Below are 115,343 nucleotides of genomic sequence, written 5' to 3' on the forward strand. Positions count from 1 at the left end.
CCTATCTTATTTTGTTTAATAATATGTTGTCCAACGAATGTAAAGCAGCCACTTAATATTAGTAAAATTGTAGCAAATTGTGGTTTATATGGTAACCATAATAATGCTATTATGACAAAACCAATGACTAATGCGACAATCATACTTACGAAGACCACTACTCCTGCATCAGTAATTTTTTTAAGTGGTGGATGTAGTATTGTACCACTTCCTATCCACAACATAATTATTGCTAATACACGCCAAAGCCACACAGTTGAAGAGTACATATGCATATTTTCTACAGTACGAAACATCATTTCTGCACTTTTATTTTGTGGTAGTAGCAGCGCAATATCACCATTTTTAGTAGAAAATGGTTCTATAATATTATTATTTTGCTTTCCAATCACACTGACTGGTATTGATGATCTAATTATACCATATTTGATACGCAAATCACCAATTTGTGGATTAAGAATGTTGCCTGAAAAATACTCTGTACCATTAATTTTCAGTGATTGCCTTAGCTGATTATCGATTAGGTTATATGTTTGTTGAGAAACAGGATACTCACTAAATTCATCCATCTGATTAATAAAGTTATTAGCTAGCTGAAACACACCAATATTGACTTTTGAAGCAGAGAAGGTATGGCTTTGGTATAGCATATTTGTTGGATTTTTATAATTAAGTTTATCATAGCTATTAAACTTATCAGAATCGATAAAGGCCTCTGACCATATTTGTTTATATGAATATATGTTAGATTTTTCTTTAGTTTCCTGCCATTGATACATTTCTACTATACGTTTTAATCTGAGCGCTTGTTCGTTAATGCCAAATAATTCGTCTTTAAGTAATTCGTTACTAATTGCTGTGCCAGAAATATGTACTAGCGCTCCATTATTGTTTGAATCTATTGTACTTGCAGATATAGAAATAATTGACTTACGCCCTATATCAAAGCTTTGCACTAATTCTATAGCCTCTTGTTCAAATAAATACAGTGCTAAAAAAGAAGCTATGAATAAAGTAATACCTATAACAATTCTAACCAAAGTTTTTAAAATCTCTTTTATTCCAAGTTTATGGTAGTTTTTCGAATCATTAGACATAAGTTCTGCATTATTAGATTACAATTTATGTTATGCAAAGATAGTTAAAATTTGCAAAGGTATGGTATAAATTTTGAGTTAAATATATAGAGCTTATGGTAAAAAAGCTAAAAAAATTAGGAAGGCATTAAGCCATAACGTAAGTTACCAATTAAAATATTTTTTAAACACCACAGAGACCAGTTCAAGCCGTCATTGCGAGGGAGCACAGCGAACGTGGCAATCCAGAAAATAATGATATTCAAGTAAAACTGGATTGCCACGTTCGCTGCGCTCTCTCGCAATGACGTAGAAATGGGAATTTTTAGCAGTTTTAATTGGCAACTCGCGTAAGCCATACAACTCGTTACGAGTTTCGCTACCCGAGTTTATTAAGTAAGGAAATTTTAATAATAATTAGTCTTAATAAGTATTTATTAGAATTTGGTATTATACTATTGAAATAAAAAAATTTATATAATATAATATAATAAATAAATGAAGAGAGTTATTATGAAGGCAAATAGTGATAATCCTGCAGATGTAAAGGTATTGCTCAAGAGATTAATCGATATGAATATAAATAGCGATCATCCCTTATATGCGTCAATGTTAAATATATTAACCGATATGAATACAAATGGCTATAACCACTCAAATAAATCTGCATTAGTCAAGGCATTATACGGTATAGAGACGAATAGAGATAATTCATCAAATATGTTGGCATTAAGCGGGGCATTAGTCAAGGCATTAAGTGCTCCACAAGGTATAGGTATTGATTATACCTTAAGTAAAAAGATGCCAGTATCGCAAGGTGAGTATAAATTCAAATTGGAAGAGTTCTATATAGAGAACTATACAGGTATAAAGAATAAAAATATCTACATAGATATGGTAATGAACGCACAAATACTACATAATGAAAATAGTTCTCGTCCTCACAACTTTAGCCCTATCATTAATAGGCTTAACTCTGAAGTTAAAATTATTAAAGCATTATTACGTTTTGTACCACTACGGGATTTAGATGTTACAGAACTAATAAATATATTTTTATTAAATTATTTCAATGATGCTAAAGAATTTTTTCTTTCTACTACATTATCTCCCTACATTATACGTCCAACTATAAAGCACCTGGCAGACACTTGTTTGTATAATTCAGATTACTTAGATTTAATATGTCAAATGTTAATTTCTGGTAATTATAAAGAACCAGAGTTATGGAAAATAGAAGGCTTAATCTTTCGTCCTGAAATTCTTAGTAAACTTCTCAAGGAGATGGCTAAAAATGATACTCTATTATCTACAGATATAATAGATACTATTACAAGTAATATTAAAGATAACCAATTGATCAAATACAAAAGTAAACTGGCTTTTAATATTATTAAAACATTAGTAGAAACCAAAGGAGCAAGTGGTCTTCCTATCTTTAATATAAATTCAGAAGGTTTTAGAACAATGCTTGCTGCTAGCGAAGATATAATTAATCAAAAGTTGCTAACATATTTATATGAGCATGGATTAAATCCTCTTGAAAATCATACAAAAGTCCCAGTAATAGTCACTGATAATCAATCTGCACATAAAGATGAGATTAGCAACAAAGCTCGAGAGCAACTAGTTAATCTCAGAAAGCAATTTCTTACAAGGGAAGGTATAGATCAGGAAGCTTTTTATCAAATTACAAATTGGGCTCATGAAAATCTTGAAAATCTTGAAAGTCTAGCAAATATGCCTACTGCACTAGCTTTTACATATCAACTTATTATGATTCGGACTTTAAGTGAGATTAGGTCATATATTATTGATCTAATAGCAGATAAAGCTGATCTTCGTATACAAACTATTACTTTTTTCGGTGATACAGTAGCAGTAGGAGTAAGAACTGGAGAAGGTCTTAACACAGTAACTAAACTCTTAGACACTGAGAAAGCTTTGGAATTAGCGCTGCAAGCATTTAATTACTTAAGTGCTGTGTCAACAGAACATTTGCCTTTTAGCGAAGTATTTTACTTGATGTGGAAGCAAGCTTGTAAACAAGAGATAGACAACCACAAATCACCATATTATTACCGTAGTGATATACTTAAAGTACTAGCGCAGATAGGATGTGAATATTATAAAAACGAATCAGGTATAGAATCAGTATGGAACCCGAGTTGTAATGGAGGAAGTTTTAATATATTACTACTTGATTTCTCAAAGCAACTAGAATTAAGTTCAGAAGAATATTATAAGGAACTCGCTAAAAAAGAAGAAGAACGAGCCATAAAAGAAGGCTTTACTCAATATGTTGTAGAAGAGTTTTTACCTAATTTAGATCAAGAGTTTTTAAAAGTGCTTTTTGAAGGCCTAAAACAGCCGTCAATCGATAATTGGCGATATAAGCAAGCGCTAACAGAGATATTACATCAAGCTCTTCATAATTTTCCACAAGCTGAGAATGCTGAGATATTAGCTACAAAAAAACTTACTATGATAGAAAAATTGTTGTTTGACTTGCCTAAAATTTATGTACCTTCAACTGAAGAATTAAAGAAAATTACAATTTGTAATTATTTTAAAAATGTATTTAAGCAAGAAGTGCATGATGAAAGTACTATTGAGAGCATAAAAGAACAGTTAAATCTTTTAATAGACCTCATTCGAAACTCTACTTCTGCGGATGATTTGTACGTCGATCCGGTACTCGAATCCGAAACAAACCAAAAGTACGCTGCGGGTCGAGGTGCAGTGTCTCCTTCAAATCCTCTCTCAGAAGCGAGTTTCGCAAGAGGTCTAATAAGTAAATTCAATAATGACTATGTTAATCCTGGTAAACTTACGAGAGAAGTAGCAAAATATCTAACCGAGCAAGGAGTGAATCTTAGTGATTTTAAAAAGCTAGATATTTATGTCGCTAGCCAAGTTAAAGAGGTTGTATAGCTAAACCTCTATAAAACGGTTATAATCAAAGGGTATAATTAAAATAATTGTTATGACATATTCGATAGATTTTAGAAAGAAAGTACTGGCTATCAAAGAAAAAGAGAAGATGAGTTTTGAATCAATATCAAAACGTTTTGGAGTAGGAAAAAACACGGTATTTGTATGGACTAAAAAAATATCTCCTCTAAAGAATAGGAATAGAGCTTCGAAAAAAATACCGATTGATAAATTGAGAGAAGACGTGGTGCAATATAGTGACGCGTATCAATATGAAAGAGCTGAGCGGTTAGGAGTGAGTAAATCTGGAATACAAAAAGCATTAAAGAAGTTGAACATTACGTATAAAAAAAGCTTTAAAACATCCGAAGGCAAAAGAAGAAGAGAGGTTAGAATTTCAGAATAAGATAAAAAAGTACGAGGCAGAGGAAAAAGTTATTGTCTTTACCGATGAGAGCGGGTTTGTCCATAGCGCGCCTAGAACTCACGGATATTCGGCAAAAGGCAAGAGGTGTTATGGTGTTCATGATTGGCATCCGTCAAAAAGAACTAATGTTATAGGGGCATTAGTAGGTAAATCGCTGCTAACCGTGTCAATTTTTGACGGCAATGTTAATACAGTTATTTTTAACAGCTGGGTAGAACAAGATTTAATACCGAAATTACCTAATAATTCCGTGGTTGTGACAGACAATGCAAGTTTCCATAAAAGTCCGTATTTAAAAACTATGATAGAAAAAGCTGGTCATATATTGGAGTACTTACCGCCTTATTCTCCTGATTTGAATCCTATTGAACCAAAATGGGCTCAAGCTAAATCTAGAAGAAGGAAATATCGCTGTGACGTAGACACTCTGTTTGAAAAGTACATGTTATAACCGTTTTATAGGGGTTTAGCTATAGCAGAACATAATCTTTCAGATGTGTTATCTTGCGTATCTCATTTAAGAGATGATGAGGGATTCGTTAAACTTCTTGCTGAACTTTCTGAAAATAATGAGTATGTAGCTGACTCTGATTTATATTAGTGTCAAGAAGATTGATTTTATTTTGAGTGATGACGATGCTGTGTGCATAAAATTATGATCTTGATATATTTGCACTAAGGTTAAAAGTTGGACTGCTGACATTAGTTGTTTGTTTGACAGTAAGTTGCTTTTATACTAAAACATATAGTTAATTCTATAAAAGTTATTGAAAATGTTATGAAATTATTTAAATTATCTATCATTACTCTACTAGCGCTTATATTATTTGGTTGTGGCGGCTCTAAAGATGAAAATACCTTAATAGTAGGAACTTCAGCTGATAATCCTCCTTATGAGTATATTAAGAGTAGTCAAATAGTAGGTCTTGATATTGAGGTAATTGAAGAAATTGCAAAACATTTAGGTAAAAAAGTTAAGATTGAAAATCTAGATTTTAATGGTTTGCTAGCGGCATTATCAAGTGATAGAGTTGATTTAGTGATTGCTGGTTTGTCAGTGACTCCAGAACGTCAGGCAATGGTAGATTTTTCAGAACCCTATACTTCAGGTAGTATAGCTGTGCTATATAGAGCAAATGATAATTTTAAAGATGTTACTAATCTAGGCAACAAAATTGTCGGCGCACAATTGGGTACGATCTGGTCACAATTTGCTCAGTCTGTATCTATAAAACATAACGCTAAAGTTATAACTTTAGCTACTAATATAGCCTTGGTGGAAGAATTAAAGTCAAAAGCAGTTGATGCTGTAATTCTAGAGCAACAACAAGCAATAAATTTTATGGAAAATAATCCTGAGTTGGCGAGTTTTGTCATTAAAAGTTTAATTTCTGATTTTGCCATAGCTTTACCAAAACATTCACCATTAAAAGTTAATATCGATGGTGCTATAAAAGCGCTTAAAGCAGATGGTACTATCGATAAAATTATGGTTAAGTGGTTAAAAGGTGAACTCTAAACAATTTAAAGCATCTATGGGATGTTTGCCTACTGGAATCACTATAGTTAGTACCAGCTATGATGGGCAATTATTGGGGTTTACCGCCAATTCATTTACTTCAGTTTCTTTATCTCCTCCACTTATTCTATTCTGTTTAAATAAAAACGCAGGAAGCATTGCTGCTTTTCAAAGTAGCAATGTTTTTGCTATTAGTATTTTAGCTGCAAATCAGGCAGAGCTTTCAAAACATTTTTCTACAAGTCAGCCAAATAAGTTTAGTAGCGTTAACCATCAAATAGGAAAAATTACTAATTGTCCGTTAATTATTGACGCAGTTTGTTGGGTTGAATGCAAAAAATACCAGGAATATGAAGGTGGTGATCATCTAATTTTTGTCGGAGAGGTATTGAACACTACTATTAATAATGATCAACAGCCACTAGTGTATTTCTCAAAAAATTATCGAGAACTCAAATAGATTATAGTAATTAGAGAGTAGATGTAAACAAAACGTTAATTGAATTTTTGCTTATTTTTTATCTTCCTACTCTAAAATTGCTTTGGAACATAAAAAATATGTGAGCGGTTTTTAAAAAAGTCGTCATTGCGAGGTTTCAGCTGCCTCTGTCATTGCGAAGAGCTTAGCTCTGAGCAATCCAGAAAATCTAGCACCTTGACTGGATTGCTTCGGCTAAAAACCTCGCAATGACGTTGGTCGCCAGCTTTGTAAGTAGTATATTGACGTTCAATTTTAAAAACCGTGAACGCTCTTAGACATATGTTCATGATGGTGTTAGGTATTCGACGATGACAGAGATACTTTTCACTAACGTAATTTACTAGGTTTAAATAATAATGATTAAGATAGGATTGTGTGGTGCTACTGGTCGTATGGGATTAGCCATAAACCAAATTATAGATAAATTTGCTGATAAATGTGTAATTGTCGCGGAATTTTCTCGTACTCAGAGAAATATGGAATTAACCGATTTTTGTAACATCTCTGATGTCATTATTGACTTCTCAAGCCCAGAATTATTAGAAGAATTATTAGAATATTCTAAAACATGTAATACTAAATTAATTGTTGGCACCACTGGTCTTGAGGAAAATCATTTTCGTCTCCTGCAGCAAGCTGCATTAAATAAAGCGATAATCTATTCAGCAAATATGAGTATAGGGGCGAATGTTATAGCCAAGCTGGCGATGGATGCAGCTAGAATGCTAGATAATGAATATGATATTGAAATCCTGGATATTCATCATCGTCTAAAACGAGATGCACCATCAGGTACTGCTTTAATGTATGGTAGATTATTATCAGCAGTACGAGGTATAAATTTCAATCAAGATAATTTATACACTGCAAATCGAAATGGAGTGCGAGATTCCGGTGCTATTGGTTTTGCTAGTTTAAGAGGCGGAGGCTATACTGGAGAGCATGAAATCATTTTTGCTGGTAACGATGAGGTCATAACAATTAAACATCAAACATTAAATAGAAGAATCTTTGCTGAGGGTGCGATTGCAGCTGCATGCTGGATAATAGATAAGCCACCTGGTTTGTATTCCATGTTGGATGTACTATGAAGAATCGTCAAATATTAGCTATAACACTTATTCTGTTTATATCTTTACTATTAGCTATTTCTCTCATTTATGCTCGACCGTACCTTAGGAGTTGGATATATAAAGCAGCAGATTTTCTGTATAATGATGCTAAATCCATAGAACTTGTTGAATTTATGAGTAGTCCGTATGATCAATTAATTCGGCCAGAAAATACTAGATCTGAATATATCTTGACTCTTTATCAAATAATCAAAGATATTCATGATATATTTGATATTGTCGGTATTGAGTATTGGGCGGATTTTGGCACGTTACTTGGCGCAGTCAGACATGATGGCATTATTCCTTGGGATGATGATGGAGATTTAAGCATCTCTATAAAAGATCAGGATAAATTAATGAATTGTGTGGTTCCTACTTTAAAAAAGCTTAATTATAGTATAATACTAAAAAATGGATATATCACAGTGGTAGCACATGCAGGGTTGATCACCTTGCTTCCAGATGAAAAATATCCAGCTTGTGATATTTTTTTAGCTCAGGAAATAGATGGAAAATTAGTGCTAACAGGATGGCCACATACTATTGAGGTAACAGATTGGAAACCACTGAAAAAATATCGTTTTGGCAGTTTTTTCATATGGGGTCAGGCAAATCCTATTCCTTATTTAAATAGTTTGTTTGGAAAAAACTGGAAAACTTTAGCAATTCGTGGTGGAGATCATAAAACTGTAGATAGTAGAGAATCTTCTGGTATGCCATTCTTGATAAATGATACTGACTATCTTCCAGCTAAGCCTCTTGATCCATTAATTGATCATAGAGACGAGATGAGGAAATTATTGCAGGAGATTGGCGGAAGTTGTTTAACGGAGTAACATAATGAATAATATATTTAAAGGGCTAATCACAGCCATTATTACACCATTTAAAAATAATCAGCTAGATTTGATAGCGCTAGGTAAAATTCTGGAATATCAAAGTGAGCATAATGTCGATGGGGTGGTAATAGCTGGAACTACCGGTGAAGGGAGTAGTCTAAGTCAGGATGAGTATAAAATATTATTACAATCAGCAATAGCAATAGTACAAAAGCGTATGCCAATAATTGCTGGTTGTTGTTCCAGTAATACTATGGTTGCTTTGGATATAGCTTTGATCTGTCAGGATGTAGAAGTGGATGGCTTAATGTGTACGATTCCACCATATGTAAAACCTACGGCAGAAGGTATTTACCAGCATATTAAAACTATTCATGATGCTACAAATTTACCGATAATGATCTATAATACTCAAAGCAGGACTGGAGTTAATATTTCTGATGAAAATATCTTGCGACTTGCCGATTTACCAAGAGTGATGGCCTTAAAGGATACTGGGACAGATATCGAACGACCGCTAAGGTTGAACTCATTGCTTAAACAAATTAAGCAGAACTTTAACTTATTGACTGGTGATGATCCTATAGCTTTAGCTTATAATGCACATGGTGGAGTGGGGTGTGTATCTGTAGCTGGTAATATAGTGCCTAAATTGTGTAAAAACTTGCAAATTTGCTGTGAGCGTAATGATTTCGCTACAGCATTAACTATTCATCAACAACTATTTCCTCTTTATCAAGCATTATTTGCTGAAACAAACCCAATACCAGTGAAATATGCAGCATCACATTTAGGTCTATGTACTGAAGAATTAAGACTACCTTTAGTAGCGGCGAGTGTTGAAACCAGGAAATCAATAGTACAAGCCTTGAATGACCTGTAAGTGTTCACGAGTTTTTAAGTTTAAACGTTAGTATAGCACATACAATTCAGAAATCGGCTCGAATAAGAGAGAGGCGTAGCTTATAAAGACTGGATTGCTTCGATTTTTAATAAAATCTCGCAATGACGACTTTTTCTAAAACTCGTGAATCAACTATATTTGTAGTCTATTCATTAAATTGCTCAAGCAATAACACACAACTAGCACGTAAATCAAGATCATAGTTTATGGTATTATTAATAAGCTCATGAATGGTTTCAAATTTCTGCAGTAAGTATGTTGGTGTCGACGTGCGTAGCCTATTCATAACTTCAATTTCAGCATTGCTTAATTCCAGCTGGATTCCAGCTGATTTTTTAGTAATTCTTACCATAAATTGTAAGATATAATCAGCAATTACTACCCAGCGCTCTCGGTTCTTATCAGAAACTTTTTTTAGTAGTTCCAGTTTTTGTACTGAATTATTATCAGCTAATATATTGATGAGCTGATAATAAGCTTCACCAGTCTCATTTTGTACAGTTGATAGATGATGAATTTTAGCACAACGTGATCTGATAGTTGGTAATATACTTGCAGCAATAGTTGTAATTAAAAAAACATAGCTATTACCTGGGGCTTCTTCTAGTATTTTAAGCGTACAATTAGCTGCATGATGATTCATTAATTCAGCTCTGGCTATAATCGCTATTTTATGAGGAAACATGATCGAGGTACGATTAAAAAATTCTTGCAATTCTCTAATCTGTTCTACTGAAATATCTTTATTTTGAGGATTAGGTTTTTTTTCTATTAGTTTGAAATCCGGGTTATTTTGTAGTGAAATTTTATTATCAAATAAGGTTTGGTCAATAAATTCCTGTAATTCAGTTAGAGTTTGGTCAGGATCATTAGTGCTAATTAACCAGCTATTATGCAGTTTATTTAATTTATAGCTGGTTTTTAAAAGCTCTATCATTGAATGTATATTTTTTTTAAACGCTCAATACTATGCTCAATCCCAATAATTTCAATAATTTCAAAGATGCTAGGAGAATTAGCTAATCCAGTGATTAGAACTCTGATTGGTTTCATAAGCTCTCCAAGCTTGATCTGGTTATCTGTAGCTAAATGTTTGAACGAGTTTTGAATTGTTTCTTTATCATTATTCTTTATAGTTTTTAGCATGGCAATCACTTGTTCTACATAATTCTTATTACTTTGTTGCAATATCAATATTGCTTCATCACTATATTCAATAGAACTTGAGATCAGAAAAATTTTAGCAAGCTCCACCAAATCTGTAATTAGCTCTGCTCTAATTTTAATGGCATCCATAGCTTGTAAGATATATTTTCTTTCTTCATCACTAATTTTATAATGTTTTGCCAATTCTGCAACAACTATAGCAGCTAATTCCTGATTATCTTTATTACGTAGATAATGAGCATTTAAATGGCGCATTTTAGCAAAATCAAGTCTAGCAGGTGAAGCACCAAGACCTTCAAGATTAAACCAATTTATAGCCGTGGTTTTTGCAATAATTTCATCATCACCATGACTCCAGCCAAGTCTAAGTAAATAATTGCACAAAGCTTCGGGCAAGTATCCCATTTCTTTATAAGCTTCAACTCCAAGTGCACCGTGACGCTTTGATAATTTAGCACCATCAGGACCATGGATTAATGGTATATGTACCATTTCCGGAATTTTCCAGCCAAAAGCTTGATAAAGTTGTATTTGTCTGGCTGCATTGGTTAGATGATCATCGCCTCTGATGATATGAGTAATTTCCATATCGTGATCATCAACTACTACTGCCAGCATATAGGTAGCCGTACCATCACCACGAACTAACACCATATCGTCCATATGAGTATTTTCAATGACTACATTTCCCTGGAGTCGGTCATGAATAATGGTTTGACCTTCTTTGTTAGCTTTTAGTCTGATTACTGGTTTGATATCTTTAGGGTAGGTTTTAGGATCAGCTTCACGCCAGGGGCTATTAAAGAGAAAATGTTGTTTATTTGCAGCTGCATTATTACGTAACTGTTCAATATCTGCTTGTGGCGTAAAACAATAATAAGCTTTTCCCTGATTTAATAATTGCATAGCAGCTTGATGATGAAGCTCATTGCGTTTTGCTTGGTATATTATTTCACCATCCCAATCTAAACCCAACCATTTAAGGCTAGTTAAAATAGCTGTAGTTGCTTCTGTGGTGGATCTTGCTTTATCAGTATCTTCAATTCTGAGTAAAAATTTACCATGATGATGACAGGCAAATAAATAATTAAATAAAGCAGTTCTAGCACTGCCAATGTGTAAAAATCCGGTTGGCGATGGAGCAAATCTGGTAATTACGGTCATTTAATTTACTCTTGATTGTTGTTATTATTTTGCTATGCTATAGCTTCATGGTGCTTTATATCCACCATAACAACACTGGCTGTTCCGAGCCATTATGCGGACTCCTTTAGTCGGGAGTCCTGCTACTATACAATAGTGTCTTTGGCATAAAGGTAGCAGGGCATGAGTGTTGTCATGGGTATAAGCTCCCGGCATCAAATCTGTTGATTTTAAAAAGGAGTCTTAAGTCATGGAACATAATTTTATTACTATATTAGCCAGTTGTGCTGACTGGATTAAAGCTACTATTATCATCAGCAGTGGGTTAACATTAGTTAGCATTTTTTATTTAATCAAACAAACCATTATCGAATCAATAAAATTAACTAAAGCTAGTAAACATTGATAAATAAATATTATCTATAGCGTTTGAAATATCTTGTGTAACTAAAATAATAGTCTCTCTCTAGTAAAAAGTTATTATAACCACCACGAAGTCATCCTGAACGACTAAAGAAGTCATAGTAATAACAACGTACAGTCATCCTGAACTTGTTTCAGGAACTTATGCAGTTCCGCGAGATCCTGAAACAAGTTCAGGATGACTGTGTGGTGATCCGGGGTGACTTGTCAGTCACGATAAACTATTAGTGTATGACTTCTAGCTTATGCCAATCTGGATTAATAGACTCAATTAAATTTATTTTCCAGTCACGATGCCAATTTTTTAATTGTTTTTCACGAATAATTGCTTCTTGTGGCATTTGAAACTCTTCAACATATACTAATCGATCAAGATTATATTTTTGGCTAAAGCTTTTTATTATTTTTTATTTATGTTCAAAAATTCTTCTTGTAATATCGTTAGTTACCCCAATATATAAAATACCTCTTGGTTTATTGGTAATAATATAAACATAAATTACCTTACTATAACTCATATAATTTTAAAATTTCCACTATTTTTTCCTTAAGCACCGGTAGTTTACTAGTATCAATTCCTCCTGCCTGAGCCATGCCAGCTTGACCGCCACCGCCATTACCACCAAGAAAAATTGAAATTTCTTTTGCAATATTACCGGCATGCAGCTTAATGCTAAGCTCTTTGCTAATTGCTACTGTAATAGCAATTTTATCATCTGTATTACTAATATATACTACAATTAAATTTTCTCCCTTAGCTATAATTCGCTCTAGAGCCAGCCTAATTAATTTGGCATCAACATTTTGCACTAATCTATAAATTAGCCTAATGTCTCTTATTAAGGTAGTTTGTGCAGTCATTTCCTCTTGAGTTAAATCAAGGGCGGTAACTCTGAATTCTAATAATTCTTGTTCCAGTTGTTTATGCGCAAGATTTAGTGCGTTAATTTTAGTGATTAATTCGGTTTTTGGTGTTTTTAATTGAGAGGAAATTAGATTAATTGTATGTTCATTTTGTCTAGCAAGCTCTAATGCAAATTTACCGCAAACTGCTTCAATTCTTCTGACGCCGGCGGCAATAGCGTTCTCGGCAATAATTTTAAATGCTCCAATATCACCGGTACGTGCTACATGCAAACCACCACAGAGCTCCAGAGAATATGTTCTGCCTTCCTGATTAATACTACTACCCATCGACACTACTCTTACTTCATCGTCGTATTTTTCTCCGAATAATGCCATGGCACCAGCGTTAATGGCCTGGTCAGTGGACATTAATACGGTATTAACTGTTGAATTTTCGATGATTATTTCATTCACCCGATCTTCTATTTGTTCTATTTGTTCTTGGGTTAGTGCTTTTTGATGACTAATATCAAATCTTAAACGATTATGAGCTACCAGAGACCCTTTCTGGGTAACATGTTTGCCGATTAATTCATGTAACACTGCATGCAGTATATGAGTAGCAGAATGATGAGCTCGTAAATTCCTGCGATAAATTTTATCTATGCTAAGTTTTACTATATCAGCAATATTAATTTTACCTTCTTCAAGCACACAAATATGAGCATGAATACAGCCAAGATATTTTACAGTGTTTAAGACTTTTATCTTGGCTGTAGCTGATTCTATAAGTCCGATGTCGCCAAGTTGACCTCCGGATTCAGCATAAAATGGTGTTTGATTGGTTAATAGAATGAATTTTTGATTAGTTCCAATAATTGAATCCAGTAAGATATTATCCTGCAATAGCGCAATAATTTTTGCTGAAGCGTTATCAAATGTATAACCTAAGAATTCAGTGCTGCCAAATTCAGACTTAAGATCAAACCATATATTATCAATCTTATCTTCACCACTGCCTGACCATGCTGCCCTTGCTCGTTGTTTTTGTTCCTGCATTTTATTATCAAAGCCAGCAAAATCAACAGCAATGGCTTTTTTCTTGAGGATATCTTCAGTTAAATCTAACGGAAAGCCGTAAGTATCATATAGTTTGAATGCTACCTCACCGGGAAGTATTCCGCCAGTATCAATTGATAAGGTTTCATCATCAAGCAGCTTTAACCCACGCTCCAGGGTGGTTTTAAAACGTATTTCTTCTTCATATAAAATATCGCTGATAAAACTCTCAGCTCGTTTAAGTTCGGGATAAGTATCGCCCATTAAATTTATTAATTTTGGTAATAATTTATAGATTAATGGATCAATCGCTCCTAATAAATGAGCGTGCCTCATACTTCGGCGCATGATCCGCCTCAGTACATATCCTCGCCCTTCATTTGATGGCATTACACCATCTGCAATTAAAAAAGCACAAGAACGTAGATGATCGGCTATAACTCTGAAAGAGAATCGGTCATCACCATCAGCTCTAACAGATACTAGCTGCTCTATCGATTCTATAATTTCCTGAAATAAATCGATATCATAATTATCATGTACATTTTGTAGGACAGCAGTAATTCGTTCCAGTCCCATCCCAGTATCAATTGATTTTTTTGGTAGTTCAATGCGAGTATCTTGATCAATTTGCTCAAATTGCATAAATACCATATTCCAGATCTCAATATAGCGGTCACCATCCGCTTCAGCAGTTCCCGGTAATCCACCTTTTATATGTTCGCCATGATCATAAAAAATCTCTGAACATGGACCGCATGGACCAGTATCACCCATCGACCAGAAATTGTCTGTGGTGTTAATTCTGATAATACGATCATCATTAAATCCAGATATTTTTTGCCAATAATGTGCAGCTTCATCGTCAGTATGATAGACAGTAACATATAATTTATCTTTTTTGAGGCCAAACTCTTTAGTAAGTAATTGCCAAGCGTAATAGATCGCTTCTTCTTTAAAATAGTCGCCAAAAGAAAAATTGCCGAGCATTTCAAAGAAAGTATGATGCCTGGCGGTATAGCCGACATTATTTAAGTCATTATGTTTTCCTCCCGCCCTAACTGATTTCTGACTGCTGGTTGCGCGAGTATAGCTTCTATTTTCTTGGCCAGTAAAAACATTTTTAAATTGAACCATTCCTGAATTGACAAACATTAAGCTAGGGTCGTTATGAGGAATTAATGGACTTGCTGCAACATGGGTGTGATTATTTTTTATAAAATAATCAAGAAATAATTTTCTGATCTCAGCAGTGGTGGGCTTAAACATTATGTTAAAGTTATTTGTTGAAAATGATATTATATAGCGTAATTTTGAATTGCGTGCAATTATGAACTCACTGAGAGCTCTATTATAGCGTCGGCAAGTCAAGCTTGTTACTCTCAAATTTTGCGTGATTCGCATGTGCGAAACAAAGTAATCTACGCTGAGCATGCTCACACTAAAATTTAAAAGTAACAAGCTTACTGACTCTAGCTATACGTATAAACTATGGCACTGGAAACAGTGTCACTCTAATGGTCGATTTATGCGTTATTTTTGTCCTCAAATCCTCATGTATAATAATACACTCCGGTTTTGCGGGCAAAAATGCCTATAAATCGTTTAATTATAATAACAATGTTTTCAGTGTCATAGAAATAAATAATCATAAATTAGCAAGTAATGATAAGATGATATAATTAATCGACTTAAATTAGCTATGACTAAATTCAAACAACCAAAAACCAGAGTATTTGCCAATTTATTGCATAATACTTTTTATCGAAAGACAGTGATTATTCTGGTAGGTAACAAAGGAATATTTTTGGGGGCGATCAATAGTAATAAAATAATTGATCACAAGTTTATTTTAACTGGAATGCAGGAAGAACCAGAGGAATATATAAATTTTTTACAAAAATTTAAAGGATATTATATATTTTTCTTGTTAGATAATAATGAATGTGCTTTGCATCATGAATTGGTTCCGGTTTTTCAATCAATAGTTAAAGCTAATCCAGTCGAAGAATTTATCAAGGAACATTTTTCCGAAGAAGATATTGTCGCTTATAATATTTATAGTATTACTACCAAAACTAGTGAAAATTGGGCGGTAGTTCTTGCTTCTCAAACCTACCAGCCGCCATTAAGTAAAATACTTAGCTATATCCTGGAGAATTCATTAAAATTTGGTGGTATTTATTTTCTGAACCTGGAATTAAAAACTATCATTGATAGAATTTTACAAATTACCAGTAATACTGATTGCAATAATAATTTACAGATTTTTGTTTCAATACTGAACGCCAGTAGTATTAAATGTGTAGTTAAACATCATGGCAATATAATCTCTGTTAAGAGTGTAGATTATCCTGCTGACAAGTCGTGGGAATATGTTCAAGGGATTATCGAGCATGAAGTTAGTGATTGTTTGATTTTATATAAGAAGTATATCAATAGCAATGAGCTTAATGCTTGTGTTATTTTTTTAGTGAATAAAGAGCTACAACTATTATTGCAACAATCGGTTTTTAATGCTTATCGAATAGTTTGCTTGACTGAGCAGGACATTTTTAAAAATTCAGTAGGCGACACACTGCTTTTGGATTCAGTTATTGTAAAATTATTTGCCGAACGAAAAAGTTTTTTAGGGTTGAACAGTAAAATCAGAGCAGTAATCCAACTTGATTTGGTTAATAAATGGCTGTTTAAGCCTTTTATTGCTGGGGTAATAATATTAATATTGTTGTTAATGGGTATAAAAATGGAAACCCAGTTAAATCAGAAGCAGATGACAGTTTTAAATGATAAATATCACAAAATAGCATGGGAATATAGAACAATTAAACAAAAATATCCTGATATAAAAGATGTTACCAATCTAGCTGATTTGTATAGTTTTGATAAATTATTAAAGATACCTGTATTGACTCCATTTGATTTATTAAAACAATTGTTAAATGATTTATCAGATTCAAAAGTGCATTTAAATAAAATTAGTTGGCAATTAAATGATTATGATAACATAATTTCACCTAAGCAATCTATGCGGGTAGAGATATCAATGAAATTCATTAATAATGATTCTTCGATCATAGAATCATTATCTGCGTTTAACGAATATATGTCTAATTTACGAAAAAGGTTTAGTGGTTTTGATATTAGCTATACACGCTCTACCGATAAAATTACCAATTTGTTTGGTAATATTGTAATGCCTGTAACAATTATAATTTCAGGGTCAGATGGATCAAGATAAAACCTTGGAAAGGTTCGTGGTTTATTTAAAAAATATTATTTTTTTTAAATTCATCATGTATTTTTTATCGATAGGTATATTAGTATGGTTGTTACAAATTTTTGAAGGTGACCTTATACAATCTGTAGAGTGGCTAAATAAAGCACATCAATCTCTATATAATGCTACTGCTAAATTAGCATCTATTATGGATTCTGACGATAAAATATTAAAGGCCTATCATTTATATGAAGATATATTAACGACGTCAGATAAACAACGTTGTGATGTAAGGCTAAAATTGGTAAAAAATTTGCGAGATTTAGCAGCTAAATATCATTTAGTGGATCCAGTTAACATTAAGATGTCACAATCATTTCAGAGAAATGTTGATCAGTCTATAGGTGATAAAATTAAAGTGAAGAATTATGATTTACAAATTCAGTTTGCAGCCCCGGATTTTAATGTAGTCTTAGCTTTAATAAGTGAAGCTTATACTTTATTACCTGAGCATAGTATGACTTTATTTTTAGAAGCACAAGAGCAGGAGGTGTTAACTCCTTCGTTGATAGCGAGGTTAACATCAGAAAGATATCCAGATCTGATTAACACAGTGTTTAATGTTCGTATTCGAGAAGTGACTGTTAAGAAGCGATGATTTTATGACTAATATTCCATTAAATATTAATAATACAATACAAATTTTTCAAAAATCTATTATTCAACAGTTAGTTAGTAATTTAACTGAGCCGACATGCGCTACTCTTGCGAATATGTTGGCCATGGATTATGTTTCAAGGCTAGAAGGTACGATCAATGCACAAGATCATCTTGATATATGTATTAATAAATTAAAAAATTTTCTTGAACAGAAAGTAATGGTTGATGACAGTTTTTCTATGGCGCTAACATTATTTACTGTAGCAATAGCGCCAGAGCAAATAAACTATCAGGATAAAAATAATTTATTAGAGCAAGATCAATCGCAGAATGCAGTGGTAGATGGAGTAATCAACTCGCATTTTACTGAATTTAATTCTAAAGATATAGGAAAAGTTAAAGCTGCTCTACGTAATTTATTACGAGATCATGGGAAAAAAATATTGGACTATATTAATGCTGAACCACAATTATTCTTAGTAATCATAAATGGCTCTATTGCTCAGCATAAAACCGAAGAAGAGATTAATAGATATATTAGAGCACAGGTTAATAGGATTTTAGATAAAACTATCGAATTTAATAAAAGAAGAAATATTTTTAAACAAAAAGCCAGTAGGATTACTACAGCGGTTTGTACTATTGCTGCAGTGACCGTCAGCGCTTTAACGGGTGGAGCTGCCATGCCAATGATAGTTATGGCAGCGACTATGTTATCAATGAAATTTGCACCAAAACTCGGTGAAAATATAGGGCAAACAATACTAAATTTTGATAACAATACTAAATCTAGTTTTAATGAAATAAGCAGAATAAAAGCAGAATTATTGCAAAATAATCAACAAAGAATTACTGTCCAGAAAGAACAAGAAGTAGAAATTAAGCCATCTAAAACTGTAGAACATGATTTAATAAAAAAACATGATCAAAAATTGGAAACCATAAAGGAAAGTCTTGCTGAGTACAAGGCTCATGATTCGGAAGTAAAAGAGAAAAATTTTCAGGAGCAACTAAGTGAAAATAAAGAGATAGCTAAATGTAAAGATAAAGGAGGGATGTCGACTTAAATTCTTGTTATGATATTATAATTTAGTATTAATATACAATTACAGAAATATAAAAAACAACGATTTTATGTTGTTTTTCTTATCTTAACTAATTTTTAGTACAATTTTGTTACGATATTCAATAATTAAAACAAAGCTGCAGTATAACAATTTTATTAACCATGTCTTTTGTTTTTAATAAAAATGATAGATTTTAATTTTGATAAGCGTTATAATCATTTTATGGTATTCCAAAAATTGGACTTAATAATGAAATAGCGAAGTTTGGGTAGTATATAACAGTTTAAGAATGGTGTGCAAAGCATGCAAAGTAGCTAATATTTCGTGGAGAACGTAAAACATGAGATCATCTGATAGTCAAGTGACAAGTGAATATATACATACATCTCAAAAGATTAGTAGTTGTATGGCAGCATTGAGTGTGGAATATATTTTGTCTTATAAAAAATCAGATCAAACTAGAAGTGCTTGGTTCGCTTTTGGTGTTGTTAAAGTCTTGTTACAATATGCCGAGATTTTTGATTTTTTGAATCAGCGATATAAAAAAGATTTGATAGATTCATTGCGTACTCACGCCGATAAGTACATTAAGTTATTAAAACAAGAAGCAGCTGATTCAGCAACTCCGGAAGTGCATTCCATTTTTCAAGAAGAAGTTAATTTTTTAATTGGACAATTAAGCAGTAATAAACTCGAACGTACTGGTGATTTGCTTGAGCAAGAACTAAAAGCAGTACAAGATATAGTGAGTAAATTGATCCAAAATTGCCGCACATTTTTTGCCGAGCAATCTCACATCATGGATATGATGGATCAATTGCAGGGTATGGCGATAGCATTAGGGATCACAAATCTTACTCCTGAACAACAAAAAAAACTCTTGGTAAAATTATTGCTTACCAAAGAAATATGGCAGCTGGAGCCCCTTGCTGCTACAAAAGAAGATAGTTTTAGCTTAATGTTCTATTCTAACCCAATCCAGTTTTTGAGGAATTTAGCAACTCCTAATGTAGACGATACATTTCACAATATTATTAATTTTTTTGCACATGATCATCAAGCGCTATTGAATATTAGTGATGTAAAATTAATAAATCTATACGATAGATTAAAAGATTTAGATCATCAAGATGAGGTGTTAGCTAGCTTACTGCAAAAGATTCATCAAGAAGCTCCATTTCGTTATAATTATAATAGAATTGGTGATTCGGGATATGAATTACTTAAAAGATTTCAAAGTTATGACGCTATCTTTCATCAAATCGAGAATGCAGAATTTCATATTACCGAAGCTTTTTTATTGCGAAACAATAATTTTATGCAGGAAACTTTAATGCTTCTGGCAAAGCATGTAGATAATATAAGAGCAATAGGAGCTGCAAAATCTCCTATAGTGCATACTGTACTAAATAAATTGGAAGTTGAATTAGAGCATCATTACCCTAATGATTCTAATCACAAAAGTACGATTGCTGCAATTAAAGATAAGCTAGCTTTAGGGCTTGATAGTCAAATTATCAATAGATATTCTGAGTTAAATAAATTTACTGTCTTTGCCTTAAAAAGTAAGTACCTTATCTTGTTTGAGCAAATTAAACGATTACTCGACGATGACAGTGAAGATGACAAAGGATTCCTGAATCAAATATTAGTTAAAAGATTTGCACAGGATTATTATATAGCGAATGCATCTAATTCTATTGCTACATTAAGGTCGATTGCCAATGATCGCAGTGAAATTGTAAAACAGTGTTCTGAAATTGATTTTGTAGAAATTTTTAATCCGGAATGCACAAATAAAATCACTAGTTTAAATTTCAAGAAACAAATGGTGATCTCTAGTGTTAAAACTATTAATGATTATGTTGAGGTTTTATTAAAATTGGTGACATCATTATGTAGTGCTTCGCAGTTAGACTGCTTATATCGGCCATTATTATACGGCAATTTGACTAAAACCCAACAAGTTTTAAAGAGAGAGCTAAGTAAGCAGATTAAACAACGTACCACTATTGCTAAGATGGTATATTCTGTATTTACTGGTAAGAAAAATGAGTATAATAGGCTTAAAGTAATTAAGGATTCAGCAAATGTAATACCTAAAAATATGAGTAACGTTCAATCTGGATTAAAGGAAATTAGTGACCTACCTACGCAATTAAAAAAGAATTTGCAATCTTTTTCTTCAAAATCATCTCATCCAGAAGAAGCCGAGCATAATGATAATTCAAGAGCTGTTAAAGAAAAAGTAAATTAGAAGTACTCGTAGTTATGTTGAGTCCTTTTTGAATATAAAATTAAAGAGTATATTATATGATCGCGTTTGTTAATTTAGAATATTCTAAAAGATTGTGGAAATTTTTAGTTGTTGCTATAACATTATCTATCGTTTTATGCAAGACTACCTATGGTTATGATGCTTGCGTTACAGGTCAAGCATATCTTGCAAATGATCTTTGTACTGTAGGTGTTGAAGATAAATGTGTTTTATGGAAAGCTCAGTGGTGGATAAACGTGGCTCCAGGTACAGATCCAGCCTGGAAAAACATGGGTTCATGTGATGGAAAAGCAGGGGGAGAAGAAAAAGTAGTAGTACCTAAAGGACCTTCGATAGAGGAAATGAAGATAATAATGGATGCTTTGGTAAGAGATGCAGAGTCTCAACAAAAAACTGCTGATACGGGAATAGCAAAATGGTTAACAGAGATCAAGGATCAAATTCCTGCTGCGGATTATAATAGACTTCTTGATGTGGCGTATTATGTACGTACTCTGCCATTGGATGTAGTAGCAAAGATTAAGGTTGGAAAATCTGATAATCCTGAAAATGTAAAGCGTGTTGAGAAAATTATTTCAGAAAATACTTGGAATACATTATTTCCTTTGACTAATCAGAGTACAAAAGAAGGTACTCCAGAAGGCATAGGCATCTATACTTATGAAAATTTTCTGAAAGCTGTTGGAGCATTTCCAGCTTTTTGTGGGAATTATGCAAATCATCCTAAGCTACGAGGTGTTGATGCTGATCAAGTATGTAAAAAATTACTGGCAACAACTTTTGCTCATTTTAACAAAGAGACTAGTGCTAACTCTGCTGCTTGGACTACAAAAATTGAGAAACAAGGCTTATATTTTGTCAGAGAAGCTGATTGTATTAATGGGATGACAAATTATTGTAAAACAGATTACTTGCTTGGTGCAGCAGTCTATCCTGCAAATCTTCAAGAAGGAAATGCATATTTTGGTCGTGGAGCAAAACAATTATCTCATCCAGTAAATTACGCAACTTTATCTATTCTGCTATTTGGTAAACCTGATGTTTTATTGAAGTATCCTGATCTAGTTTCAACCACATGGTTAGCTTTAGGCTCAGCAGTTTATTTTGCTTCTACGCCTATCTCATCTAAGCCAGCCATGATTGAAGTTATAGATGGCAATTATCAACCAAATGCTGTAGATCAGTCTCGTAATTTTGTTCCAGGATTTGGGTTAACAACACATATTATTAATGGTGGCTATGAATGTATACCATTAGATAAAGATCTTAAAACTGATGATAGTGGCACTCCTTATTGGAAGGTGCGAGCAAATTATTATAAATATTTTGCAAAGACATTGGGTGTATCGGGAACAATAGATGAAAATTCATTAAGCTGCTCAAAGATGAAGAGTAATTTTGATACCACAAGTGCTGCATCAAGACCATACTATTTTGCCCCAGGTGCATGTAATCCAGTTCAATGGGAACCAGCGCCAACTTTTATGACGTATGGGGGAAGTGCTACATTAGCATTGTGTAAAGCTACAAAATAACATATGATAGTAATATAATTATATCTATCAAATTTTAAACTTACAACTCTCACAAATCTTAAGCTAAGGAAGCGCATGCAGTAATTAATTTGTTTTGCGCAACCTTATCTTAGAATTTGACTGTCACCACCTAACTGACCGGCACTATATAACTAATTTAGATCTGCATCTTCTTCAAGATGGCCTATTAAGTCCAAGTGTGGTGATTGATGATGCTTAATATCAATCAGTGCTTTTGTTGTTTCTTCCATTCCGGTGTATGGTGAATATGATAGTAGTGTATTATGTAGAGCTTCGGTTAATTTAATATCGTAAGTATAAAAAAAAGTCTCTAATGCTTGATAATAACTACCAGCGACTAAATGATGATAAATCTTATTAAGTAAATCAGGATTATCAGATGACGCTGAATTAAACTGTGCTATATATTCACACAGCTCTTTTGTAAGATTGTTTAAATAATTACCAGTACTTATATTACTTACTATAACTTTAATAGTAATAGCATTCTTGATAAGGGATGATAAAAATTCATTAGCTTTAACTGTATTGTTCTGTTGTGTTACTTTGAAACAAATGCTCGTAAGCTGAGTACTTGGTATCACTTGAAGCAATTCTGATACTTCATCCCACGTTAATTTTTGATAATAGTCAATATCACTCCAATTTAGCTCTGTGATGCTATTTCTGCTAAGCACGCTAGGTAATTCCTCGTAATTACCAGCTTTAATTAACTGATAACACTTATCGCTTGGATTAGAGAACTTGTCATCCAAAAGTTTTGGCAAAGGAAGTGGCGGTTTTTCATGAGGTACCTGAATCGTGCTCATCTTAACATCACCATATTTAACATCAACTCCATTTATAATGCACCTGGTGAACTTGCTCAGCTCAATAAATTCAGCAATTGTCTGTTGATAATTACTATCCTTCTCATAATTGAAATAGACCTCTTTCGAAACTCATTTACCAAGATCCCAATTATATAAACCAGCAATTAAATTGAACCTAAGACCAAATCTTTTGCGTCTATTTCGATATTTATCAGCAATTATTTTAAAACGCTTTAACATACCTATAACATTTTCATTTAATACTCTGTCACTTGCTAAACTTCTATTATTTTTCTTATCTTCTTTGGTTAAAGCATTCTTTTTACTCTTTTTCTTTGGTAGCTCAGAATTTGTATGAATCTTCTGTAAGCCTTGATAACCAGTATCAGTAATCACTTTAACCTCAGGCAGTATATGGGTTCTTGATTCTTTAAATAATTTAAAATCATGACGCTTACCATTGGAAAAAGAAGTGCATATGACTCGTTTGCTTTTCTTATCTACTACTATTTGAGTCTTTAACGTATGTCTTTTCTTTTTACCTGAGTAATAGTATTTCTGTTTTTTTGGGGTCGCTCTATAGGGCTTTCTGTAGCATCTATTAAAACTAATTCATACTCCATACCGCTTTTAACTAGAGCCTTCTTACCTGGAAGAGCAAAATCCGGATGTTTTATTAGAGTGTCTTCAACAAAACGAATTGTTTTAAATGCACTGCTTTCGCTAACCCCATAATTCTTAGCTATATGAAAATAGGTACGGTATTCCCTTAAATATTCAAGTGTCATTAATAGGCTGTCTTCCATACTAAGACTAGCTCTTCTGCCACCTTGGTACCTCCTATTTATTTGTTTCTCTGTCTTTAAAATCCCTACCATCTTTTCGAATGTACTATTTCTTACCCCAGTTAATCTTCTAAAATGCTCTTCCGATAAAATGCTTAAATTTTTATATCTCATATAGTTCTAAATTAAGTAAATTCGACTTTATAGCATATTTAGTCCAGTTTCGAAAGAGGTCTAATGTATTATCTGAAGATTCATTTTTGGAACTTGTGAGATTATCTCAAACAACTTAGTTGTTTCTCCATAGGTTAATGGTTCAAAAGAAGATAGACCGAGTTCGATTATATTATTATTGATCAAAAAATTCTTTAGCGTATCATAATAACCAGCTTTAAGCATCATATAGCAAATCTTAGAGATACAAGTATAGTTCTCGTCCGCTATATTTTCCATATTCGCCATATCTTCCATCAATCTAGTAGTAGCATAACCATACATTGACTTAAAAAGCCTGGAACTAGAAATTGGGCTCACCGAATCATCTATATGTCTACCTAATCTATGTAAAATATTATCTCTCCCATCCCCATCATTTAAGTAAAAATCTTTGAGAGATTCACTCTTGTTACTGTAAACAATCATTAGTAGCTCTTCCGGTAAAGGCTTATCTGTCATTAAATAAACTTGATTGATAATTTTTGTTTCTGTTATTATCTTAAACAGCTCCAAAGTTTCAGCTAAATTTAATTCATCTAAATTAAACTTGAGCACTTTAATATCATTATTAAGAAGAAAAAGCTTTAACTGCTCCACTGAACCAGAATTAATGAAATGTTTGGAAATATTAAAGCATCGAAGATTTTGTAGTTCTTTATATTCCTCCATTTCTTCTCTTGATAGAGCGCTGAGATCCATGTTAGAACCATAGATAAACTCAATTATACTTAATGAGATACCTTCTAGATTTGTACTTTGTAAATTTTCATAAGTTATAGCGTAGGCTGCTAGAAAATTTCTTAATTCTGAGTAATAACTACTATTAATTAGTTCATCACAAATATCTTTAAGCAAATCATAATCATTAAATCTCTGTTGGTATTCTCTATTAAATTTAGTTATTTTTGACAAAAGATTCTCTTCATTACCATTAAAATCAAGCTGGAACTGAAGGTTATTTTTAATTATGCGCTCTGTTAATAATCGCTTATCTTCGTGATTATTAACCTCTTGATCTCCTAAACTAACTTTGATAACACCGGTTTCTTTAATATTATCAAATAACTTCAGAGTTTGCTCTATAGTCAACGGTATTTAATCTGGCAAAACTGACAAATGAGTGACATTATTAAATATCAAAAAAGTCAATAACCTATTGTAATGACCACCCTTAATCAGCGCAGTACAAATTTCATCAGACATAGCTTGCGATTGCTCGATCGAGCTTAGTCTTTCATAAGCTGCTATTTTGCTTATAACTTCCTCATTCATACCAAAACTCATCCAGATTTTATTAGTTATATGATGATTGGTAATAAAATCAAATAATCCACTGTAAACACCTTCTTTAATTAGTTGATAACAAATTTTCTTAATCGTTGGCAATATCTCATCGCTGGCTGTACGTGTTTTTTGCAAGTTTGCAAATAGATCTATCGATGACCGAGTATTAATGCTAATAATATCATTAACATTAGGTATATTATGACTTTTAAGAAAAGTAGCTAACGATTCAAAATAGCCTTGCGTAATTAGATCATAACAAATTCCATTCAACAAATTTTTGTCTGTTATGCCTGCCTTTAGCATTTTATTAAAAGTAGCTATCTTAATTAAGGCAGGGTCTTCAGATTGATTATATAGATTGAAATTAGTTGTTATATGGTCATTGGTACAATACGGCACTAATAATCGTGCATAATCAAGATCATCAACTTGCACGAAAAAATTCTCAACTTTGCTGTTTGATACAGCTCTAAATAGATTCATTTGATCAGGAAGATTAATAGTACCAGCGCGTATATTACCTACATGCAATGTAGTAATTTTGGTTTCCGACAGAATTCGAGCTAATGTTTGAGCTTCATTTGACGACAACTTACCGATTAATTTAAATTCATCAATAAATGTTGCTGGTAAAACGTTAATCAATATTTCTCGCGTTGAATTTGTAACCAAAGTAAGCGAAGTAATATGCGTAGTTGGCAACACTTCAGCTAGCATACTCATTGTTGCTTGTTCATGATCATAATTACTAGATAAATCTAATAATAGTTTATTAGTAGTACTATTTCGAAGTTCACTGTATAACCTCTCCATATCTTCTAGACTGTTAATACGTACCTGCGATGTAGTTTCAAAATCAATAGTTTTCATGATAGCCCCTTGTATCTATAATATAATATATGTAATGTATATTATCATATCTATTAATGTAATTCATGTCAATATGTTGATACTTTAATTTTAATTAAATATTAAAGAGCAATTAAAACCGCCAAAAACTTCCGTTCTTAAGTCTGAGCTGAGGGAGCTTCGCTCTCGTGGCAATCCAATTTACTTATTATTGAGAGTGTTCAATAAACTGTGTCAAGTCGTCATTGCGAGGGCTAAGCCCGAAGCAATCTAGTCTTGCTATGTGGGCTTTTCTGGATTGCTACGAGAGCGAAGCTCCCTCAGCTCAGACGATTGCAACTACCTCTGCGGTGTTTAATAAAATATTTTAATTGGCAACTGGCATTAAGGTAGATAATATGTACATTCTAAAAAAATGATGTATATTTAATCTATAAGTTAAATTATTATGGGTGCTAGGATTTATAAATAGTTGTATGAATATTTGGTTAGCTGTATACAAGGCGTCATCGCTCAGACGACTTTCTACATCAAAAAACCGTGAACACTCACAAAGAAAAAATTAATCGAAATTAATCCGTAATATGCTCAAACATCTGATCGAATCAGCGGCAGATAAAATTGCTGTGGCTAACAATTTAAATGAATTACAACAAATTAAAGTTGAATTTCTTGGTAAAAAAAGCCCTGTAACTCAGGCTATGCAGCAACTAGGATCGCTTAGTGAGTCTGAGCGCAAAATTTTTGGTCAACAAATCAATGAAGTAAAACAACGCATTACCGAATTAATTCAGGAAAAACAAATTATCCTTGAAGCTCAAGCTTTAGAACAACGATTACACAGCGAAATCTTAGATCTTACCTTACCAGCAAGACCACGCCAATATGGCAGCGTTCATCCGGTCAGCCAAGCTTTAGAAGAATTAACTCAAATTTTTGCTAAATTTGGCTTAACTGCAAAATATGGGCCAAGCATCGAAACTGACTGGTATAACTTCACCGCATTAAATATTGATGAGCATCATCCAGCGCGACAAATGCATGATACATTTTATCTTAAATTTGGTGAAGTATTACGTACTCATACCTCACCAATTCAAATAAGAACAATGCAGCATGAAAAACCACCCTTTAGAATAATTGCTCCAGGTAGAACTTATAGATCTGATTCTGATCTAACTCATACGCCGATGTTTCATCAAATTGAGGGGTTGGTAATAGATAAAAATATTCATATGGGACATTTGAAATATATAATTATAGAATTTATTAAGCATTTCTTTGAACAGACAAATATTAAAATACGATTTAGGCCAAGTTTTTTTCCTTTTACTGAACCATCTGTTGAGGTGGATATTTGTTTAAGTGATAATAATAAATGGTTGGAGGTGCTTGGTTGTGGCATGGTGCACCCTAAAGTGTTAGAGAATGTAAATATTGACCCAAATGAATGGCAGGGCTTTGCTTTTGGTTTGGGAGTTGAGCGTTTGGCGATGCTTAAATATAATATCAAGGATTTACGGCAATTTTTTGATGGCGACATACGTTGGCTAAAACATTATAATTTTTCTGCATTTGATGTTCCCACATTAGTTGGGGGGCTAACAAAATGAAATTTACTTTATCATGGTTAAAGCGTTTTTTAGATACTGATGCTACGGTTGCCGAAATTGCCACAGCATTAACTAATATTGGTTTAGAAGTTGAATCAGTAACTGATAGAAGACAGGAACTGGTCGATTTTACTGTGGCTCATATTAGTGATACTATACCACATCCAGCTGCTGATAAATTAAGAATTTGTACCGTACAAACAACAACAGAAAACTTGCAAATTGTCTGCGGAGCTCCAAATGCACGGGCTGGAATCAAAGTGGTGTTGGCTAGGGTTGGTGTAGAAATTCCTAATGGTAAATTTAAAATTAAGGCCTCAGAAATTAGGGGAGTTAAAAGCATGGGAATGCTTTGTTCTGCAGCAGAGCTCCTGATTGGCAGTGATGCTGATGGGATTATTGAGTTACCAGATAGTGCTAATATTGGTGAACAGTTTATCAAATATTATGGCTTGGATGATCCGGTAATCCAGGTAAATGTTACCCCAAATCGTGGTGATGCACTTGGAGTATATGGCATTGCTCGTGATTTGGCAGCTGTAGATATTGGTAGATTACTGCCACTTGAATTACCAAAAATTGATCGCAGCTTCCACTCCGAATTTAGAGTTAAAGTAATCGCTACCGAAGCTTGTCCTTTATTTTGCGTTCGTGAATTTAAAAACGTCAATAATATAGAGAGCCCAAGCTGGTTAAAACAATTATTAGAAAATATTGGGGTACGTTCGATTTCAGCCATTGTCGATATTACTAATTACATGGCTTACAGTTTTAGTCAACCAATGCATGCCTATGATGCTGATAAACTAGCTGGTTTAGAAGTAAAACTATTGGAAGATAAGCAACAATTTCAGGCCTTAAATAACAAAGAGTATAAATGCCTTCCTGAAGATTTAGTGATTTGTGATGGTAACAATGTTCATGCTCTTGCTGGAATTATTGGTAGCAATATTAGTGCCTGTAGTGAAAATACTCGTAATATAATATTAGAAGCAGCAGTATTTGAACCATTACTGATCACTAAAACTGGACGTAGATTACAAATTGATACTGATTCCAAATATCGTTTTGAACGCCGAGTCGATAAAACTTTCGTTGCTTCAGCTTTAGATATTGCAACGCAAATGATTTTATCAATTTGTGGTGGAGAAGTTAGTGAGATGTTGGTAATAAAATCGTTGTCACAAACTGAAGCTCATAATGGTTTTATTGATTTTGCGCCAAGCTTTTTCCAGCAATATAGCGGCTTGACTTTATCAACAGAGCAAATTTGTACTATCTTAAAAAAACTGGGCTTTAATATAGTGGTTGTTGATGAAATTTTAAAAATACAAATACCAGCTTGGCGCCATGATGTTAAGATCAAGGAAGATATTGTTGAAGAAATTTTACGCATATATGGCTATGACCGGATTTCAGAAATTGCTTTGCCTAATTCAGAGATTATAAGTGTAATACCAGTAGCACAAAAACGCCTGCATGATCTCCGAAGAATAAGTGCATGTGCCGGCTATGATGAGGTAATCACCTGGTCGTTTATGAACAGTACTACCGCACAATTATTTGCTGAATTGCATAACGAGCTAGTGCTGATCAACCCTATCAGCGTTGATCTAGATTATATGCGGCCTAGTATTGTGCCTAACCTTCTGGCGATCATTGCCAAGAATCAAGCAAGAGGGGTGACTGATATGTCTCTATTTGAAATTGGTCCAGTATTTTATGGAATAAAACCAGAAGATGAAATAACAATGATATCGGGAGTTAGATGTGGAAATTATCTGCCAAAAAATTGCCATGATGCTGCCAGAATAGTTGATGTATTTGATATTAAAGCTGATTTAGCGGTGATATTATCGCATTTGGAGCTATCTATTGATCGATGCCAGATATCTGCAACTAAACATATTTATTATCATCCAACTAGATCAGCAAACTTATCGTTAGGTAAGAATATTATTGGGCATTTTGGACAAATTCACCCTACTATATTGCAACATTTTGATATAGCAGGTGAGGTGATAGCGTTTGAATTAAATATCACGAATATTCCTACGTCTAAGCCAAAATTTGGTAGAAGAACAGAATTTATAACTTCTGATTTTCAGGTTAACTATCGTGACTATGCTTTTATAATAGATGTAGAGCAACCAGTCGGTAATATAATTTCCTATATTAAAAATATTGATAAAAAACTGATCAAAGCTGTAGAGTTATTTGATGTTTATAATGCTGCCAAAATTGCAATAGGAAAAAAGTCAGTGGCGATTTCTGTGCAAATTCAAGCAGATGATCATACATTAACCGAAGAAGAATTACTCAAACTACATGATGCAATTATTGATGGGGTAAGAAAGAATTTTGGCGGGGAGATTCGTAAGTTATAGCTTCAACCATTAATAATTGAAGCTATAATTAATCATTATACCAATTCAAATCTCTTCTTCATTAAGATGAATAATATAATTATTATTGCCTAATAATGATTGTTGATTACCGTCGTTATTAGGCCTTGTAAAGCAACAACAGCAACAATCATATTTTACCCAATCAGTAAAAACTTCCCAGCATGTTTTCTCTGGTTGTACGAATCTTACTTGTGTTGTATTATCCTTGCTTATTATTTTTGGTGTTTGAGTGAAAGCATCAGCCATTATTTTTTCTTTATAGATGGCTAATTTCTCTTTTGTTTCTTGTTGTATTATTTTCAGCTGGCTGTTGTACTTATTTTCTAGATTTGCTAATTCTTCTTGATGTGACAAGTGCATTTTATTGGCTTGTTGTGAAAAATCTATTTTCAGCGCTTCAATTTCTTGCTTTAGTTTTTTAGATAGATCCTCTTTAAATAATTCATTAAAAGCATTGGGTTTTACAGGTTGCTGTATTATTTCTTGTTTATCTTGTAAAACAGCTTTCTTATTTTCTTTCGGTGAAATTAGTTCATAAGCATCTGGCATATTTTGCTGTATAAAATTCTCTATGTCTTTTTCATCAACGTTGCTTTTAAACTCAAGTTTAACTTGTGATTGATCCATTTTTTCAATGTAAGTTAATTGCTCTTGAACATTAGTTCCTGTTTTATTTTGGGTTAATCGTTCTATATGTAGTTGTTCTTCAGCAATTTTTTTTGCAAATTCAATTTTTTGCTCTAATTGAAAATTTCTACAGTCTCGTAAGAAGTTTGGTAAATGTAGTTGATTGGTATCAACGAGATGTACAAACGTGAAATCATTGGTGTGTGCATCTTGTGCGTGAGCGTATTTGAATAAAGTGTAGAATGCGTTATTTTTTTCTAGAGCATTCATTGAATTTAATTCATCTGTAATATAATCTTCTAGTTCTTTGACATTACCTTTAAAATCTATAGCTGACTTTATGATAACGTAAGTATTTAAATCAGCTTGGTTTTTATTATCTGGATATTTATCAGTAAAAAATTGTAATATTTCGTCAAAGCTTGACAGCAAAATATTTTCTTTAATTGGTAAGTCTATACTATTACCTGTAGATAATAAGATTTTAACATTACTAATCGTGTCTCCTATTTTTAAATTACCAAATAATTGTTGTGACAATTTAGTGAAGCCTAACTGAAGGCCAGGCATGTTAGAAGCAAAGTCTGTTTGATTTTTCATAGCTACATCCCCCTTAGATATTGTTAATATAATTTATGCTCAGAAATCATATCATGATAGATAAATAATTAATAAGAATCAATGATTTTAGATAGAGTGTAAGTAAATATTACAGCTATTCTTGATTTAGCTTAATCATTTTTTGTTTTTTCTTATCCCAACTGTAGCGTATATTTACTGTTTTAACCTCTGTTACAATAATGTCTCCATTTGGTAGTTGTGCAATATCAAAACCTTTTTGCAAAGATTCTGTAATAAGCCCAGTAGAACTGCAAATATATTTGAGATCAGAAAATACCCATTGTTCTTCAATATTACTTTGTACTGTAGGTTGTAATATGTCGTCTTTGATTTTTATAATATCTTTTCCTTTTTTCATAAGTACCAAACATGTATGTATATTAAGATCTATAATTTGATCCAGTTTGTATCATTTTTACCTACTATAATCAAGGTAGTTTATTTAATTATTTAACTATAGATCGTTAAATTTAGCAATAGATAACCATGATAGGTCATGATTATTATAAAAAAGTAATGATAATATTAAAAAATTAGAAAGCACTATAGATAATCTCCATAAAATTTGTATAGCTAGAGTTTGGTTAGGTAGTAATAAAGAAATAAAAGTTAGTAGTGAACCAAGACCAAGTAATGGTAAATTTATGAAATTATAAGCAAGTACCTATCCATGCAATATAACATCTGTTATAATAAGCCTTTTGTTATGTGGTTGTAGATTTATGTTGATGAAAACGTCTTTATCAAATTCTTCGATTAAGTTATGTGTTTTTTTTCTTGGTTTAAGCAAGGTACCAGTAATATGTATAATGTTATTATGTGTATTGTTTGGCATTATTCCAGCAATTGATAGCATATTACTTAAAAACATAACAGATTTAATAGAGGAGGCTGGTGATCTTGAGGCTGCCACACTTCCTGCTTTAATGCTTTTTTGGGCTATTATGTACGGAGTATGGTGGGAAAGCATAAATTTAGTAGGGCGAGTCTATGATTATTTATGGTTAAAAACTATGCCAGTAATCAAGGGAAAAGTAGTGGATGAGTTATATAATTATACTCAGCATTATCACCATAAATTTTTTCAGGATAATTTAGCTGGTCATATTACTAATCGAATAACTGAGGGATCAAGATCATTGGAAATGGTATTTGCTATATTAAGTGAAAAACTTATTCGTAAATTTGCGGTGATTATTTTTGCACTAATTGCGATGTATAGTGTGCACTATCAAATAGCAACGATTTTTTTTATCTGGGTTTGTGTATTTATTGGTCTAAGTATAGGTTTTTCTCAAATAATCAATAAATATTCTACTAATTATGCCAAACATAAATCACAAGTAGCTGGTAAAATCGTTGATGCAATCGCTAATATCAGCGCAATCAGGATGTTTACTTCGCATAAATTTGAACGTCGTTATTTAAATCACCATATTAATGTAGCGGTAGATAGTGATCAAGTAATGCAGTGGTTTATGTTGAAATTACGGTATGTATTAGGTTTATCATGCTCAATAATGATTTTTACAATTATCTACCGTATATCAATACTTAGAGGTCAATTGATTATTACTATTGGTGATTGTGTGTTGGTTTTAACTTTATGTATGGCAGTGGCTGATGATATTTGGGAGTTAACTGAGGAAGTAGGGGATTTATTTGAAGAATTCGGCTCCTTCCATCAAAGTATGACTTTAATTCAGTCTTATATTATTACAGATAGCGAACATGCCAAGATATTACAGGTTTTAAGAGGAGAAATTGAGTTTAGGAATGTTACTTTCTACTACCAGAATAATAAAATATTTAGTAACAAGTCAATGTTTATTAGTGCTAAGCAAAAAGTTGGTTTAGTGGGGTTTTCCGGTTCTGGTAAAACAACTTTTGTTAATTTAATCACCAGATTGTATGATATAAAAGATGGTTCTATTCTTATTGACGGACAAAATATTAAAGATGTAACTCAGGATTCATTACGAGCTAGTGTAAGTATTATTCCGCAAGAACCAATTTTATTTCATCGAACTATTATGGAAAATATTCGTTATGGCAAAAAAAATGCAACTGATGCAGAAGTAATTGAAGCGGCCAGGGCTGCTTATATTCATGAATTTATTGCGAAATTGCCTGATGGATATAATACATTATGCGGAGAACGAGGCAATAATTTATCTGGTGGGCAAAGACAGAGGGTGATAATTGCTAGAGCAATTCTAAAAAATGCTCCGATATTAATTCTTGATGAGGCTACTAGTAGTTTAGATAGCTCTACTGAAAACCTGATTCAAGATTCTTTAAAATATTTGATGCACAATAAAACTGTGATTATTATTGCTCATCGATTAGCAACTTTGCTGCATATGGATAAGATTTTAGTATTTAATAACGGTATTATTGTTGAAGAAGGAACTCATAAAGAGCTCTTAGAAAAAGGAGAGCTCTATAAAAAATTATGGCAATCACAGATTACTGGGTTGATCGCAGAGAATCCTTAAGTTTGTTCACGGGTTTTTAAGATTGAACGCAAGTCAGGGGCTTACAAAGCTACAACCCCCGTCTGAGCTGAGAAGTGAAACGACGAAGCAATCCAGAAAATAGCTAAAAAACATTGATTTCAACTGGATTGCTTCGTCGTTTCACTTCTCAGCTCAGACGATTTTTTAATCCGTGAACGCTCACATTTTAACAATGGCCTAATTTTGCAGAAAAATGCGCATCCTCGATGCCAAGGTTTTTTAATGCTATATGCCATTTTTGATCATTAGCTTCTGAAAAAATTAATTCGGGATTACACTCTGATACAATCCAAAAATTATTTTCAAGTTCAAGTTCTAATTGTCCTGCTCTCCAAGCGGTATAACCAACAATAAATAAGCTATGTTTTGGTCCAACACCTGCTGCAATATCTTTAAGAATATCGGTGTTCGAACTTATAGCGATGTTATTTTGTGATTTAAACAATAGATTTTTATCATACTCATCAGAATGCAGAAAAAAACCTTTCTCAAGTTCTATTGGTCCACCGAGATAGATGGACAAAATCATATTGTTTATATTAGGATCAGTATCATTTATCGAATGAAACAGTGATTTTAAAGGCATGCGGCTCATTAAATGGTTAACAATAAGACCCGAAGCACCGTCTGGAGTATGTGATAATATATAAATTAATGATTTATGAAATACATCGCTATAAAGTGTATATGGGCTAGCAATAAGCACTTTGCCAGATAAATTGTTAAAAGTTTGATCTTTCATAAATTTTATTTTAAAAAATTAAAAAAATCTGCTGGGGATGCAGATACAAATTGATATAGTAGGAAATATAATAATATATTGAGTAACATTCAATGACATTTACTAGCTGATGGCCAAAAGAATTTATTATTTTATCATAGTATTAATAATTGCATTACAAGTTAATGCTGCTACTTTGCATTTTAAAATGGAAACGGAGGCTGGTAAAGCTTTATTCCGCATCAACTTGGATAGTAGTAGTAAGATTTATTGGTTATATGCTGGCGTAAATGGTTTGCCAACAAATATTGATCTGTCTGCATCAGATAATTTGCTGGCATATAAAATTATCTGGCCATTTCCTAATATATCAGTGAATTCTGGTAGTATAGAAGATTATTATTACACGGGGGAAGTATCGATACCGGTATATGTAAAAGCAATTGATGAAAATTCGCCTATTTTATTGAAAGCAACTATAAGCTATTTGTTATGTATGGATCAATGTATACCGATTACAGAGAGATTGGAGCAATTGATAAATATTAATTCTGATTTTTCAGAATTAAAGACCTTTAGCATTAGTGAGGTGGTGTTGAATAATGACCAAAGCATAAGCTTTATTGCCAGTCTCTCTGAATCAATAGATGATATTCCAGATTTTGTAGTCAATCAAGTAGGTCTCAATTTTATTAAAGATACCGAGATAGTTAAAAAAACTGATCGTGATTTTTTAGTAAGATTTTTTATTGAACCTAAACAGTATAATAATGTTAGGAATCAGGAGTTTGAAGTATACTCAAATAAAACTGATCTGGCTACCAACATTACAATACCAGGAATCAAAATGATGTTATTATTTGACTTAAATTTTTGGATAGCGCTATTTAGTGCCTTTCTTGGTGGTTTGATTTTAAATTTTATGCCTTGTGTACTACCAGTACTATCGTTAAAATTATTATCTTTTACCAGAAATTCTGCCAATAAAAAAAGATCATTGGCCTTATCTTTATTGGGAATTCTTTGCAGTTTCTTTTCGTTAGCTTTAATTACTATTGCATTGAAAGCATCTGGTAAGCAATTTGGCCTGGGTATACATTTTCAGAGCCCGGTGTTCATTATATTTTTGACTATAATCCTTACAATATTTATTAGTTCTTGCCTGGATCGAATAAATATTGACCTACCATCAGGATTAAGAAATATGCTTAGTAAGCATCACATTAAAAATAATTATTTCGGTGATTTTTTTGGTGGAATAGTTGCCAGTATATTATCCACCCCATGTACTGCGCCTTTTTTAGGAACGGCGATGGCTTTTGCTTTGAGTTGTAATAATAATATATCGGTTATTATAATATTTATGGTTGCTGGTTTTGGTTTTGGTACTCCATATTGGCTGTTAATATTCTGTCCAAAATTGATAATTTTGCTGCCTAAGCCAGGTAAATGGATGGTTTTAATTAAAAAAATTATCGCAATTTTACTAATCGCCACTTTAGTATGGTTATGCAATATATTAGATGAACAGATGGATTTGCGGGCGGTAATAGGTTTAGCATTGTTATTGCTGTTATTAAAATTTGTGCTTGAAAACAATAAAGGTCAAATTGCAAGATCTATAGTTAAACTACCAATAGCCATTATGATAGTGGTCTCTGCTCTATATCTGCCTAATATGGCTTATAACGAGGATTTACAGCATAATATTGCGGTCAATAGTGTTTGGCAACCATTTGATCAGAAAGAAATTGCTAAATTAGTTGATCAAGGAAAAATAGTAGTAGTAGATATTACTGCTGCTTGGTGTGCTACTTGCAAATTTAATAAATTAATTGTTTGGGATCGTGATAAAACAGTTAAGCTATTTAGGACTAAAAAGATTATTGCTATGCGTGCTGATTATACTAATTTCGATCAGAATATTCAGGATTATTTATCAAGCAATCAATCTTATGGTATACCTTTTAATAAAGTATACGGATCCAAAGTGCCACAAGGAATCATGTTGCCATCAATAGTATTTTATGGTGACTTGTTAGCGGCAATTAATACGGTTGAGTAGCTGAAGGTCACGGCTCCTAAGAGAATAGCAATCAATGTTAATAAATAACCAAATATAATAGTTATAGAGCCAGTATATTTCCATAATAACATACAAAAAAATGGCGTAGTACTTGATAATAACATACTACCTATAGAGTGTGAAAGACTGCACATGCGCATCCTGATTCCGATACTAAACATTGATTGGATGATAATTTGCAGTGGTACTACATAAAATGGTAATAAGCCCACTAATAGCATTATTACATATAATGTATGGTTATTGATTGCAAAGCCGGACAATATAATGATAATAATGATTGTAGAAATAGTTAAAGCAGTAATAATTTGTTTTTTAACATTGAATTTATCGGCAATAAACCCAGATAATACTGAAGCAATAGCAAAAGTAGCAATAAAGCAAATATTAGTAAGTTGTGCTTGAGTGCTATTTATTATAGATGCTATTTTTGAAGCAAAAGTGGCAAAGAAAATTATTAAAAAGTGATAGATACCGCCATTACAACCATTAATCAGTATGCTTAAGCAAAATTGTAATTTATGAGTTTTGATTAGAGTAATAATTTCAGAATTCGAGCTTTTAGAGTAGTTTGTTTTAGCTTTAAAATTTAAAAACTCATCACTTTCTTGAAAATAGCGTCTCATCAAGATAATAAGAGCTCCAGCTACACCGCCAATAATAAAATTGATTCGCCATAAATCTGTTATTTCGCTGTTAGCTGTCATATGGTAGCTGGTGGCCGCAAGTAGAGCTCCTATCTGACTATAAAAAGAGACAATGCCATTAGCAAGATTACGATGTTTAATTCCTATTTTTTCAGCGACATAAATCCTAGTAGCATCAATTTCTCCAGCAAGACTCATTAAAAAAGTCATTCGACAAACAGTAAGCAGAATAGTGGCGCACCAGCCAATAATTTCAAAACCTGGCATAAGGCCAATGCAGCCTGTAGAAATAGCAGCGACGCCAGCGGCTATTTTGACTGAATTAACTCGACCATAATTATCTCCAATAATACCAAAGATTATCGATCCTAAAGGGCGAGCCATTACTGCTATACTAAATATTGTAAAGAAGCGAAGTAATTGTTCAGTTTCTTGATGATGCGGCATAAAGGTTTTGGCAAGTTGTGCCGCAGAAAGGCCAAAAAGTGCGTAATCATAGCATTGGATAAGAGTTGCAAGAAAGGCGATAATAAGTGCAGAAATTTTCATTAATAAGCCTGAGTTTGGCGTAAGAGGCACATTCAAATTCTCGCAAACCGAATTGCGGAGAGTGTTCAATGAACTGTGTCAAATCGTCATTGCGAGACGAAGTCGAAGCAATCCAGAAAAAACTTGGCATTGGCCAATTTATAAATATTGACTGGATTGCTTCAGGCATAGCCCTCGCAATGACAAGTCTTATTTTTATTGAGCATCCTCAGATTTATCAGCTTCAGTGAAAGAGTTTAATTCAAACCAAAGCGCATTTAAAATACTAAAGGTACAAGCTAAGCCTATGCCTAGAATCCAGGAGAAATACCACATTAATATACCTCATGAGGTTTAGATTTAATATGTTTTTCTGTTACCTTGCCAAACATTATTTTATAAGCCCAAGATGTGTAAAATAATATTATAGGCATGAATATAATAACCGCAAGCAACATTATAAATAGTGAAGTTTGGCTGCTGGAGGCATCCCACACGGTTAGACTTACCGTATAATTAATTTTTGACGGTAGAATAAAAGGAAACATCGATAAACCAACTGTAGCAATAATTCCTAAAATTGATAATGAATTAGTAATAATCACCAGGCTATATTTTTTCGAGAGAGCCAATATCCAGGTTATTATTGCGCCGCTTAATCCTAATATCGGAGCGGTCAGAAACCAAGGCGTTTTATTATAATTTTCTAGCCAGGCTCCGGGATACATTTTGACTAATTTGTTATGAGGATCACTCGATGCATCATGAGCCAGATCTCCAATGATCGAAAATCCATCCATTTTAGATATACACCATCCACCAATAATAAATAATAATAAAGTTAAAATAGGAGTTATTTTGAGTATTGTTTTAGCTCGGTTTTGGATGTCTGCTTCAGTTTTTAATACCAAAAAAGCAGCTCCTTGTGAAACTATCATTGATAGACTAGTGACTCCAGATAATAAAGTAAAAGGAGAAAATAACGCCCAAAATCCTGTAGAATTTTTTATAAACATAAATTCATCCAGGTCAAAATCTATACCTTGAAGCACGTTTCCAACCGCTACTCCAAAAACCAAGCTTGGTACTATGCCGCTAATATTTATAGCTATATCCCATGATTTACGCCAAATTGGACATTCGATTTTGCTACGAAAATCCAAGCCTACAGGTCTTAAAATTAACGCTATAAGAATTAAAAATAAAGCAAAGTAAAAATTAGAAAAAGTAACAGCATATACAGTTGGCCAGGCGGCAAAAATTGCTCCACCTCCTAATATAAACCAAACCTGGTTACCTTCCCAGGTTGGAGCAATAGTATTTAAGACTATTCTTCGTTCAATATCATGTTTTGAAACATAAGGTAGTAGAGTTGCGACTCCAAGATCAATACCACCGAGGATGGCAAATCCTATTAATAATACACCAAGAAGAAGCCACCAGATGATTCTTAGAGTTTCAAAGTCTAGCATAAAAAGTCACCATTAATTCCTTGAATCTTGTAAAAAATGTTCTGGTCCGGTTCTAGCTGTCTTAACCATTAGAAATATGTCTATAACTAATAGAAAAGTGTAAAGAACCACAAAACCAATAATACTGCTGATGATTTCAATATTACTAACCGGGGACACTCCTAAAAAAGTAGGTAAAATACCGTGAATAGCCCATGGTTGTCTTCCAAGCTCAGCAACAATCCATCCGAGTTCAGCAGCAAGCCACGGTAATGGCAAACTTAATAGCGATAACTTTAATAACCATCTTTTTGCAAATTCCCTACGTATATTCATCCAATAGAAAGTAAGAGTAAATAAGATAATAAAATAGATGCCGCAAGCCACCATTATCCTGAAAGAGAAAAATAACGGTAGTACCTTAGGGACATTAGACCATGCTGCTTTATCAATCTCTTCATGGGTAGAATTCAGGATATCCACTCTATATTTCTTGAGTAATAAAGCGTAGCCAATGTTAGAGTAATTTTCCCGTAAAAATTGAATATCAGCTGATTTATTTTGACTTTCTTTGTTTTTTAATCTTAATAGCACTTCATATTCAACCAATCCTGCGATAATTTTTGATTTTGATATTTCAACTAACTCCTTAATTCCCAAGATTTCCTGATCTAAAGACCGCGTGCCAATAATTCCCATTAAATAAGGTATTTTTATAGCATAATCAGTTGATAATTTTTCCTGATTAGGAATTCCAAATAAAGTAAAAGGGGCGGGAGCCTTTTCAGTTTCCCATATTGCTTCTATGGCAGCCATTTTCATTTTCTGATTAAAACCGGTTAAATAACCACTTTCATCACCTAAGACTACTACTGATAGAGCGGATAGTAAACCAAAACTACTCGAAATTATGACAGATCTTTTTGCAAATTCGACGAACTTACCGGTTAATAGATAATAGCAACTGATTGAAAGCACAAACATTGCTCCGGTAACATAACCTGCACTTACGGTATGCACAAATTTAGCTTGCGCAACGGGGTTAAAGATTACAGCGGTAATGGATTCAATTTCCATGCGCATAGATTCGGGATTAAACACAGCTCCTACCGGATTCTGCATCCAGCCATTGGCAATAAGAATCCATAATGCTGAAAAATTAGCGCCAATAGCCATAAGCCAAGTGCATAATAAATGCCCTAACTTGCTCATTTTGTCCCAGCCGAATAAAAATAAACCAACAAAAGTACTTTCCAGGAAAAATGCCATTAACCCTTCTATAGCTAGAGGTACGCCAAAAATATCGCCAACATAATGAGAAAAATAAGCCCAGTTCGTACCAAACTGAAACTCCATGGTAATACCGGTAGCTACTCCCATGGCAAAGTTAATGGCAAAAAGTTTCCCCCAGAACTTGGTCATGCTTCTCCATATATGATGTCCTGACATCACATAAACACTTTCCATGACCGCAAGTAGTAAAGCCAAGCCTAGGGTAAGTGGTACGAATAAAAAATGATAAATTGCGGTTATAGCAAATTGTAACCGAGAAAGATCAACTATATGTTCCATTATCTGCATTTAAGTTAAAGTTGATTGATTTGCTTAATAAATGACGACGTAGCTGCTCTTCTTTGTATCTATCATGTCCAGAAAAGAAAAGAAAATATAGTAATGCTATTAAGTTTATTTTTACCGCAAAAACAATATAAATCTTTTTATAAAAATTTTCTGGCTTGTATAGAAAATATAAAATACTGATAATTAATAGGAATATGTAAAGACTTAATATAGAATACATTACTCTTTAATTATTTAAGGTCTATAATATGGAAGGAGATGCTGAAATAAATTCAGCATGACTTCTGTTTAATGATGAATCAGTAATACTGTAACATGAAATTTAGATCATTGCTATATTTTTAATAAACAAATTTTAGTAATTTAATGCGAGCTATGGAACCAAGTTCATAGAAATGTCATTATTGTATCGTGAGTTGTCAATTAAAACTGCTAGAAACTTCCGTTCCTACGTCTGAGCTGAGGCAGCTTCGCTCTTGTGGCAATCCAGTTTTACTAGATACATTATTTTGGATTACCACAGCAGCTGCGCTGCCTCAGCTCAGACGGCTGGAACTGACCTCTCTAGTGTTTAATAAAGTATTTTAATTGGCAACTCGCGTTACTGTAAAGGTCAACTAATTTGTTGATTTTTACAGCAATGACATTTATTAATTATATAGGTTATTAGAGCATTTTCATATTATGCTATTTCATTATGATGCTCATGTTGGCCTAATATTAGTAGTGGTTCTACATTATCATATGATGAATGCTGCTGCTGCGCAATCATCTCGTCTAGCATTCTTGCTAACACATCTTGATGTGAGGGATCATCGTATGATAACAATTCATTATATGATTGAGAGAACAAAGCAATATTATGTCCTACAAAAACTTTTAACTTCTCATAATCACCGTTAAGTTTGGCATTATTCATCATATCCTGACAAATATCAAGTCCAAACGATTTACCATAATCTGCCATCTCTTGTTCTTGCAGTAATTTATTAAACTTTGTCAACTTTGAACATAAATTACCTTTATTGCCATCTATAGAGATCTCAATTGTAATATTGTTATTAATAATAAATTCATCTAACTGATCAATAAATTGTCCATTACCGAAAAGTGGCAGTATTTTACAATCAAATTCTATAAGTTTACTTTCTTTTATCCCCTCATAAAACTTTAACATTACATTCGCATCAATTGATTTAGAATTTACAGTCAGTGTAAGTTTAGTGAGTTTAGTGTCTGGATTTAACAGAGCTTCTGTTAATGCTTCTATGCTTTGATCTTCTGCTATATTAAAATTATTTTCTTCCGTAATCCCATTGTACAAAATAAGCTCAGTAATCTTTGTCTGCGGCAAAGCTTTTGCTAATGCCGCTATTCCTTGAGAACCAAATTTGTTACAAGATACGTTAAGCTTAGTAATTTTTGTATAGCTAAACCCCTATAAAACGGTTATAACATGTACTTTTCAAACAGAGTGTCTACGTCACAGCGATATTTCCTTCTTCTAGATTTAGCTTGAGCCCATTTTGGTTCAATAGGATTCAAATCAGGAGAATAAGGCGGTAAGTACTCCAATATATGACCAGCTTTTTCTATCATAGTTTTTAAATACGGACTTTTATGGAAACTTGCATTGTCTGTCACAACCACGGAATTATTAGGTAATTTCGGTATTAAATCTTGTTCTACCCAGCTGTTAAAAATAACTGTATTAACATTGCCGTCAAAAATTGACACGGTTAGCAGCGATTTACCTACTAATGCCCCTATAACATTAGTTCTTTTTGACGGATGCCAATCATGAACACCATAACACCTCTTGCCTTTTGCCGAATATCCGTGAGTTCTAGGCGCGCTATGGACAAACCCGCTCTCATCGGTAAAGACAATAACTTTTTCCTCTGCCTCGTACTTTTTTATCTTATTCTGAAATTCTAACCTCTCTTCTTCTTTTGCCTTCGGATGTTTTAAAGCTTTTTTTATACGTAATGTTCAACTTCTTTAATGCTTTTTGTATTCCAGATTTACTCACTCCTAACCGCTCAGCTCTTTCATATTGATACGCGTCACTATATTGCACCACGTCTTCTCTCAATAGACCTCTTTCGAAACTGGACTAAATATGTTATAAAGTCGAATTTACTTAATTTAGAACTATATGAGATATAAAAATTTAAGCATTTTATCGGAAGAGCATTTTAGAAGATTAACAGGGGTAAGAAATAGTACATTTGAAAAGATGGTAGGGATTTTAAAGACAGAGAAACAAATAAATAGGAGGTACCAAGGTGGCAGAAGAGCTAGTCTTAGTATGGAAGACAGCCTATTAATGACACTTGAATATTTAAGGGAATACCGTACCTATTTTCATATAGCTAAGAATTATGGAGTTAGCGAAAGCAGTGCATTTAAAACAATTCGTTTTGTTGAAGACACTCTAATAAAACATCCGGATTTTGCTCTTCCAGGTAAGAAGGCTCTAGTTAAAAGCGGTATGGAGTATGAATTAGTTTTAATAGATGCTACAGAAAGCCCTATAGAGCGACCCCAAAAAAACAGAAATACTATTACTCAGGTAAAAAGAAAAGACATACGTTAAAGACTCAAATAGTAGTAGATAAGAAAAGCAAACGAGTCATATGCACTTCTTTTTCCAATGGTAAGCGTCATGATTTTAAATTATTTAAAGAATCAAGAACCCATATACTGCCTGAGGTTAAAGTGATTACTGATACTGGTTATCAAGGCTTACAGAAGATTCATACAAATTCTGAGCTACCAAAGAAAAAGAGTAAAAAGAATGCTTTAACTAAAGAAGATAAGAAAAATAATAGAAGTTTAGCAAGTGACAGAGTATTAAATGAAAATGTTATCGGTGATAAATTATGTTAAAGCGTTTTAAAATAATTGCATCGAAATAGACGCAAAAGATTTGGTCTTAGGTTCAATTTAATTGCTGGTTTATATAATTGGGAGCTTGGTAAATGAGTTTCGAAAGAGGTCTAATGCTTTTTGTATTCCAGATTTACTCACTCCTAACCGCTCAGCTCTTTCATATTGATACGCGTCACTATATTGCACCACGTCTTCTCTCAATTTATCAATCGGTATTTTTTTCGAAGCTCTATTCCTATTCTTTAGAGGAGATATTTTTTTAGTCCATACAAATACCGTGTTTTTTCCTACTCCAAAACGTTTTGATATTGATTCAAAACTCATCTTCTCTTTTTCTTTGATAGCCAGTACTTTCTTTCTAAAATCTATCGAATATGTCATAACAATTATTTTAATTATACCCTTTGATTATAACCGTTTTATAGAGGTTTAGCTATACTAAACTGTTCGTCGTTTTCTACAATAGAAAATTCACATATCTTTAAAAAATCAAGTAGCAATTGGTGCACTTTCTTTGAGGGTGAAGAGTACGTATTATTATCAATAAAATTTATATATCTTACTAAAGACGCATTTGCTCCGATGAATTCTATAATATCATTTATACCCTCACCATTGAGTGAGCTAAATAGTTCATTACCTATCAAGTCCATATAATGAGTTGTTATTCCCTGGCCGTTTGGATCATTCGCTACTTGATCTAAATATTGTTTCCAAGCTGTAATCAACTTGAGACCTCCGTTGTGGGTAATATTACAATTTTGCAGGTTAAGGTTAATTAGTTTGGTATTAGGATTAAGCAAAGCGTCAGCTAAAGCTTGTGCACCATTATCACCTATTGGACTATCGCTTAAATTAAGCTCGGTCAGTTTCGAACCAGGTATAGCTGTAGCTAGAGCTTGCGCACCACTATTATCCACAAACTCTGTTAGAGCTAAATTAGTAATTTCAGTTTTTGGTAAGATATTAGCTAGCTGTTGTATATAATCGGAAGTGATCATATTACTGTCATTTATAATAAGTTTTGTAATGCTTGTTTGCGGTAAAACTTCACAAAGCTTGATTATATTCAGAGGATCAATGTGATGTATTATAAGTGTTGAGATTTTTGGGTAATTCATTAAGTTTTCTATTATATAGAATCCATTTAAGCGCACATATTCGTTGTAATACGGATATAAAAGTAGGGTTTCAGTATTTTGTTGCGGTATAATATTTGTTGCAACTTGACCTGTTATTTCTTTAATGTTAACAGGAGGGTGGTATTCTATATTGATTTCCAGATTTGCAGCGACAGCAGCATTCCATAAATTTTCCTTGACTAAATCAGTTATCTTATTATCTTCTATAGCAATGCGTGTGAGTTTTGGTTTTGCTATGCCGAATTCTTGCTGTAAAACGTTATAGTTTAAAGCATTAGCTAAAGCTTGTGCTCCTTCACCTATCTTATTATCATTTACGCGTAACACCTTAATATTAGAAGAAAGCAAGGGTTTAGTTATAGCTTCTAAACCTAAGTACCCGATTTTATTACAATTGAGGTCGATTTCTGTGATTTTAATTCTGGGGTCAGGAAGAATATTTGCTAGCACTTGAGCTGCATTAGGACCTATTTTATTACCATGCAGTATCAGGCTAGTTATAAATGAGTAAGGAAGTACAGAAAATAACGCTATTGCGCCATTATCGCCTACTTTGTTTGTTCTCAATGAAAGTTCAGTTAATTTAGATTTTGATAGAACTGCTGCTAATGCCTTGGCTCCTGGATCACCAATTGCATTTTTATTTAAACTGAGTGTCTTTAGCAAAGTCTTAGGTAAGATGGCGGCTAGTCTTATCACTCCTGCATCTGTTATGCCGGGCATATTATGTACCGTGTATGCTTTGCCGCCGTCTCCGATATGGCCATCTATCCGCAGCTCGGTAAGAAGTGTTTCAGAATTTTCTGACAATGCTGAAGCTATTGCTTTTATGCCTGCGTATCTTACTTCATTACCATTTATATTAAGCTTAGTAAGCTTTGTTTTTGGATTAGCTAAAGCACTAGCCAAAGCTTGGGCAATGCTATCACCAAACTTAATTTCAATTATTCTAGTTTCTAATGGAGAGACCCAGAATTTGCTATCCCTATGTAAATCAAGTTCAGTCAAATTGGAGTCAGGCAAAGCTCCAGCTAGTGATTCAACACCTACACCCGTAATATAGTTTTCACTAAGATCCAGTGTGGTAAGCTTTGTTTCTGATTTAATTAAAGCTTTAGCTAGTTTTTCTACACTTTTATCACTTATTTCATTATAGTGTAACTTAAGGTTAACAATTTTGGTATTGGGCAATAAATTAAATAAGTGTGTTGCACCTTCGTCATCTATTTCATTACCGTTTAAGCAGAGTTCAGTGATTTTGGTGCCAGGTAGAGCTATGGCAAGAGTGAGCATGTTGTCTGCGCTTAGGCCTATCGTTTCTATTCTACCTTCTTCATTTACTCCCCTATTTGCTCTTAAATAAAGCGTGGTAATATTAGTTTCTGTTACCCTTGCGCTAGTTTTTCTATACAGTCAGGACTTAAACAATTAGCACTTAAATCAAGCTTTGTTACACTATTGGCATTTTTCAAAATGTCCATTAGACGTTGTATATAGACTGCATCGCTAATATTATAACCTGCTAGATTTACTTCTTCTGTTATTTCTTTGGTAATAATTAATTGTTCTATTATTCCTAAATCTTGAAACATATTAACCCTATCTGATAATATTATGTTAGAAAATTATATAAAAATATTATATAAAATCAATAGAATAATATAAATATATAGAATAATATTTGTTTCTGTAAATTTAGAAGTAAATAATTTTTATAATTATAGAAAATTAATATCAGATAAGCGAACTTATTATTTATAAATCAAATAAGGTTTACAGTCTAAGTTAGTAAATTTGGTTGACCGTATACTTAATCGTTATATAATTTGAATTTGCTTAAACTACGATTAAATCTATAAAGATAAAATATGAGCGACAAAGTAGAAATCACCACTAAAAACAATAATAACACTTATGATGAAGTGCCATATGAAAGTTATCCGTATATCCAAAGTCATCCTCATCATTTGAGAACTTTAGGGGTCTTATTTGGGATGAATCCAACTATACCGGAAGAAGCAAGAATATTGGAATTAGGTTGTGCTGCAGGAGGTAATATTATTCCGCATGCAGTAAATTATCCCAAAGCCAAATTTGTTGGTGTTGATTTATCTAAAACCCAGATAGAGGAGGCTGATAAACACGTACAAGGTCTTGGTTTAAAAAACATTAAATTTCATCATTGTTCGATCACGGATATTGATGATAGTTTTGGTAAATTTGATTATATAATTTGTCATGGCGTGATTTCATGGGTGCCGGAATTTATAAGAAGCAAAATTTTTGAAATTGCTCAAAAAAATCTCAGTGAAAATGGTATAGCTTATATTAGCTACAACACTTTACCTGGTTGGAATACGATCCGCACGATCAGGGACATGATGCTTTATCATTCGGCAACGTTTAGTAACGTACAGGATAAAATTTCGCAATCGAGGTTATTATTAGATTTTGTCAAAGATAGTTTAGAAGGATCAACTTCTCCATATTCAGAAATGTTAAGAAACGAAGCTAATTTATTAGCTAAGCAATCTAACCATTATTTAAGACATGATCATCTAGAGGAAGAAAATAAACAATATTATTTTAATGAGTTTATGGCCGAGGCTAATAAACATAATCTACAATATTTGTCAGATAGTACCTTATCTATCATGTATTTGGGCAATATGCCGCCAAAAGTTTCAGAGGCTCTAAAAGCAGTAAATGATATAGTGCGGACAGAACAGTATATGGACTTTATTACCAATAGGAGATTTAGAGCAACTTTGTTATGTAATAGTTCCATAAAATTAAATAGAACTATTAATAGTGACGATATTACTAAATTTAACCTAGCTCTTACAATTATCCCTGAAAAGGAATTAATGCAAGTAGATCTTAATGATTCATTAGATTCATTAAAATTTTTCTACAATGGTAATAAAGAATCTAGTCTTTCTACTTCCTCACCATACATGAAAGCAATATTATATACTTTTGCAGAACATCTAAATAACCCTATTAGTTTTGATAAACTCAGCACAAGTAGCAATCAAAAACTAGGAGGAAATAAATTAACAGAAATCAAAAAAGAATTCTTAAGTAATGCTATGCGATTAGTGTTACAGGGATATATCGCTATTACTTTGCAAAATACTAGAAGTAAGGCTAATTTAGATTGTCCAAAAGTAGCAAAATTACCAGTATATCAAGTTACTCATACTAATAACTTATGGGTTACAAGTTTAAAGCATGAAGCTGTGGGAATTAATCTTTTTGAAAAATATGCTATAAAATATATGGATGGCAAAAAAACTAAGCAAGAGATCTTAAGCGCGGTAATGCAGCATGTGACGACAGGAGAGTTGGTGTTAAGTCGAGAAGGTAAAAAGATAGAAGATCAAGAAGAGTTGATTAAGGAATTAACTAACTATTTAAATCTAGCTTTAGATAAAGCTGCAGCTAATGCGCTATTAATTTAATAAGACGTTATTATTCTGACATTATTTACAAAAATGAGATTATATTTTGAATTTATGGTGCAATTATTTTCATATGTTTTATGGTGATTAAATTAATTATATAAGATGTCTAAGATGGTAGATGCAAACAAAACGTTAAGATGATTTTTAGGATATTTTTGTGAGCGTTCACAGTTTTTAAAATTGAACGTCAATATACGACTTACAAAGCTGGTGACAAACGTCATTGCAAGGCTTTTAGCTAAAGCTCTTCGCAATGACGGAGGCGGCTGAAGCCTCGCAATGACGACTTTTTTAAAAACCGCTCAATATTTTTTATGTTCCAAAGCAATTTTAGAGTAGGAAGATAAAAAATAAGCAAAAATTCAATTAACATTTTGTTTGCATCTACCTTCTACATAATAGTTTTAGCTGTTATTGATTTAGAAGGTAGTAATATGAAAAATAATTTAAAGCCATTTGAGCTTCCAAGCGCTTATGAAGCCATGCTTTATGAAAATCAATCATGCTTTCAGAGCCATCCTTATCATTTGATGACTTTAGGTGTTTTATTTGGTATGAACGCAGTGAAACCAGAACAAGCAAGAGTGCTTGAGCTAGGTTGTGCGACTGGTTGGAACATTCTTCCGCATGCCATAAATTATCCAGAAGCAAAGTTTGTTGGAGTTGATTTATCAAAAGCACAGATTGATGAAGCCAACAAACATGCTATAGGGCTAGGTTTAAAAAACATTAAATTTCATCATTGTTCAATCAGTGATATTGATGAGAGCTGGGGAAAATTTGACTATATTATTGCTAATGGCATATTGTCATTGGTGTCAGATGTAATCAGGCATAAGATATTTGAGGTATGTAATAAAAATCTCAGCGAAAATGGTATAGCTTATATTAGTTATAATACGTTGCCAGGGTGGAATGCAACTCGTAATGCCAGAGATATAATGACATATTCCACAAGGAATTGCAAAAATATTCAAGAAAGAATTATTCAATCTAAGGCTTGTTTACAGTTTGTTGCGGATAATGTTGTAGATCAAGATGCGGCTTATACTCAAGCTTTGCATTTGGAAAGAGATATAGTAGAAAATTTATCAAATTTTGAGCTGAAGTCAAATTACTTAGAGGAACTCAATAGATCATTTTATTTTCATGAATTTATGACAGAAGCAGGTAAATATAATTTGCAGTATTTAACTGATAGCAGCTTGTTTACAATGTCAATGAAAGGTACTCCAGCAGAAATTACAGAACTGTTAAAAGGTGATGGTGACTCTGTTGAAAAAGAACAATATATAGATTTTATAATAAATCGTAGACATAGGGAATCTTTATTATGTCATGCAGAACTTGCTCTAAGTTTAGCGAATAATGACAAATTAAAGCAATTCAATATGACATGCAATGTTCTTCCAACTAAGCTTATTGATGATATTGATATTAATAATGACAGTGAGAGAGTAGAATTTATTGATCCAACCAATAATAGTCTTAGTTTATCTACCGCTTCACCGTATTTGAAGGCTGTGTTGTATAGTTTTGCTGATTGTTATGATCACCCATTAAGTTTTGATGAGCTAACAATGATGGCAACTCAAAAACTTGATAATAATAAATTGGAGAAAGTGCAAGATGGGTTATTGAATAATTTGATGGGGCTAGTATCACAAGGATATATAAATATTACTTTACAATATTTTCAAGTTCCAGAACCAAATCTAGATAAACCATGCCTTGCTAAAATAGCTTTATATCAGGTTAATAATACTCAAAATAGTTGGGTAACGAATTTAAAGCATAGTATAGTAAATATTAATGAATTAGAGATAATAGCTATGCAGCATATGAATGGTAAGCTTAATAGGAAAGAAATTTTGGAACGTGTGTTAATTAACATTAAAGAAAAAGATTTAACATTGACTGATGTAAAAAATGAGACATTAAAAGATGAGTCTGTAATTAAGCAGCAAGTGTCAATATTTTTAGATGATGTATATAACACGATGCTAAATAATTCATTATTAATATAAGTGACGGTTTAAGTATGAATATGGTGAATTTAGAAGTTACAAAAGTAGATGATATAGGAAAATCATATGATGATGTACTTTATGCAAGTGATTCTTATCCGCAAAGTAGTCCATATCACCTGATGACTTTAGGTGTTTTATTTGGTATGAAACCAGTAAAGCCAGAGCAGGCAAGGGTTTTGGAGCTTGGTTGTGGAATAGGGGGCAACCTTATTCCACATGCGGCAAATTATCCAGAAGCAGAGTTTGTTGGAGTCGATTTATCAAAAGCACAGATTGATGAAGCCAATAAGCATGTTGTCGGGTTGGGTTTAAAAAATATTAAGTTCCATCCTTGTTCAATCACTGATATTGATGAGAGTTGGGGAAAATTTGATTATATTATTGCTCATGGATTATTATCGTGGGTACCAGAGTTTGTAAAAAATAAAATTTTTGAGATAAGCAGTAAAAACCTCAGTAAAAATGGTATAGCTTATATTAGCTACAATACCTTGCCAGGTTGGAACATGATTCGTAGTATCAGAGAAATGATGCTATATCATACTAGAAAAACAAATGATCTGCGTGAGAAATATATTCAGGCAAAATCTTTTCTTGATTTTATGCTCAAGAATATGAACGATGCTGACTCTCCATATGCTAAAGTTATAAAAAAAGAAGTTGAGATATTGGCTAATGTTTCTGATTATTATTTTATGCATGAGCATTTGGAAGAAAATAATAGTCAATATTATTTCTTTGAATTTATGCAAAAAGCAAAGCAAAATGGTTTGCAATATTTATCTGAAACTGATTTAGTTATTATGCTTTCCGACAACCTTCCTGACAATGTCGCCAAAATATTAAACCAGTTTAATGATTTTATAGAAATACAACAATATATGGATTTTATTACTAATCGTAGATTTAGAACAACTTTATTATGTCATAATGATGTACAATTAAATAGATCTATTAATATTAATTCCATAAAACAATTTAAGTTTCAAAATTGTTATTTTGAAACTGAGAAAAATATAACTAATGAAGATATTATTAACCCTAAGATAACTGTTAATTTTGTTAATAAAGATAATTCTATCCAAAAAATTACTACTATTGATCCAGTAATGAAAGCTGCGTTGTGTGTTTTAATAGAAAATTTACGTAATCCTACAAGTTTTAGCAAATTAGTTGAAGAAGCTAATATAAAATTAGGTGGTAATAAAAATTTGGAGGTTATCGAGAAAACTTTATCTGATCATTTAACAGGTTTAGTATTTCAGGGGCATATTCAAATTACATTACAAGCTGATAGACCTAGAAGAGATTTAGAAAAACCTAAATTATCAACTTTTTCCTTATATCAAATAAGAAATAGTGATAATTTATGGCTAACAAATATATTTCATGAAAAAGTTGTCGTCAATAAACTGCAAAAAGTTATGATGTCTTATATGGATGGCCATAATAAGAAAAAAGATATAGTTGATTTGACTATATCTTATGTTAAGGCTAATCGTATCAGCATAAATAATTTATCAAATACTAAAATTACATTATCGTCTGATAAAGCTAAAAATAGTTTATTACAAGTATTAAATGATACAATAGATTCTTTAAATAAAATGGCTGTCCTAGTATAAATAAGTAATGTTATACTTAAAATTCCAACGTAATTTGCATCATTTATTAGATGGTTATTATCCAAAAGTGATAGCTATAGCAGTTTCAGGAGGAGGGGATTCAGTAGCTCTTTTAGCTTTAATGCATCAATGGGCTACTGCACATAGTATAAAGCTGATGATTATGACTGTGAATCATAATTTAAGAGCACAAGCCATAGTTGAAGTTAAATATGTGATGAATTTAGCACAAAATTTTGGTTATAATTGTGCTATACTCAATTGGGATCATCAGCATAATTTTGCTAATTTACAAGAAAAAGCACGAGAAGCACGCTATAGCTTAATGACTGGTTTGTGTAAACAGCTGGATATTTTAACTTTACTGACAGCACATCATAATGATGATGATTTTGAAAATTTTATTATCAGGCAAGAACGTAAAAGCGGTATTTTAGGATTACATCATAGCTCTATAAATTTTAGAGGTAATATCAGGATTTTACGACCATTATTTGATATTCATAAAGCAGAGTTGCTAAATTATTTATTAGCTAATAATATAAGCTGGTTTGAAGATGAATCAAATTTATCTAATAAATATAAACGTGCTCAAATTAGAATAGCTTTAGCTGGACAAGAGCAGATTTGCCAAAATAAATTAAGAGTACAACAGGATAAAATTAACGAGCAAGCAAATATTATAAAACCATTATTAATTGCAGCTATCGCCGAGTCAGTAACCATATATCAATATGGATTTGCATCAATTGAGCTTGATAAATTAAATAATTTTAACGACGATATACAATTACAATTAATTCATTTTGTGTTAACTATAATTAGTGGTAACACTAAAGTACCACGAGCACGATCTAGTCTTCCGATATTATCTTCATTACATGATTGTCAAAAATTTATTAAGACCTTACATGGATGTGTTCTTGATAAATCAGCAAATATATTACTTATCTATAGAGAATATGGCAAAAATCCTCCATTAGATGTCCCATTAATCGATGGAGTAGTATGGGATAATAGGTTTAGCCTTGACCATAAAAATAGATTTTTGCCAAAAAATGCTTACATTACTAGGCTCATGGCTAGTGATTATAAATATTTGAAACAAAAATTAAATTTATCAAGTGCATTAGAAAATATTATTGATTTATCCTCCAATAAGCATCAAGCCATATTATTTACCCTACCTGTTATCAAAATATTTGAAAAAGTTATAGCGCTTCCCCATATATCTTATTATGATAGTGCCAATTTGATAGAGAAACTTGATTTATCCTTTAGGCCAGGTTTTATATCACGTTTTACACATTTCTGTTAGTATAAAATACTTTGTGAATAGAGTCTGATGACGGAGAGCTTTGGAGTGTACAATAAACTGTATCACTTCGGAAGGGACGGTAATTATCTCAGTGTCAATGTCATCTCAGGATTAGCTTGGAATGGCAGTTTAACACAATGTTGCTAAACTACTCTCAAGATGAGAGCGAGTATAAATTGTTTTAAGGTTATAAAATGAACAATCAAGGAAAAAACATTCTTATTTGGATATCAATTTTTGTTGGTATGATGTTTATTTTTAATGCTTTACAAGGAGATAACCTTGTTGGTGGTAAAAATAATATTGCATTTTCAGATTTTTTAACCAGAGTTGAGAATAAAGAAGTTGGCTCGGTTAAAATACAGGGCAGGATGATTGAAGGAAGTTTTGCTGATGGTAGTTCTTTTTCAACCTATGCCCCAGATTATCCGGATTTAATCAATAAGCTTAATGAGAATAATGTCCATATAGAGGTATCGCCGCCGGATACGAAGATGAACTCGTTATTTAGTATTTTTGTCTCATGGTTTCCTATGCTTTTGTTGATTGGTGTATGGGTATTTTTTATGCGCCAAATGCAAGGTGGCGGAAAAGCTATGGGCTTTGGCAAGTCAAAAGCTAAATTGATTTCTGATAAAGGTCCTAAAATTACTTTTAAAGATGTCGCAGGTATTGATGAAGCTAAAGTGGAATTAACGGAAATTGTAGATTTTTTAAGAGATCCAAGCAAATTCCAGAAACTAGGTGGTAAGATCCCAAAAGGCTGTTTGCTTATAGGTCCTCCAGGTACTGGTAAAACATTGTTGGCAAAGGCAATTGCAGGTGAAGCTAATGTTCCGTTTTTCAGCATTTCGGGATCAGATTTTGTTGAAATGTTTGTAGGTGTAGGTGCCAGTCGAGTTAGAGATATGTTCGAGCAGGGAAAACGTAATGCTCCTTGTATAATATTTATTGATGAGATTGATGCAGTTGGACGTCATCGTGGTATTGGTCTTGGTGGTGGCAATGATGAGAGGGAGCAAACTCTAAATCAAATGTTGGTAGAAATGGACGGTTTTGAATCAAACGAAGGGGTGGTAATTATTGCAGCAACCAACCGTCCAGATGTACTTGATCCAGCTCTATTGCGTCCTGGCAGATTTGATCGGCAAATTACAGTGCCAAATCCTGATATAGATGGTAGAGAACAAATTTTACAAGTACATTTAAAGAAAATAAAACATAGTCAAAAAATAGAGCCCCGTATTATTGCTCGCGGTACTCCAGGTTTTTCCGGCGCAGAACTAGCCAATCTTGTCAACGAATCAGCTTTACTTGCAGCTAGAAATGGCAAAAAAGAAGTTGAGATGGAAGATTTAGAGAATGCTAAAGATAAAGTATTGATGGGTGTAGAACGTCGTTCAATGGTGATGTCAGATGAACAGAAAAAATTAACGGCTTATCACGAAGGAGGGCACGCTTTAGTAGGGCTTTACTGCCCAGCTTCTGATCCTATTCATAAAGCAACGATTATACCACGTGGTAGGGCTTTAGGTATGGTGATAAGGTTACCAGAAAATGATCGTTTTTCTATCACTCGCGATAAAATGGAAGCTGACATAGCAGTAGCAATGGCTGGCAGAGTAGCAGAAGAAATTATTTTTGGATCACATAAAGTAACTTCCGGAGCCTCTTCTGATATTAAAATGGCAACACAAATGGCTAGAGCCATGGTCACAGAATGGGGATTAAGTACTGTAATTGGACCAATATACCATGGTGCTGCTAATGAGGATTTGTATGCATATGGAGGTAGAGGTGGAGCAAAAGATAAATCAGAACACACAGCAGAACTTATCGATCAGGAAGTAAAGAGCCTTATCGAGCAAGGGTATAGTTTTGCTAAAACCATATTAACTTCTCATATAAATCAATTACATATATTAGCAGAGGCGCTAATAGAGTATGAAACATTATCTGGCAAACAAATCAAAAATTTGTTAATTGGTAATGATCTCCACACTGAAGAAGATGCTATTTTTCCAGTGCAAAATGAACCTGTTGCTACTAGTAGTAAAAAAAAGAAAAAAGATAATACATAAATAGATGTGTTTCAGTGTTCAATAAGTGTTTAAAATGAACATCGAAACACATCACAAACGTCCTCCAAGCTCAGTAAACTTGACACAGTTCGTTGAACACTCTCGTAAACTTTGTTTCTCTCGTTCTAGTAGATTTTTTGTGAGCGGTTTTAAAAATTGTACGTCAATATAGAGTGTTCGTGGAAACCTAAGTGTTAGGTTAAGGAAATGAAGCGAGCAACCACCCAGTAAATGGGAGGGGGATGCTAAAGCTTGACAGTTCATATCGGTCTATTTTTCTAAAACCCGTGAATCAACGCTCACAATTTTTTCAGTACATTTAATAAAAATCATATAAATAATAATTTTTGTAAGAATTCTCAACAAAACCTCTGCATTTTTCTTTTATAGCTCAGCTCACTAAAGTCTACTAATATTTTAAAATCAAGAACCTTATGCAAGCTGTGGTTTGCGTTATTGACAAAGTAGGTCTGCAAAATGTAACTTCACCAGCTTAGAATAATAAATATTTCTTAACTATTGCTTTTTCTTAATTAATTTGTTAACATGTACTTATTAATAAAATTTAATGAGTACTTATTATGTCTAAAAATATTAAATATGCAAGTAAAGGAAAAGTAGTTCAACCTAGATATGAAGGGCGAGGAGATACATTTTATAGCGACAGAGTATTAGATGCTTTTGCAAGAGTCTTAAAGACTAAAGAAACAACAGCAGTAGCTGTAGCACGTAATGAATATGATGATTTGTTGTTAACATATAATATTCCTAGTATTTTTTTTAATAGTGATAAAAATAATAAAGAGCTTCAATATACAAAAATTCGTAATTCTTTATATGAAGACGAAGCAGAGGAAAGTAACAAGGTAACTGTCCGTAAGGATAAAATTGATGAAGAAATAAAATATATACATAATATTTTAAAGGATTTGTATGAGTTAGAACCTAATAATAAAGAATATAGCAATCAATTTAATAAAAAATTTATTGAAATATTAATACTAAAACAAAACTCTCTTGACATTGAAACAAAAGTACAAATTAATCGAGCTTTGAAACTGCAAAACTTCAAAAGCATAAATAAATTAAAAGAACAATATTTGGTAGATAAAGAGGATGAGAATGTCGACTTTGAAGAAATTACAATTAACTCTAATTTATATAATAAAACAAAATTATATCAAGATACCGTAAAAATTATTACCTATTTTAGACAAGAAAAGTACTTTCCTAAAATTGAAGAAATATATGACAATACCGAATCTAATTTTCATGCAGAGAATTTACTTTCTGGGTTTGTAGCAGATGGCTCATATATAGGAGTATCTGGATTATCCTGTAGTGATTGCGCTCTAGTATTAAATGATAAGAATATAAAATTTAGAGGAACACATGGTGTATCTTATCATAGTTATAAATTTGAAGAAGGAATGCAAGAGTATTTGATGGAACAGTCTGAGGACATGTATGCCAAAGGTGATGCAGTACCTAAAAAGACAATAATATTAAATCATGATAATTCAGATGATGATTTATCAAAAGAATCTGTATTTGAACAACAAGCTATTGTTAAATTATTACCAACTAACCACCAACATAAATCTAAAGCAAAACTGAAATTAGAGCAAAAACTTAAACTGAATATAAATTTCAAAGATGAATCTAAATTCGAAGATGATATTTTACGGGATAAATATGTAATACAAAAGAAGAATGCACAATTTAAACAAAACACCACGAGCTCAAAGGAAAATGACGAATATTTTAATAACGAAAACTTATCAAATCTAAGTAAAAAGAAAGTTTGCAAAGAAGGAGATCATTTTACTCAAGTTAACAAGCTGCAAATAAATCAAGATCAATATATAACACCTATAAAACTCAATACTGAACTTTATTATAACTTTCAATCTGCGGATTTATTTTCTGGATCTACCCAAGATACTCAGGATACTTTTTTAAACAATAACAGTTTTAAGCAAATTTCAACAAGTTCTTTTGAATTTGAAACTAAGCTTAGTGGCACACAGCAATATATGAGTGATAGCGAAAATTAATAAAAATGGCGCACCCGAGAGGACTTGAACCCCTAACCTTATGATCCGTAGTCATATGCTCTATCCAATTGAGCTACGGGTGCGGAATAATTATTCACATTACTTAGTTATCTTCTCCATGGCAACTAAATAATGTGAAGGGAATTTTTTATACGCTCCAGTAACAGCGTCAACTAAGAAACCAGGCCAAAATATTATATTTATTAGAGATGCACCATTAAAACTATCGCCAACAGAAGTATTAAGCTGCTTATAACCATCGGCTTTACACAATACTGTGATAGGACCAGAAGATCTAGCAACAGTTACTGTACCGGGGTTATTGTTGATATAATAGCTTCCTCCAGCTCCATCCATAATAGTGCATCTCGCTTGTTCTAAAATGTCGTTATTTGTTATGTCAATAGCTTGAATGTGCAAAGTTTGACGAGTACCAGAAAAAACGGTTGCACAACCAGAAATTATCATTGTAATAAAAACTATAAACAATAAATGCATAATTTGTTCAAGTACATAATAAAGAAGCCACTCTATTCTAAAATAACTGGTACGTCAAGTTGATTGATTTAGTATCTATGATTGCTAAGGGTATCGTGGATAGCCAGATTGTATTATTCAGAGTCTTTGATTCCAATCATTAGCACCCCTGTTAATAAATTGATTGTTGGCTTTTTATTATACATAGTACCACCGATCTGAGTTAATAATAGCTTTGCATGCAACTTATGGTCAACTGACTCTACTGCTATAAAATGTTTTGCACCTGGTGCATCATCCATATATTGCTGAAGAATATTTTCGAGATTAAAATAAACTGCACGGTCAGTTGTTGCATTGGTAATAGTTAGTATATTAGTGCTTGGCTCAAAGAAAACAGTCAGTTGTTGATCATTAACTTTAATAATTTTCCTGACAGTAGAGATACTGGTGAGTAAATCATATTCTTTAATCAAGATACCATCATCGACATAGGAATAAAAATCGTTAAAGATAATATTGAAACCATTTTCATGTTTCAGATCAGCAAACCCTAATTCCTTAACTATCTCAGATGCTTCAAGTAACTTAGGATCAGTGATGTTAATATAAGCATTAGGTTGATCGATAAATAATAGTTTTAAATTATCAACTTTATTACTTTTTACCATATAATTAACAATAGAATAAATATCTTCGTATAAATGCTGCTTATCAGTTTGTTTACTCTTAAGCAACTGACTTAGCCTATTAAACTGGCTATAGCTTGCAATGTTTTCTGCTCTCAAAGGGCCAAATAAAGTAATTAATAGCAAAATAATCGCTACCTTATACATATTGTTTATGGTGTTAGTGCGGCTATTAGCTAAGCCTAGTATAATTGCTGATACTAGCCAAATTAACCATATTAGCACCATATATCTGGCTTCAGTAAATCCGTATTGATTGATTCTTGCCGCTATTGCAATAGCCATTAATACTAAAGGCGCAATCATTAATTGAAAAAAATAACGATAAAAGCAACTTATTATATTTTTTCCTTGATTAATTATCGGATAAGAAGCAACAAAAGAGGAAATTGCTAAAAAAGCAAAACCAGATACTAAATAGACGATACCACCATGTGGTAATTGCCAATTGACGATTATTTTGATGGTATAAATATATAAAATAATTAGATAGATAATGGATAATGGGACACATATATAGCTCATCATTATCTTTAAACCAAGAGGTAGATAATCTAACTTTTTAAAGCAGTCAGTAGTAAAGTTAGATAAAGCAAAAATTGGAGCGAATAGTGATGAAACAACAATCCAACTGCCAAAATAAAATTCAACATTAATTTTTATGTTAAATAAGGTAGTGAGAGTTAAAGCAATAAAACTAATTCCTAGAAAAAGTACTATGGCTACAAAAATAGTAAAAATTAAATTGAAATAGACATGGTAATTGAAGCTCCAGACAATTTCATTATCTGTTTTTTTAAAAAGAAAAGGACTGACAAAGATCAATAAAAAAAGTATCAAAGCAAAATAGAAGATGAAGTCAGGTTTCAGGATAGATTTAGTAGATAAATACCAACTTATCAGCAAAAATATTGGTATGCTTAGTGCATAATAAAATTTGTCTTGATAATTATTACTCTCCGTAAATAATTTAACAGCTAAAAACCAAAAAAATCCACAAAATAAGATCAATAACCATCTTACAAGATCTGTAGCATCAATAATTGGTGTGGATCCAAGTAATGCTTGTAAAGCAAGTGAGGTAAACAATACACTGCACAATATCGCTAAAGAAAAACGGCATAAGGTTTTTTTTAGTTGATGGATATTTGAATAGATAAAATTTTTCATCATTTAAAGAGCTTGCCTTTAAGTTTTAAATATTTTAGCTTATATTTGGTTGATTTTCAAGATGGGCTCTTAGCTTGGTTACCAGAAAGCAAAAAGATGTAACTAAGGTTATTGATATGATGTATAATTATTCTATTTGAATGAAGAGAGTGAGTTTATGATATGCATTGCATTATAGTCAATGTGGAGCTTCCTAGCAGATTAGATCGATATTTGCGCCGAAATTACCCAGAGCTTACGCAAGGCATCATTGAACAGCTACTGCGACGAGGTCAAATAAAACTTAATGGTCGTAAGGTGTCAGCGGGTATTCGTGTAGTAAATGGAGATGAAATATTAATTCAAGATAAGGTAAGTCTCACATTTAATTCATCATCGTCAATAGAACAAGTCTTCTCGCCAGCAGTCAAGAATTTAGCTAGTAAATTATTACAGGAGTATCAGCTATATTCGGATGACAATTTATTAACCATCAATAAACCACATGGTCTTGCAACTCAAGGAGGTAGTAAAATTAGATTATCTATTCAAGATGCATTATGTTATCTGAATACTCAAGGAAATGATTTTAAGCTGGTGCATAGATTAGATAAAGACACGAGTGGTTTATTATTAATCGCCAGGAATTATTTGGCAGCGTACCAATTAACAACTGCATTTTTTGATAAAACTATTAAGAAAATTTATCTGGCTATTGTCTATGGGCGACCGTTGCAAAGCACTGGAGAAATACAAGGAATGATTGCAAAAAACCGAGGTGGGGTATATGAAAAAGTTATGGATGATAATAATGGAAAGCTTGCGATCACACAATATAAAGTACTAACCACCAACGGTAAGATATCACTAATAGAATTTATACCGCTTACCGGTAGAATGCATCAATTACGATTTCATGCTTTAAAACTAGGGTGTCCAATAATTGGCGATAAGAAATATTTTACTTCAACCTCTGAAATAAAACATGGACTGCCGATGTTATTACATGCAAAAAAAATTATTATTCCTGATTCTCTATGGGGTTTTGATCTAACTATTGAAGCTGATTTACCAGAATATTTTTTGACAATTATGCGTAGCATTAGTTAGATAATCATTAGATTGTAAGCGTTCACGGGTTTTTTAGTTTAACGTTAGTATACCGCATACAAGGCGTCATTGCGAGCTGATTATCCCCACGAATTTGAAGTGGCTAAAAAACACTCCAAAAACCTGTCATTGCGAGGAATGTGCGTAAGCACATGACGAAGCAATCCAGAAAAAATCATAACAGTGACACAGCTTTTACTGTGTTAATCTTTCTGGATTGCTTCGTCGTAACCTAAAGGCTACTCCTCAGCTCAGACGATACATAACGCATTTCAGCACTTTCAAATTCGTAGAGATATATCAGATCACGAGGAGCCATTAGGCTCCGTGGTGATCCAGAAATTAGCTCAAAGCCTAGATTGCTTCGATTTTTAACAAAATCTCAAGCAAGACGACTTGTTTTAAAAACCGTGGATGCTTACATTAGATTTAGTCATAATGAACCCCACATTTTTAGTATTTTTACTATTTTTTGTTCTTCAAGAATCTCGTATATCAATCTATGTTGTAAATTAATTCTTATCGAGCGCTTACCAAATAAGTCACCAGACAGTTTTTTAATATAAATTGGTTTTGGATTATGTGCTAAGTCTTTACAAAGTTTTTCTACTTTTGTTGCTAATTTAACTGTTTTTAGTTTATATGAATCACATACAGCTTCTTTAGAATATATCAATGTATATAACATAGATGTTATTTCCAGACCTCGTCATGCGAAATACATTCTTCTATAGGTTCTGCGCTAGCTTTAAGTATTGATTTCACTAAACCAGGTATGGAATATAAGTATAAAGTTTCTTGCATAGATTCATAATCTTCTTCTGATAAAATTACTGCATTACTACGCTTGCCTTTTATATATATTGGTTGATGTGTTTTATTGGTTTCATCGACCAGTTGAAATAATTTAGATCTAGCTTCTGTAGTTGTGTAGATAGTCATATTCACACTCTTTTTGTTTTGTCATCTTTTGTAGTGTACCATATAACGTACGCAATTACAATAAACAAAAATAGCTAAAAGATTTATTGTTGAGATTCCTGCAAAATAAAATAAATCAGGCACATTACTGCAGCAACTGTTAAACCAACTCCTAGCTCTATAGTAAAAATACCAATAGTTTGTGCTAGGAATTTATCATTTGCCAATACCGAGTAATCTAAATAATAACTATCGAATATCAGCGAGATAAAACCAACTGCTGTATATATCATTACTCCAATTACGGCAATTATCTGTAAAAATCCGATAGGGAAATGCATTAGATTCTTACTATATACCAGGTCAGCGGCAATAATAGCGGTAGCAAAGATCACACCAGCCTGGAAACCTCCGCCAGGAGATATTTCACCATTAACCTGAATATATAAACTATATAGGCATATGTATGGAATAACAAACCTAGTAATAGTTTTTATAATTGGCGATTTATAAAGATTTTTTTTAGTCACCTTAGCTAATACCTGCTCTTAACAAATCATGAATATGAATTACACCAACTAATATTCCTTGTTCAACTACTGGAATTGCGGTAATGGAGTTGTTATTCATAATGTATAATGCTTCAGTTGCAAGTTGTGTTGGTAAAATATATTTAGGATTGGCAGTCATAACATCATAAGCACATTTTAAGGAAGTCATATCTTTTAAATGTCTACGCAAATCTCCATCGGTAATGATTCCAATTAAGTTATACTGAGTATTAATAACTATTGCGCAACCAAGACTTTTTTGAGTAATGGTTATAATCGTATCAGTAAAGGCAGTATTTTCATATACTAGTGGTAGTTGGTCGTCTGATCGCATTAAATCTTTGACTTTAAGCAGATTTGCTCCAATTTTTCCACCTGGATGATATAAACGGAAATCATCTTTTGAAAATCCCTTTGCTTCCTGTACGGCTACAGTGAGAGCGTCACCAAGAGCCAGCATCATTAATGCAGATGTAGTTGGGGCGATAACTGTTGAAGCTTCTCTGATTTTAGGAATAGGCAATAAGAAGTCACTATTTGTAGCAAGAGTAGATGTGGGATTCATGGTCATAGCCACAATTTTTATAGCAAACCGCTTACAATAATTAATAATATCAAATAATTCTTTGGTTTCTCCGGAATTGGATAGCATCATCACTAGATCTTGCTCAGTGATCATTCCGAGGTCGCCATGGCTGGCTTCAGCTGGATGAATATATAAAGCAGCAGTTCCGGTGGAGGCAAAACTTGCAGCAATTTTATGGGCAATATATCCACTTTTACCAATGCCGGTGAGTATTATTCTACCTTTGAAACTAATAATGCAATCAACTAGATTAGTAAAAGATGATGGTATGTTTTGAGCAAGTTGGGCTAATGCCGCTGCTTCTTCTAAAATTACTCTAGTAGCTGTAGTTTGGTGATCGCTCATAGAATACTCGGTGAAAATTGAGAATTGCGTTGTCGTATCTAAAGATCTGCGGTGCGCAACAAACTTAAGTACGCTGCGCTCCTTGACTTTGATACTCCTAGCACTTCTTCAATTTTGACCTTCGTCTATCAATTTTTGATTTGCACAGAGTATCAAGTAATACAAGTCATTAGATTAAATTAGCACTAGGAAAACAAAGGTCGAGCACCGCAGCGTACTTAAGTACGTGAGGAGCGCAGATCCTGAAGTTTGACAACGTGATAGTTAATATAATGACTTGTATTTAGTGGAGGAAGATGTCTGTCTCACTCCAGCCCATCAAATCCAGCTGCACTCTAGTCGGTAAAAATGCAAAAATCTTATTTGCAAGTTCAAGCCGGTCTGCTTTTATCAGCATATTTTGTAATGTAGTGCGGATTTTATGTAAATATAACACATCTTTTGCTGCATAATCCTTTTGTTCATTAGTCAATTCATCATTGCCCCAGTAAGAAGATTGTTGTTGTTTAGAGATCTGAATGCTCAGTAACTCTCGACATAATTCTTTTAAACTATGGGCATCAGTGTAAGTTCTAATTAATCTTGAAGCAATTTTGGTGCAGAAAATATTTGTCAAATCAGTTTGTAAATAATGTTTTATAGCAGCTAAATCGAATCTAGCAAAATGAAATATTTTGCATCTACTTTCATCAGCAAGTAATTTTTTTAGATTAGGAGCTGCATAGTTTTTATTAATAAACTGAATCAGGTAGGCACTACCGTCACCATTACTAAGCTGTAGTAAGCAAAGATGATCGCGTTGTAAATTGAGTCCCATGGTTTCGGTATCAATTGCCAAATCGCCTGGTATTTCAAAATTATCCGGAAGATCGTTTTGAAACATTATTACGTTATTATGGGTTTTACTCATTTGATATTACTGATGCTTGAGTTGTTGAAAATATTAGCTCTTTTGGAGAGGCTATTCCTAAAATGTTACGAGCCTTTTCATCCAGAAAATCCTTATCTCCAGATTCTAAAAGCTTAATATGATGTTCTAGTTCAATATTTTTGGCCATTAAATCTTCAAGAATGCTTTGAGTTTTTGTTAGTTGTTGATTTAACCTGAAGTAAGCAAAAACACCAAGGTCGCCATAAATAGTATGAAATATAAAATACCCTAGCGACATCCAAAGCAAGAAATTAAATAATAATTGTTTTGAGAATCTTGTTAAAGTAATTAAACGAAAATAACTCATAATATATAAATTGTATAAAATAATATTGGTGCAGTTAAAACAATACTATCAAATCGGTCAAGCATGCCGCCATGTCCTGGTATGATATTACCACTGTCTTTGATTTGATGATAACGTTTAAAATAAGAAATGAATAAATCACTTACTTGCGCAAGTATAGCAATAATTCCTATATTTAACAGCAAATAAAACTGATTTAGTTGATAATAGTGCGATATTTTAGCGCCTATTATTGTATCAAATACAATTACAATTATGCTGCTACTAATAGCACCAACAATTAAGCCACTCCAGGTTTTTTTAGGACTTAGAAACGGAGCAAGTTTTGGCCCTTGTAGAATTTTGCCACCGATCATTGCAAAAGTATCAACTGACCATATCATGATAAAATATCCTAACAATAACCATCGATACTGAGGTTGATAGTTTATCAGAATCAGCGTTATAACCGGAATCGGAATAATAATTAACCCTAATAATAAATGTACAATGTGGTTTTGTGTCATTTTATACCATTCGTAATACATCCCGCTAGCTACTAATGTCATACAAAGGCAAAATAATGGTGGAAGCCATAATATAGAAACAACAAACAATAGCACGAGCACAATACCAGAGATAATCCGCAGTACAAAGTTAGGCATGAGACCTTCCTCCAAAAGTACGTTTTCGTGTTGAATAGTCAGCTAATGCAGCAACCAAATCTTCTCTATCAAAATCTGGCCAATATTTTTTAGTGAAAAACAACTCAGCATATGCTGATTGCCACAATAAAAAATTACTGATTCTCAATACGTTACCAGTACGAATTAATAAGTCGACATCAGGCATCTCGGGATCGTAGAGATATTGTTTAAAGTCGTTCACAGATAATGTCGATAATTTGGCATCAATAATTTTTTGATAAGCATCAACGATTTCAAGTTTACTACTATAGCTAAAAGCAAGACATAAGGTCATTTTATTATTATGCTTGGTTAGTTCTACGGCCTCGACTATTCGTTGCTTGGTGTATTTATCAATGTTATTTAAATGTCCTATCACTTTTAATTTAATATTATTTTTATTTAATGATTCTGCTTCATTAGATAAATAAGAATTGAATAAATTAATTATAAAAGATACTTCTCGCCTTGATCTTTGCCAATTTTCATAAGAAAAAGCATAAAGAGTCAAGTAAGAAATATTGTGTTCTATCACCACTTCTATTAACTTTTTTACTCTTTCTGCGCCCTTTTTGTAGCCTTCAGTTGAGGATAGTCCTTTCGCCATTGCCCATCTGGCATTGCCATCCATGATTATAGCTAGATGTTGGAGATTAGGCTTCATTAGTTTTATCCTTATTTTTTTCTGGATCCCAGCCTTGAGCCAAGATGACATGAGTAGTAATTGGTAGACTAATACGTACTAATAAACCATTTAATAATTTGCTATCAGCTAAAGTAATAGTGCCATAATGGCCGGTAATAATTTCTTTGGTAATAGCAAGCCCTAAGCCGACATTGCTTGAATATTCCAGTGATCTTGCATGATCAGATCGGTAAAATGGTTTAAACACCAGCTTTTTTTCTTGGTCTCGAATACCAACACCGTTATCTTCAATCTCTATCAGAGTAGATGTTTTAGTTTCACTGATAGAAATTTTTATTTTTGTAGAATATTTAATAGCATTATTGATTAAATTAGATATTGCTCTGGCAAAGGCAAAGGGTTTGATTTGTACTTTATGTTTATGCGACCTAATGTCAAATGCAATATCATGACCAGGGTATTTAGTCTGAATAAAATTTACTACCCAGTCAGCGACTTCGACTATTTGGAAACTTTCTCCACCCTCACTTCTGGCAAAATCAAGATAAGTGGCGATCATTTGAGTCATCGTATCAATGTCTTGTTGCAATTCTACAGTGGCTTCGGATGAAGGCATTAGTTCTAATTGTAATTTCATTCTGGTTAGTGGTGTACGTAGATCATGTGAAATCATTGCCAACATTTGGGTTCTATTGGCAATTTGTTTGTCAATACGATCTTTCATTTTTAAAAAAGCTAGACCAGCTTGACGAATCTCATATGCTCCCGATGGTTTGTAATCAAGTCTTTGCTCACGACCAAAAGCATCAGCTGCAGCAGCTAACTCCAGAATAGATTTAATCTGATTACGAGAAAAAATCAATGATACTGATAGTAATAAGATGGTTAAAAATATTAACCACGATACAAATATATAAGTTGTAGGATTTAATAATAATTTAGTAGGAAAGGTAATTTTTAGTAAACCACTGTTGAAAGCAATAGATACAACAATTTTTTTTTCATGATTCAAAGTAACAATAACTGGTTTTTTAAGTTTTAAGTTTAGAATATTCTTAAAAATTTCTAATTCTTCGTTAAGCTTTGGTTGAATCTTTGATAATTTTATTCCTTGATAAAATTGGTAAGATAAATTTAAATATTCATTTATATGCTGATTTGTATCAGTAGTTTGAACATTATGATAATTATCTAGCAACCATTTAATTTCATTAGCAATTATATTACTAGTGTAATAGGAAACATTATACCAATGTCGATCATAAAATAGAAATACTGCTAATATTTGTCCGATTAGACTAGGTACCACTATAATTAGCATGAACCGCGCCAATAAAGTTTTCGGGATATAGCTAGAGTTAGCAAGCTTGGGACGGATAAATTTTAGTGTAAGCATGCGCAGCGTATATGCAATACGTAAGCACATGGAACCCGCGCAAAATTTATCCTTCCCAAGCTTGCTAACCGACGCTATAAGGTTACGTATTGAAAACATAACCTATACCGCGGATCGTTTTTAAATATTGTGGTTGTCTAGGATTATCTTCTATTTTATTTCTAATTCTTGTAACCTGAACGTCAATTGATCTGAGTTCAAGCCCTCCCATCTGGGTAGATAAATCTTCACGACTAAATATTACACTGGTGTTAGTAATAAAAATATTTAGTAATTTTTGTTCGGTATAACTAAGTTTAACTAATTGATCTTTTTTCGTTAATTCTTTCAGACGTAAATTATAGCAATTATCACCAAAGCGCTTGCTTTGATCTTGTTGTTGGTATTGATGGTAAGCATCAATTAAATTTTTTACTCTTAGTAACAATTCTCGTGGCTCAAACGGTTTGGTCAGATAATCACTGGCACCAGCTTCCAGCCCTTTAATACGATCCTCAGGTTCCGCTAGCGCTGTTAACATAATTATCGGCATTTTATTATCATTTGACCTTGTGTTCCTGGTAAAGTCCAAACCTGTAATACCAGGTAGCATTATATCTAAAATTAATAAATCAAAGACAAAATATCGTAAAAATATTTCTGCTTGTTTTGCTGAGACAGCTTTTGACACCAAAAAATTATTTTGTTCAAAAAATTTCTTCAAAAGTTTAAGTATTCTGATATCATCATCGACGATAAGAATGTGTGGTTTTACTATTGACATAATTTGAAATGCATTTTGACTCAATACTAGTAAAATTACAGTAAGTTGACAATATTAAAGTGTGGGTTATTAACAATGGCAACTGCATCGACGGATCAATTATATATTTGGCTTAATGGTGATCTTGTAAAATGGCAAGATACACAGATACATGCATTAACTCATAGTTTGCATTATGCGGGAGCTGTATTTGAAGGAGAGAAAGCATATGGAGGTCGAGTTTTTAAAGTTCATGAACATACTAACAGATTGCTAGCTTCGGCAAATACCATGCAAATGCAAGTTCCTTATAGCTTCGATGAAATTATTGCGGCGCATGAGTCGATAATTACAAAAAATAAGATTTCTGATGCCTATATCCGCCCATTAGTTTGGCGCGGAAGTGAGTCATTAAACCTTACTAACAAAAGTTTGTCAGTAAATTTAATGATTGCAGCAATTGTATCTGCTCCGAGAGTAGTAGATAATGTTAGTGTACATGTTAGTCGTTGGCGTAAACCACACCCAGAATCATGGCCACCGCAGGTTAAATCATCAGGTCACTATGCAATGATGATAGTAGCGCTGGAAGAAGCAAAGCTTCAAGGATATAATGATGCTATTTTACTTGATTGGCGTGGGTATATTGCGGAATGCACAACCACCAATATCTTTTTTGTAAACAAAGATAGATTGATAACTCCAATCGCAGATAGTTTTTTAAATGGCATTACTCGACAAACTATTATCAGTTTGGCTCAGAAATTAGGTCTTGAAGTTCAAGAAAAGCACATATCCTTATCAGATATAGAAAAATATGATGAATGTTTTTTGACTGGTACTGCTGCTGAAGTAAAATTGGTAAATTCAATTGCGTTACAATCGCAGCAAATAATTTTTGCTGATAGTAGAATAACTTCTTTATTACAACAGGAATATACGGCTCTTACTAGATGTGAGTGGTAATATTTGTCTAAAATTGAGAGTGTTCAATGAACCATATGCGTCAAGTTAAGGAAAAAAAGACGATATAACCGTTTTGCTTGGGAACTCCCTCACGTCATTGCGAGGAGCCGTCAGGTGACGAAGCAATCCAGTAAAACATATCTTCCTGGATTGTTTCGACCATAAATGGTCTCGCAATGACGGTGTGAGTGGCTTGACAGTGTGGTGCACAAGCAAGACTGTTCTACGTCTCTTTTCCTTAACTTGACGCATATGGTTCATTGAACACTCTCAATTTTAGACAAATATTACCGCTCAGATTTAGTAAAAGCTCTAAAATATAAAATTTATTAATAAAAAATAATATGATCAAACAGGTTAAGACCAGATTTGCGCCATCACCAACAGGAATGTTGCATGTTGGCAATGCTAGAACAGCACTAATTAATTTTCTATATGCTCGGAAAAATAATGGACAGTTTTTTTTACGTTTTGATGATACTGATCTTGTACGCAGCAAGGAAGAGTACAAAGAAGCTATAGTAAAGGATTTAAAATGGTTGGGGTTGGATTGTGATCAATTAATTACTCAATCAGCAAGACTAGATAAGTATCAATTGATCAAAAATCAATTGATAGAGCAGGGCAGATTATATCCTTGTTTTGAAAGCACAGAAGAATTGGAAGTAAAGCGTAAATTGCAGTTAAACAATGGGTTGCCTCCTATTTATGATCGGGCTAGCTTAAACTTATCAAAGCAACAAATTGAAGATTACATTCAAAATGGCCGTAAACCTCATTATCGTTTTCTAATAACAGCAGATCTGGTTCAATGGAATGATCTGGTGAAAGGTGAGGTAAAGTACGCTGGTGCTCATCTAGGTGATCCTATTGTAGTTAGAGAAGACGGCAGTATGACTTATATGTTGTGTTCAGTAATTGATGACATTGACTATAATATTACTGATATTATTCGTGGTGAAGATCATGTTACTAATACTGCGATTCAAATTGAAATGTTTACTGCTCTAGCAACAACTGCGCCACACTTTGGCCATTTAAGCCTAATTAAGGCAAGTGACGAGAAAATTTCAAAAAGAGTAGGGGGGTTTGAAATCGCTGCTCTTCGTGATCAAGCAGGCTTTGAAGCAATGACTGTCAATAGTTTTTTTAGTACTATTGGATCATCGAAAACAGTCTCAGTTTGCAAGACTCTGTCGGATTTAATTAAAGAATTTGATCTCAATAGTTTTTCTAAAAGTCCTACTACTTATTTACCGCTAGAGTTAGAGCGTTTAAATCATAAACTATTGATAGAATTAAGTTTCATCGAAGTACAGAATAGATTACAGCAATTTGGACTACAAATTGATGAGCAGTTCTGGTTAACCGTAAGACCAAATTTACAAAAATTGCATGAAGTTAAAGAATGGTGGAAAATATTATATAAACCTGAATTAGTTGCTGGATTAGACAAAGAATTTATTAGCTTGGCTCAAACTTTGTTTCCAAATGAGGCAGTAAATGTTGATACTTGGAGTAAATGGGTAAATAAAATTAATGAAGCTAGTGGTAAAAGTGGTAAAGAATTGTTTATGCCGCTTAGGCTCGCCATTACTGGAATGGAAAGAGGGCCGGAGTTAAAAAACATTCTTCCTTTGATTGGTAGGGAAGAGATCATCAAGCGTCTCACAAGGTATACTCGGTAGGCATACTCGGTGAAAATCTGCGAATTGCGTTGTCGTTACTGGAAATCTGTGTTCCTCGCGTATGAAGTTATACGCTGCGACTCGATTCCAGAACTCCTAGCACTTCTTGATTTTGACCTTCGTCTACCCCCTAACACACATACTGTCATCCCGAACTTGTTTCCGGGATCTTATGAAGTCCTGCTGAGATCCCGAAACAAGTTCGGGACGACTTTAGGTATAGGGATGGCCTTGTGCTCAAAGATATTATTGAAATCGGAGTTACATAGATAATTATGGAAGTGAGTTGGATGACCGACGTTTTATCCCTGTGAATAACACGCAACATGCACGTCTATTCAGCTTATTTACGCTTAATCTTGCTGTGTTAAAGTATTTAAATTGTGACCAAGGAATGGTGGCTAGGGCCGGAATCGAACCGGCGACACAAGGATTTTCAGTCCTTTGCTCTACCGACTGAGCTACCCAGCCACAATACAAGTTCACGAGCTGTTTATAACTAATTAATTAGGCTATGTCTATAAATTTATGTACTAATTACCCCGTTATGATAATTTTTAATTAGCAAATTTAACATAACCTTGCATCGCAGTTGTGTAAACGCTATTATCTTTTCAAATAAAAACTAATCACCATATTCTGCTTGTGATATAGGATAAATTTATAGGCTCATAATGACAAAAACAAGGCAAGATCCTCACATTAATCGTCCAACTTCTCCGCATATCACGATATATCGCAAACAAATTAGTTCTGTACTGTCAATTTTTCATCGTTTGACTGGTGTAATGCTGTTTTTTGCCATCGCTATTAGTACATGGTGGTTTATTTTATGGGTATTTAGTAAATTTGATCCGTATTATATACAATTAATAAGATGCAACTTATTAAAGGTGGCATTGTTTTTTATTAGTTTAGCCGGTTTTTATCATTTATGTACCGGCATACGGCATTTAATATGGGATACAGGTAAATGTTTTTCAATAAATTCAATTAATGTTACTGGGTGGTTAGCAGTAATATGTGCATTCTTTTTTACTTTAATATTTTGGTGGTCACTATAATTGAGGATATAAATTAATGCAGAATCTACGTACAAATTTAGCAAAAGCAAAGGGTTTAGGTAGTTCTAAAACAGGAACGCATCATTGGTGGCACCAGCGCTTAACAGCAATTATAATGGTGTTTTTTACTATTTGGTTATTAATGTTTATTAAATGTAGTTGCAATAAGGATTTAAGTACCTTTATTACGATAATACAAAAACCATATAATATAGTCCCATTGGGTATAATTGTAGTGATTTCGTTATATCATGGGATGTTGGGAATGCAGGTAATAATAGAAGACTATATTAGTTGCTTGGCTTTGCGCTTTACATTTATAGTATTATTACAAATATTTTGTTTAATCACTATAATTGCGTTTATAGTGGCTTTGTTTTATACGATGACCAATATCTAAGAGGAATTGTTATACATGTCAAAAGCTTATAATATTATCCAGCATGAATTTGATGTTGTAGTTGTTGGTGCTGGAGGGGCAGGCTTGCGCGCCACATTTGGTATGGCAAGTCTTGGGCTTTCTACCGCCTGTATTACCAAAGTATTTCCAACTCGTAGTCATACAGTTGCAGCTCAAGGGGGAATTAGTGCTGCTCTCGGTAATATGGGCGCAGATGACTGGCGTTGGCATATGTATGATACGGTTAAAGGCTCTGATTGGTTAGGTGATCAAGATGCCATAGAATATATGTGTAAAAATGCTGCAGCTGCAGTATTAGAGCTAGAACATTATGGCGTTCCTTTTTCGCGAACAGTCGATGGTAAGATTTATCAACGAGCATTTGGTGGTATGACCACTGCTTACGGTAAAGGTAAGCCAGCACAACGAACATGTGCCGCAGCAGATCGTACGGGACATGCTATTTTGCACACTTTATATCAACAGGCACTAAAGCATAAAGCGCAGTTCTTTATTGAATATTTTGTTTTAGATTTAATTATGGAAGATGGTGAGTGTCGAGGAGTGGTAGCTTGGAACCTTGACGATGGTAATATTCATTGTTTTCGTAGTTCTTGTGTAGTACTTGCTACTGGTGGCTATGGAAGAGCATATTTTTCTGCCACCTCTGCTCACACTTGTACTGGAGATGGCGGTGGTATGGCAGTGCGCGCTGGAATTCCATTACAGGACATGGAATTTGTTCAATTTCATCCAACTGGAATTTACGGCTCCGGGTGTTTGATTACTGAAGGAGCAAGAGGTGAGGGAGGCTATCTGGTTAATTCTGAAGGCGAACGTTTTATGGAAAGATATGCGCCATCAGCTAAAGATCTTGCCTCACGAGATGTGGTGTCAAGAGCAATTACCATGGAAATTAGAGCTGGTCGTGGTGTAGGGTCGCTTAAAGATCATGTATATTTACATTTAAATCATTTATCCCCAGAGATTTTACATCAACGTTTACCTGGAATTTCTGAAACTGCAAAAATTTTTGCAGGAGTTGATATAAACTCAGCACCAATTCCAGTTTTACCTACTGTGCATTATAATATGGGAGGAATACCTACCAATTATCATGGACAAGTTCTCAAGAAAGCTAAAGATGGTACTAATGAAATAATTCCAAATTTGATGGCAATCGGTGAGGTTGCTTGTGTGTCGGTGCATGGAGCAAATCGGTTGGGGTCAAATTCGTTACTGGATTTAGTAGTGTTTGGTAGAGCAGCTTCGTTAAAAGCTGCAGAAATAATTAAGCCTGGGGCTTCTCATAAAATTTTATCTGGATCAGCTCTTGATCAAATACTCAGTCGTTTTGATCAGGTTCGTCATGCTAGTGGTGAAATTACTGCCGCAAAATTACGCTTAAAAATGCAAAGAGTAATGCAAAATCATGCGGCGGTGTTTAGGAATGAAGAAGTACTAAATGAAGGTGTATCGATGATTGATGAGTTGCGATCAGAATATACTAATGTTGCTATTGCTGATCGCTCATTAATTTGGAATAGTGATTTAGTAGAGGCTTTGGAATTGTCTAATTTATTAGATCAAGCAGTACTAACCATGCATTCTGCTGTTAACAGACGTGAGAGTCGTGGAGCTCATGCAAGAGAAGACTACCCTGAGCGAAATGATGAGCACTGGATGAGACATACCTTAGCGCAACTTGATGATGTTGGTGCGGTAACTCTTGATTATAAGCCGGTAACGCTTACTACTATGACTGATGAAGTGGAGTCGGTACCACCAACCAAGAGGGTATATTAACGGGTATTAATGGCTACTAAAAACGACTTAATAGAAGCTCTAAGTAAAGAAATCAGCTATTTATCGAAAGAAGATAGCAGTGAGGTCGTCAATTTAGTTTTAGAATACTTAACTGCAGCGCTTGTTCAGCATAATCGGATAGAGATTAGAGGGTTTGGTAGTTTTTCAATACGTAGTAGAAAATATGCAAACTCTAATAAATTGTATAGTACAGTTTACTATCGTATGGCAAAAAATATCATGGATCCAACCGATAAACAAGTGTAGAGTTAAATTCAGGCTCGTGGACACATCTCAACTATATAGATCAATAATCGATAGGAATATAAGACAATTATGGATACAGGTTCTTTTAATGAAATTACTCGAGAAGCGCTGTATGTTTTGATTGCCGTTTCTAGCCCTATACTAATTTTATCTTTAGCAGTTGGTTTGATTATTTCATTATTTCAAGCTTTAACACAAATCCAGGAAACCACATTAACATTCGTACCTAAGATTCTTACTATTTATATTAGTATGCTGATAATACTGCCATATATGCTATCAAAATTAAAAATTTTTACCGACCATATTATTCAGCATATAACTCAATATCGGTGAGTTTTTGAACCGCTCTACTTCTATGATTGCTTAATTTGCGCTTTATTAAAAAGTTTAAAGAAATTATCAGTTGTCTGCTGTGCTAGCTCCATTTTAGAAATATTTTTAAGATCTGCAATCGCAGCAGCTACAAATTCTACAAAGGCTGGTTCATTAACAGAACTACGCATTGGTACTGGTGCTAGGTAAGGAGAATCTGTTTCAATTAATAATCGATCTAATGGTAGAAATTTCACTATTTCTCGTAAATGATCAGCATTTTTAAAGGTGATAATCCCGGAAATCGAAATATACATCCCAAGATCAAGCATTTTTTGTGCTAAATGCTTTGAAGCGGTAAAGCAATGAATTAGCCCTGGAAATGCTGAATTCTTCATCTCGCTAGTGATAATATCAATAGTATCTTCCTCTGCCTCACGAGTATGTACGATAACAGGGAGAGTAGTGCTTTGTGCAGCAATTATATGCTGAAGAAAGCTGTGTTTCTGCTGTTTTTTTCTAGTAGAATCATGATAATAATCCAGTCCAGTTTCACCGAGACCAATCACCTTAATATGCTCTGATAGTTTTATTAGTTCTAAGTAAGAAAGAGTATCAATTGCATCAGTTGGATGTACTCCAACTGATGTATAAACAGCTTCAAATTCTTCTGCAATTTTTAAGATATTTGGAAAATCATCAAGTTTGGTACAGATAGTTTGCATATAGTTAACACCGTTTTTATTGGCACGAGCTATAATATCTGACAAACTATCTTTAGTTTTATCGGCTAATAAATCTAAATGACAATGTGAGTCTACTAACATTTGTTGCGCTTATATAGAGTTAAAACAAGTATCACGAGATCCCGAACCTATTCTATGTATTTAGTCCACAAGCTAGTCAACTTAGGCTCTGAGTTGAACCATCTAATTTACCTTACGTCAAAATAGTTTCCGTAATAAGAGTTACTTTAGGCGGTTATTAGTGATACACCTCTATTCATTTTCCATAATATATATTATGAAACTTTTTTGTGTAAGCCCAAAGCGATAATGTCGTGTTTTAACAAAGTTCAAATGTCGTCTTTATAATAATTTGTTAGAGTGAATAACTCCAGTAAATTCATAAAGGATGTCATATGGAGTTATTCACGATGAGTCATTTAGAGCTAACTCGCCTAGATCTTATTAAACAACTAATAGAACGTAAACTAACACAAGCTCAAGTAGCTGAGCAGTTGAGTATTTGTATTCGTCAAGTACAACGCTTAGTCAAGAACTACAAGAACGATGAGTATTATGGGCTGATATCTAAAAAACGAGGTAAACCAAGTAACAATACTATTGGCTCTTCCGTAGTTCCTGTGGTTTTATGCAAAGGCCTTATATCCTCTAAGATCAAGAAACAATCTTTGAAAAAATGATGTGGGTTTTGATATTCCGTAACACCTCCTTTTGAGGACTTTAATTTTGTTATTAAGCCCTTCGACAAACCCGCTATTTTTTCTACTTTTAAAATAATTGAGAATGTTTGCTTTATATCTTTCCAGTGTTTTTATAAACCCGTCAAAACAAGTAAGATTGTTATTTTGGACGCTTTGAATCCATCGGCTTATCTGCGTCAGAGCCATTTTACGATTATGATGCGCATTAAAAATATGAGTTAACTTGATAGCCATTTTGTGAACTTCTTTAAGCAATGGTGAATGTATGTACATAAATTCCAGTATTGCTTTTTCCTGGATAGAAAGGCACTCGTGTTTTTTTCGAACAACCCACATCATACCTTCGAGCTTTGCATAATCCTCTGGAGTTAACAGAGATTTCAGACGCTTCATTTCTTCAATACGAACCCTGTCAAGCGGCTCTCTATAAAGCTTTGATACATGATATCTGTCAATAACAACAAGTCGTTTCCCAAATACCTCTTCTGCAGATTTGACAAATCCATCATACATGTCGGTACAGATGGATCTTACGGTCTTCTTTAAATGACCTGGTATTGATTCTAAAAACATTTTTACGGTTTCTTTTAATCTATCCGGCAAGACGGCGATCACCGATAACTCACCAGATTTGTCTTTAACGCTGACGATCGTTAAATAATCGTTGTGACCTTTTTTTACAGCAATTTCATCAATTCCTATTGTTTCCAAATTAGTATACATCGCCCAATCCACAATCATATTAACGCTCCTGTTAAGAGCAGACTCTACGATTTCAGAGCTAATCTGTTCTTTTTTACCGACATCCTCGATAGTACTATGAATTAGTTGGCGGTTTATATATTTATCAAGACCTTTGGTTGTTTTAGATTTTCTTTCACACCAGTCATACTGTTCCGACGTAACCGGATGATCATCACAATGTTGGCATTCATATCGAGCAACGCGTATACGCAAGTATACCGGTGTGTCTAGGATAGACAGGTGGCGTACTGTTATTGTTTCGCCAAAACCATACCGTTTATTTGTTAATTGTCCGCACTTATGGCAGGCTGTTTCCTTCTTTGTGCTTTCTACGTCAAAGATGATATTCCCTTGCGTATCAATGGTTTGAGCTATTATTTTTAGAGAATCTATATCTAAGGGGAGTGTAAAATTTGACATTTTGACGGCTATTATTGAGGATTATATATTTATCCATACCCTATAACCCATATTCTCATTGATTGCTATCCCACAGGAACTACGGAAGAGCCATACTATTCCTAATGATACTAAGGAAAAAGTATTAGCAATAATCTATAAACATTATAGAGATTTCGACCCTACTCTAGCTACAGAGAAACTTATTAAACACCATAATTATAACATTTCAGTCGAAACTATTCGTAAATGGATGATCGAAGCTAATTTATGGATTCCTAGAAGGCAAAGACTTAAACGAGCTTATAGCTAAACCCCTATAAAACGGTTATAACATGTACTTTTCAAACAGAGTGTCTACGTCACAGCGATATTTCCTTCTTCTAGATTTAGCTTGAGCCCATTTTGGTTCAATAGGATTCAAATCAGGAGAATAAGGCGGTAAGTACTCCAATATATGACCAGCTTTTTCTATCATAGTTTTTAAATACGGACTTTTATGGAAACTTGCATTGTCTGTCACAACCACGGAATTATTAGGTAATTTCGGTATTAAATCTTGTTCTACCCAGCTGTTAAAAATAACTGTATTAACATTGCCGTCAAAAATTGACACGGTTAGCAGCGATTTACCTACTAATGCCCCTATAACATTAGTTCTTTTTGACGGATGCCAATCATGAACACCATAACACCTCTTGCCTTTTGCCGAATATCCGTGAGTTCTAGGCGCGCTATGGACAAACCCGCTCTCATCGGTAAAGACAATAACTTTTTCCTCTGCCTCGTACTTTTTTATCTTATTCTGAAATTCTAACCTCTCTTCTTCTTTTGCCTTCGGATGTTTTAAAGCTTTTTTTATACGTAATGTTCAACTTCTTTAATGCTTTTTGTATTCCAGATTTACTCACTCCTAACCGCTCAGCTCTTTCATATTGATACGCGTCACTATATTGCACCACGTCTTCTCTCAATTTATCAATCGGTATTTTTTTCGAAGCTCTATTCCTATTCTTTAGAGGAGATATTTTTTTAGTCCATACAAATACCGTGTTTTTTCCTACTCCAAAACGTTTTGATATTGATTCAAAACTCATCTTCTCTTTTTCTTTGATAGCCAGTACTTTCTTTCTAAAATCTATCGAATATGTCATAACAATTATTTTAATTATACCCTTTGATTATAACCGTTTTATAGAGGTTTAGCTATATCAGCCACGTTATCGTCGTGATTGTTATGGGGAACTTATCCAGATTGATGGTTCATTACACCATTGGTTTGAAGATCGAGGATCTAAATGTACATTATTGGTGTATATTGATGATGCTACCAGTAAGTTAATGCAGCTATATTTTACGGCTTCTGAATCAATGCAAACCTACTTTTTGGCCACTAAGTCTTATATCAGTAAACATGGTCGTCCCCTCGCCTTTTACAGTGATAAACTAAGTGTCTTTAGGAATGCTAATCACAAAGCTGCAGAAGAAGGCAATGCTACTCAATTTGGTAGAGCCTTAAGGGAATTAGACATCCAACTTATTTGTGCTAATAGTAGCCAAGCTAAAGGCAGAGTAGAAAGAGCTAACAAAACCTTACAAGACAGGCTAGTTAAGGAACTGAGATTAAGAAATATCTCAACAATTAAAGATGCTAACGGCTATTTAGAAGAATTTATCCAAGAACATAATGATAAGTTTGCTAAAGCTCCAATATATAGTGAAGACCTACATAGAGAGCTATTACCGCATATGTTACCTAATGAAATATTATGTTTTAAGACTTTAAGAACTGTTTCTATTAACCTGACTTTTCAGCATAATAGACAATTATTTATGTTAGAAGATACAATACAAACAAGAGAATTACGGAGAAAACAGATTACACTATATGAGTATCCTGAAGGAGGAATAAAGGTATTTTACCACGATAAAGAGCTTCAGTATCGTATTCTCTACGACAGGGTAAAAGAGCTAGCGCAAGGAGAAATAGTAACGGATAATAAGTATCTTGCTGATATACTAGACCTCTTTCGAAACTGGACTAAATATGTTATAAAGTCGAATTTACTTAATTTAGAACTATATGAGATATAAAAATTTAAGCATTTTATCGGAAGAGCATTTTAGAAGATTAACAGGGGTAAGAAATAGTACATTTGAAAAGATGGTAGGGATTTTAAAGACAGAGAAACAAATAAATAGGAGGTACCAAGGTGGCAGAAGAGCTAGTCTTAGTATGGAAGACAGCCTATTAATGACACTTGAATATTTAAGGGAATACCGTACCTATTTTCATATAGCTAAGAATTATGGAGTTAGCGAAAGCAGTGCATTTAAAACAATTCGTTTTGTTGAAGACACTCTAATAAAACATCCGGATTTTGCTCTTCCAGGTAAGAAGGCTCTAGTTAAAAGCGGTATGGAGTATGAATTAGTTTTAATAGATGCTACAGAAAGCCCTATAGAGCGACCCCAAAAAAACAGAAATACTATTACTCAGGTAAAAAGAAAAGACATACGTTAAAGACTCAAATAGTAGTAGATAAGAAAAGCAAACGAGTCATATGCACTTCTTTTTCCAATGGTAAGCGTCATGATTTTAAATTATTTAAAGAATCAAGAACCCATATACTGCCTGAGGTTAAAGTGATTACTGATACTGGTTATCAAGGCTTACAGAAGATTCATACAAATTCTGAGCTACCAAAGAAAAAGAGTAAAAAGAATGCTTTAACTAAAGAAGATAAGAAAAATAATAGAAGTTTAGCAAGTGACAGAGTATTAAATGAAAATGTTATCGGTATGTTAAAGCGTTTTAAAATAATTGCTGATAAATATCGAAATAGACGCAAAAGATTTGGTCTTAGGTTCAATTTAATTGCTGGTTTATATAATTGGGAGCTTGGTAAATGAGTTTCGAAAGAGGTCTACTGGAATATGCTCAGAGTAGACAACAGCTACTACCAGCAAAAAAGCGTAGCAGTTGTTCACCTACGCGAACTCATCTAGAGCATATAGCTTAAGGCTTAGTTTAATGAGAAATTTTTTACGATTATTATTAATATAAACTTTATAATAAATACTATAACTTGTATTCTATAAAAAAATTAAGTTCTAAAAATGACACAGGTTAACATTACTCAAGATGAAGCTGATTCTCTTTTTAAAATGGAAAAAATCAAAATAGATGACAATCCTTGGGGCCTCCCAGATCTTGGTGGTAAAATAGAAGTGCCTTTAATATCTGTTGATAAAAGAGAACATTTTATGCTTGATATTAGTAGAGGGAAAATAAATCTTAAGCGGCAGAAATATCAAAATCGAGCTAGAGATGCTATAATACTCGCACGTCTTGATCTTGGAAGCCCTCACAGGAATCCTAATGGTGAAGAAATAGGTATTCCACATTTACACTTATATAGAGAAGGATATGGTGATAAGTGGGCATTTACCATTCCAGATAATATTTTTCAGGATATAAATGATTTTTGGCAAACTTTACATGACTTTATGCGATATTGCAAAATTATTGAAGTACCAAATTTTAGCAAAGGGTTATTCTCATGACCTTAAATATAGAACATCTTTTGAATGATTACTATAGATGGTTAAAAGATAAAACAGCCTGGAAAGAATTAAAAGATTGGGTTGAGATCACTACTCCTTATCTTGATTGTCATAACGATTACATTCAAATTTATCTAAAGCAGGAAGGAGATAGTTATATTCTTACTGATGATAGCTGGACTATTGATGATTTAGAACAGTCTGGCTGTATATTGGATTCTGATAAACGACAAAAATTTCTGGAAGTAACTCTTAATGGTTTTGGTGTACATAAAAATAATAATGAAATGTTTGTTAAAACCAATCACCAAAATTTTGCTTTAAATAAACATAATCTTATTCAAGCAATTCTTGCTGTTAACGATATGTTTTACCTGGCTAGACCTAATATTGTTGCGTTATTTTATGAAAATGTGCAAATGTGGCTGGATAGTTATGATATCCGATATTCTGAAAGGGTTGCATTTTTAGGTCAATCTGGTTATCTTAGGCACTTTGATTTTCTTATTCCAAAATCAAAATATGCCCCTGAACGTATGATTCAGGTAGTGAATACTCCCAATAAAAATAAAGCGACCAGTATTATGGGAGATTGGTTTGATACCAGAGAAGTTCGTGCGCCTGATGCCAAGGCATATACGTTTATAAATGATAGTGAAAAACCTATTTCTGAAAATTTTCAGGATGCTTTAAAAAATTATCAGATTATTCCTGTACCATGGAGTAAAAGAGATGATTTTAAGAATGACTTAGTGGCATAGTTAATAGAACCTGGGATTCTATTAACTTAAATAATACTCAAAAAAGTAGAAACACGACATTTCTGTATTGCCCATAACCTGACATTTTAACTTTGCGTTGACATTTTGTTGATATCTGTTATACCTCTCTCTCGGTTTATTTATAAGCAATTGCGATTATAATAACATTCTAAGTATTCAACAATTGAAGATTTAGCTATTTCTCTAGTTTATGTGCTGGAGCAATACTGAGATCCACGATCAGTCGGCCTCGAAGAAATTCTAAGAGCGTGTTCGAAATTCAACTTATTCTAGCTTAGAGAGCTGGCCTGCTTTTTGTTTGTCTAATTCCTTCTGGACAAGTTCCTGATATTTAGACTTTATTTGCTCCAAGGAATATTCTCCTTGATAATTGTCCTGTAAAGCTATAATTTTTTCCAAATAAAAATTAATCTCTGTAATATTGGTGGTAAGCTCTTGATTTTTATTATTATCTTGTGGATCAATATAAGATATTGCTTGATCTTTTAAATTACTACAAAATAGCTTGAATTGTTTTATTTTATTTAAAATAACTGGTATATCCTCAGGTTTAAGCACAAACAAAGCTACAAGCACAATTACCAATAATTCTCCAAGTGACATAATTTTTCTCTCATTAATTGGACTTGAGCAATAGCTGTTGCTACTGCAGTTTCTGTACGCAATATATTATTACCTAAACTGATTGAGATGCTACCTGATAGCGTTGCCAGCATTTTCAATTCTGCTTCGGTAAAGCCACCTTCTGAGCCAATAATCACCAATATTCTATCAGGCCAGTGTTTAATAAGCTTCATTGTATTTGCAATGTTTTCTTTTTCATTGGCATAAATTATCATTTCATTAATTTGTATTGTACTGATGTAATTCTCTAAAGACATTAATGGCTTAAAAGACGGCATTAATAATCGCTCTGACTGTTCAGTTGCTTCGATTATACATTTTAGAAAACGCTGATGGTTAATATTCCGCAATTGTGATCTTGCAGAAATTAATGGCACAATCTCAGTAACACCAAGCTGTACTGCCATATTTACTGCTTCTAGCATTCGATCAGCTTTAATCAAACATATTCCTAAAATTAACTCAGGCTCCTTTAGCGACTTTCTTAAACAAGATAATATTTTTACTTCCAGATTATTTTTAGATAATTGTAGAATTTGAGCAAGATATTCTCCGTCTTCGCTATTAAATATCCTAAACTGATCTTTGATTTTTAACCTTAATACTGTTTTTAGATAATGTTGATGCTGAGGATCATCTATATTTATAACTAGGTTTTCATTTAGAATTGTATTAGTATATATTCGATGTAAATGATTAAAAGTCATATGGTGAGAATAATAAGATGAATAAAGATAATGATATAACAACAAAGGAAATATTGCCAAAAGAAAAAATACCTCAAGAAATTAACGGAGCTAAGGGGCAAGATCCTACAACATATGGCGATTGGCAACATAAAGGTAGAGTAACGGATTTTTAGTACATTTTAGAGAGTGTTTACTGAACTGTATATCACAAGCCGTCTGAGCTGAGATGAAGTTGAAGCAATCCCTACCGTGTCATTGCGAGGGCGTTGTTGAAGCAATCCAGTAAACATGTTATTCATTTCTGGATTGCTTTGCTTCGGGCTTAGCCCTCGTAATGACGGACTTGACACAGTTCATTGAATACCCTCAAATTTCAACAACCACCATCTTTCGATCTATAATCTCAAACCATCGCACCCTTAAGTTTTTATTATAATTATACAATAAATATATTGATTTAATATTATAATATATATAGATGAACGCTTTTGATCACATAAAACAGAAACAAGGAACGATAACTGTAGACGCATTTAGTAGTTTTTATCATAATCTGTTCAATGCCACTGGTAATTTTGGGTTAATTGTTTTTTGTATGAAGCATGGCATTAAATTAAATGAAAATTTATGTCAAAAACTACTATCGCCTAATTCGCAAGAGTATCAGGATGAGGTGCTAGAACTGATATTAACAACAGCACGACATTATGATGATGTTATCGCATCCCTCCTAGCAGGCCACAATGTGATAGCACCAGACGATTATCATTGAGGGAATATACTTCGTGTAAATGAAAAGTTGGTAATGTCATCCTGAATTTATTTCACTTCGTGGCTGTTCCAGAGCAGGATCTCTCGCGAATTGATGAGATCCCGAAACAAGCTCGGGATGACAATGGTTTTTATATTTATCAACGCTCCAAGTGAAAGAGATATATATAAGTCAACCTAGGTGAGAGTCTAAATTTTTAAGTTAAACATATACTTTATAATATTTACTTGATAAGGTGGTGCAAACTGTCTTATCTAAGTAAATAAATCCATGTTAACTAAAGACAAATTATTTATTATTTGGTTATTTGGTGCAACTAGCGGGTTCACCTTAATGATTAGCGGTAATACTTTAAATTACTGGCTAGCCAAAGAAAATATTGACATTCGTGCTATTGGTATATTTGCCTTCATCTCTATCCCCTACGCTATCAATTTTATTTGGGCGCCGATTTTTGATACTAAAACTCTTGGTTTTTTATCAAAGCTATTAGGCCACCGATTATCTTGGATTTGTGTGCTACAATTCACTCTGGCATTATTTGTATTGTTTCTAAGCAAATTATCACCACAACATAATTTATTATTATTTGGAATCTTAGGATTGATTATCTCTTTACTAAGCTCAGCGTTGGATACTGTCCTTGGCGCTCTTAGGACTGAAATTATTCCTAAAGAATCTCAAGGGGCAGCATCAGGCATATACATATTTGGTTATCGTATAGGTATGTTGCTCTCAAGTTCGGGTGCTATATATTTGTCTGCCAAAATTGGTTGGCAGCATGTATATATGATCTTTGCTATATTAATAATATTTTTATCTAGTTTATTAATAATAACCTTATATAACAAAAATTATCAAGAGCCACCTACCAACTTTACAGCATCAGTAAAAAATAAGAATATTTTTAGTTTTATTAATAATATCTTAAAACCTATAGGCTCTTGGTCATATTTGAGTTTAATTATAATTTTTCTAATATTGTATCGTTTACCAGATAATTTTATCAATACTATGATTAATCCTTTTCTAATTCATCTTAGTTATAATGAGTTCGAAATTGCTAGTGCTGGCAAGTTTTTTGGTATTAGTGCTGCAATAATTGGCGGACTCGTAGCCAGCCATATTATGAACAAACATAGCATTCAAAATAGTTTATTAATATTTGGTATTTTACACGCTATAGCTCATAGCCTATTTATTGTACAAACAATATTGGGTAATAATTTAATTTTACTGTTTATCGTCATTGGCTTTGAAAGTATAACTGGAGGGATGACCATGGCTGCTTATATTGCTTATATTGCTTCTTTATGCCATGGTAAATTTCGAGCAACTCAATATTCTTTCTTTTCGAGTATGATGGGACTTTCAAGATCGATTTTTCCGACAGTCTCTGGATATATAGTAATTGAGTTTGGTTGGCAGAATTTTTTTCTTTTTGTTACAATTATGACCATCCCTTCTCTATTATTATCATTTAAGTTAACTACCATGCTCAAAACTTCATGATAGATAATATTATCGTATTTGCTTATTTATTAATTATACTTGGGATGGGGATATATTATCGTTCGCGCTCAAATAATTTCAAACATTATGCCAATCTCCAAGGTTCAAAAAATACCTCCAAATTAATCCTAGTAGCGACGATATTTGCCTCCTCAATTGGCGGTGGCACTACTTTTGGTATTTCAGAAAAAGTTTTTGCAAGTTCTGCTGCTTATACTTATGGATTAATATTAACAATCCCTATAGATTTTCTAATTGCCATCTATATTATTCCAAGAATTATCAAACATCACGGAGCTGAAACTGTCGGCGATATTATGGCTAGCTATTACGGTAAGCCAGGTAGATATGTTGCAGGAGTAGCAGCAATGATTGTGTCTATCGGATTGCTTGCAGCGCAAATTAGTGTTAGTGGACGTATTTTTCAGTATATATTGGCAGTTGATTATATTAAGGCGGTGATTATAAGCTATGGTATAGTCATAATTTATACTACTATAGGAGGCTTGCGTTCTGTGGTATTTACTAATGTGTTACAATTTTTTGCGATGATTTTAGCTATACCAGTCATTAGTATAGTGGGTATTCATCAAATAGGGATATATAATTTTATTGAACAATTACCCACCAATAAAATTCTCTTTGATAATTCAAACACTCTACTGCAAGATACGATTGCGGCAACAGCTGGTTTTGCGGTGATGGGACTATATCCTAGTTTTATTCAAAGAATTCTAATCAATGCTAACTATAAAGAAACTAGTAAAGCTATCTATATAAAATCATTCATATATGCTCTGTTTCTTATATTTGTAACCACAAATGGCCTGATCGCCTATCATTTATATCCAGAACAAACACCACAGCAAGCATTGCCATACCTGATTGAGCAAATTATACCAGTAGGTTTACAAGGATTTATCATTGTCGGCTTACTTGCTGCAGTGATGTCTACTGCTGATTCTGATTTAAATATAACTTCAATTACTTTAGTTAAAGATTTTTTAAGTCCGATCTTTAACCTCAGTAATCAAGGACAACTATTACTAATCGCTAGAATTGCCAATATAATTATCGGCAGTAGTGCAATAATCATCGCTCTTAACTTTGCTAGTGTTGTTGATTTAGTAGTATTTATTGCTGGCTTCTGGAGCCCAATGATTATTGTTCCACTGATTTTCGCCTTATTTGGAGTTACCATATCTCAAAAAATGATGATATTTAGCAGTATCTGTGGTGTATCCAGTTTTCTACTCTGGGAAAAATGGCTCGCTAATTGTCTGAATTTAAATCTAAAAGGCGTGTTTATTGGTACTATGGTTAATCTTTTGGTCTTTATGATAGCAAAATGGTTGTTAAATAGGCAAACAAAGAGTTAATTGCATTTTCTCTAAAATTTCTCAACAATTTCTGGCTTATGCAAGAGATCGATTATAAATAAATGTTTGCTTAAATTTCTTGATTCTTATATTCTTGATTTACTATTAAATAATTGAATTAAGATTTTATGAAAGTAACCAAAATCTCACAAGCTTCGATTACGGATGAATGTGAAATACCATTCTTTGATATGAAAGTTCAAGCTGGCTCTCCTTCTCCTGCTGACGGACATATGTGCAATAGGCTTGATCTGAATAGGCATCTGATTAAGAATCCTAATGCTACTTTTTTTGTTCAGGTAACTGGTGAATCTATGATTGATGCTGGAATAAAAGAAAATGACCTACTTGTCGTTGATAGAGCAATAGAAGCTACCAACAACAAGATTGTAATTGCTGTAGTTAATAATGAGTTTACAGTTAAGAGATTAAAAATAATTAACAATGAAGCATTTTTAATGCCAGAAAATACCAAGTTTTTACCTATAAAAATGGAAGAAGGTTCCTATATTTGGGGAGTTGTTACTAGCGTTATCCAAAAATTCTAAATTTCATAAAATACTACCATTTAAGGTTTTTACAATTTAAATATGTTACAGTCGCATATGGAAATAAACAAAATTCTATTCTGTGCTATTACAGAACCATGCCCTATACCATTCTTTAATATGAAAGTTCAAGCAGGGTCTCCTGCTGCTATTGATAATCCAACTTTTATAAAACTTGATATAAGCAAACATCTAATTAAGAACCCCAGTACTACCTTTTTTGTTCAGGTAACTGGTGAATCAATGGTTGATGCTGGAATATATGAAAATGATTTACTTGTGGTTGATAAGTTTATAGAGCCTATTAATAATAATATTGTAATTGCTGTAATTAATAGTAAATTTACTATTAGAAGATTAAAAATTGATAATACTGGTATTTTTTTAGTTACCGAAAATACTCCACTTTCTTCTACTGTGGTAGATGAAGATTGTTATATTTGTGGGGTGGTTACTAGCATTGTACGACAATTATAATAACGTATAATAACGGCTATGCGAAAGTTAGCTGTAACAAAAAGAAGATTTCATGAATATATTGATTTACAAGATCTTACCAGATCAAGACATAGAAGAATGTCTAAAAATTCGTAGAAAAGTTTTTATAGAAGGCCAAAACGTTCTTGAAGAAGAAGAACTAGATGGACTCGATTGCGATGGCGATCACTATATAATCCGATTAGATGATTTTGTATCAGGAACTGCTAGAATAAGATATATACAGAATAAAGCTAAAATTGAACGTGTTGCTATACTTACGGAATACCAAGGCCAAGGGCTTGGCAGAAGATTAATGGAATATCTTCTAAAAGAGATCAGAAATTCTGACAAAGTAAAAATAGCAACTCTTGGAGCGCAGACACATGCAATCCCATTTTACGAAAATCTTGGATTTACTATTTGTAGTGACGAATATATAGAAGCTGGTATACCTCACAAAGATATGCAAATAATACTAAGCTCATAAAAATTATACCGAATTGCCTTAGTCACTAAGCTCGCTCTTAGTCAATGACATGTTTGGAGACAAAAATACTACGCAATGATTAACACTAGGGAGTTTTTTATTTATGTCTTTACTTGATGCTCGTCCGATCTATAAGCCGTTTTCTTATCCATGGGCCTATGAGGCGTGGCATATTCAACAAAAAATTCACTGGTTACCTGAAGAAGTTCCACTAGCTGACGATGTCAAGGATTGGAAATATAATTTAAGTCCCGGGGAAAAACACTTGCTTACTCAGATATTTCGCTTCTTTACGCAAGCAGATATTGAAGTAAACAACTGTTATATGAAGCACTATTCTAGAGTATTCAAGCCTACAGAAGTGTTAATGATGCTCTCAGCATTCTCTAACATGGAAACCATTCATATCGCCGCCTATTCTCATTTACTTGATACAGTAGGAATGCCAGAGATAGAATATCAAGCATTTATGAAATATAAAGAAATGAAAGATAAATACGATTATATGCAGCGTTTTGGAGTGGAGACCAAACATGATATTGCAACAACCTTAGCAGTATTTGGTGCCTTTACTGAGGGTTTACAATTATTTGCTTCTTTTGCTATATTATTGAATTTCCCACGTTTTAATAAAATGAAGGGCATGGGGCAAATAGTTACTTGGTCGGTACGCGATGAAACGCTACATACTAATTCAATTATACTATTATTCAAAACTTTCGTCCGTGAGAATCCAGAAGTATGGACAGAAAGTTTACGCAGTCGTCTATATGAAGCTTGTGCTACTATCGTACATTTTGAGGATGCTTTTATTGAACTTGCGTTTGAAGTAGGTGGTATTCAAGGTCTAACCGCTCGTGAGGTAAGACAATATATACGTTATATTGCTGATCGCCGATTGATGCAATTAGGGCTAAAAGAAATATACCTAGTGGATAATAATCCTTTACCGTGGTTGGATGAAATTCTGAATGGAGTTGAACATACTAATTTTTTTGAAAACCGAGTTACTGAATACACCAAGGCAGCAACGACCGGTTCCTGGGAAGAAGTATTTGTGGAAATGGATGAAGATAAGCAGCAAAAGCTACTGTGAATATTTTTAAAATCTGTGTGTTGTCTCTATCAAGATTTTTGCACACTTTAGTACAAGCATACGTGTCAAGAAGCTAAGGAAATGAAGCGACACTGAGCAATTTTATCCGACTTCTCCTAAATAAGTTCTACAAAATGCATTTGAGTTGGAGAAGTTTAGCTCGTGATATATATTATAAAGTGGATACATATTATAAGCATATGAATCAAGCTTGCCTCGCCATCAAACAAAAGTATGATTTATGAGTATTATATTAACATTAATTGGCTGGGGATTAATAATATTCAGTCTATTTGTAATTTTCTCTGCAATTATCGGTTTATTCAGATTTCCTGATTTCTATACAAAAATCCATGCAGCAGGGCTTATTGATTCTTGTGGGTTACCGTTAGCACTAATTGGCCTTAGCTGTTTACAGCATAATTCCTTGACCAGTTTTAAATTAATACTGGCGGCCATTGCGGTGTTATTGCTAAACCCAGTGGCAACAACTGCTTTAGCTAAAGCGGCTTTATTGGCAAAATCAAGATTACCGGAATTACATAATAAAAATTAAAAATAGACCTCTTGTATAACCTAGAAGTAGTGTTCCATAACCTGTTCTAGAAAATCAAGTGTATTTATCGCAGTTCGTCGTTTATATAAAGCTAGCTTTGTATCTAGTGCAATCATCTATAGCGGTATATTGATATAAGCTACTTACAATTTTACAAACGTCCATCTGCACTCGTTCCACTGGAAGCTTGCAGTTATACCTTTTGGCTTGTTTACGATAATACCTTTTCTTGAGGCTTGCGACTAAGCTCTTTTAATCCTGTTATACCTTCTTCTGCATAACGTTTTAACCATTTGCGTAAGTAGGTCGAGAAATGCCACATCTGCGACATACAATCCCTGCGTCTTTTACTTCTTGATATAACTTTAATCCAATCTAAACGCGTTTTTTGTAATTTATCCATTCATGGATTTTAGCACATCTAAAATTTGACTATTATTGTGCTTTTCCTTACTACATGACAATTTTAGATAAATGAGTACTAAGGGGTTGAATTTTGGTAATAATCCATGATGATAATCAAAAGCAAATTAATGAAACAGCATATGAAAGATCATTCAGTTCCTTTAGTTGAGTTATTACAAAAACATATCTCGCTTAACCTATCAAGAGCAAAGTGCTTAGGAATATTTATTATTGCAATGCTTAACTGTAGGACGGTAAATATGGCAATTTTATGCAATGCGATGCCGTCTGAGATCAAAGCGTCATCATGGTATAGAAGGATGCAAAGGTTTATATCTGAGATCTCAATATCGTGGAAAGTATTACCGTTAATGTTGGTTGTTATGACAGGACTTGAAAAGCAGGAGAAATGGGTGTTATGTCTAGATAGAACCAATTGGAAGTTTGGTAAACGATATATAAATATTCTGTACTTAGGTGCTAGCTTTCATGGTATAGCCATACCCCTTTTTGGAGTTTTTTGAGTGATAAAAAATGCGGTAACTCTGATTATATTGATCGTATTGATCTGATGGAGTGCTTTTTAACGGTATTCGATAAAAGCCGAATTGAAGCACTAACAGCTGACCGAGAATTTATAGGTAAGAAATGGCTTGCTTGGCTCAAGAATAATCAAATAAAACACGTTCTTCGCGTCAAAGAAAATGGGCAATATATAAGTAACTCAAGAGGAAAACTGGTTAAGATAAGGGACTTATTCCGTCCTTTAGCTATAGGCTCTCAGGTGAGCTTACGTCAGCGAAGAATCGGTAAAAAAGGTGAGCTGTTTGATATAGTAGGAGTAAGAAATAAAAACGGAGAACTTGCCGTTCTAATCCATAGTGAAAAAATAGAAAATCCTGTTGAGATATATGCCCAAAGATGGCAAATCGAAACAATGTTTAAAGCTTTTAAGTCAGCAGGGTTCAACTGTGAAGCAACCCATATAACCGATGATTTACGACTAGATACGCTAATGCAAGTAATGGCAATTGCTTTTTGTCTAGCTTATCAAACCGGTGAGATTATAGTTTTAGATAAACCAGTGATTATAAAAAAGCATGGTTATAGACAAAATAGTATATTCCGTATCGGTTTAGATACACTAACTACCATATTACATAATATTTTTGCTAAATTAGAACGTTGGATACACCTACTGCGAGTAATATTTCAACCTCCAGAGAAAGCCAAATGAAAAATTGTCATGTAGTAAGGTGCTTTTCTAAATAAAACAATTTTAATGATATAATAGACCTCTTTCGAAACTGGACTAAATATGCTATAAAGTCGAATTTACTTAATTTAGAACTATATGAGATATAAAAATTTAAGCATTTTATCGGAAGAGCATTTTAGAAGATTAACTGGGGTAAGAAATAGTACATTCGAAAAGATGGTAGGGATTTTAAAGACAGAGAAACAAATAAATAGGAGGTACCAAGGTGGCAGAAGAGCTAGTCTTAGTATGGAAGACAGCCTATTAATGACACTTGAATATTTAAGGGAATACCGTACCTATTTTCATATAGCTAAGAATTATGGGGTTAGCGAAAGCAGTGCATTTAAAACAATTCGTTTTGTTGAAGACACTCTAATAAAACATCCGGATTTTGCTCTTCCAGGTAAGAAGGCTCTAGTTAAAAGCGGTATGGAGTATGAATTAGTTTTAATAGATGCTACAGAAAGCCCTATAGAGCGACCCCAAAAAAACAGAAATACTATTACTCAGGTAAAAAGAAAAGACATACGTTAAAGACTCAAATAGTAGTAGATAAGAAAAGCAAACGAGTCATATGCACTTCTTTTTCCAATGGTAAGCGTCATGATTTTAAATTATTTAAAGAATCAAGAACCCATATACTGCCTGAGGTTAAAGTGATTACTGATACTGGTTATCAAGGCTTACAGAAGATTCATACAAATTCTGAGCTACCAAAGAAAAAGAGTAAAAAGAATGCTTTAACCAAAGAAGATAAGAAAAATAATAGAAGTTTAGCAAGTGACAGAGTATTAAATGAAAATGTTATAGGTATGTTAAAGCGTTTTAAAATAATTGCTGATAAATATCGAAATAGACGCAAAAGATTTGGTCTTAGGTTCAATTTAATTGCTGGTTTATATAATTGGGATCTTGGTAAATGAGTTTCGAAAGAGGTCTAATATATATTAATATTTTCACATATTCATGTGTTATCCTAAACTTACGTTTGTAGAATCAATCTCACTGCATATCACCGCATAAATTAAGACATTTTTTATTCACCTGGCTTAAAAAATAAGGTGTGGAAGATGTCTTGATCCAGCCATATTCAGGACATGAAAGTCGTCAATCTCTAGAGATATATTCGAAATTATCTATTGGTAATGCACAGAAAGAATATGATAATGTAATCAAGAAATTTCCAGTTTAATAAAAAGTGACCTCTCATCGCTTACTCCGTAACACTGGATCAAAAATGATTTGCAAAAATTGCAGCTATATTTTATACCTACTACTAGTATTTATATAGATGAGCAAAATGGTGGAATATTTAAACTTGGTTTATGCTCCAAACGATATTTTTAGACAGAAAGCGGCAATTATAACAATTATTGACGATAACATCAGAACTTTGGCTGATCAGATGCTGACTACTATGTATACTGAACGAGCTATTGGCCTAGGTGCTAATATGGTAGGTGTACTTAAGCGGATAGCAGTTGTTGATCTTCAGGAAAATGGTATACGCACTCCTTATATATTAGTTAACCCAGAAATCAATTGGCGTAGCACTGATACTCAAACATTTAACGAGTCGTCACTAAGCTTTCCTGGTATTGCTGCCGAAATTACCCGGCCTAAAGCAATTCAAATGACCTATCTAGATTATCATGGAATTCCACAGACATTAGAGGCCGAAGGTTTGTTAGCCACTGTAATTCAGCATGAAATTGATTATTTGGATGGCAAGATATTTTTAGACTATCTTTCGAAAATGAAACAGGATCTTTTGTTAAAGAAAATGATCAAATATCTAAAATTAAACCCACCTCATATTCATGGCGCACATTGCCATCACCATTAAGATAGTATACTGGCAAATTGTTCAAATATGTGGTAAATTGTTGTATAACTAACATAGTTTCTTATGTAACGTCTTGCTTGAACCAAAGGCAAAGCAATCCAGAAAAGAAAATCCCGCTTTAACTGGATTGCTTCACCTTTGGTTCAAGCAAACAGAAATATCAATCTAGCAAATTGTTCAATATAACGATAAAAGTCTAATTCCTAATCAGTAATCAATACCGCTATCACCTATATAATCAACATTTGCATCGCTGTTATCTGAGCTAAAGAATATTGCTGCTGATTCATTCAGTTCATTAATTAAGCTCATGTTGTGGTGAGCATTCTTAAGAAAACCATTGGAATCATCTAAATAACCAGCAAACTGTAGTAACGATTTACATGTAATTTGGTCAATTGGATTAGTTTGATGGTTTTGAAGAATCGGTAATAAAACATTTTTTACATAACCTTGAAAACTCTGTATTTTTGGCATAGTTAAAGAAGAGAAACAATAACTTTGAATAAAATTAGCTATAAATTCTTTTACATATATTTCATCATCGTGTGACCTGCCCCTCGCTCCAGTTAGTCAATTTGTACGTGTCTATTATAGCTTTATTTGCTACAAGTCTATCAATGTGTTTAGCAAATTCTTTTTCTTTTTTACCGTTAATAATTTTAGAATAAGGCTTAAAACTATTATCAAAGAATTCGCCACACGCTGCATGAGTAGCTTCGTGCATCATTACGCAAAAAGGTAAATCAGCGTCATTGAAGATGCAAGTTCGTCAGCACGCTTAATTGTTATAAAATAATCATTTCGACTAGTTACTCCAGCCGTGTCAATACCCACTCCAGGGATATCATTTGTTCCTATGTATATTTGGTGCTTACCTAATCCATATTCTATAATTTCTGTAATAAGCTTATTCTGACCCAAGAATTTCTGCAACCTAGTAACGATGTTCTCAATAAGCTGTCCTTGATGTTCAAATTTTGTGTGGATATTATTAATAACTTTTTCAATAGAAGGGCTAATATCAGCATTCCTATACTCAATCTTGGGTGCATCAATGTGGCGTCCGAAGCACAAATCCCCGCCAATAAACCAAAATGCCCTGTATACTTTATATCTCTAGGTGTATAAGGTTGTTTTTAGGTTCTTTTGTAACTGTGCAATTATATCCTCAATATTTATTGTACTTTTTCCTTGTAGGAATACATATTTGCCAATAAAGTTTATGTGTTCCCACCTTACTGGTGATATGCTGTTTAAATAGTTTATTCCTTCTATATTTCCTTGTGCAATGCACTCTGCAAGTAGTTTATCTAGTATAATTGCATTGTATAATATTATAGAGTTTGCTAGTAATCTAGAGCATTGATTCCAGACCTCGTTCTCTAAAATGGTCTGTCCTCTGAACTTTCCACTATGCACTTTTGCTATAGCTCTACGTAGCTGGTGGTAAGACTCAACCCTGTTTAAAGCTTTACGAATTTGACTACGTAAAATATCATCATCTATGAAATCCAGTAAATAGATGCTTTTCAGTATTGAATCATATTCCCAAAGAGCTGTTTTAATTCTGCTATATCTTTTATGAGATGACAACTTACTTATGATTGTAGCTTGTGTTGACTCTTGGGTAGCGAGTGATACAAAAATTCTTTGAATATTTTCCCATTCCTCTGTGATAAGTTTTCTATTGGCGAGTTTAGTAGGTTTGATAAAGCAGTCTTTATAAAGGACCAAAGGTTTCATGCTCCTGAGACTTTTGACTTGTTCTTCCGGATCAGAAAAATTTGGCATAAATAATTTGCTTATGGAATCAAGCGCAGCAAAATTGACTCTGTTGATTGAATGCATGTCTCCAGATACAGCGTCTGGATCAACGTCAGAAGTATTATTATATATAATGTCGTAGGTATAATGGCTCTCATGTTCATTGGCGCCAATAATCTTGCAATTGATCGGTACATGGTTGAGTACCATACTAAATGGGACAATACCTTTTTTTAAGCCAAAATATTTTGGAGAGTATCTAGCTTGCATAGTATCTAGCCTTGTTTCAAACTTTTGACCATCTACTGCAGCCAGTAACTTATCTGGTAAAATGTTCCACGAATTAAAAACCTTCAGACTTGCTATTTTGTTACTGATAATATCGTTAGCTTCTCGTAAATTCTCTAGGCTCAAAAAGTTTTTTTCTATATTACTCAGAGTGCTATAGCTTATATCACAACTTCGCGACATGCGATAAGTACCAAAGCTAAACCCGTTTGCTACAATGCATGCAATGATTCCTTCGTAATCAGCTTTTTGCTTAGAATAACGTGGTTTAATATGATCAAAAGCTTCACAGAAGTTGGTTTGTTCGTTGATAAAATATAGTAATTCGCTGATATTGATATTTGGCACTCCAGCAAAGAAATTGTCATCTTTCTCCTCTATAGTAGGGTTGATTAAATGCCATTTGTGCTGTGTTTTCCCATCCTTATCAACTTTGTCATCTTTAGTCTTGCTCTCTTTTATTTTAATGTGACTGTTTTCTTTACTGGCAATTTTTCTATTCACTTCTAGAATTTTTGTATGAAGTTTTACCTCTAACTCATTAAGTCTTTGTTCTATGTTGACTGCGATATTAGGATAGTTCAGTTTTTGTAGGAGTTCGTCTTTATTTTGCCATACCTTATCAGAGACAAGATCTGCACTCAGGCTTTTGTATTTGATACTTTCGTTACAAAAAATATTTCCTTTATCAATTTCTTTCGCAATAGATTGATATAGATAAAACTCATATTTATCAGGATGATAAGCATTGATCTTGGTAGCTTTGTCTGAGTTTGTTCTTGCTTGCTTTGTACTTTCAGATTTAGCAGTACTATCATTTTTTGCAATATGTAGATACTTTCTGATATTTTTTGGGATAAATTTATCAGGAAATTTATCTGTAGCTACTTTGCTCAAGGGCAAGTCTTTATCAAACACATCCTTCAAGAATGATATGGCTTGCATTAAATCATCATCCTTTTTAATGCTACAAAACTCTATCGATCTGAATAGCATACGGAGGTTGCCCTTGATACGCTTAGCCTTATTAACATAGAATTCCCATTTAGCAGACTCAAAGTCAAAGGATTGTCCCGCAATATAGTCAGCTGTTGGTAGATACTGAGTTTTAGGAAGAATATTGTACGCAGATTTCCAAAAATTTGTATGGTCTATTTGCTCTGCATCTTCTCCCATAAATCTTAATAAGCTACTTACTTTTGGTAAATTATTGTTATAATGGATTGTATGGAGTACGAGCTGCTGATTAGCGTATTCATTGGCTTCTTGAATGAAGTTGTTATTATAATAGATAAAACTGGTAATTAAATTATTGATGATTTCTTTGTATCTCTGATTAATGTAACATAGCAAACATAGTTTTATAAGAGGCCTGCTAAGTTTTTCTAATCTGTAAATATTGTATTCATCTGCAATACCAGCATAGTACCTAATGCATTTAGGTGATATTTCAAGTTTATCTATTAGCTGTTTAGATAGTTTATAATATTCTGAATACGTAAGAGACTTAGCACATTCTGCTTTGAGCTCTAAATATTTAAAATTCTTTGGTTCTATCTTGAGTATTGATAAATTTACTGTAGAACCTGATTGAGTCATATTTGACAAAAAGGTCTCAAAGGCTTGAGATATATTACTCGTAAGGATATTGTCTATACGTTTAAATTCGATGCTGATTGCTAAACTTATGATGCCCTGTAATATAGTATAACTTGGCAATGTGATTTGTCTTATCTGAATCTGAGACAATAGTTCCCTAAAAATATCTAGATGATTTGCATGAATACGAGCTAAAAGTAGAGCTTGTTCTACAAGCTCTTTGTGTGCCTTATCGTTGAAATCTCTAAAATTTAGTAAAGCAAGAATCTTCTTATTAGTTTCCTCTTTTTTTGCCTTCAGCAATATACTTTTGTGTTTATTTTGGATAGTAAAATACTGAGTCAATACATAATCTAAGTCTTGTTGGACATCTTCGTAATTAAAAGAAAATAACCGACCTTTGGCTTTAAAATAGCCAAGTTGTAATATTGCATAAACTTTAGAAGAAATATCAGGAATTTTTTCAACAAACTGTCTCTCTTTCTTATTTAAAGTAAAGAAAACAATCTTTTCTTCTAATGTAAATTTTGGCAAAGAATAAAGATCATTGATTTCAGCTTCGCTTAAAATTTTGATACGTTTATAACCTGTAACCATAAAATTATAACTTTTTGTATAGGATAAATCGACCGTTAAGAGAATGCTGTTTTGTAGGTGCGTTATATGTTATATAGTATATATACTATGTATAGTTTTCTTCTAATACTAGAGTTAAAACTTAACGGGCTAAAAAATGACCAAAATTATTGCTTATATTCGTACCTCAACAGATAAACAGGAATTAAATAATCAAAAACTTGCAATATTGGAATATGCACAAAAAAATAATTTAAAAATAAATGAGTTTGTTGAGATTCAAATGTCTTCTAGAAAAACTCCTAAACAGAGGAGAATCGAAGACGTCTTAGAAAGACTCTCTAGTTCTGATATGTTGATTGTAACAGAGCTTAGTAGACTTGGTAGAAGTACTCCTGAAGTTATAGAACTGGTCAATGCGCTAGTTGCAAGAAATGTCAGGGTGGTAATACTTAAACAAAACCTTGATATCAGCAAGCAGGATATGAATTCCAAAGTTACAATTACCTTGTTTGCATTATTTTCGGATCTTGAACGCGATCTGATTAGCTTACGTACCAAAGATGCCCTTGCACTCAAAAAGTCTCAAGGACAAATACTAGGTAAGCCAATTGGAACTCTACAAAAAAGTAAGTTTGACAAAGATGCCAGCAAAATTATAGAACTCTTAAAACTTGGACTTTCAATAAGAAAAATAGCAAAATTCTTTGGTTACAAGAATCATATCTCACTCAACACTTATATTAACAAAAGACATTTAAAAGACGGAACTTTAAATGATCAGAGCGGGGGCTTGAAAACAGCCTGAAACTCTATATCTCAAAGGGTGTAGAGAGTAGTTGGTTTATCGGCGGGGATTTGTGCTTAGAACCCCAATGTAGCTAAAATCATATCCTTTCTCCAAAGCTTTATTTAATAACCATGATTTAAGTTTTTTAGAAATATCGCTTCCAAATATCATGCTTTCAAATGCTTCTTTATGCTGCAGATTGGCAAAGTCAAAATAGTCAAATACATTGCCGTCAATACCTTGATTTTTAACCAACACTGCAAACGCTGATGTTAACAGGTTGATGTTGATATTTTGCAAATTTAAAACAGCTGATGCTACTTCGGGATATTCTATAGCATACGACAAACGTTTAATAATTTGTTCATCATCCACATATTCTGCTAATTTTAGTTTAAAGCCTTCTATTTCAAATAAATTACCTAATAATGCTTTAGGGTTAGAGCTATCGCACACATAATCTATTATGCAACATAAGTCATTTAAGTCAAAAGAATTAACAATCATTGGAATCGTTAATACTTCTGATGTTAACAGTTTATCCAGCAAATTATATTTAGCAGCCAATGGTACAAACATAGGCATATAATGAACATCTGGGTTAGCGCACAATGTATAAAATAGATCCTGAGGATTTTTTATTATGTGTTCTAGATATTCTAAATTTTTTTGCTCTATTGCTGCTTCCCTGCGTTGCTCTATTTCCTGCTGTTGCAGTTCTAGATTATGTTTTTGCAAGTTGGTTTTCTTTGACTTTAGAGTAGTATGTTTTAGTATAGGAATTTCAAAAATTTTACCAAAAATATTTTTTTGAAAATTTTAAAATTTTCTTTAAAAATTTGGTTGTTAAATTGTGATATTAGAAATTATTGACACTTGTATAAAAATCTTCTCTTAAAATCTATCTCAAAATAGGCCAATTTTTTAAAATTATATTAACGTGGCGTGAAGCAACGGTTCACCATATGAATATCACCGAGGCGTTCACAATAATTCATTGATCTTCACTAATAACAAGGGTGGAGATAAACCGTAATAAACCTGTCTCAGGCTCATAAATTGATTACAGTTTGGACAAGATAACGGATCTTTTTTAAAGTTTAACCAAATCATTAATCTCCAGTTCAATGACTTGATTTTCTTAGGTATAATTTGGTTTATCGCCTTATATACAATAGGTAGTTGTATTCCTCTAGTTCTGTTAGATAAAAAGCCGTAGTACCTTATTATTCGAAAATAACGATCGGGTATGTGCATAATCAGGCTAGATATAAACTGCAGTACAGGCATTGTGACGTGATCAATCGTGTTATTGTAGTGGTCAAGAAATCTAAACGTTACTTGCAGTCCATCATATTCCTCTATTCTTGCCTCAGAAATAGGAGGTCGTTTTATATATCGCCCTAAATAGTTTATGTTGCGTTTATGATCGTCTGATGGTTTTTGCAAATAAACATACCAACTGATTTCATATAGGCCGATCATCCAGTTGTTAAAATCGCCATCATTTTGATATTTCGACGGTAATTTCAAATTACTTGAGGCGTATTCTGAGCGAAATAACTCAAGAATTCTATGTCTCCACATTTTTTTAATAGGCTCGGCAGGGAAAAATAATTTACGCCAATTACCCTTGCTATCTATACCGCCGCAAGTAACCGATAAATGGATATGAACATTACGTTTTAAATCTCTACCGAAGGTGTGCAGGGCAGTAAATATAGCGACTACAATCTTTTTCTTTGTTGCTATTTCCTTAATAATTCCGGCGGCAACAGCAGAAATTAATCCAAACAGATTGCGATTAAGCCAAAATATTGGCCATAATGAGTCGGGCATTGTAAATGTAATGTGCTGCCAACGTGTCTTTGGTAGAACATTGGTAGCTTTACTTATCCATTGATCTGTTTGCTTCTTACCGCAACGAGAACAAAATCTACCTTTACAACTAAATACTACTGATTTACCGTGATCACATGTAGGGCAGCTATAACTCTTAAATCCTAAATATTTCGTTCCGCACAATATAACTTTAGTAACGTTAAAGATAATACCATACCTCAGCTCGCTATATTTTTCAGTGAAATCGACGCCAATTACCCCGATCAAGAAAAATATGTTTTATAGAGATTCCTTTACCGATTATTTCCATCTTTTACTCTGATTATTTGTAATGACTTGCATATTACCTTTGATAACAGAAGTTGGCAAGAGATGTAAAAAGCTAAGCTGCCACCGATAGGTGGCTTATCTTGTATTTATATAACATAATATAATATAATATAATAATATAAATAATGCAACAAAAATATTAAATTTTATTTACTTTTTTTTTATTGCGATCCTATATTCTTTATCCAACTCCCCTACTCCCCAGATCCATAAAATACAGACCATGGTAAAGATCATCATTAAATAAATAGAAATTGATTGATAACTGGCTGTTGGCAGAATCATAAAAATTAATGACTGCAGTAACGCACTAGCCGATTTACCAATTTTAGTACCAATAACATCAGCTGCTGCTTTACCTTTGGTTTTTAAATCATCATCCAGAGGCACATAAGACATTTCTTTAGTTGAATCAAATAAAGTATATTTACTGGATTTACTGAGAACATTCTGGATAGCACCGATAGTTACCGCCATAATTGCAGGATCAGTGAAAACAAAAGTAGCTACTATTAACGTTGCTGCAACTTGAAAATTAGCAATAGTAAAAAATAACAAACCAGTAACCAAAACCATTATTGGGGTAATAATGGCAGCAGTATACCAGCCTAAGGTTCTGACTATACTTGATCCCAGAATTACAAAGCCCACAGTAAAAATACCGGTATATTTCAGGTAACCACCAACAAAACTGGCAAATTCTGTGGGTGTAGTGTAAACCTTGGATGCTGTTGCTTTCCATGGTCCTTCTACCAAATTAATTGCTAATCCATAACAAACCAGTAAAATGGTAATTAGCATTATATATCGTGAAGATAATACCATTCTTAAACTTTCTCTTAATCCCACCTGAATCTTACCAGCCTTAAACTTTAATTGCTCAACAGCAGAGGCTTCCAATATTTTGTGGTTCAGTAACCAGAATATAAATAATGCGATGATTCCTAAGATCAGTACGGTAATTAATATTATCTGTATTGATAAAACATGATCTGATAATAGTAATAAATTAAACTGTAGTGCAAAATATTGGTTAATATTCGCTAAATTAGATAAAAATTGTCCGGAAACATATAGTCCAGTTTGACCAAGTAAACCAAATAATGGGTAAAATCTTGTCGATTCTTCAACGTTAGTGATAGTATTAACGAATTGCCAAAATAATAATGCAAAGACCACATTAGGCCATAATTCAGCAATGATATAAAATAATGAAAAACTCCAATTTGATAATAACAATATAAACCACTTAAAATTAGGATAGTTACTGATTAATTGCTGAGCATGATCGGTGCTTAAATGCAGTAATTGATGATTTGGAAAAATATAGAAGGCAAATAAAGCAAAAAATGTCAAGAATAAGGATATTATCAGATAAAAAATATATTCACTTTTAACACTACTTACTAATTTGACATAAATTATAGTAAAGCAGAATGCAGCCGGCATCACCCCCCAGAATTTTAGAAATGAAATGGTTTCTGGACCAATCATGGTATTGACTATACTATCTTTTAAAGCTCGAATTAGATTCTGGATGCATAAAATACAGAACATCAATAAGGTTATGCATAAAAATTTTGGTAATTCAGCAGAATTAATTGGCCAAATATAATTGATGAATTTTGTAGGTTTATTTTGAAATTCTACTGAAATTTTAGAAAAAAATTTATTGAATTTTAGATATATTAAGGAATAATTTTGAAAATTAGCAAAAAATGAACGAAAAGAATTTCTATAACATAATGCCATTAGGCCTAACCTTTTCTAATATGTGGCTAGATCTGCATAGTATAGAGTTTTATTAAATTCGTCAATAATTATTTCGGTTCTCGTAGACCTACTATTGAGTTTAGTATTAGAGTAGTCAGCATAACTTTGCCGGACTGCTTGCTGCCTATCCTCGTTTTTATATATTAAAGTCATGCTGAATTTATTTCACTTCGTGATTGTTTCAAGCAGCATCTTATGAGATTATCCACAGATCTCAACAATTATTTACAAGTCCCGAACACAAAGGGTCATCCCGAACTTGTTTCGGGATCTCATCAGAACTTCTAAGATCCCGAAACAAGTTCGGGATAACCAGCTAATTAAGATTGCTCTTACTATAATTAAGTTGTACTCACAACCCACGCTTCTTCCACCATTCTTCGGTTTTGAATTCTTTTGGTAACTCTGCCCATTCCTGAGCAAACACATCATCTAGACCAAAGTTTTCTTTTATAACTTTACACCATTCTTCTGATAAAGATTTTGGCAATTTAGCCCCACACCATGAGCAATAATACATTTCTTGTTCCATACCAAGATTATTACCATGTAAGATAAAATGATAATTCCTTGTTTCAGAGTGATATCTTACTAACTCATGTTCTTCCCTAGGAGAAGTAGAATAATAATCCATATTAGAACAACAGTCTTTACGTCTCGGTAAAGCTTACCATATCTACTATCTCTTGCAACTTTATCAAAATTTCCTTCCTTACTTGGGTTAAATGATTCTTGATCAACCTTATGTTCTTCATCGTCCGGATCAGGCATACCGGAGATAGTGGAATCCTTGAACTTACTTACCTGAGGAAGTTGGTTCTGCTCAAGTTTGCGCCTTTCTAGGATTATCTGATTATAATGCTCATTTTCATTTGAGGAAAGAAAAACCGCAGCAACTTTATTCAGCTCAACGCCACCACTCAGCTACCAGGCCGCTGCTGCCGTGATTGCTGAATTGATCAAGTAAGTGCCAAGCTCCAGAGTTGCAACTCCCATCATTACAACTTGTGTCATTGCTAATTGCGGTTGCGGTGCAATTTCCGGCCGCGGCTGATACTGCTGATATGCAAAATATGCAACGAGACAACCCAGAAGAAAGTAAAAATCTGGATTACTGTTGCTAGTATTTTACATAATAGGCTAGTAAAAATTATACATTACAGTTGTGTTACAATCCACGCTTCTTCCACCATTCATCAGTCTTGAATTCTGATGGTAAACGTTGGTCGTCATAATCATCAAGATGCAATTCATCAAATATGATACTTGCTCTTATAGTAGTTAAGTCTTTTGGTAGCTTATTACCACACCAAGGACAGAATTTTATTTCCTGACCTACGTGATCACTTACTTTTATCAAATAAGAACGAGTTATAGGAATATAAATAATTATTCTCTCTCTCTCCTTAATGTGAAACTGCAATTCATCACAACAGTAATTTGTTTTTAGTTCATTAAATCCCAAGCTCTCCTCCCTTTAACAGCCTCTTTATATAATTCTCCAGTTCTAGGCTCTAATGATCCTTTATGATAATAATTATGGTCAAACACTTCTATATCATTATGCGTATGATCCCATTTATAATATTCTCTATATTTACCACCAAGGTTATTAGTTCTATATCCTTTCTTATAATTCTGCAACTCTCTCCAGACTGGGCTTTCAGCTTTTTCACAATTAAATTTTCTCTCCCCAACCTTATGTTCTTCATCCTCAGGATCAGGCATACCGGAGATAGTGGAATCCTTGAACTTACTTACCTGAGGAGGTTGGTTCTGCTCAAGTTTGCGCCTTTCTAGGATTATCTGATTATAATGCTCATTTTCATTTGAGGAAAGAAAAACCGCAGCAATTTTGTCCAGCTCAACGCCACCACTCAGCTGCCAGGCCGCTGCTGCCGTGATTGCTGAATTGATCAAGTAAGTGCCAAGCTCTAGAGTTGCAACTCCCATCATCGCAACTTGAGTCATTGCCAATTGCGGTTGCGGTGCAATTTCCGGTTGCTGTTGATATTGCTGATATGCAAAATATGCAAGCGTCCCTATTCGTTCTTGTGTTTCTTCTGCAAGCTCCGGATATTCTGCTTTAACTCGCTGAGTAATATTTTCTACTAGTTGCGTATCCTGTTCTGAAATAAAACTTGATAATGCAAGGCGTTCCTGCACCCTCTCAGCAATTCTTTCTCGGTAAGAATCCAGCTCTACCTCCAGCTCATATGGATTTACCATATGTTCAGCTAAATCAGCTTTGGCTACGACATCTTCCTTCTTACTTTTACTTTCTTGTTCCTGTGAAATATGTTGTTCTATATTGAATTGTTGCATCTGCAACTGTGCTGCATCTGCCTGTTGTTGATACACAGATTCTTCTTCAGTACCAGCTAATAATTCAACCAATTCACGACATGATTCAAAATCATCTGGTCTCAATGATACTGCTTGCTTATAATATTCTATTGCTTCATCCTTATTACCAAGTGCCTTAGCAGTACTGGCCAGATACGCATAAGCTGCCGTAAATGACGGATCTAGCGTTATTACTCGCTTGAAACTACTATAGCTTTCAGCATAATTCCGATTACTACCAGTCATGCCATAATTTACTAAGCCACGAGCATAATGCGCATTTACATCATCAGGGTTATAGGCCAGCAATCTTTCAGAGCTATTCAAAATATGTTGAGTATTAACACACTCCATCTGAAACTGATTTAATAACTCCGGATTCTTAATAGCCACAGGATCAATCTGTTTGGCTAGCTTTACGTAACCTTGAGCTTTGGTACGCTCTCCCATAGCTCCATATAAATAGCTTGCACGCAGATAATTGCTGATATCCCGGGGATTTTCTTTGATATTTTGGTGTAATTCCTGCAACGCTACAGGAATTTTGCAAAGAATATGAATATCTTTTGGTGGTATTTTACTACTAATACCTAAACCATTATAGGCGGTGATTACTTCGGCAGTTTTTGTGTTGATGCTGATAACATCTTCAATTGATTTTTTGGGGGATAATTGTTGTGTGTCGTCTGTATTTGTGTCTGTAGACTTGAGTTTAGCCAGTGATTGATGTTTAGGCGATATTGGCTCAGAAACTTCCTTTATATTTTTCATATTGACCACCTACAATAACTTATAGTTGTAATAATTTTATAATTACAACTATAAGTGTATGTATTTTCTAATTAGTAGTCAATATTAATCTTGATGAGTATTATCATGAAAATAGGTGGACTTTAGGGGAATAACAAAAAAATGATTAGGCTTAGTTATTTTGCAGTACAAATTTCTTGCTGCAATATGGGCAAACTATAGAACCATTCTCTGCATCTATCTCCAAATATACTTTGGGATGATCGTAAGGTACTTCTTTGCCTGCGCAAGAAACTGAACTGGTTTTTGTGTTCACAATTTCAACAATGTTCATAAATCTAATGTGATAAAAGGTATTTTTAATAATTAACTTACAATAAGCTGTTACTATAAGTCTTTATTTTAAGTCGGGAGATAATAACATGCAAGATAAAATAGTGGTTATTACAGGATCTACTAGTGGTATTGGTCTTGGAATTGCTGAACATTTAGCTTCACTTGGAAGTAAAGTGGTGATCAATGGTTTTGCTGCAACAGATATAGTCGAACAAATTTGTCTTAAATTAAAAAATTTAGGAGCTACAGATGTTTTTTACCATAATGCCGATTTATCAAAACCGGTAGAAATTACAGCAATGTTCGAGCAAATACTTGAAAGATTTGGTAAGATTGATGTCTTAATCAATAATGCCGGCATCCAATTTGTAGCACCGATCGAAGATTTTCCTCCTGAGAAATGGGAAGCAATATTACGTATTGATTTAATTTCAGCATTTTATACCATAAAATATGCGTTACCGAGCATGAAAAAAAATGGTTACGGCCGCATCATCAATATTGCCTCTGCTCATGCTTTAGTAGCATCTCCTTTTAAGTCTGCTTATGTTGCTGCTAAACATGGTTTGCTTGGACTAACCAAAACTGTTGCTCTCGAATGTGCTGAATATGGAGTGACGGTAAATGCGATATGTCCAGGATATTGCCAAACACAATTAGTACTGGATCAGGTAGCCAATACAGCAAAAGTCAGGGGCATTAGCGAAGAGGAAGTCATCAAGAAAGTAATGCTGGAACCTCAAGCAACAAAGAAATTTGTTAAAATTGCTGAGCTTGCAGCGCTGGTAGAATTTTTATGCAGTAGTAAATCTGCCTCAGTTACTGGTGCAGCTTTGCCAATGGATGGTGGATGGACAGCTCATTAATTATAAGATCAAGCCATCAAGGATAAAATTTCTTTACTTGAGCTGCTATTGATAATATTTTCTTCTAAAAGCAATTTTATCCTATTTAGGCCACAGTAAAATAATGACCAGATTTAAAAATACCATTTTGCTATTTTTATTATTGTTAACGCTTACTAATGTTGCAATAGCTATTGAAGCACCAATTAAAATAGAAGTTAAAACTTTTGATGGTAACACAATTTTTATATTTTATCATGGCAAAGAACAGCAATTAAAAGTTGCTGCGAATGGCAACAACGTTTCAGTAACTATGAGTATTCCTACTAGATTTGAGTTGTTGAATCCAGGTAATTTTAGCGGATTTGCTACTACTCCACAATTAAGTAAAGATCAAAAACTAATTACTTTTTCTACAAAAGCAGAATTTAAATCTCAATCCATTATTAATGGTGAAAAACTTATAGCTATCAAATTTCGCGCCGAACTGGAAGAACAAGAGCCTCAAACCTCAGCTGTGGAGCAGAAAACCATAGATGATTCTTCTCATTTACAAACAACACCGGCTACACCAGAGTCCGAGGTCAAACAAGAAAATAAAGATAATATAGGATATAAACTGGTTAAGGGAGAGCATATTTTAACATTTGATTTTGGCGAACAAAATCCTGGAATGGCTGCTTTTTTCAGAGGTAAATATCTTTGGGTAGTATTTGATCAACCAAAAATATTTACCTTTGCCAATAATTCAGTGTTAACTAATTTCACTCAAATAGCTTCTGATACCAATACGGTGTTAAAAATGAAAGTTAATGGCTATAAAAATGCACGAGTTACCAAAACTGGCAAATTATGGAATATTATTATTTCTCAAGTTGATAATAAAGACAAAAAGCTGGTATTAACCCCGCAAGTAGCAGATAATCAGGATGAATTGACAATTGTTGGGGATTTTGAAAATAGTAAATTTATAGAAATTAATGATAAAGTAGTAGGGGATATTATAAAGCTTATTACTTTTAAAACTCCATCTATACGTGTTGAGCAATTAAAAGAGTTTATTGATTTTAATCTTATTCCGTCTATTCAAGGGTGTGTTACAGCTATTAGTAGTGATGAAAGTGTTGAGTTCAGCAAAGAGAAAAATACACTACATATTGTTTCCAAAAGTGATTTATTAAATACTAATCAAAATAATAGTAACGACAACACTGCCAAGATTCTTCTACCTACTGATCAGGGTAGTTTGCTCCCTGTAGGGCATTGGGTTGACGATAGCAAATTTATTGATATGCGGAGTCAGTTAATTAGCGATGCCGGACTCACCGATAATAAGACTGCCCTATTTAACAAAAGATTTGAGCTCGCAAGATTTTTCTTTGAACATGGCTTATATAAGGAATCATTATCAGCTTTAGTCTTAACTCAGAAAACTACAAGCGACGAATATAAAGCAGATCTCAAAGCCCAGTTTTTAGCTGCTGTAGATTATACTTTGGTAGGAGCACTTGATGAAGCAGCTAAGATTTATACTAGATTGCTCGCAATTGTTGATCAATCAAATGCAGATGAAATTAATTTATGGAACAATTATAACGCATTCCTATTTGGTAAAAATCCAAATAAAATAGGCTTTCTAAGTAACTTAGACAAGTTTGTAAATTTATATCCTGATGATTTATATTGGCCGTTAGCTTTCAGTGAAATTGATTTATGTTTGCTTAGCAATGATCTAAAAACTGTTGAATCAATGTTCAAGGCATTGCGTAGTGCTCCTCTTGGAAAATACACTAACAGTTTGCAATTTTATAAAGCAAACTATTATAGAAAAAAGAAGCAGCTAAATTTAACTCAACAATTTTTAACTGATCTAGCGCAAAAAGAAGATGATCCATTTAATCAAGTGCGCTCAGAGATGGAACTGGTAAAACTACAGGTTAGTAAAAAAGAAATTAGTTTGTCTGAGGCAACAAAGCGTTTAGAAGCATTAAGATTCGCCTGGCGTGGGGATACGTTAGAATATGATTTACTACTATTATTAGCAGGATATTATCGTGATCAGAAAGATAATAGTATGAATGCTCTTCGAACTTATATGTATATCTCAAATGCATTTAATAACCAACTTAGCAATTTTTATATCACTTCAGAGATGGTAAAAATCTTTAATGGTATTTTCTTACCAGGTGGTACTGTTGAGGAGATGCCTCCTTTTGAAGCGGTATCATTGTTCAATGAATTTAAAGAGCTTAATCCTATAGGCTCCCAGGGTGATGAGATTATTTTGTTGATTGCCAGAAAATTAATGGAGCTCGATCTACTTGATCAGGCTGTTGAATTATTAAAGCACCAGGTTTCTTATCGTCTTACTGGAGAAAAACGTATAATTAATGCGGATCACTTGGCAATAGCATTGTTAATGGATAAAAAACCTCTGGAAGCGATTAAGGTTCTAGATGAAACTGATAAGGATAATTTTAAATTTGAAGAACATAAGTACCGCTTGCGGCTTAAAGCTAAAGCATTGATTGATACGAATCAATATCTTGAAGCTTTAGATGTTTTGGCTGAAGATGATTCTCAAGACGCTCAAATTCTAAAAAAAGAAAGTTTATTTCAAGCAGAAAAATGGAAGGAATATATTGATTTAGTAGCACCAATAGTGAACAACATTGCTAAAGACAAAATAAACGATGGCGCAATGATCCAGGATATTTTAAGGCTAGCTATCGCTTACTATATGATTAATGACCAATCCGCACTAACAGCTTTAGTGCAATCTTTGAATCTTAATAGTGAGAATGAAATACTTAAAAATACTATAGATTTATTATTAACCACTGGTAAACCGATAGATTATAAAAATTTGGATCAAAGTTTAGATATTGATCAAGTACAGATTTTACTTGATCAATATAAAAACCAGCTGTTTAGTTAAATAAATGTTTAATAGAATCAAACAAGCGTTAATTAATACCTCCGGTAAAATTTCCAGTGGTATTGACAATATATTCTTTAAAAAAAAGCTAGATGATAATAGCTTAAATGAATTAGAAGAATTATTAATTGCTGCAGATATGGGCAGTGCAGTTGCTGCACTGCTAATTCAACGTTTAAAAATGACCAAGTTTGATAAAGATATTACTGTTGAATTAATTAAAGAAAAATTAGCAGAAGAAATCTCTAATATCCTGGCAGTTAGTAATAATATATTTACCTGTGATAATACTGGATTAAATGTAATTTTAGTGTGCGGTGTAAATGGTAGTGGTAAAACTACTACTATTGGTAAATTAGCAGCTAGTTATGTGCAGTCTGGAAAAAAAGTTGCCATTGCTGCCTGTGATACCTTCAGAGCAGCAGCGGTAGAGCAATTGGCCGAGTGGAGTATTCGTTCAAACGCGATGTTGTTCACGGGTGAGATGGAAGCAGATCCGGCCAGTGTTGCATATTCAGCTATGCAGCAAGCAATGGCTGCTAATATTGATATTTTATTTATTGATACTGCTGGTAGATTACATAATTATCAAAATTTGATGGATGAACTTAGTAAAATTGTTAGAGTATTAAAAAAAATTGATGTTGTTGCTCCTCATCATTGTTTATTAGTAATTGATGGCACTACTGGCCAGAATGTTTTTAATCAGGTAGAACAATTTACTGCTATTGCCGGTGTTACTGGCTTAATTATTACTAAACTGGATGGTACCGCCAAAGCAGGTGCTATTGTTGGAATAGTAAAAAAATTTGCATTACCGGTACATTTTATTGGAGTTGGCGAAAAAATTGATGATCTCAAGCAGTTTGATCATCTAGATTTTGCTAGAACATTAGTGGGTATTCAATAATATTGATACAACACTATCCTATTTGCGTTGTTATAATTACATTTTAATACAAAAACATTGACATATTTCCAGTTTGGTTATAATACTGTCATCTTGCACACACAATGTCATCCCGAGCTTGTTTCGGGATCTCATCAGGACTTCATAAGATCTCGAAACAAGTTCGAGATGACCATACGCGTCAAGTTAAGGAAAAGAGACACAGGAACAGTCTTGTGCTTTGGCAAACACACCCAACCTCGTCATTGCTAGGCGTTGTCGAAGCAATCCAGTAAAACACATGTATCATTCTTGGATTGCTTCGACCATAAGTGGTCTCGCAATGACTGGGGGGAGAGGTTCAGCTCAGACGATCAATTTCAACTTATCCAAACTTGATGCGTATGGGGATAACATTGTGCGTTCAGGAGATAGCGTGTATTCGGGATCATTGAGGCATATAGAGACAGCTCTTGAGCTGTGGATTACTTGTATTAAAATAAATCTAGAAATTTAGACACAATATTGCTATGTCCCAGTGCTAAGATAACTTCTATGGCAATTAAAATAACTATAGTGATTTCTAGTCTAGAGGAGTGTTTATTATTAAGTTCATTAGATAATATATTGTAGAGTTCCTGGATCATATTGAGGCGGTGAGTTAAAATATTCTGTCGCACTTGAATATCCTGGAACTCGGCCGTCATAAGATATAAAGGTTCATAGCTTGGGCGACGCCAGAAAAATTCTGGCGTATCTAAGATATCGCTATGTAGATTAATTGAATATCGTTCATTAAACAAGATTCCAATCTGCTTTGATATTTCTTTTTTTGACAAGGAGACACTACCGGTGTTAGCTAATTCCTGTTGAATTGGAGCGGTATTATTTAACAGTGTGCTTACAGATTTTTCTAATACATTTAATTTTACTGATTGTGCTAAAGCATGTGAGATAGATAGTTTTATAAATTCTGACTGATCTCCTAGAATAATTTCATTTTTTTCTTCATCAATAAAAGTTTTTTCTGCTTCCTTATTATAATCAAAATAAATAAAATCAGAAGTTGGATTGTTGAGTTTTTCTACTTCAAAACCTAAAAGCTCTTGCAAAATCGCTTTTTCCTGAATTTCATCACCACCCCAAATAGTTACACATCCAAAAGGAAAGAAAAAAATATCAATATGATTGGCTCCTTTCCGGTTCTCTTTTTGTGCGTATATTACGTCATCAAAATGTTTAGGTTCGAGCCCATTATTATTTAGGTACTCAACTAAATCACTAATCTTATAATCAGAAGCTGTACAGTAAGACGAACATCGCATAATTTTATTTAGTTTTTTATTTAGCAAACTATAGTAGTTTGGATTATAGTGTAGCTATAAAACTGATTAAGTCAATACTAACATATGTATGAAATTTTAACTAACCGCTCAGTACTTGAAATTGCTGGTATTGATGCAGGTAAATTGTTACAGAATTTGATAACCAACGACCTAACTGCTAATGATTATTGCTATACTTATATGCTCAATAATCAAGGTAGATATTTATTTGATTTTTTTATAATCAAACTGTCATCAGAAAAGTTTTTAATAGATATTAGTCAAACAATATCAGCACAATTTATTGAAAAACTACTGATGTATAAACTACGAGCAAAAGTGGAATGTTTTGATTTGAGTGACCAGTATAGTATAATATATTCTAAAAATAAACCGGAATTTACTACAATATTTTCATCACAGGATCCTAGATATCAACAACTAGGAGTACGATCAATAGTAAATAAAGCAGTAAAATTTGTTTCAGAATCACAGCCCGATTTATATTTAAATGATAAGTATAATTTTGCGATACCTGATGGTGATATTGACTTAATTCATGCCAAATCAATTCCTGTGGAATATGGAGCTGAAGAACTTGGTGCTATAAGTTATGATAAAGGTTGTTATATTGGTCAGGAAGTGATATCTCGTACTAAGTACCAGGGAACAATTCGTAAAAAAATATTTAAAATTTATGCCAAAACTGACTTAAGTGATAAATTAAAAACAAATGAAATTGTTGGTGGCTCCAAGGTCATTGGTAGGGTTTGTTCAACCTATAAAACTCAAGGTCTGGCATTAATCAGAGAAGAAAACTATTTTGCATGTAGCAATGAACTAATTACAGTAGATGATATAGAAATAACATTATCAATACCAGAGTGGCGGTGAAATCAATATAAGGGAATAAATACGATCATGAGATTATTAATAGTTGGCGATATAAATAGTGAAATAAAAAAAGCAATAGACTTAGCTCAAGCAAGAAAGGTACAGGTAATGATGGTTGGTAATGTAGAAGCAGCCTTGGATTTTGTACGAGAAGGCAAGGGTGCTGATCTAGTGTTGATAGATAGTAAATATGATCTTGGATTATTAATAAAATCTATGCATCAGGAACATATTTCAACTCCAGTAATTGCTTATGGAGTTGATTGTTCTCCTAAAGTCGCGGTTGCCGCAATTAAAGCCGGAGCAAAGGAATTTTTACCTTTGCCACCTGATGAAAAATTAATTGCTGCAATTTTTACAGCAATTTCTGATAATACCAGACCACTTATTGGAGCATCGGCTGCGATTCAAGAAGTAATTGCTATTGCTGATAAAATTGCGCCGACTGATGCCAATATATTAATTACCGGAAAATCTGGAACTGGTAAGGAAGTATTTGCACATTACATCCATGAACATAGTACTAGAGCGCAAAAATCATTCATTAGAGTAAATTGCGCAGCAATTCCAGAAAATTTATTAGAATCAGAATTATTTGGCCATGAGAAAGGTGCTTTTACCGGAGCTATAGCTAGGAGAATAGGTAAGTTTGAGGAATCTAGCGGTGGCACCTTATTATTAGACGAAATTAGTGAAATGGATATTAAGCTGCAAGCAAAATTATTGAGAGCAATTCAGGAACAAGAGATAGATAGAGTAGGGGGTACTGGTCCAATTAAGGTAGATCTTAGGATTATTGCCACTTCCAATCGTAATTTACCGGAAGAGATCGCAAATGGTACTTTTAGAGAAGATTTGTACTTCCGCTTGAATATTATTAATATTGAATTGCCAAAATTATCAGAACGCAAAGAAGATATTATAGTGCTAAGTAATAATTTTGTTAACAAATATGCTAATAATAATAAACTAGCCGTAAAACCACTATCTAAATCAGCTATAGATAAAATGATAAATTATTCCTGGCCCGGTAATGTCAGAGAACTTGAGAATGTAATACATCGAGCTGTACTATTATCAAATGGCGAGGAAATTCAAGCTGAAGATATATATTTAAAAAGTGAAAGTTTTGTTGGTAAAAAAATTGTTGATGTAGAGAAAGAGCTTATAGTTAATACGGTAGGTTATTGTTTGGGTGATCTTACTAATGCAGCAAATATACTAGGAATTTCTATTAGTACACTTAAAGAAAAATTAGAATTATATACTAAGAGCCTGTCTTGAAATTGTATCTAAGAGATAATTTTGTCTAAAAAGTTTATTGACTACTAATTAGAAAATACATACACTTATAGTTGTAATTATAAAATTATTACAACTATAAGTTATTGTAGGTGGTCAATATGAAAAATATAAAGGAAGTTTCTGAGCCAATATCGCCTAAACATCAATCACTGGCTAAACTCAAGTCTACAGACACAAATACAGACGACACACAACAATTATCCCCCAAAAAATCAATTGAAGATGTTATCAGCATCAACACAAAAACTGCCGAAGTAATCACCGCCTATAATGGTTTAGGTATTAGTAGTAAAATACCACCAAAAGATATTCATATTCTTTGCAAAATTCCTGTAGCGTTGCAGGAATTACACCAAAATATCAAAGAAAATCCCCGGGATATCAGCAATTATCTGCGTGCAAGCTATTTATATGGAGCTATGGGAGAGCGTACCAAAGCTCAAGGTTACGTAAAGCTAGCCAAACAGATTGATCCTGTGGCTATTAAGAATCCGGAGTTATTAAATCAGTTTCAGATGGAGTGTGTTAATACTCAACATATTTTGAATAGCTCTGAAAGATTGCTGGCCTATAACCCTGATGATGTAAATGCGCATTATGCTCGTGGCTTAGTAAATTATGGCATGACTGGTAGTAATCGGAATTATGCTGAAAGCTATAGTAGTTTCAAGCGAGTAATAACGCTAGATCCGTCATTTACGGCAGCTTATGCGTATCTGGCCAGTACTGCTAAGGCACTTGGTAATAAGGATGAAGCAATAGAATATTATAAGCAAGCAGTATCATTGAGACCAGATGATTTTGAATCATGTCGTGAATTGGTTGAATTATTAGCTGGTACTGAAGAAGAATCTGTGTATCAACAACAGGCAGATGCAGCACAGTTGCAGATGCAACAATTCAATATAGAACAACATATTTCACAGGAACAAGAAAGTAAAAGTAAGAAGGAAGATGTCGTAGCCAAAGCTGATTTAGCTGAACATATGGTAAATCCATATGAGCTGGAGGTAGAGCTGGATTCTTACCGAGAAAGAATTGCTGAGAGGGTGCAG

General features: G+C 33.3%; 107 protein-coding genes, 2 tRNA genes and 7 pseudogenes (2 of these 116 only partly in view). 60 read left to right on the forward strand and 56 right to left on the reverse strand.

Features of this window, described 5'->3' with window-relative positions; all coding sequences use genetic code 11:
• Positions 1-1,097, reverse strand: the 5' portion of a protein-coding gene (locus R2I74_RS01225; RefSeq protein WP_316353289.1) for a TMEM43 family protein. Its footprint begins 88 nt before the window's first position; the window shows 1,097 of its 1,185 coding nt (coding positions 1-1,097); it begins with the start codon at positions 1,095-1,097; the stop codon falls past the left edge of the window.
• A 492-nt stretch (positions 1,098-1,589) separates the two neighbouring features.
• Here R2I74_RS01225 and R2I74_RS08265 point away from each other — a divergent pair, with 492 nt between their 5' ends.
• From R2I74_RS08265 to dapA, 8 genes are all read left to right on the forward strand, one after another.
• On the forward strand, positions 1,590-4,010 hold the full coding sequence (locus R2I74_RS08265; RefSeq protein ID WP_410520587.1) for a hypothetical protein: 2,421 nt from the start codon (positions 1,590-1,592) through the stop codon (positions 4,008-4,010).
• Positions 4,011-4,062: 52 nt separating this feature from the next.
• Positions 4,063-4,416, forward strand: coding sequence for an IS630 transposase-related protein (locus R2I74_RS01235; RefSeq protein ID WP_316353116.1), 354 nt, complete (start codon positions 4,063-4,065; stop codon positions 4,414-4,416).
• Position 4,417: 1 nt separating this feature from the next.
• Positions 4,418-4,888 carry an IS630 family transposase gene (locus R2I74_RS01240; RefSeq protein ID WP_316355238.1) on the forward strand — a complete coding sequence of 157 codons (471 nt, stop codon included), beginning with the start codon at positions 4,418-4,420 and terminating at the stop codon, positions 4,886-4,888.
• Between the two features lie 327 nt (positions 4,889-5,215).
• Positions 5,216-5,956, forward strand: a complete 741-nt coding sequence (locus tag R2I74_RS01245) for an ABC transporter substrate-binding protein (RefSeq protein WP_316353290.1) — start codon at positions 5,216-5,218, stop codon at positions 5,954-5,956.
• Positions 5,957-5,972: 16 nt separating this feature from the next.
• Entirely contained in the window at positions 5,973-6,416 is a 444-nt protein-coding gene (locus tag R2I74_RS01250; protein ID WP_316355239.1) for a flavin reductase family protein, read from the forward strand.
• 377 nt (positions 6,417-6,793) lie between these two features.
• Entirely contained in the window at positions 6,794-7,528 is a 735-nt protein-coding gene (gene dapB, locus R2I74_RS01255; protein ID WP_316353291.1) for a 4-hydroxy-tetrahydrodipicolinate reductase, read from the forward strand.
• A gap of 155 nt (positions 7,529-7,683) precedes the next feature.
• A complete protein-coding gene (locus R2I74_RS01260) occupies positions 7,684-8,388 on the forward strand; it encodes a LicD family protein (RefSeq protein WP_316353292.1) in 705 nt (234 codons plus the stop codon).
• A gap of 4 nt (positions 8,389-8,392) precedes the next feature.
• Positions 8,393-9,274 (forward strand): 4-hydroxy-tetrahydrodipicolinate synthase, encoded by an 882-nt coding sequence (dapA, locus tag R2I74_RS01265; RefSeq protein ID WP_316353293.1) that lies wholly within the window; start codon positions 8,393-8,395, stop codon positions 9,272-9,274.
• Positions 9,275-9,440: 166 nt separating this feature from the next.
• Here the strand turns inward: dapA and R2I74_RS01270 are convergent, their stop codons facing one another.
• Both R2I74_RS01270 and gltX (R2I74_RS01275) read right to left on the reverse strand, forming a co-directional pair.
• On the reverse strand, positions 9,441-10,232 hold the full coding sequence (locus tag R2I74_RS01270; RefSeq protein WP_316353294.1) for a DNA polymerase III subunit delta': 792 nt from the start codon (positions 10,230-10,232) through the stop codon (positions 9,441-9,443).
• Positions 10,229-11,626 (reverse strand): glutamate--tRNA ligase, encoded by a 1,398-nt coding sequence (gltX, locus tag R2I74_RS01275; protein WP_316353295.1) that lies wholly within the window; start codon positions 11,624-11,626, stop codon positions 10,229-10,231. The genes R2I74_RS01270 and gltX (R2I74_RS01275) overlap by 4 nt, the downstream gene beginning before the upstream one ends.
• Before the next feature lie 229 nt (positions 11,627-11,855).
• Here gltX (R2I74_RS01275) and R2I74_RS01280 point away from each other — a divergent pair, with 229 nt between their 5' ends.
• Positions 11,856-12,011, forward strand: coding sequence for a hypothetical protein (locus R2I74_RS01280; RefSeq protein ID WP_316353296.1), 156 nt, complete (start codon positions 11,856-11,858; stop codon positions 12,009-12,011).
• A 241-nt stretch (positions 12,012-12,252) separates the two neighbouring features.
• On the opposite strand, the pseudogene R2I74_RS01285 reads toward R2I74_RS01280, so the two are convergent.
• Positions 12,253-12,546 (reverse strand): annotated as a pseudogene (locus R2I74_RS01285) (GIY-YIG nuclease family protein).
• Complete coding sequence (gene alaS, locus R2I74_RS01290) at positions 12,536-15,202, reverse strand: alanine--tRNA ligase (RefSeq protein WP_316353297.1); 2,667 nt, start codon at positions 15,200-15,202, stop codon at positions 12,536-12,538. Before alaS ends, R2I74_RS01285 begins: the two are co-directional and overlap by 11 nt.
• A gap of 433 nt (positions 15,203-15,635) precedes the next feature.
• On the opposite strand from alaS, the gene R2I74_RS01295 reads away from it, so the two are divergent.
• The 5 genes from R2I74_RS01295 (at position 15,636) to R2I74_RS01315 (ending at position 22,693) form a co-directional block, all read left to right on the forward strand.
• A complete protein-coding gene (locus R2I74_RS01295; RefSeq protein WP_316353299.1) occupies positions 15,636-17,174 on the forward strand; it encodes a hypothetical protein in 1,539 nt (512 codons plus the stop codon).
• A complete protein-coding gene (locus tag R2I74_RS01300; protein ID WP_316353300.1) occupies positions 17,161-17,811 on the forward strand; it encodes a hypothetical protein in 651 nt (216 codons plus the stop codon). The genes R2I74_RS01295 and R2I74_RS01300 overlap by 14 nt, the downstream gene beginning before the upstream one ends.
• A gap of 4 nt (positions 17,812-17,815) precedes the next feature.
• Positions 17,816-18,880, forward strand: a complete 1,065-nt coding sequence (locus R2I74_RS01305) for an RP853 family protein (RefSeq protein ID WP_316353301.1) — start codon at positions 17,816-17,818, stop codon at positions 18,878-18,880.
• Positions 18,881-19,220: 340 nt separating this feature from the next.
• Positions 19,221-21,137 carry a hypothetical protein gene (locus R2I74_RS01310; protein ID WP_316353302.1) on the forward strand — a complete coding sequence of 639 codons (1,917 nt, stop codon included), beginning with the start codon at positions 19,221-19,223 and terminating at the stop codon, positions 21,135-21,137.
• 56 nt (positions 21,138-21,193) lie between these two features.
• A complete protein-coding gene (locus R2I74_RS01315) occupies positions 21,194-22,693 on the forward strand; it encodes a glycoside hydrolase family 19 protein (RefSeq protein ID WP_316353303.1) in 1,500 nt (499 codons plus the stop codon).
• A gap of 152 nt (positions 22,694-22,845) precedes the next feature.
• Here the strand turns inward: R2I74_RS01315 and R2I74_RS01320 are convergent, their stop codons facing one another.
• The 4 genes from R2I74_RS01320 to R2I74_RS01335 all read right to left on the reverse strand — a co-directional run bounded on the left by R2I74_RS01320 (position 22,846) and on the right by R2I74_RS01335 (position 26,684).
• Positions 22,846-23,523: a hypothetical protein gene (locus tag R2I74_RS01320; protein WP_316353304.1), complete on the reverse strand. Its 678-nt coding sequence runs from the start codon at positions 23,521-23,523 to the stop codon at positions 22,846-22,848.
• A gap of 132 nt (positions 23,524-23,655) precedes the next feature.
• Positions 23,656-24,485, reverse strand: a protein-coding gene (locus tag R2I74_RS01325; protein ID WP_316353078.1) for an IS5 family transposase whose coding sequence is annotated in 2 segments (ribosomal slippage) — positions 23,656-24,095 and positions 24,095-24,485 — 831 coding nt in all. Because the reading frame shifts where the segments join, the coding sequence is not laid out codon by codon here.
• Positions 24,486-24,545: 60 nt separating this feature from the next.
• A complete protein-coding gene (locus R2I74_RS01330; protein ID WP_316353305.1) occupies positions 24,546-25,616 on the reverse strand; it encodes a hypothetical protein in 1,071 nt (356 codons plus the stop codon).
• Between the two features lie 6 nt (positions 25,617-25,622).
• Positions 25,623-26,684: a hypothetical protein gene (locus R2I74_RS01335; protein ID WP_316353307.1), complete on the reverse strand. Its 1,062-nt coding sequence runs from the start codon at positions 26,682-26,684 to the stop codon at positions 25,623-25,625.
• A 563-nt stretch (positions 26,685-27,247) separates the two neighbouring features.
• On the opposite strand from R2I74_RS01335, the gene pheS reads away from it, so the two are divergent.
• Both pheS and pheT read left to right on the forward strand, forming a co-directional pair.
• Positions 27,248-28,276 carry a phenylalanine--tRNA ligase subunit alpha gene (pheS, locus tag R2I74_RS01340; protein ID WP_316353308.1) on the forward strand — a complete coding sequence of 343 codons (1,029 nt, stop codon included), beginning with the start codon at positions 27,248-27,250 and terminating at the stop codon, positions 28,274-28,276.
• Positions 28,273-30,663, forward strand: a complete 2,391-nt coding sequence (pheT, locus tag R2I74_RS01345; RefSeq protein ID WP_316353309.1) for a phenylalanine--tRNA ligase subunit beta — start codon at positions 28,273-28,275, stop codon at positions 30,661-30,663. The genes pheS and pheT overlap by 4 nt, the downstream gene beginning before the upstream one ends.
• A gap of 45 nt (positions 30,664-30,708) precedes the next feature.
• Here the strand turns inward: pheT and R2I74_RS01350 are convergent, their stop codons facing one another.
• Positions 30,709-31,911 carry a hypothetical protein gene (locus R2I74_RS01350; protein ID WP_316353310.1) on the reverse strand — a complete coding sequence of 401 codons (1,203 nt, stop codon included), beginning with the start codon at positions 31,909-31,911 and terminating at the stop codon, positions 30,709-30,711.
• 115 nt (positions 31,912-32,026) lie between these two features.
• A complete protein-coding gene (locus tag R2I74_RS01355; protein ID WP_316353313.1) occupies positions 32,027-32,290 on the reverse strand; it encodes a DUF2671 domain-containing protein in 264 nt (87 codons plus the stop codon).
• A 364-nt stretch (positions 32,291-32,654) separates the two neighbouring features.
• Here R2I74_RS01355 and R2I74_RS01360 point away from each other — a divergent pair, with 364 nt between their 5' ends.
• Positions 32,655-34,430 (forward strand): ABC transporter ATP-binding protein, encoded by a 1,776-nt coding sequence (locus tag R2I74_RS01360; RefSeq protein ID WP_316353314.1) that lies wholly within the window; start codon positions 32,655-32,657, stop codon positions 34,428-34,430.
• 187 nt (positions 34,431-34,617) lie between these two features.
• Here the strand turns inward: R2I74_RS01360 and R2I74_RS01365 are convergent, their stop codons facing one another.
• Positions 34,618-35,193 (reverse strand): YqgE/AlgH family protein, encoded by a 576-nt coding sequence (locus R2I74_RS01365; RefSeq protein ID WP_316353315.1) that lies wholly within the window; start codon positions 35,191-35,193, stop codon positions 34,618-34,620.
• A gap of 109 nt (positions 35,194-35,302) precedes the next feature.
• Between R2I74_RS01365 and R2I74_RS01370 the strand changes: the two genes are divergently transcribed.
• Complete coding sequence (locus tag R2I74_RS01370; RefSeq protein ID WP_316353316.1) at positions 35,303-37,237, forward strand: protein-disulfide reductase DsbD family protein; 1,935 nt, start codon at positions 35,303-35,305, stop codon at positions 37,235-37,237.
• On the opposite strand, the gene R2I74_RS01375 is transcribed toward R2I74_RS01370, so the two are convergent.
• The 7 genes from R2I74_RS01375 to R2I74_RS01405 all read right to left on the reverse strand — a co-directional run bounded on the left by R2I74_RS01375 (position 37,198) and on the right by R2I74_RS01405 (position 43,560).
• Complete coding sequence (locus tag R2I74_RS01375) at positions 37,198-38,454, reverse strand: MFS transporter (protein ID WP_316353317.1); 1,257 nt, start codon at positions 38,452-38,454, stop codon at positions 37,198-37,200. The genes R2I74_RS01370 and R2I74_RS01375 overlap by 40 nt on opposite strands.
• Before the next feature lie 195 nt (positions 38,455-38,649).
• Positions 38,650-38,769, reverse strand: coding sequence for a cytochrome bd-I oxidase subunit CydX (gene cydX / locus R2I74_RS01380; protein WP_316353318.1), 120 nt, complete (start codon positions 38,767-38,769; stop codon positions 38,650-38,652).
• Positions 38,769-39,905, reverse strand: a complete 1,137-nt coding sequence (gene cydB / locus R2I74_RS01385; RefSeq protein ID WP_316353319.1) for a cytochrome d ubiquinol oxidase subunit II — start codon at positions 39,903-39,905, stop codon at positions 38,769-38,771. Before cydB ends, cydX begins: the two co-directional genes overlap by 1 nt.
• Before the next feature lie 12 nt (positions 39,906-39,917).
• Entirely contained in the window at positions 39,918-41,456 is a 1,539-nt protein-coding gene (locus tag R2I74_RS01390) for a cytochrome ubiquinol oxidase subunit I (protein ID WP_316353320.1), read from the reverse strand.
• A gap of 691 nt (positions 41,457-42,147) precedes the next feature.
• Positions 42,148-42,819: a hypothetical protein gene (locus tag R2I74_RS01395; protein WP_316353321.1), complete on the reverse strand. Its 672-nt coding sequence runs from the start codon at positions 42,817-42,819 to the stop codon at positions 42,148-42,150.
• 95 nt (positions 42,820-42,914) lie between these two features.
• Entirely contained in the window at positions 42,915-43,448 is a 534-nt protein-coding gene (locus R2I74_RS01400) for an IS630 family transposase (protein WP_316355231.1), read from the reverse strand.
• Positions 43,387-43,560, reverse strand: a complete 174-nt coding sequence (locus R2I74_RS01405) for an IS630 transposase-related protein (protein ID WP_316353322.1) — start codon at positions 43,558-43,560, stop codon at positions 43,387-43,389. The genes R2I74_RS01400 and R2I74_RS01405 overlap by 62 nt, the downstream gene beginning before the upstream one ends.
• Before the next feature lie 63 nt (positions 43,561-43,623).
• Here R2I74_RS01405 and R2I74_RS01410 point away from each other — a divergent pair.
• A pseudogene (locus tag R2I74_RS01410) lies at positions 43,624-44,453 on the forward strand (IS5 family transposase).
• Here the strand turns inward: R2I74_RS01410 and R2I74_RS01415 are convergent.
• The 3 genes from R2I74_RS01415 to R2I74_RS01425 all read right to left on the reverse strand — a co-directional run bounded on the left by R2I74_RS01415 (position 44,427) and on the right by R2I74_RS01425 (position 47,094).
• A complete protein-coding gene (locus tag R2I74_RS01415; protein ID WP_316353323.1) occupies positions 44,427-44,741 on the reverse strand; it encodes an IS630 transposase-related protein in 315 nt (104 codons plus the stop codon). The pseudogene R2I74_RS01410 and the gene R2I74_RS01415 overlap by 27 nt on opposite strands.
• A 38-nt stretch (positions 44,742-44,779) precedes the next feature.
• Entirely contained in the window at positions 44,780-46,795 is a 2,016-nt protein-coding gene (locus R2I74_RS01420; RefSeq protein WP_316353324.1) for a leucine-rich repeat domain-containing protein, read from the reverse strand.
• A 92-nt stretch (positions 46,796-46,887) separates the two neighbouring features.
• The gene (locus tag R2I74_RS01425; protein ID WP_316353325.1) at positions 46,888-47,094 is read right to left on the reverse strand and encodes a hypothetical protein; all 207 of its coding nucleotides are present in this window, start codon (positions 47,092-47,094) and stop codon (positions 46,888-46,890) included.
• 276 nt (positions 47,095-47,370) lie between these two features.
• On the opposite strand from R2I74_RS01425, the gene R2I74_RS01430 reads away from it, so the two are divergent.
• From R2I74_RS01430 to R2I74_RS01455, 6 genes and pseudogenes are all read left to right on the forward strand, one after another.
• Positions 47,371-48,966 carry a class I SAM-dependent methyltransferase gene (locus tag R2I74_RS01430; protein ID WP_316353326.1) on the forward strand — a complete coding sequence of 532 codons (1,596 nt, stop codon included), beginning with the start codon at positions 47,371-47,373 and terminating at the stop codon, positions 48,964-48,966.
• Between the two features lie 437 nt (positions 48,967-49,403).
• Positions 49,404-50,996 carry a class I SAM-dependent methyltransferase gene (locus tag R2I74_RS01435; protein WP_316353327.1) on the forward strand — a complete coding sequence of 531 codons (1,593 nt, stop codon included), beginning with the start codon at positions 49,404-49,406 and terminating at the stop codon, positions 50,994-50,996.
• A 20-nt stretch (positions 50,997-51,016) separates the two neighbouring features.
• A complete protein-coding gene (locus R2I74_RS01440; RefSeq protein WP_316353328.1) occupies positions 51,017-52,624 on the forward strand; it encodes a methyltransferase regulatory domain-containing protein in 1,608 nt (535 codons plus the stop codon).
• Between the two features lie 7 nt (positions 52,625-52,631).
• The gene (gene tilS, locus R2I74_RS01445) at positions 52,632-53,942 is read left to right on the forward strand and encodes a tRNA lysidine(34) synthetase TilS (protein WP_316353329.1); all 1,311 of its coding nucleotides are present in this window, start codon (positions 52,632-52,634) and stop codon (positions 53,940-53,942) included.
• A 194-nt stretch (positions 53,943-54,136) separates the two neighbouring features.
• Positions 54,137-55,934: pseudogene (ftsH, locus tag R2I74_RS01450) on the forward strand (ATP-dependent zinc metalloprotease FtsH); the annotation flags it as partial.
• A gap of 670 nt (positions 55,935-56,604) precedes the next feature.
• Positions 56,605-58,080, forward strand: a complete 1,476-nt coding sequence (locus tag R2I74_RS01455) for a hypothetical protein (RefSeq protein ID WP_316353330.1) — start codon at positions 56,605-56,607, stop codon at positions 58,078-58,080.
• Between the two features lie 6 nt (positions 58,081-58,086).
• Here R2I74_RS01455 and R2I74_RS01460 read toward each other — a convergent pair.
• The 3 genes from R2I74_RS01460 to R2I74_RS01470 form a co-directional block, all read right to left on the reverse strand.
• A tRNA-Arg gene (locus R2I74_RS01460) sits at positions 58,087-58,163 on the reverse strand.
• 16 nt (positions 58,164-58,179) lie between these two features.
• The gene (locus R2I74_RS01465; RefSeq protein ID WP_316353331.1) at positions 58,180-58,578 is read right to left on the reverse strand and encodes a hypothetical protein; all 399 of its coding nucleotides are present in this window, start codon (positions 58,576-58,578) and stop codon (positions 58,180-58,182) included.
• 113 nt (positions 58,579-58,691) lie between these two features.
• Complete coding sequence (locus R2I74_RS01470) at positions 58,692-60,419, reverse strand: DUF4153 domain-containing protein (RefSeq protein WP_316353332.1); 1,728 nt, start codon at positions 60,417-60,419, stop codon at positions 58,692-58,694.
• A gap of 159 nt (positions 60,420-60,578) precedes the next feature.
• Here R2I74_RS01470 and R2I74_RS01475 point away from each other — a divergent pair, with 159 nt between their 5' ends.
• A complete protein-coding gene (locus R2I74_RS01475; RefSeq protein WP_316353333.1) occupies positions 60,579-61,505 on the forward strand; it encodes an RluA family pseudouridine synthase in 927 nt (308 codons plus the stop codon).
• A 433-nt stretch (positions 61,506-61,938) separates the two neighbouring features.
• Here the strand turns inward: R2I74_RS01475 and R2I74_RS01480 are convergent, their stop codons facing one another.
• The 10 genes and pseudogenes from R2I74_RS01480 to R2I74_RS01525 all read right to left on the reverse strand — a co-directional run bounded on the left by R2I74_RS01480 (position 61,939) and on the right by R2I74_RS01525 (position 68,616).
• Positions 61,939-62,193 (reverse strand): type II toxin-antitoxin system mRNA interferase toxin, RelE/StbE family, encoded by a 255-nt coding sequence (locus tag R2I74_RS01480; RefSeq protein WP_316353334.1) that lies wholly within the window; start codon positions 62,191-62,193, stop codon positions 61,939-61,941.
• Between the two features lie 5 nt (positions 62,194-62,198).
• Positions 62,199-62,447 (reverse strand): type II toxin-antitoxin system Phd/YefM family antitoxin, encoded by a 249-nt coding sequence (locus R2I74_RS01485; RefSeq protein WP_316353335.1) that lies wholly within the window; start codon positions 62,445-62,447, stop codon positions 62,199-62,201.
• 83 nt (positions 62,448-62,530) lie between these two features.
• Positions 62,531-62,932, reverse strand: a pseudogene (locus tag R2I74_RS01490) (Na(+)/H(+) antiporter subunit B); the annotation flags it as partial.
• A 25-nt stretch (positions 62,933-62,957) separates the two neighbouring features.
• Positions 62,958-63,908: a KpsF/GutQ family sugar-phosphate isomerase gene (locus tag R2I74_RS01495; RefSeq protein WP_316353336.1), complete on the reverse strand. Its 951-nt coding sequence runs from the start codon at positions 63,906-63,908 to the stop codon at positions 62,958-62,960.
• Positions 63,909-64,191: 283 nt separating this feature from the next.
• Positions 64,192-64,818 carry a ribonuclease D gene (locus tag R2I74_RS01500; RefSeq protein WP_316353338.1) on the reverse strand — a complete coding sequence of 209 codons (627 nt, stop codon included), beginning with the start codon at positions 64,816-64,818 and terminating at the stop codon, positions 64,192-64,194.
• On the reverse strand, positions 64,811-65,146 hold the full coding sequence (locus R2I74_RS01505) for an FtsB family cell division protein (RefSeq protein ID WP_316353339.1): 336 nt from the start codon (positions 65,144-65,146) through the stop codon (positions 64,811-64,813). Before R2I74_RS01505 ends, R2I74_RS01500 begins: the two co-directional genes overlap by 8 nt.
• Positions 65,143-65,790, reverse strand: coding sequence for a phosphatidate cytidylyltransferase (locus tag R2I74_RS01510; RefSeq protein WP_316353340.1), 648 nt, complete (start codon positions 65,788-65,790; stop codon positions 65,143-65,145). Before R2I74_RS01510 ends, R2I74_RS01505 begins: the two co-directional genes overlap by 4 nt.
• On the reverse strand, positions 65,783-66,502 hold the full coding sequence (gene uppS / locus R2I74_RS01515; RefSeq protein WP_316355240.1) for a polyprenyl diphosphate synthase: 720 nt from the start codon (positions 66,500-66,502) through the stop codon (positions 65,783-65,785). The genes R2I74_RS01510 and uppS overlap by 8 nt, the downstream gene beginning before the upstream one ends.
• Positions 66,465-67,853: an ATP-binding protein gene (locus R2I74_RS01520; protein WP_316353341.1), complete on the reverse strand. Its 1,389-nt coding sequence runs from the start codon at positions 67,851-67,853 to the stop codon at positions 66,465-66,467. Before R2I74_RS01520 ends, uppS begins: the two co-directional genes overlap by 38 nt.
• An 82-nt stretch (positions 67,854-67,935) precedes the next feature.
• On the reverse strand, positions 67,936-68,616 hold the full coding sequence (locus R2I74_RS01525) for a response regulator transcription factor (RefSeq protein ID WP_316353342.1): 681 nt from the start codon (positions 68,614-68,616) through the stop codon (positions 67,936-67,938).
• Positions 68,617-68,691: 75 nt separating this feature from the next.
• Here R2I74_RS01525 and R2I74_RS01530 point away from each other — a divergent pair, with 75 nt between their 5' ends.
• Entirely contained in the window at positions 68,692-69,561 is an 870-nt protein-coding gene (locus R2I74_RS01530) for a branched-chain amino acid transaminase (RefSeq protein ID WP_316353343.1), read from the forward strand.
• A gap of 347 nt (positions 69,562-69,908) precedes the next feature.
• On the forward strand, positions 69,909-71,249 hold the full coding sequence (gene gltX, locus R2I74_RS01535; RefSeq protein ID WP_316355241.1) for a glutamate--tRNA ligase: 1,341 nt from the start codon (positions 69,909-69,911) through the stop codon (positions 71,247-71,249).
• A 395-nt stretch (positions 71,250-71,644) separates the two neighbouring features.
• Here the strand turns inward: gltX (R2I74_RS01535) and R2I74_RS01540 are convergent.
• Positions 71,645-71,720 (reverse strand) — tRNA-Phe (locus R2I74_RS01540).
• A gap of 203 nt (positions 71,721-71,923) precedes the next feature.
• Between R2I74_RS01540 and sdhC the strand changes: the two genes are divergently transcribed.
• The 5 genes from sdhC to fliQ all read left to right on the forward strand — a co-directional run bounded on the left by sdhC (position 71,924) and on the right by fliQ (position 75,122).
• Positions 71,924-72,313, forward strand: coding sequence for a succinate dehydrogenase, cytochrome b556 subunit (gene sdhC, locus R2I74_RS01545; protein ID WP_316353344.1), 390 nt, complete (start codon positions 71,924-71,926; stop codon positions 72,311-72,313).
• 16 nt (positions 72,314-72,329) lie between these two features.
• Complete coding sequence (gene sdhD / locus R2I74_RS01550) at positions 72,330-72,713, forward strand: succinate dehydrogenase, hydrophobic membrane anchor protein (RefSeq protein ID WP_316353345.1); 384 nt, start codon at positions 72,330-72,332, stop codon at positions 72,711-72,713.
• 15 nt (positions 72,714-72,728) lie between these two features.
• Positions 72,729-74,519 carry a succinate dehydrogenase flavoprotein subunit gene (sdhA, locus tag R2I74_RS01555; protein WP_316353347.1) on the forward strand — a complete coding sequence of 597 codons (1,791 nt, stop codon included), beginning with the start codon at positions 72,729-72,731 and terminating at the stop codon, positions 74,517-74,519.
• A gap of 9 nt (positions 74,520-74,528) precedes the next feature.
• On the forward strand, positions 74,529-74,786 hold the full coding sequence (locus R2I74_RS01560) for an HU family DNA-binding protein (protein WP_316353348.1): 258 nt from the start codon (positions 74,529-74,531) through the stop codon (positions 74,784-74,786).
• A gap of 69 nt (positions 74,787-74,855) precedes the next feature.
• Complete coding sequence (fliQ, locus tag R2I74_RS01565) at positions 74,856-75,122, forward strand: flagellar biosynthesis protein FliQ (protein WP_316353351.1); 267 nt, start codon at positions 74,856-74,858, stop codon at positions 75,120-75,122.
• 20 nt (positions 75,123-75,142) lie between these two features.
• On the opposite strand, the gene R2I74_RS01570 is transcribed toward fliQ, so the two are convergent.
• Positions 75,143-75,928 carry a TatD family hydrolase gene (locus R2I74_RS01570; protein ID WP_316353353.1) on the reverse strand — a complete coding sequence of 262 codons (786 nt, stop codon included), beginning with the start codon at positions 75,926-75,928 and terminating at the stop codon, positions 75,143-75,145.
• A gap of 329 nt (positions 75,929-76,257) precedes the next feature.
• Between R2I74_RS01570 and R2I74_RS08155 the strand changes: the two genes are divergently transcribed.
• Complete coding sequence (locus tag R2I74_RS08155) at positions 76,258-76,527, forward strand: helix-turn-helix domain-containing protein (protein WP_394355809.1); 270 nt, start codon at positions 76,258-76,260, stop codon at positions 76,525-76,527.
• On the opposite strand, the gene R2I74_RS01575 is transcribed toward R2I74_RS08155, so the two are convergent.
• On the reverse strand, positions 76,474-77,712 hold the full coding sequence (locus tag R2I74_RS01575) for an ISL3 family transposase (RefSeq protein WP_316353355.1): 1,239 nt from the start codon (positions 77,710-77,712) through the stop codon (positions 76,474-76,476). The genes R2I74_RS08155 and R2I74_RS01575 overlap by 54 nt on opposite strands.
• Before the next feature lie 58 nt (positions 77,713-77,770).
• On the opposite strand from R2I74_RS01575, the gene R2I74_RS01580 reads away from it, so the two are divergent.
• Entirely contained in the window at positions 77,771-78,004 is a 234-nt protein-coding gene (locus tag R2I74_RS01580; RefSeq protein WP_316355363.1) for a hypothetical protein, read from the forward strand.
• 15 nt (positions 78,005-78,019) lie between these two features.
• Here R2I74_RS01580 and R2I74_RS01585 read toward each other — a convergent pair whose 3' ends face one another.
• Together R2I74_RS01585 and R2I74_RS01590 are read right to left on the reverse strand one after the other, a co-directional pair.
• Positions 78,020-78,553 carry an IS630 family transposase gene (locus R2I74_RS01585; protein WP_316355231.1) on the reverse strand — a complete coding sequence of 178 codons (534 nt, stop codon included), beginning with the start codon at positions 78,551-78,553 and terminating at the stop codon, positions 78,020-78,022.
• Positions 78,492-78,845 carry an IS630 transposase-related protein gene (locus R2I74_RS01590; RefSeq protein ID WP_316353116.1) on the reverse strand — a complete coding sequence of 118 codons (354 nt, stop codon included), beginning with the start codon at positions 78,843-78,845 and terminating at the stop codon, positions 78,492-78,494. Before R2I74_RS01590 ends, R2I74_RS01585 begins: the two co-directional genes overlap by 62 nt.
• Before the next feature lie 58 nt (positions 78,846-78,903).
• On the opposite strand from R2I74_RS01590, the pseudogene R2I74_RS01595 reads away from it, so the two are divergent.
• The 4 genes and pseudogenes from R2I74_RS01595 to R2I74_RS01610 form a co-directional block, all read left to right on the forward strand.
• A pseudogene (locus tag R2I74_RS01595) lies at positions 78,904-79,785 on the forward strand (ISNCY family transposase); the annotation flags it as partial.
• Positions 79,775-80,604, forward strand: a protein-coding gene (locus tag R2I74_RS01600) for an IS5 family transposase (protein ID WP_316353063.1) whose coding sequence is annotated in 2 segments (ribosomal slippage) — positions 79,775-80,165 and positions 80,165-80,604 — 831 coding nt in all. Because the reading frame shifts where the segments join, the coding sequence is not laid out codon by codon here. The pseudogene R2I74_RS01595 and the gene R2I74_RS01600, both read left to right, overlap by 11 nt.
• A 207-nt stretch (positions 80,605-80,811) precedes the next feature.
• Entirely contained in the window at positions 80,812-81,258 is a 447-nt protein-coding gene (locus R2I74_RS01605; protein ID WP_316353356.1) for a DUF6978 family protein, read from the forward strand.
• Positions 81,255-82,019, forward strand: coding sequence for a DUF1829 domain-containing protein (locus tag R2I74_RS01610; RefSeq protein ID WP_316353357.1), 765 nt, complete (start codon positions 81,255-81,257; stop codon positions 82,017-82,019). The genes R2I74_RS01605 and R2I74_RS01610 overlap by 4 nt, the downstream gene beginning before the upstream one ends.
• A 285-nt stretch (positions 82,020-82,304) precedes the next feature.
• On the opposite strand, the gene R2I74_RS01615 is transcribed toward R2I74_RS01610, so the two are convergent.
• Positions 82,305-82,643, reverse strand: coding sequence for a Sec-independent protein translocase subunit TatA/TatB (locus R2I74_RS01615; protein WP_316353359.1), 339 nt, complete (start codon positions 82,641-82,643; stop codon positions 82,305-82,307).
• Positions 82,619-83,371: a 16S rRNA (uracil(1498)-N(3))-methyltransferase gene (locus R2I74_RS01620; protein WP_316353361.1), complete on the reverse strand. Its 753-nt coding sequence runs from the start codon at positions 83,369-83,371 to the stop codon at positions 82,619-82,621. The genes R2I74_RS01615 and R2I74_RS01620 overlap by 25 nt, the downstream gene beginning before the upstream one ends.
• A gap of 32 nt (positions 83,372-83,403) precedes the next feature.
• Between R2I74_RS01620 and R2I74_RS01625 the strand changes: the two are divergent.
• From R2I74_RS01625 to R2I74_RS01665, 9 genes and pseudogenes are all read left to right on the forward strand, one after another.
• Positions 83,404-83,526 (forward strand): annotated as a pseudogene (locus tag R2I74_RS01625) (DUF1674 domain-containing protein); the annotation flags it as partial.
• A 305-nt stretch (positions 83,527-83,831) separates the two neighbouring features.
• Entirely contained in the window at positions 83,832-84,125 is a 294-nt protein-coding gene (locus R2I74_RS01630; protein WP_316353362.1) for a hypothetical protein, read from the forward strand.
• A 270-nt stretch (positions 84,126-84,395) separates the two neighbouring features.
• A complete protein-coding gene (locus R2I74_RS01635) occupies positions 84,396-85,637 on the forward strand; it encodes an AmpG family muropeptide MFS transporter (protein ID WP_316353364.1) in 1,242 nt (413 codons plus the stop codon).
• Positions 85,634-87,016, forward strand: coding sequence for a sodium:solute symporter family protein (locus R2I74_RS01640; protein WP_316353365.1), 1,383 nt, complete (start codon positions 85,634-85,636; stop codon positions 87,014-87,016). Before R2I74_RS01635 ends, R2I74_RS01640 begins: the two co-directional genes overlap by 4 nt.
• A gap of 128 nt (positions 87,017-87,144) precedes the next feature.
• On the forward strand, positions 87,145-87,564 hold the full coding sequence (locus R2I74_RS01645; RefSeq protein WP_316353369.1) for a LexA family protein: 420 nt from the start codon (positions 87,145-87,147) through the stop codon (positions 87,562-87,564).
• A gap of 57 nt (positions 87,565-87,621) precedes the next feature.
• Positions 87,622-88,041 (forward strand): LexA family protein, encoded by a 420-nt coding sequence (locus R2I74_RS01650; RefSeq protein WP_316353371.1) that lies wholly within the window; start codon positions 87,622-87,624, stop codon positions 88,039-88,041.
• A gap of 52 nt (positions 88,042-88,093) precedes the next feature.
• A complete protein-coding gene (locus tag R2I74_RS01655) occupies positions 88,094-88,531 on the forward strand; it encodes a GNAT family N-acetyltransferase (protein ID WP_316353373.1) in 438 nt (145 codons plus the stop codon).
• Positions 88,532-88,634: 103 nt separating this feature from the next.
• Positions 88,635-89,627, forward strand: a complete 993-nt coding sequence (locus R2I74_RS01660) for a ribonucleotide-diphosphate reductase subunit beta (RefSeq protein ID WP_316353376.1) — start codon at positions 88,635-88,637, stop codon at positions 89,625-89,627.
• A 241-nt stretch (positions 89,628-89,868) separates the two neighbouring features.
• Entirely contained in the window at positions 89,869-90,183 is a 315-nt protein-coding gene (locus R2I74_RS01665) for a Na+/H+ antiporter subunit G (RefSeq protein ID WP_394355810.1), read from the forward strand.
• A gap of 32 nt (positions 90,184-90,215) precedes the next feature.
• On the opposite strand, the pseudogene R2I74_RS01670 reads toward R2I74_RS01665, so the two are convergent.
• Positions 90,216-90,586, reverse strand: a pseudogene (locus R2I74_RS01670) (helix-turn-helix domain-containing protein); the annotation flags it as partial.
• 142 nt (positions 90,587-90,728) lie between these two features.
• Here R2I74_RS01670 and R2I74_RS01675 point away from each other — a divergent pair.
• The 5 genes from R2I74_RS01675 to def all read left to right on the forward strand — a co-directional run bounded on the left by R2I74_RS01675 (position 90,729) and on the right by def (position 93,695).
• Positions 90,729-91,112, forward strand: a complete 384-nt coding sequence (locus R2I74_RS01675) for a transposase (protein WP_458693307.1) — start codon at positions 90,729-90,731, stop codon at positions 91,110-91,112.
• A complete protein-coding gene (locus R2I74_RS01680) occupies positions 91,109-91,825 on the forward strand; it encodes a transposase (protein WP_316353378.1) in 717 nt (238 codons plus the stop codon). The genes R2I74_RS01675 and R2I74_RS01680 overlap by 4 nt, the downstream gene beginning before the upstream one ends.
• Positions 91,826-91,942: 117 nt before the next feature.
• Positions 91,943-92,772 (forward strand): IS5 family transposase gene (locus tag R2I74_RS01685; RefSeq protein WP_316353078.1). Its coding sequence is split into 2 segments (ribosomal slippage): positions 91,943-92,333 and positions 92,333-92,772, totalling 831 coding nucleotides; the frame shifts between segments, so codons are not numbered across the junction.
• 140 nt (positions 92,773-92,912) lie between these two features.
• Positions 92,913-93,041, forward strand: coding sequence for a hypothetical protein (locus R2I74_RS01690; RefSeq protein WP_316353380.1), 129 nt, complete (start codon positions 92,913-92,915; stop codon positions 93,039-93,041).
• 99 nt (positions 93,042-93,140) lie between these two features.
• Positions 93,141-93,695, forward strand: coding sequence for a peptide deformylase (gene def, locus R2I74_RS01695; RefSeq protein WP_394355811.1), 555 nt, complete (start codon positions 93,141-93,143; stop codon positions 93,693-93,695).
• A gap of 207 nt (positions 93,696-93,902) precedes the next feature.
• Here def and R2I74_RS01700 read toward each other — a convergent pair whose 3' ends face one another.
• The 4 genes from R2I74_RS01700 to R2I74_RS01715 form a co-directional block, all read right to left on the reverse strand.
• The gene (locus tag R2I74_RS01700) at positions 93,903-94,172 is read right to left on the reverse strand and encodes a hypothetical protein (protein ID WP_316353384.1); all 270 of its coding nucleotides are present in this window, start codon (positions 94,170-94,172) and stop codon (positions 93,903-93,905) included.
• Between the two features lie 64 nt (positions 94,173-94,236).
• Positions 94,237-94,422 carry a hypothetical protein gene (locus tag R2I74_RS01705; protein WP_316353386.1) on the reverse strand — a complete coding sequence of 62 codons (186 nt, stop codon included), beginning with the start codon at positions 94,420-94,422 and terminating at the stop codon, positions 94,237-94,239.
• Positions 94,423-94,424: 2 nt separating this feature from the next.
• Entirely contained in the window at positions 94,425-94,772 is a 348-nt protein-coding gene (locus tag R2I74_RS01710) for a hypothetical protein (protein ID WP_316353388.1), read from the reverse strand.
• 42 nt (positions 94,773-94,814) lie between these two features.
• Positions 94,815-97,946, reverse strand: a complete 3,132-nt coding sequence (locus R2I74_RS01715; RefSeq protein ID WP_316353390.1) for a Tn3 family transposase — start codon at positions 97,944-97,946, stop codon at positions 94,815-94,817.
• Between the two features lie 136 nt (positions 97,947-98,082).
• On the opposite strand from R2I74_RS01715, the gene R2I74_RS01720 reads away from it, so the two are divergent.
• Positions 98,083-98,733, forward strand: coding sequence for a recombinase family protein (locus tag R2I74_RS01720; protein ID WP_316353392.1), 651 nt, complete (start codon positions 98,083-98,085; stop codon positions 98,731-98,733).
• Between the two features lie 36 nt (positions 98,734-98,769).
• On the opposite strand, the gene R2I74_RS01725 is transcribed toward R2I74_RS01720, so the two are convergent.
• The 8 genes from R2I74_RS01725 to R2I74_RS01760 all read right to left on the reverse strand — a co-directional run bounded on the left by R2I74_RS01725 (position 98,770) and on the right by R2I74_RS01760 (position 106,090).
• Entirely contained in the window at positions 98,770-99,453 is a 684-nt protein-coding gene (locus R2I74_RS01725) for a hypothetical protein (protein ID WP_316353394.1), read from the reverse strand.
• A 246-nt stretch (positions 99,454-99,699) separates the two neighbouring features.
• Complete coding sequence (locus R2I74_RS01730) at positions 99,700-100,824, reverse strand: IS91 family transposase (protein WP_316352999.1); 1,125 nt, start codon at positions 100,822-100,824, stop codon at positions 99,700-99,702.
• 213 nt (positions 100,825-101,037) lie between these two features.
• Positions 101,038-102,639, reverse strand: a complete 1,602-nt coding sequence (locus R2I74_RS01735; protein WP_316353395.1) for an Npt1/Npt2 family nucleotide transporter — start codon at positions 102,637-102,639, stop codon at positions 101,038-101,040.
• Between the two features lie 373 nt (positions 102,640-103,012).
• Positions 103,013-103,294 (reverse strand): DUF6980 family protein, encoded by a 282-nt coding sequence (locus R2I74_RS01740; protein ID WP_316353398.1) that lies wholly within the window; start codon positions 103,292-103,294, stop codon positions 103,013-103,015.
• The gene (locus R2I74_RS01745; protein WP_316353400.1) at positions 103,252-103,431 is read right to left on the reverse strand and encodes a hypothetical protein; all 180 of its coding nucleotides are present in this window, start codon (positions 103,429-103,431) and stop codon (positions 103,252-103,254) included. The genes R2I74_RS01740 and R2I74_RS01745 overlap by 43 nt, the downstream gene beginning before the upstream one ends.
• A 397-nt stretch (positions 103,432-103,828) precedes the next feature.
• On the reverse strand, positions 103,829-104,125 hold the full coding sequence (locus R2I74_RS01750; RefSeq protein WP_316353402.1) for a DUF6980 family protein: 297 nt from the start codon (positions 104,123-104,125) through the stop codon (positions 103,829-103,831).
• Positions 104,107-105,777: a tetratricopeptide repeat protein gene (locus R2I74_RS01755; RefSeq protein WP_316353404.1), complete on the reverse strand. Its 1,671-nt coding sequence runs from the start codon at positions 105,775-105,777 to the stop codon at positions 104,107-104,109. Before R2I74_RS01755 ends, R2I74_RS01750 begins: the two co-directional genes overlap by 19 nt.
• Positions 105,778-105,928: 151 nt before the next feature.
• Positions 105,929-106,090 (reverse strand): zinc-finger domain-containing protein, encoded by a 162-nt coding sequence (locus R2I74_RS01760; RefSeq protein WP_316353405.1) that lies wholly within the window; start codon positions 106,088-106,090, stop codon positions 105,929-105,931.
• Between the two features lie 88 nt (positions 106,091-106,178).
• Between R2I74_RS01760 and R2I74_RS01765 the strand changes: the two genes are divergently transcribed.
• From R2I74_RS01765 to ftsY, 3 genes are all read left to right on the forward strand, one after another.
• A complete protein-coding gene (locus R2I74_RS01765) occupies positions 106,179-106,958 on the forward strand; it encodes a 3-hydroxybutyrate dehydrogenase (protein WP_316353406.1) in 780 nt (259 codons plus the stop codon).
• 103 nt (positions 106,959-107,061) lie between these two features.
• Complete coding sequence (locus R2I74_RS01770; protein WP_316353407.1) at positions 107,062-109,875, forward strand: tetratricopeptide repeat protein; 2,814 nt, start codon at positions 107,062-107,064, stop codon at positions 109,873-109,875.
• Positions 109,876-109,879: 4 nt separating this feature from the next.
• A complete protein-coding gene (gene ftsY / locus R2I74_RS01775; RefSeq protein ID WP_316353409.1) occupies positions 109,880-110,785 on the forward strand; it encodes a signal recognition particle-docking protein FtsY in 906 nt (301 codons plus the stop codon).
• 473 nt (positions 110,786-111,258) lie between these two features.
• Here ftsY and R2I74_RS01780 read toward each other — a convergent pair whose 3' ends face one another.
• The gene (locus R2I74_RS01780; protein WP_316355248.1) at positions 111,259-112,050 is read right to left on the reverse strand and encodes an RMD1 family protein; all 792 of its coding nucleotides are present in this window, start codon (positions 112,048-112,050) and stop codon (positions 111,259-111,261) included.
• A 123-nt stretch (positions 112,051-112,173) separates the two neighbouring features.
• Between R2I74_RS01780 and ygfZ the strand changes: the two genes are divergently transcribed.
• The 3 genes from ygfZ to R2I74_RS01795 all read left to right on the forward strand — a co-directional run.
• Positions 112,174-112,983: a CAF17-like 4Fe-4S cluster assembly/insertion protein YgfZ gene (gene ygfZ, locus R2I74_RS01785; protein WP_316353410.1), complete on the forward strand. Its 810-nt coding sequence runs from the start codon at positions 112,174-112,176 to the stop codon at positions 112,981-112,983.
• Between the two features lie 27 nt (positions 112,984-113,010).
• Positions 113,011-114,267: a sigma-54-dependent transcriptional regulator gene (locus R2I74_RS01790; RefSeq protein ID WP_316353412.1), complete on the forward strand. Its 1,257-nt coding sequence runs from the start codon at positions 113,011-113,013 to the stop codon at positions 114,265-114,267.
• Positions 114,268-114,386: 119 nt separating this feature from the next.
• Positions 114,387-115,343: the 5' portion of a tetratricopeptide repeat protein gene (locus R2I74_RS01795; RefSeq protein WP_316353414.1), read on the forward strand. 750 nt of this gene lie beyond the right edge of the window; the window shows 957 of its 1,707 coding nt (coding positions 1-957); the start codon lies at positions 114,387-114,389; its stop codon lies off the right edge, out of view.

Source organism: Candidatus Trichorickettsia mobilis (assembly GCF_963422225.1).
GTDB lineage: Bacteria > Pseudomonadota > Alphaproteobacteria > Rickettsiales > Rickettsiaceae > Trichorickettsia > Trichorickettsia mobilis_B.

Coding starts and splice junctions, on each gene's coding strand:
- R2I74_RS01760 (WP_316353405.1), bottom strand. CDS start 106,090: ATGAACATTGTTGAAATTGTGAACACAAAAACCAGTTCAGTTTCTTGC.
- R2I74_RS01530 (WP_316353343.1), top strand. CDS start 68,692: ATGGCAACTGCATCGACGGATCAATTATATATTTGGCTTAATGGTGAT.
- R2I74_RS01360 (WP_316353314.1), top strand. CDS start 32,655: ATGTTGATGAAAACGTCTTTATCAAATTCTTCGATTAAGTTATGTGTT.
- R2I74_RS01295 (WP_316353299.1), top strand. CDS start 15,636: ATGACTAAATTCAAACAACCAAAAACCAGAGTATTTGCCAATTTATTG.
- R2I74_RS01610 (WP_316353357.1), top strand. CDS start 81,255: ATGACCTTAAATATAGAACATCTTTTGAATGATTACTATAGATGGTTA.
- R2I74_RS01310 (WP_316353302.1), top strand. CDS start 19,221: ATGAGATCATCTGATAGTCAAGTGACAAGTGAATATATACATACATCT.
- R2I74_RS01525 (WP_316353342.1), bottom strand. CDS start 68,616: ATGTCAATAGTAAAACCACACATTCTTATCGTCGATGATGATATCAGA.
- R2I74_RS01510 (WP_316353340.1), bottom strand. CDS start 65,790: ATGCCTAACTTTGTACTGCGGATTATCTCTGGTATTGTGCTCGTGCTA.
- R2I74_RS01790 (WP_316353412.1), top strand. CDS start 113,011: ATGAGATTATTAATAGTTGGCGATATAAATAGTGAAATAAAAAAAGCA.
- R2I74_RS01480 (WP_316353334.1), bottom strand. CDS start 62,193: ATGTTATATACATTGATATATTCTAAAGAAGCTGTATGTGATTCATAT.
- R2I74_RS01635 (WP_316353364.1), top strand. CDS start 84,396: ATGTTAACTAAAGACAAATTATTTATTATTTGGTTATTTGGTGCAACT.
- R2I74_RS01650 (WP_316353371.1), top strand. CDS start 87,622: ATGGAAATAAACAAAATTCTATTCTGTGCTATTACAGAACCATGCCCT.
- R2I74_RS01560 (WP_316353348.1), top strand. CDS start 74,529: ATGGCTACTAAAAACGACTTAATAGAAGCTCTAAGTAAAGAAATCAGC.
- R2I74_RS01430 (WP_316353326.1), top strand. CDS start 47,371: ATGAGCGACAAAGTAGAAATCACCACTAAAAACAATAATAACACTTAT.
- R2I74_RS01245 (WP_316353290.1), top strand. CDS start 5,216: ATGAAATTATTTAAATTATCTATCATTACTCTACTAGCGCTTATATTA.
- R2I74_RS08155 (WP_394355809.1), top strand. CDS start 76,258: ATGAGTCATTTAGAGCTAACTCGCCTAGATCTTATTAAACAACTAATA.
- dapB (WP_316353291.1), top strand. CDS start 6,794: ATGATTAAGATAGGATTGTGTGGTGCTACTGGTCGTATGGGATTAGCC.
- R2I74_RS01655 (WP_316353373.1), top strand. CDS start 88,094: ATGAATATATTGATTTACAAGATCTTACCAGATCAAGACATAGAAGAA.
- R2I74_RS01470 (WP_316353332.1), bottom strand. CDS start 60,419: ATGATGAAAAATTTTATCTATTCAAATATCCATCAACTAAAAAAAACC.
- R2I74_RS01615 (WP_316353359.1), bottom strand. CDS start 82,643: ATGTCACTTGGAGAATTATTGGTAATTGTGCTTGTAGCTTTGTTTGTG.
- sdhD (WP_316353345.1), top strand. CDS start 72,330: ATGCAGAATCTACGTACAAATTTAGCAAAAGCAAAGGGTTTAGGTAGT.
- R2I74_RS01435 (WP_316353327.1), top strand. CDS start 49,404: ATGAAAAATAATTTAAAGCCATTTGAGCTTCCAAGCGCTTATGAAGCC.
- R2I74_RS01645 (WP_316353369.1), top strand. CDS start 87,145: ATGAAAGTAACCAAAATCTCACAAGCTTCGATTACGGATGAATGTGAA.
- R2I74_RS01700 (WP_316353384.1), bottom strand. CDS start 94,172: ATGCCAAAAATACAGAGTTTTCAAGGTTATGTAAAAAATGTTTTATTA.
- R2I74_RS01640 (WP_316353365.1), top strand. CDS start 85,634: ATGATAGATAATATTATCGTATTTGCTTATTTATTAATTATACTTGGG.
- R2I74_RS01765 (WP_316353406.1), top strand. CDS start 106,179: ATGCAAGATAAAATAGTGGTTATTACAGGATCTACTAGTGGTATTGGT.
- R2I74_RS01235 (WP_316353116.1), top strand. CDS start 4,063: ATGACATATTCGATAGATTTTAGAAAGAAAGTACTGGCTATCAAAGAA.
- R2I74_RS01755 (WP_316353404.1), bottom strand. CDS start 105,777: ATGAAAAATATAAAGGAAGTTTCTGAGCCAATATCGCCTAAACATCAA.
- R2I74_RS01740 (WP_316353398.1), bottom strand. CDS start 103,294: ATGGATTATTATTCTACTTCTCCTAGGGAAGAACATGAGTTAGTAAGA.
- R2I74_RS01420 (WP_316353324.1), bottom strand. CDS start 46,795: ATGCTCACTCTTGCCATAGCTCTACCTGGCACCAAAATCACTGAACTC.
- cydX (WP_316353318.1), bottom strand. CDS start 38,769: ATGTGGTATTTCTCCTGGATTCTAGGCATAGGCTTAGCTTGTACCTTT.
- R2I74_RS01665 (WP_394355810.1), top strand. CDS start 89,869: ATGAGTATTATATTAACATTAATTGGCTGGGGATTAATAATATTCAGT.
- gltX (WP_316353295.1), bottom strand. CDS start 11,626: ATGACCGTAATTACCAGATTTGCTCCATCGCCAACCGGATTTTTACAC.
- R2I74_RS01620 (WP_316353361.1), bottom strand. CDS start 83,371: ATGACTTTTAATCATTTACATCGAATATATACTAATACAATTCTAAAT.
- ftsY (WP_316353409.1), top strand. CDS start 109,880: ATGTTTAATAGAATCAAACAAGCGTTAATTAATACCTCCGGTAAAATT.
- R2I74_RS01630 (WP_316353362.1), top strand. CDS start 83,832: ATGAACGCTTTTGATCACATAAAACAGAAACAAGGAACGATAACTGTA.
- R2I74_RS01335 (WP_316353307.1), bottom strand. CDS start 26,684: ATGAAAACTATTGATTTTGAAACTACATCGCAGGTACGTATTAACAGT.
- R2I74_RS01415 (WP_316353323.1), bottom strand. CDS start 44,741: ATGACATATTCGATAGATTTTAGAAAGAAAGTACTGGCTATCAAAGAA.
- sdhA (WP_316353347.1), top strand. CDS start 72,729: ATGTCAAAAGCTTATAATATTATCCAGCATGAATTTGATGTTGTAGTT.
- R2I74_RS01305 (WP_316353301.1), top strand. CDS start 17,816: ATGACTAATATTCCATTAAATATTAATAATACAATACAAATTTTTCAA.
- R2I74_RS01370 (WP_316353316.1), top strand. CDS start 35,303: ATGGCCAAAAGAATTTATTATTTTATCATAGTATTAATAATTGCATTA.
- R2I74_RS01270 (WP_316353294.1), bottom strand. CDS start 10,232: ATGATAGAGCTTTTAAAAACCAGCTATAAATTAAATAAACTGCATAAT.
- R2I74_RS01320 (WP_316353304.1), bottom strand. CDS start 23,523: ATGAGCACGATTCAGGTACCTCATGAAAAACCGCCACTTCCTTTGCCA.
- R2I74_RS01570 (WP_316353353.1), bottom strand. CDS start 75,928: ATGTTAGTAGACTCACATTGTCATTTAGATTTATTAGCCGATAAAACT.
- R2I74_RS01375 (WP_316353317.1), bottom strand. CDS start 38,454: ATGAAAATTTCTGCACTTATTATCGCCTTTCTTGCAACTCTTATCCAA.
- R2I74_RS01455 (WP_316353330.1), top strand. CDS start 56,605: ATGTCTAAAAATATTAAATATGCAAGTAAAGGAAAAGTAGTTCAACCT.
- R2I74_RS01605 (WP_316353356.1), top strand. CDS start 80,812: ATGACACAGGTTAACATTACTCAAGATGAAGCTGATTCTCTTTTTAAA.
- R2I74_RS01770 (WP_316353407.1), top strand. CDS start 107,062: ATGACCAGATTTAAAAATACCATTTTGCTATTTTTATTATTGTTAACG.
- R2I74_RS01660 (WP_316353376.1), top strand. CDS start 88,635: ATGTCTTTACTTGATGCTCGTCCGATCTATAAGCCGTTTTCTTATCCA.
- R2I74_RS01440 (WP_316353328.1), top strand. CDS start 51,017: ATGGTGAATTTAGAAGTTACAAAAGTAGATGATATAGGAAAATCATAT.
- R2I74_RS01350 (WP_316353310.1), bottom strand. CDS start 31,911: ATGAAAAATCAAACAGACTTTGCTTCTAACATGCCTGGCCTTCAGTTA.
- pheS (WP_316353308.1), top strand. CDS start 27,248: ATGCTCAAACATCTGATCGAATCAGCGGCAGATAAAATTGCTGTGGCT.
- R2I74_RS01500 (WP_316353338.1), bottom strand. CDS start 64,818: ATGAGTAAAACCCATAATAACGTAATAATGTTTCAAAACGATCTTCCG.
- R2I74_RS01315 (WP_316353303.1), top strand. CDS start 21,194: ATGATCGCGTTTGTTAATTTAGAATATTCTAAAAGATTGTGGAAATTT.
- tilS (WP_316353329.1), top strand. CDS start 52,632: ATGTTATACTTAAAATTCCAACGTAATTTGCATCATTTATTAGATGGT.
- R2I74_RS01485 (WP_316353335.1), bottom strand. CDS start 62,447: ATGACTATCTACACAACTACAGAAGCTAGATCTAAATTATTTCAACTG.
- cydB (WP_316353319.1), bottom strand. CDS start 39,905: ATGCTAGACTTTGAAACTCTAAGAATCATCTGGTGGCTTCTTCTTGGT.
- R2I74_RS01575 (WP_316353355.1), bottom strand. CDS start 77,712: ATGTCAAATTTTACACTCCCCTTAGATATAGATTCTCTAAAAATAATA.
- R2I74_RS01745 (WP_316353400.1), bottom strand. CDS start 103,431: ATGCCTGATCCGGACGATGAAGAACATAAGGTTGATCAAGAATCATTT.
- R2I74_RS01735 (WP_316353395.1), bottom strand. CDS start 102,639: ATGGCATTATGTTATAGAAATTCTTTTCGTTCATTTTTTGCTAATTTT.
- R2I74_RS01365 (WP_316353315.1), bottom strand. CDS start 35,193: ATGAAAGATCAAACTTTTAACAATTTATCTGGCAAAGTGCTTATTGCT.
- def (WP_394355811.1), top strand. CDS start 93,141: ATGAGCAAAATGGTGGAATATTTAAACTTGGTTTATGCTCCAAACGAT.
- R2I74_RS01715 (WP_316353390.1), bottom strand. CDS start 97,946: ATGGTTACAGGTTATAAACGTATCAAAATTTTAAGCGAAGCTGAAATC.
- R2I74_RS01390 (WP_316353320.1), bottom strand. CDS start 41,456: ATGGAACATATAGTTGATCTTTCTCGGTTACAATTTGCTATAACCGCA.
- R2I74_RS01705 (WP_316353386.1), bottom strand. CDS start 94,422: ATGCACGAAGCTACTCATGCAGCGTGTGGCGAATTCTTTGATAATAGT.
- R2I74_RS01425 (WP_316353325.1), bottom strand. CDS start 47,094: ATGTTTCAAGATTTAGGAATAATAGAACAATTAATTATTACCAAAGAA.
- R2I74_RS01505 (WP_316353339.1), bottom strand. CDS start 65,146: ATGAGTTATTTTCGTTTAATTACTTTAACAAGATTCTCAAAACAATTA.
- R2I74_RS01590 (WP_316353116.1), bottom strand. CDS start 78,845: ATGACATATTCGATAGATTTTAGAAAGAAAGTACTGGCTATCAAAGAA.
- R2I74_RS01475 (WP_316353333.1), top strand. CDS start 60,579: ATGCATTGCATTATAGTCAATGTGGAGCTTCCTAGCAGATTAGATCGA.
- R2I74_RS08265 (WP_410520587.1), top strand. CDS start 1,590: ATGAAGGCAAATAGTGATAATCCTGCAGATGTAAAGGTATTGCTCAAG.
- dapA (WP_316353293.1), top strand. CDS start 8,393: ATGAATAATATATTTAAAGGGCTAATCACAGCCATTATTACACCATTT.
- R2I74_RS01720 (WP_316353392.1), top strand. CDS start 98,083: ATGACCAAAATTATTGCTTATATTCGTACCTCAACAGATAAACAGGAA.
- pheT (WP_316353309.1), top strand. CDS start 28,273: ATGAAATTTACTTTATCATGGTTAAAGCGTTTTTTAGATACTGATGCT.
- R2I74_RS01300 (WP_316353300.1), top strand. CDS start 17,161: ATGGATCAAGATAAAACCTTGGAAAGGTTCGTGGTTTATTTAAAAAAT.
- ygfZ (WP_316353410.1), top strand. CDS start 112,174: ATGTATGAAATTTTAACTAACCGCTCAGTACTTGAAATTGCTGGTATT.
- R2I74_RS01250 (WP_316355239.1), top strand. CDS start 5,973: ATGGGATGTTTGCCTACTGGAATCACTATAGTTAGTACCAGCTATGAT.
- R2I74_RS01675 (WP_458693307.1), top strand. CDS start 90,729: ATGAAAGATCATTCAGTTCCTTTAGTTGAGTTATTACAAAAACATATC.
- R2I74_RS01520 (WP_316353341.1), bottom strand. CDS start 67,853: ATGCTTACACTAAAATTTATCCGTCCCAAGCTTGCTAACTCTAGCTAT.
- fliQ (WP_316353351.1), top strand. CDS start 74,856: ATGGATACAGGTTCTTTTAATGAAATTACTCGAGAAGCGCTGTATGTT.
- R2I74_RS01355 (WP_316353313.1), bottom strand. CDS start 32,290: ATGAAAAAAGGAAAAGATATTATAAAAATCAAAGACGACATATTACAA.
- sdhC (WP_316353344.1), top strand. CDS start 71,924: ATGACAAAAACAAGGCAAGATCCTCACATTAATCGTCCAACTTCTCCG.
- R2I74_RS01465 (WP_316353331.1), bottom strand. CDS start 58,578: ATGCATTTATTGTTTATAGTTTTTATTACAATGATAATTTCTGGTTGT.
- R2I74_RS01495 (WP_316353336.1), bottom strand. CDS start 63,908: ATGAGCGATCACCAAACTACAGCTACTAGAGTAATTTTAGAAGAAGCA.
- R2I74_RS01260 (WP_316353292.1), top strand. CDS start 7,684: ATGAGTAGTCCGTATGATCAATTAATTCGGCCAGAAAATACTAGATCT.
- alaS (WP_316353297.1), bottom strand. CDS start 15,202: ATGTTTAAGCCCACCACTGCTGAGATCAGAAAATTATTTCTTGATTAT.
- R2I74_RS01280 (WP_316353296.1), top strand. CDS start 11,856: ATGGAACATAATTTTATTACTATATTAGCCAGTTGTGCTGACTGGATT.